Annotated in this window: 79 protein-coding genes, 1 pseudogene and 1 riboswitch (1 of these 81 running past the window's edge); of the genes and pseudogenes, 31 read left to right on the forward strand and 49 right to left on the reverse strand. The window is 55.8% G+C overall.

From position 1 onward, the window contains the following. Both zapD and yacG read left to right on the forward strand, forming a co-directional pair. Positions 1-613, forward strand: partial view of a cell division protein ZapD gene (zapD, locus tag ACWKXX_RS15020; protein WP_015572676.1) — the 3' portion only. Its footprint begins 131 nt before the window's first position; the window shows 613 of its 744 coding nt (coding positions 132-744); its start codon lies beyond the left edge, outside the window; it ends in the stop codon at positions 611-613. A 9-nt stretch (positions 614-622) separates the two neighbouring features. Continuing rightward, positions 623-817 (forward strand): DNA gyrase inhibitor YacG, encoded by a 195-nt coding sequence (gene yacG, locus ACWKXX_RS15025; protein WP_015572675.1) that lies wholly within the window; start codon positions 623-625, stop codon positions 815-817. 34 nt (positions 818-851) lie between these two features. Here yacG and mutT read toward each other — a convergent pair whose 3' ends face one another. From mutT to leuO, 23 genes are all read right to left on the reverse strand, one after another. Next, positions 852-1,244 (reverse strand): 8-oxo-dGTP diphosphatase MutT, encoded by a 393-nt coding sequence (gene mutT, locus ACWKXX_RS15030; protein WP_026080649.1) that lies wholly within the window; start codon positions 1,242-1,244, stop codon positions 852-854. 57 nt (positions 1,245-1,301) lie between these two features. Continuing rightward, the gene (gene secA / locus ACWKXX_RS15035; RefSeq protein ID WP_015572673.1) at positions 1,302-4,007 is read right to left on the reverse strand and encodes a preprotein translocase subunit SecA; all 2,706 of its coding nucleotides are present in this window, start codon (positions 4,005-4,007) and stop codon (positions 1,302-1,304) included. A 58-nt stretch (positions 4,008-4,065) separates the two neighbouring features. Further along, positions 4,066-4,569 (reverse strand): secA translation cis-regulator SecM, encoded by a 504-nt coding sequence (secM, locus tag ACWKXX_RS15040; protein ID WP_032103219.1) that lies wholly within the window; start codon positions 4,567-4,569, stop codon positions 4,066-4,068. A 280-nt stretch (positions 4,570-4,849) separates the two neighbouring features. After that, entirely contained in the window at positions 4,850-5,767 is a 918-nt protein-coding gene (gene lpxC, locus ACWKXX_RS15045; RefSeq protein ID WP_003856337.1) for a UDP-3-O-acyl-N-acetylglucosamine deacetylase, read from the reverse strand. Between the two features lie 101 nt (positions 5,768-5,868). After that, positions 5,869-7,020: a cell division protein FtsZ gene (gene ftsZ, locus ACWKXX_RS15050; protein ID WP_003856338.1), complete on the reverse strand. Its 1,152-nt coding sequence runs from the start codon at positions 7,018-7,020 to the stop codon at positions 5,869-5,871. A gap of 63 nt (positions 7,021-7,083) precedes the next feature. Beyond that, positions 7,084-8,340: a cell division protein FtsA gene (ftsA, locus tag ACWKXX_RS15055; protein ID WP_003856340.1), complete on the reverse strand. Its 1,257-nt coding sequence runs from the start codon at positions 8,338-8,340 to the stop codon at positions 7,084-7,086. Beyond that, complete coding sequence (gene ftsQ / locus ACWKXX_RS15060) at positions 8,337-9,179, reverse strand: cell division protein FtsQ (protein WP_003856342.1); 843 nt, start codon at positions 9,177-9,179, stop codon at positions 8,337-8,339. The genes ftsA and ftsQ overlap by 4 nt, the downstream gene beginning before the upstream one ends. Position 9,180: 1 nt before the next feature. Further along, complete coding sequence (locus ACWKXX_RS15065) at positions 9,181-10,101, reverse strand: D-alanine--D-alanine ligase (protein ID WP_040117216.1); 921 nt, start codon at positions 10,099-10,101, stop codon at positions 9,181-9,183. Further along, complete coding sequence (gene murC / locus ACWKXX_RS15070) at positions 10,094-11,569, reverse strand: UDP-N-acetylmuramate--L-alanine ligase (protein WP_003856345.1); 1,476 nt, start codon at positions 11,567-11,569, stop codon at positions 10,094-10,096. Before murC ends, ACWKXX_RS15065 begins: the two co-directional genes overlap by 8 nt. A gap of 59 nt (positions 11,570-11,628) precedes the next feature. After that, entirely contained in the window at positions 11,629-12,693 is a 1,065-nt protein-coding gene (murG, locus tag ACWKXX_RS15075; protein ID WP_022650395.1) for an undecaprenyldiphospho-muramoylpentapeptide beta-N-acetylglucosaminyltransferase, read from the reverse strand. Continuing rightward, entirely contained in the window at positions 12,690-13,934 is a 1,245-nt protein-coding gene (ftsW, locus tag ACWKXX_RS15080) for a cell division protein FtsW (RefSeq protein WP_003856348.1), read from the reverse strand. The genes murG and ftsW overlap by 4 nt, the downstream gene beginning before the upstream one ends. Continuing rightward, on the reverse strand, positions 13,934-15,250 hold the full coding sequence (gene murD, locus ACWKXX_RS15085) for a UDP-N-acetylmuramoyl-L-alanine--D-glutamate ligase (RefSeq protein ID WP_023315390.1): 1,317 nt from the start codon (positions 15,248-15,250) through the stop codon (positions 13,934-13,936). The genes ftsW and murD overlap by 1 nt, the downstream gene beginning before the upstream one ends. Before the next feature lie 2 nt (positions 15,251-15,252). Beyond that, complete coding sequence (mraY, locus tag ACWKXX_RS15090) at positions 15,253-16,335, reverse strand: phospho-N-acetylmuramoyl-pentapeptide-transferase (RefSeq protein ID WP_003856353.1); 1,083 nt, start codon at positions 16,333-16,335, stop codon at positions 15,253-15,255. Beyond that, positions 16,329-17,687 (reverse strand): UDP-N-acetylmuramoyl-tripeptide--D-alanyl-D-alanine ligase, encoded by a 1,359-nt coding sequence (gene murF, locus ACWKXX_RS15095; protein WP_261666440.1) that lies wholly within the window; start codon positions 17,685-17,687, stop codon positions 16,329-16,331. Before murF ends, mraY begins: the two co-directional genes overlap by 7 nt. Further along, positions 17,684-19,171 carry a UDP-N-acetylmuramoyl-L-alanyl-D-glutamate--2,6-diaminopimelate ligase gene (gene murE / locus ACWKXX_RS15100; protein ID WP_017383786.1) on the reverse strand — a complete coding sequence of 496 codons (1,488 nt, stop codon included), beginning with the start codon at positions 19,169-19,171 and terminating at the stop codon, positions 17,684-17,686. The genes murF and murE overlap by 4 nt, the downstream gene beginning before the upstream one ends. Then, a complete protein-coding gene (gene ftsI / locus ACWKXX_RS15105) occupies positions 19,158-20,924 on the reverse strand; it encodes a peptidoglycan glycosyltransferase FtsI (RefSeq protein WP_003856361.1) in 1,767 nt (588 codons plus the stop codon). The genes murE and ftsI overlap by 14 nt, the downstream gene beginning before the upstream one ends. 15 nt (positions 20,925-20,939) lie before the next feature. Further along, positions 20,940-21,305 (reverse strand): cell division protein FtsL, encoded by a 366-nt coding sequence (gene ftsL / locus ACWKXX_RS15110; RefSeq protein ID WP_003856363.1) that lies wholly within the window; start codon positions 21,303-21,305, stop codon positions 20,940-20,942. Further along, on the reverse strand, positions 21,302-22,243 hold the full coding sequence (gene rsmH, locus ACWKXX_RS15115) for a 16S rRNA (cytosine(1402)-N(4))-methyltransferase RsmH (RefSeq protein WP_003856366.1): 942 nt from the start codon (positions 22,241-22,243) through the stop codon (positions 21,302-21,304). The genes ftsL and rsmH overlap by 4 nt, the downstream gene beginning before the upstream one ends. A gap of 2 nt (positions 22,244-22,245) precedes the next feature. Beyond that, positions 22,246-22,704: a division/cell wall cluster transcriptional repressor MraZ gene (gene mraZ / locus ACWKXX_RS15120; RefSeq protein ID WP_006810119.1), complete on the reverse strand. Its 459-nt coding sequence runs from the start codon at positions 22,702-22,704 to the stop codon at positions 22,246-22,248. Between the two features lie 591 nt (positions 22,705-23,295). Further along, positions 23,296-24,300, reverse strand: a complete 1,005-nt coding sequence (gene cra / locus ACWKXX_RS15125; RefSeq protein ID WP_003856369.1) for a catabolite repressor/activator — start codon at positions 24,298-24,300, stop codon at positions 23,296-23,298. A 179-nt stretch (positions 24,301-24,479) separates the two neighbouring features. Then, positions 24,480-24,971, reverse strand: coding sequence for an acetolactate synthase small subunit (ilvN, locus tag ACWKXX_RS15130; RefSeq protein ID WP_003856371.1), 492 nt, complete (start codon positions 24,969-24,971; stop codon positions 24,480-24,482). A gap of 1 nt (position 24,972) precedes the next feature. Continuing rightward, complete coding sequence (ilvI, locus tag ACWKXX_RS15135; protein ID WP_063136705.1) at positions 24,973-26,697, reverse strand: acetolactate synthase 3 large subunit; 1,725 nt, start codon at positions 26,695-26,697, stop codon at positions 24,973-24,975. Positions 26,698-27,073: 376 nt separating this feature from the next. Beyond that, positions 27,074-28,018 (reverse strand): transcriptional regulator LeuO, encoded by a 945-nt coding sequence (leuO, locus tag ACWKXX_RS15140; protein ID WP_017383788.1) that lies wholly within the window; start codon positions 28,016-28,018, stop codon positions 27,074-27,076. Between the two features lie 628 nt (positions 28,019-28,646). Here leuO and leuL point away from each other — a divergent pair. From leuL to leuD, 5 genes are all read left to right on the forward strand, one after another. Beyond that, on the forward strand, positions 28,647-28,733 hold the full coding sequence (leuL, locus tag ACWKXX_RS15145; protein ID WP_057979999.1) for a leu operon leader peptide: 87 nt from the start codon (positions 28,647-28,649) through the stop codon (positions 28,731-28,733). A gap of 91 nt (positions 28,734-28,824) precedes the next feature. Then, entirely contained in the window at positions 28,825-30,396 is a 1,572-nt protein-coding gene (gene leuA, locus ACWKXX_RS15150) for a 2-isopropylmalate synthase (protein WP_261666441.1), read from the forward strand. Then, entirely contained in the window at positions 30,396-31,487 is a 1,092-nt protein-coding gene (gene leuB / locus ACWKXX_RS15155) for a 3-isopropylmalate dehydrogenase (RefSeq protein WP_017694521.1), read from the forward strand. The genes leuA and leuB overlap by 1 nt, the downstream gene beginning before the upstream one ends. 2 nt (positions 31,488-31,489) lie before the next feature. Further along, positions 31,490-32,890, forward strand: coding sequence for a 3-isopropylmalate dehydratase large subunit (gene leuC, locus ACWKXX_RS15160; protein ID WP_003856382.1), 1,401 nt, complete (start codon positions 31,490-31,492; stop codon positions 32,888-32,890). A gap of 10 nt (positions 32,891-32,900) precedes the next feature. Continuing rightward, a complete protein-coding gene (gene leuD / locus ACWKXX_RS15165) occupies positions 32,901-33,506 on the forward strand; it encodes a 3-isopropylmalate dehydratase small subunit (protein WP_045141617.1) in 606 nt (201 codons plus the stop codon). Positions 33,507-33,598: 92 nt separating this feature from the next. Here leuD and ACWKXX_RS15170 read toward each other — a convergent pair whose 3' ends face one another. The 3 genes from ACWKXX_RS15170 to sgrT form a co-directional block, all read right to left on the reverse strand. Then, positions 33,599-33,751 (reverse strand): Hok/Gef family protein, encoded by a 153-nt coding sequence (locus ACWKXX_RS15170; protein WP_010427008.1) that lies wholly within the window; start codon positions 33,749-33,751, stop codon positions 33,599-33,601. Between the two features lie 215 nt (positions 33,752-33,966). Beyond that, on the reverse strand, positions 33,967-35,145 hold the full coding sequence (locus ACWKXX_RS15175) for a sugar efflux transporter (RefSeq protein WP_015572661.1): 1,179 nt from the start codon (positions 35,143-35,145) through the stop codon (positions 33,967-33,969). A gap of 121 nt (positions 35,146-35,266) precedes the next feature. Next, complete coding sequence (sgrT, locus tag ACWKXX_RS15180) at positions 35,267-35,419, reverse strand: glucose uptake inhibitor SgrT (protein ID WP_023303076.1); 153 nt, start codon at positions 35,417-35,419, stop codon at positions 35,267-35,269. 88 nt (positions 35,420-35,507) lie between these two features. Between sgrT and sgrR the strand changes: the two genes are divergently transcribed. The 4 genes from sgrR (at position 35,508) to thiQ (ending at position 40,583) form a co-directional block, all read left to right on the forward strand. Beyond that, a complete protein-coding gene (gene sgrR / locus ACWKXX_RS15185; RefSeq protein WP_023303075.1) occupies positions 35,508-37,163 on the forward strand; it encodes an HTH-type transcriptional regulator SgrR in 1,656 nt (551 codons plus the stop codon). Positions 37,164-37,199: 36 nt separating this feature from the next. Next, positions 37,200-37,300, forward strand: a riboswitch (TPP riboswitch). Positions 37,301-37,331: 31 nt separating this feature from the next. Next, a complete protein-coding gene (gene thiB, locus ACWKXX_RS15190) occupies positions 37,332-38,315 on the forward strand; it encodes a thiamine ABC transporter substrate binding subunit (RefSeq protein WP_284329773.1) in 984 nt (327 codons plus the stop codon). After that, positions 38,291-39,901 carry a thiamine/thiamine pyrophosphate ABC transporter permease ThiP gene (gene thiP / locus ACWKXX_RS15195; RefSeq protein ID WP_023303073.1) on the forward strand — a complete coding sequence of 537 codons (1,611 nt, stop codon included), beginning with the start codon at positions 38,291-38,293 and terminating at the stop codon, positions 39,899-39,901. Before thiB ends, thiP begins: the two co-directional genes overlap by 25 nt. Further along, positions 39,885-40,583: a thiamine ABC transporter ATP-binding protein ThiQ gene (gene thiQ, locus ACWKXX_RS15200; RefSeq protein WP_017694525.1), complete on the forward strand. Its 699-nt coding sequence runs from the start codon at positions 39,885-39,887 to the stop codon at positions 40,581-40,583. The genes thiP and thiQ overlap by 17 nt, the downstream gene beginning before the upstream one ends. 28 nt (positions 40,584-40,611) lie before the next feature. On the opposite strand, the gene ACWKXX_RS15205 is transcribed toward thiQ, so the two are convergent. Both ACWKXX_RS15205 and araC read right to left on the reverse strand, forming a co-directional pair. Further along, positions 40,612-41,379, reverse strand: a complete 768-nt coding sequence (locus tag ACWKXX_RS15205; protein WP_015572658.1) for a DedA family protein — start codon at positions 41,377-41,379, stop codon at positions 40,612-40,614. Between the two features lie 118 nt (positions 41,380-41,497). Further along, positions 41,498-42,343 (reverse strand): arabinose operon transcriptional regulator AraC, encoded by an 846-nt coding sequence (araC, locus tag ACWKXX_RS15210; protein ID WP_003856402.1) that lies wholly within the window; start codon positions 42,341-42,343, stop codon positions 41,498-41,500. Between the two features lie 337 nt (positions 42,344-42,680). Between araC and araB the strand changes: the two genes are divergently transcribed. From araB to rluA, 6 genes are all read left to right on the forward strand, one after another. Beyond that, on the forward strand, positions 42,681-44,390 hold the full coding sequence (gene araB, locus ACWKXX_RS15215) for a ribulokinase (protein WP_047731000.1): 1,710 nt from the start codon (positions 42,681-42,683) through the stop codon (positions 44,388-44,390). A gap of 10 nt (positions 44,391-44,400) precedes the next feature. Continuing rightward, a complete protein-coding gene (araA, locus tag ACWKXX_RS15220; RefSeq protein WP_015572656.1) occupies positions 44,401-45,903 on the forward strand; it encodes an L-arabinose isomerase in 1,503 nt (500 codons plus the stop codon). 86 nt (positions 45,904-45,989) lie between these two features. Further along, complete coding sequence (gene araD, locus ACWKXX_RS15225; RefSeq protein ID WP_015572655.1) at positions 45,990-46,685, forward strand: L-ribulose-5-phosphate 4-epimerase; 696 nt, start codon at positions 45,990-45,992, stop codon at positions 46,683-46,685. A 156-nt stretch (positions 46,686-46,841) separates the two neighbouring features. After that, positions 46,842-49,199 carry a DNA polymerase II gene (polB, locus tag ACWKXX_RS15230; protein WP_023303069.1) on the forward strand — a complete coding sequence of 786 codons (2,358 nt, stop codon included), beginning with the start codon at positions 46,842-46,844 and terminating at the stop codon, positions 49,197-49,199. A gap of 127 nt (positions 49,200-49,326) precedes the next feature. Next, positions 49,327-52,233, forward strand: a complete 2,907-nt coding sequence (gene rapA, locus ACWKXX_RS15235) for an RNA polymerase-associated protein RapA (RefSeq protein WP_015572654.1) — start codon at positions 49,327-49,329, stop codon at positions 52,231-52,233. Positions 52,234-52,245: 12 nt separating this feature from the next. Next, positions 52,246-52,905 (forward strand): bifunctional tRNA pseudouridine(32) synthase/23S rRNA pseudouridine(746) synthase RluA, encoded by a 660-nt coding sequence (gene rluA, locus ACWKXX_RS15240; RefSeq protein ID WP_261666442.1) that lies wholly within the window; start codon positions 52,246-52,248, stop codon positions 52,903-52,905. A 31-nt stretch (positions 52,906-52,936) separates the two neighbouring features. Here the strand turns inward: rluA and djlA are convergent, their stop codons facing one another. Further along, the gene (gene djlA / locus ACWKXX_RS15245; RefSeq protein WP_015572652.1) at positions 52,937-53,752 is read right to left on the reverse strand and encodes a co-chaperone DjlA; all 816 of its coding nucleotides are present in this window, start codon (positions 53,750-53,752) and stop codon (positions 52,937-52,939) included. Positions 53,753-53,991: 239 nt separating this feature from the next. Here djlA and lptD point away from each other — a divergent pair, with 239 nt between their 5' ends. Genes lptD through apaH form a run of 6 tightly spaced genes read left to right on the forward strand, consistent with a single transcriptional unit; the run spans position 53,992 to position 60,721 of the window. Continuing rightward, entirely contained in the window at positions 53,992-56,343 is a 2,352-nt protein-coding gene (gene lptD, locus ACWKXX_RS15250; protein WP_017383802.1) for an LPS assembly protein LptD, read from the forward strand. A 53-nt stretch (positions 56,344-56,396) separates the two neighbouring features. Then, positions 56,397-57,683 (forward strand): peptidylprolyl isomerase SurA, encoded by a 1,287-nt coding sequence (gene surA, locus ACWKXX_RS15255; RefSeq protein ID WP_017383803.1) that lies wholly within the window; start codon positions 56,397-56,399, stop codon positions 57,681-57,683. Beyond that, entirely contained in the window at positions 57,683-58,669 is a 987-nt protein-coding gene (gene pdxA / locus ACWKXX_RS15260) for a 4-hydroxythreonine-4-phosphate dehydrogenase PdxA (RefSeq protein WP_032620901.1), read from the forward strand. Before surA ends, pdxA begins: the two co-directional genes overlap by 1 nt. Next, positions 58,666-59,487 (forward strand): 16S rRNA (adenine(1518)-N(6)/adenine(1519)-N(6))-dimethyltransferase RsmA, encoded by an 822-nt coding sequence (rsmA, locus tag ACWKXX_RS15265; RefSeq protein ID WP_032620900.1) that lies wholly within the window; start codon positions 58,666-58,668, stop codon positions 59,485-59,487. Before pdxA ends, rsmA begins: the two co-directional genes overlap by 4 nt. Before the next feature lie 3 nt (positions 59,488-59,490). After that, positions 59,491-59,868, forward strand: a complete 378-nt coding sequence (gene apaG, locus ACWKXX_RS15270; protein ID WP_003856425.1) for a Co2+/Mg2+ efflux protein ApaG — start codon at positions 59,491-59,493, stop codon at positions 59,866-59,868. Positions 59,869-59,872: 4 nt separating this feature from the next. Beyond that, positions 59,873-60,721: a bis(5'-nucleosyl)-tetraphosphatase (symmetrical) ApaH gene (gene apaH / locus ACWKXX_RS15275; RefSeq protein WP_015572649.1), complete on the forward strand. Its 849-nt coding sequence runs from the start codon at positions 59,873-59,875 to the stop codon at positions 60,719-60,721. A gap of 39 nt (positions 60,722-60,760) precedes the next feature. Here apaH and folA read toward each other — a convergent pair whose 3' ends face one another. The 3 genes from folA to kefF form a co-directional block, all read right to left on the reverse strand. Then, on the reverse strand, positions 60,761-61,240 hold the full coding sequence (gene folA / locus ACWKXX_RS15280; protein ID WP_003856431.1) for a type 3 dihydrofolate reductase: 480 nt from the start codon (positions 61,238-61,240) through the stop codon (positions 60,761-60,763). Between the two features lie 114 nt (positions 61,241-61,354). After that, positions 61,355-63,220: a glutathione-regulated potassium-efflux system protein KefC gene (kefC, locus tag ACWKXX_RS15285; RefSeq protein ID WP_023295908.1), complete on the reverse strand. Its 1,866-nt coding sequence runs from the start codon at positions 63,218-63,220 to the stop codon at positions 61,355-61,357. Continuing rightward, complete coding sequence (gene kefF / locus ACWKXX_RS15290; protein ID WP_017383806.1) at positions 63,213-63,743, reverse strand: glutathione-regulated potassium-efflux system oxidoreductase KefF; 531 nt, start codon at positions 63,741-63,743, stop codon at positions 63,213-63,215. The genes kefC and kefF overlap by 8 nt, the downstream gene beginning before the upstream one ends. 371 nt (positions 63,744-64,114) lie before the next feature. Between kefF and ACWKXX_RS15295 the strand changes: the two genes are divergently transcribed. Beyond that, positions 64,115-67,054 carry an autotransporter family protein gene (locus ACWKXX_RS15295; RefSeq protein ID WP_284329772.1) on the forward strand — a complete coding sequence of 980 codons (2,940 nt, stop codon included), beginning with the start codon at positions 64,115-64,117 and terminating at the stop codon, positions 67,052-67,054. 48 nt (positions 67,055-67,102) lie between these two features. Here ACWKXX_RS15295 and ACWKXX_RS15300 read toward each other — a convergent pair whose 3' ends face one another. From ACWKXX_RS15300 to ACWKXX_RS15320, 5 genes are all read right to left on the reverse strand, one after another. After that, a complete protein-coding gene (locus ACWKXX_RS15300) occupies positions 67,103-67,336 on the reverse strand; it encodes a YgdI/YgdR family lipoprotein (RefSeq protein WP_003856439.1) in 234 nt (77 codons plus the stop codon). Between the two features lie 140 nt (positions 67,337-67,476). After that, positions 67,477-70,701, reverse strand: coding sequence for a carbamoyl-phosphate synthase large subunit (gene carB, locus ACWKXX_RS15305; protein ID WP_454540831.1), 3,225 nt, complete (start codon positions 70,699-70,701; stop codon positions 67,477-67,479). Between the two features lie 18 nt (positions 70,702-70,719). After that, positions 70,720-71,868, reverse strand: a complete 1,149-nt coding sequence (gene carA, locus ACWKXX_RS15310) for a glutamine-hydrolyzing carbamoyl-phosphate synthase small subunit (RefSeq protein ID WP_047051359.1) — start codon at positions 71,866-71,868, stop codon at positions 70,720-70,722. A 454-nt stretch (positions 71,869-72,322) separates the two neighbouring features. Then, complete coding sequence (dapB, locus tag ACWKXX_RS15315) at positions 72,323-73,144, reverse strand: 4-hydroxy-tetrahydrodipicolinate reductase (RefSeq protein ID WP_062932377.1); 822 nt, start codon at positions 73,142-73,144, stop codon at positions 72,323-72,325. Between the two features lie 132 nt (positions 73,145-73,276). Further along, the gene (locus ACWKXX_RS15320) at positions 73,277-74,284 is read right to left on the reverse strand and encodes a LacI family DNA-binding transcriptional regulator (protein WP_015572642.1); all 1,008 of its coding nucleotides are present in this window, start codon (positions 74,282-74,284) and stop codon (positions 73,277-73,279) included. A 187-nt stretch (positions 74,285-74,471) separates the two neighbouring features. Between ACWKXX_RS15320 and ACWKXX_RS15325 the strand changes: the two genes are divergently transcribed. From ACWKXX_RS15325 to ACWKXX_RS15345, 5 genes are read left to right on the forward strand one after another with little or no spacing between them, the layout of a single operon-like run. Continuing rightward, entirely contained in the window at positions 74,472-76,214 is a 1,743-nt protein-coding gene (locus ACWKXX_RS15325; protein ID WP_047737165.1) for a class I mannose-6-phosphate isomerase, read from the forward strand. Positions 76,215-76,216: 2 nt separating this feature from the next. Then, positions 76,217-76,645 (forward strand): PTS sugar transporter subunit IIA, encoded by a 429-nt coding sequence (locus ACWKXX_RS15330; protein ID WP_032652539.1) that lies wholly within the window; start codon positions 76,217-76,219, stop codon positions 76,643-76,645. Positions 76,646-76,655: 10 nt separating this feature from the next. Then, positions 76,656-77,150 (forward strand): PTS system mannose/fructose/N-acetylgalactosamine-transporter subunit IIB, encoded by a 495-nt coding sequence (locus tag ACWKXX_RS15335; protein WP_015572639.1) that lies wholly within the window; start codon positions 76,656-76,658, stop codon positions 77,148-77,150. Positions 77,151-77,160: 10 nt separating this feature from the next. Then, positions 77,161-77,958 carry a PTS mannose/fructose/sorbose/N-acetylgalactosamine transporter subunit IIC gene (locus ACWKXX_RS15340; RefSeq protein ID WP_261666444.1) on the forward strand — a complete coding sequence of 266 codons (798 nt, stop codon included), beginning with the start codon at positions 77,161-77,163 and terminating at the stop codon, positions 77,956-77,958. Continuing rightward, entirely contained in the window at positions 77,958-78,776 is an 819-nt protein-coding gene (locus ACWKXX_RS15345) for a PTS system mannose/fructose/sorbose family transporter subunit IID (protein WP_015572637.1), read from the forward strand. The genes ACWKXX_RS15340 and ACWKXX_RS15345 overlap by 1 nt, the downstream gene beginning before the upstream one ends. 27 nt (positions 78,777-78,803) lie before the next feature. On the opposite strand, the gene ACWKXX_RS15350 is transcribed toward ACWKXX_RS15345, so the two are convergent. From ACWKXX_RS15350 to ACWKXX_RS15385, 8 genes and pseudogenes are all read right to left on the reverse strand, one after another. Continuing rightward, positions 78,804-79,574 carry a glucose-6-phosphate isomerase family protein gene (locus ACWKXX_RS15350; RefSeq protein ID WP_261666445.1) on the reverse strand — a complete coding sequence of 257 codons (771 nt, stop codon included), beginning with the start codon at positions 79,572-79,574 and terminating at the stop codon, positions 78,804-78,806. Further along, positions 79,567-80,121 carry a glucose-6-phosphate isomerase family protein gene (locus tag ACWKXX_RS15355; RefSeq protein WP_017383813.1) on the reverse strand — a complete coding sequence of 185 codons (555 nt, stop codon included), beginning with the start codon at positions 80,119-80,121 and terminating at the stop codon, positions 79,567-79,569. Before ACWKXX_RS15355 ends, ACWKXX_RS15350 begins: the two co-directional genes overlap by 8 nt. A 156-nt stretch (positions 80,122-80,277) precedes the next feature. Continuing rightward, a complete protein-coding gene (ispH, locus tag ACWKXX_RS15360; RefSeq protein ID WP_017383814.1) occupies positions 80,278-81,228 on the reverse strand; it encodes a 4-hydroxy-3-methylbut-2-enyl diphosphate reductase in 951 nt (316 codons plus the stop codon). Position 81,229: 1 nt separating this feature from the next. Then, on the reverse strand, positions 81,230-81,679 hold the full coding sequence (gene fkpB, locus ACWKXX_RS15365) for an FKBP-type peptidyl-prolyl cis-trans isomerase (RefSeq protein ID WP_015572634.1): 450 nt from the start codon (positions 81,677-81,679) through the stop codon (positions 81,230-81,232). A gap of 116 nt (positions 81,680-81,795) precedes the next feature. Continuing rightward, entirely contained in the window at positions 81,796-82,296 is a 501-nt protein-coding gene (gene lspA / locus ACWKXX_RS15370; protein ID WP_003856452.1) for a signal peptidase II, read from the reverse strand. Next, on the reverse strand, positions 82,296-85,112 hold the full coding sequence (gene ileS / locus ACWKXX_RS15375; protein WP_032670587.1) for an isoleucine--tRNA ligase: 2,817 nt from the start codon (positions 85,110-85,112) through the stop codon (positions 82,296-82,298). The genes lspA and ileS overlap by 1 nt, the downstream gene beginning before the upstream one ends. A gap of 45 nt (positions 85,113-85,157) precedes the next feature. After that, complete coding sequence (ribF, locus tag ACWKXX_RS15380) at positions 85,158-86,084, reverse strand: bifunctional riboflavin kinase/FAD synthetase (protein ID WP_003856456.1); 927 nt, start codon at positions 86,082-86,084, stop codon at positions 85,158-85,160. A 7-nt stretch (positions 86,085-86,091) separates the two neighbouring features. Continuing rightward, positions 86,092-86,297, reverse strand: a pseudogene (locus ACWKXX_RS15385) (DUF2575 domain-containing protein); the annotation flags it as partial. A 115-nt stretch (positions 86,298-86,412) separates the two neighbouring features. Between ACWKXX_RS15385 and rpsT the strand changes: the two are divergent. Beyond that, positions 86,413-86,676 (forward strand): 30S ribosomal protein S20, encoded by a 264-nt coding sequence (gene rpsT, locus ACWKXX_RS15390; RefSeq protein WP_003856458.1) that lies wholly within the window; start codon positions 86,413-86,415, stop codon positions 86,674-86,676. 58 nt (positions 86,677-86,734) lie between these two features. On the opposite strand, the gene nhaR is transcribed toward rpsT, so the two are convergent. The 4 genes from nhaR to dnaK form a co-directional block, all read right to left on the reverse strand. Further along, positions 86,735-87,634: a transcriptional activator NhaR gene (gene nhaR, locus ACWKXX_RS15395; RefSeq protein WP_003856462.1), complete on the reverse strand. Its 900-nt coding sequence runs from the start codon at positions 87,632-87,634 to the stop codon at positions 86,735-86,737. Positions 87,635-87,692: 58 nt separating this feature from the next. Then, on the reverse strand, positions 87,693-88,868 hold the full coding sequence (nhaA, locus tag ACWKXX_RS15400) for a Na+/H+ antiporter NhaA (protein WP_261666446.1): 1,176 nt from the start codon (positions 88,866-88,868) through the stop codon (positions 87,693-87,695). Positions 88,869-89,041: 173 nt separating this feature from the next. Next, the gene (gene dnaJ, locus ACWKXX_RS15405) at positions 89,042-90,187 is read right to left on the reverse strand and encodes a molecular chaperone DnaJ (protein WP_008502040.1); all 1,146 of its coding nucleotides are present in this window, start codon (positions 90,185-90,187) and stop codon (positions 89,042-89,044) included. Positions 90,188-90,274: 87 nt separating this feature from the next. Continuing rightward, positions 90,275-92,188: a molecular chaperone DnaK gene (gene dnaK, locus ACWKXX_RS15410; protein WP_017383818.1), complete on the reverse strand. Its 1,914-nt coding sequence runs from the start codon at positions 92,186-92,188 to the stop codon at positions 90,275-90,277. A gap of 296 nt (positions 92,189-92,484) precedes the next feature. Between dnaK and satP the strand changes: the two genes are divergently transcribed. After that, on the forward strand, positions 92,485-93,043 hold a 559-nt coding region (gene satP / locus ACWKXX_RS15415), incomplete at its 3' end, for an acetate uptake transporter (protein ID WP_045614866.1).

The following is a 93,043-nucleotide window of genomic DNA, read 5'->3' on the forward strand; positions in this document are numbered from 1 at the left end:
CCGCAACGTGGGCGATCTGCTGGATGTGATTGAACGCGGCGACGTCCGCACTGAGCTGTTGAAAGAGCTGGAGCGCCAGCAGCGTAAATTACAGGCCTGGGCCGAAGTACCGGGCGTGGATCAAAGTCGAATTGACGCTTTACGCCAGCAGCTGAAAAACAGCAGCACGACCCTGATGGCCGCGCCGCGCGTTGGCCAGTTTTTACGAGAAGATCGTCTGATTGCGCTGGTGCGCCAGCGCCTGAGCATACCGGGCGGATGCTGTAGCTTTGACCTGCCAACGCTGCATATGTGGCTGCACATGCCGCAGGAACAGCGCGATCGCCAGGTGAACAGCTGGCTGGGCAGCCTGGAGCCGATGAATCAGACGTTATCCCTGATCCTCGATCTTGTGCGTAACTCTGCCCCGTTCCGCAAACAAACCAGTCTCAACGGTTTCTATCAGGATAACGGCGACGACGCCGATCTTCTGCGCCTGAACCTGTCTCTTGGCGAGCAGCTTTACCCGCAAATTTCCGGGCATAAAAGCCGTTTCGCGATCCGCTTTATGCCGCTGGACAGTGAACATGGCACCGTGCCGGAACGCCTCGATTTTGAACTGGCCTGTTGTTAAGGAGTGCCAATGTCTGACGTAACCACCGTAAACTGCCCAACCTGTGGGAAAACTGTCGTCTGGGGAGACGTAAGTCCATTTCGCCCATTCTGCTGTAAGCGCTGTCAGCTTATAGACCTGGGCGAATGGGCGGCGGAAGAGAAACGCATTCCGAGCGAAGGCGATCTCTCGGATAGCGATGACTGGAGCGAAAACCAGCAGTAACGTTCAAAGCCTGCTGGCGCGTCGCTTAGCAGGCCTACGGTTGTGCGGCCAGCCGGAGGATCACAGGCTCATTGGCAGGCGGGAATTTTTCCGCATCGCTGGCCTGAAGCTCAATCCAGTTACCCGGCTGCCCCTCTTTTCCCCACGGCTCCCCTTCCCAGTTTTCAACCAGCCAGAACCACAGCGTGATGTGACGATCCGGAAACTGGTACTCCAGCTTATCGAACAGCGTTGCGCCAAGCGGGGTGATCCCCACCTCTTCCTGAAGCTCACGCACCAGCGCCTGCTCCGGCGTTTCACCTGATTCGATTTTTCCGCCGGGGAATTCCCATTTGTTGGCCATGTGCGCATCGGCGGCACGTTGGGTAATGAAGATCTGATTTTGCGGGTTGCGAATGATCCCGACAGCAATTTGCAGTGTTTTCATCATGTCACTTCCATAAAAAAGGCGCAGATATCTGCGCCTTTTCAGTTTGTTATGTTCTTAACTCAGACGGCCGTGGCACGCCTTGTATTTTTTGCCGGAACCGCATGGGCACGGATCGTTACGACCGACTTTACGATCGCCCGTCTGCGCTGCGATTGCCGCTGCGGCTTCGCTTTCATCGGTCTGATGGCTCAGCTGCTGCATCTGTGCCAGACGCTCAGCTTCTTCACGACGCTGCTGCTCCATCGCTTCCACTTCTTCCGGCATACGCACCTGAACTTTGCTCAGGGTGCTGATGACTTCATACTTCAGCGACTCCAGCATGGCAGCAAACATGGAGAAGGATTCACGCTTGTACTCCTGCTTCGGATCTTTCTGCGCATAACCACGCAGATGGATACCCTGACGCAGGTAGTCCATTGCCGCCAGGTGCTCTTTCCACAGGGAGTCCAGGGTCTGCAACATTACGCCTTTCTCGAAGTGACGCATCATCTCTGCGCCAACCACTTCTTCCTTACGCTTGTAGACGTCCAGCGCGGTTTCGTAGATACGCTCGCGAAGGGTCTCTTCGTGCAGCTCAGGCTCTTTGTCCAGCCACTCTTTGATTGGCAGTTCGAGATCGAAGTCGTTTTTCAGACGTTCCTGCAAACCTTCGATATCCCACATCTCTTCCAGAGACTGCGGCGGAATGTGCGCGTCGATAGTGGCTTTGAACACATCTTCGCGAATGCTGTTGATGGTTTCGCTCACGTCGGACACGTCCAGCAGTTCGTTACGCTGGGTGTAGATCGCACGACGCTGGTCGTTGGCAACGTCATCATATTCCAGCAGCTGCTTACGAATATCGAAGTTGCGGCTTTCTACTTTACGCTGGGCGTTGGCAATCGCTTTGGTAACCCACGGGTGCTCGATCGCTTCGCCAGGTTTCATGCCCAGTTTACGCATCATGCCGGACACACGGTCAGAGGCGAAAATACGCATCAGCGCATCTTCCATAGACAGATAGAAGCGGGAAGAACCGGCATCACCCTGACGACCTGCACGACCGCGCAGCTGGTTATCGATACGACGGGATTCATGACGCTCGGTACCAATGATGTGCAGACCACCGGATGCCAGCACCGCGTCGTGACGCACCTGCCAGTCGGCTTTGATCTGCGCGATTTGCTCTGGGGTTGGGTTTTCCAGCTCCGCCACTTCGGCCTGCCAGCTACCGCCGAGCATAATATCGGTACCACGACCCGCCATGTTGGTGGCGATGGTTACGGCAGCCGGGTAACCGGCCTGCGCAACGATATCTGCTTCTTTAGCGTGGAACTTGGCGTTCAGAACGTTGTGTTTGATGCCTGCTTTGGTCAGCTCGTTAGATACCACTTCGGATTTCTCGATGGAGATGGTCCCCACCAGTACCGGCTGGCCCTTCGCGGTACGTTCGCGAATATCTTCGATGATCGCCTGAATTTTTTCCGCTTCAGTCATGTATACCAGGTCCGGCATATCCTTACGGATCATCGGACGGTTGGTAGGTACTACCACGGTATCCAGCTTATAGATGGAGCTGAACTCAAACGCTTCGGTATCTGCGGTACCGGTCATCCCCGCCAGCTTCTCGTACAGACGGAAGTAGTTCTGGAAGGTGATGGAGGCCAGCGTCTGGTTTTCGTTTTGAATATCCACGCCTTCTTTCGCTTCCACGGCCTGGTGCAGGCCATCGGACCAGCGACGTCCCTGCATGGTACGGCCGGTGTGTTCATCGACGATGATGACTTCGCCGTCTTTAACGATGTAGTCAACGTCGCGGGTGAACAGGGCGTGCGCGCGCAGTGCGGCCGTTACGTGGTGCATCAGCATGATGTTGCTCGGGGAGTACAGAGACTCGCCCTCTTCCATAATGCCTTCAGCCACCAGCAACTCTTCGATTTTCACCAGGCCGCGTTCGGTCAGGTTGACCTGACGCGCTTTTTCATCCACGGAGAAGTGACCTTCACCCTGGAAGGTATCGGAGTCTTCTTTCTCCTGACGCAGCAGGTGAGGAATGATTTTGTCGACTTTACGGTACATCTCGGAGCTGTCTTCGGCCGGGCCGGAGATGATCAGCGGGGTACGCGCTTCATCGATCAGAATGGAGTCAACCTCATCCACCAGCGCATAGTGCAGTTTACGCTGGACGCGCTCTTCCGGGCTGAACGCCATGTTGTCACGCAGGTAGTCGAAGCCGTATTCGTTGTTGGTGCCGTAGGTGATATCCGCGTTATACGCTTCACGCTTGGCAGGTGCCGGCAGGCCGGACATGTTAATGCCCACGGTCATGCCGAGGAATTCGAACAGTGGACGGTTGTTTTCGGCGTCGCGCTGCGCCAGATAGTCGTTGACGGTAACAACGTGAACGCCCTTACCCGTCAGCGCATTCAGGTAAGCCGGCAGCGTTGCCGTCAGGGTTTTACCTTCACCGGTACGCATTTCCGCGATGCAGCGCTCGTTGAGCACCATCCCGCCCAGCAGCTGCACGTCGAAGTGACGCATGCCGAACACGCGTTTACTGGCCTCACGTACAACGGCGAAGGCTTCCGGGATCAGGCTTTCTAAGGTTTCACCTTTCTCCAGACGCGCACGGAACTCCGCGGTTTTCGCTTTCAGCTCATCATCAGTGAGCTTCTCCATCGCCGGTTCCATACCGTTGATGACGTTCACAGCTTTGCGCATGCGGCGCAGGGTACGATCGTTACGACTACCAAAAACTTTGGTTAACAATTTGATTAGCATAATAAATTCTCAAACGCCCCAGTCGGGCAGATAAATTAAGGTATTGAAAAAGGTTAATTTAGCTGAGGCGTTGAGGCCCGGCACGGATGCCGTGAACCTGGCTAATCCATGTCGAAACAGAGAAGGATGCAGGGGAAACAAAATCCGTTTGCGCCGTCTGATTTACGGTCACTGGCGGCTGGTTGTCCTGCGTCAGAAGCGCATTAAGCGTATCGAGCAGGGCAAGATGCTGAGCCTGAACCGGCAGCGTTTCTTCCGCAACAGGCATCGTCTGCGGCGCCATCGCGAACGACAGATGGCGGATAACCGTGCGAATCGCGTGCTGCTGCCAGTAATCAACGGAGAAATTGGGACGGCGGCTGGCTTCAAGCCATGCGAGATTAGTGAAGTTAACCCGTGTGGTGAGATCGTGTTTGGTCGTCGTGGAACGTGCTGGCGTGGCCGCGTCTGCGCTGTTGCTGAGCACAGGCAAGCCGAAACTCGCCGCGACCATCCCCAATAAGAGATGCGGCCAGAAGTAACGTCTGCCAAATTGTCGCCAGCGCGTCAGTATTCCGCTCACTTGCTCCACCACGTTCGCCCGCCAGTGCAGGCTGAGTTCAGTTATTCTTTTTTAGCGCCCAGATATTACCACTAAAGCCAATACACGGCAGCAGGAATGACACCTTGCAGCAGGTAAAAACGGTCAATAATGCAGCGAACACACCGTTATTCGGCACCCGACACAGGCCAGGGGTGAGGGGGACAAATTAAAGAAGGGCAGAAATAAAAACGACTGGCTTCCCTGGTCGGAGAGAGTACCAGGTGAACCAGTCGCTTTTCTTACGAAACGGCTTTAACCGTTACGCCAGGACCATAGTCGGGGCTTTGAACGCCAGCGGCAGTTCAGCTTCGTCTTCGAAGGTCACATATTCCCAGGCTTCCTGTTTTGCCAGGACGGCCTGCAACAGTTTGTTGTTCAGTGCATGACCGGATTTAAACGCGGTAAATGCACCAATGATGTTGTGACCACACATGAAGAGGTCGCCGATCGCGTCCAGCATTTTGTGACGAACAAATTCATCTTCAAAACGCAGGCCGTCTTCGTTCAGTACGCGATAATCGTCAACAACGATGGCACAATCGAAGCTGCCGCCCAGGCACAGGCCGCGGGATTGCAGATATTCGATATCACGCATAAAGCCGAAGGTACGTGCTCGGCTGATCTGACGCATGAACGCATCCGCAGAGAAGTTCATCGCATAGCGCTGAGTGCTGGAGTCAATCGCCGGATGGTTAAAATCGATGGTGAAGTCCAACGAGAAACCATTGTACGGTTTGAATTCAGCCCATTTGTCGCCATCTTCGACGCGAACGGTCTCTTTAATGCGAACAAATTTCTTCGCGCAGTTCAGTTCTTCGATGCCGGCATCCAGCAACAAATAAACGAACGGAGCAGCACTCCCGTCCATGATCGGGATTTCTGGCGCATCGACTTCAACCATAATGTTGTCGATACCCAGACCCGCCAGGGCGGCGTTCAGGTGCTCTACGGTAGAAATCCGCACGTCATGCTCGTTCACCAGACAAGTACAGAGCATAGTATCACGCACAGATTTGGCATCGGCCGGAAAATCTACCGGTGGATTCAAGTCGGTGCGACGATAGATGACCCCGGTATTGGCCGGCGCAGGGCGTAACGTCAGTGTGACTTTCTTGCCGGTATGTAAACCGACACCCGTCGCCTGAACGATACGTTTAAGTGTCCTTTGTTTGATCATCGTATAATCTCGCCAAATTAACTATCCAACCGAGAGTGTATATCACTAACGGTGGGCCAGTTTAGCACAAAGAGCGCAAATCCCCAAATTCCAGCCAATTCTTAGTCAGCTTGCTTACGCAGGAACGCCGGGATATCCAGATAATCTGGCTCTTTTGCCGTTTGTGGAGTCGGGTCGTTCACCACTTTCGCAGCGGGTTTTTGCTCCTGAGTCAGAGGCGCCATACCGTGCTGCTGGTAACGATCCATAACCGGCTGCTGAGTCTGTTTGTTGGTCACCAGGGTGATCTCAGGACGCTTGTCCATACCGATACCGGTGGCCACAACGGTCACACGCAGTTCGTCGTTCATTTCCGGATCAAGGGACGTACCGATAACGACGGTCGCGTTGTCAGAGGCGAACGCACGGATGGTGTTACCCACGGTTTCGAACTCATCCAGACGCAGGTCAAAGCCAGCGGTAATGTTGACCAGCACGCCGCGCGCACCAGACAGATCGATATCTTCCAGCAGTGGAGAAGAGATCGCCATTTCAGCGGCTTCTTCCGCACGGTCTTCGCCGCTCGCCACGCCAGAGCCCATCATCGCGTAGCCCATCTCGGACATCACGGTGCGAACGTCTGCAAAGTCAACGTTCATCAGACCAGGACGGGTAATCAGTTCAGCAATACCCTGAACCGCGCCTTTCAGCACGTCGTTTGCCGCGCCAAAGGCGTCCAGCAGAGAGATACCGCGACCCAGCACTTTCAGCAGCTTGTCGTTCGGGATGGTAATCAGAGAGTCCACGTGCTTGGACAGCTCGGTGATACCCTGCTCCGCGAAAGCCATACGCTTCTTACCTTCAAAGTTGAAAGGCTTGGTCACGACAGCAACGGTCAGAATACCTAAATCTTTAGCGACTTCCGCCACAACGGGTGCTGCACCGGTACCTGTACCGCCGCCCATACCCGCTGCGATGAAGACCATGTCTGCACCGTCCAGTGCAGCGCGCAGCGCTTCACGATCTTCTTCAGCCGCGTTGCGGCCCACTTCCGGGTTAGCCCCTGCTCCCAGACCTTTGGTGATGCCACCACCGATCTGAATCGTCTGGCCAACAGCCGTTTTACGCAGCGCCTGCGCATCGGTGTTCACCGCGAAGAATTCAACACCTTCGATGCGCTCGCGCACCATGTGCTCTACGGCGTTACCGCCGCCGCCACCGACGCCGATGACTTTAATCACCGCGTCGTTGGTTAATTCCATAGGTTCAAACATAATCTCTCTCTCCGTTGTGCCTGTCGCCCGAGACCGCTAATTCTCTCCGGTCTCTTAAAAAAATTAAAACTCTTTTCGCAACCAGGTGTTAAGTCGTTTGACCCAAGACCCCACCGAGACGCGTTTTTCCACTTCTGCTTCACCACTCAAATGGGATTCTTTCCCATAGTGCAGCAGGCCCACGGCCGTTGAGTAATACGGCTCCTGAGCGTAATCCGTTAAACCGGTAATATTCAGCGGCGCACCAATACGCACCTGCGTATGGAAAACGCGCTGAGCGCAGGCCGCAAGACCTTCAATTTGCGCTGCCCCGCCGGTTAATACAATCCCCGCCGCGAGATGATGTTTCACACCCTGCTGGCGAAGCTGTTCCTGTAACTGCAAAATCTCTTCGTTGACCAGGTTGAGCAGCTCGGTATAACGCGGCTCAATCACCTCTGCCAGCGTCTGGCGTTGCAGGCTGCGCGGCGGTCGCCCGCCTACGCTCGGCACTTCAACGCTCTCGTCTTTGCCGACGATAGAGCCCAGCGCGCAACCATGGCGCACTTTAATCGCCTCTGCATCGCTCGGTGGCGTACCAAAGGCGTAAGCGATATCGCTGGTCACCACATTCCCGGCGTACGGGATCACTTTGGTGTGGCGTAACGCACCGCCGGTATAGACGGCCATGTCCATTGTACCACCACCAATATCGACCACACAGACGCCCAGTTCACGTTCGTCTTCGGTCAGCACGGAATAGCTCGCGGCAAGACCGGCGAAAATGAGTTGGTCAACTTTCAGGCCACAACGTTCAACGGCTTTTACAATGTTCTTCGCCATATCGTTGTGACATGTGATCAGGTGCACCTTTGCCTGCATACGCACGCCCGACAGACCGACCGGATTCTTGATGCCTTCCTGGTAGTCGATCGCGTATTCCTGCGGGATCACATGCAGCACACGGTGCTCGTCGCGAACACGCACGGATTTCGCCGTGTGGACAACGTTCTCAACGTCTTCCTGCGTCACCTCTTCTTCAGAAATCGGCACCATACCGATTTCATTCTGGCAGCTGATGTGCTTACCAGACAGGGCCAGATAGACAGAGGAAATCTGGCAATCTGCCATCAATTCAGCCTGGTCGATGGCGCGCTGAACGCATTTCACCACCGACTCAAGGTCGTTTACCCCACCTTTATCCATACCACGGGAGGGGCAGCTGCCCACGCCAATGATATTGACCATACCGTCGGGCAGAACTTCCCCTACCAAAGCGGCAACCTTCGCGGTGCCAATCTCCAGTCCTACTACCAATTTTCTGTCCGTCGACTTGATCATTGTTGTTCTGCCTGTACCTGTGCCTGATTTTGTTGCTGATTAGGTTCCTCGACCGGAGCCGGCTCCCAACCGACTGCTGCGCCTGAGTCATAGCGCAAATCAACGTAGCTTATCCGTTTGCCATCCGTCTGCGCCTGCTGCTGTAAAACCGGGTAAAGTTCTACAAAACGCGCCAGACGTTTCATTGTGTCGCCGCGGCCAAGATTGAGCTTAATGCCATTCGTTAAGGTCAACTGCCAGGAACGGCGCGCCGTCATCGCAGCATCTTTTAACGTAAAGCGATCCTTAGCCAGCACCTGCCCCATCTCACGAAAACCCTGCAATACTTCGTTTTCGCTGCCTTCCGGGCCATACAACATCGGTAAATTCTGCTTGTTGACACGATCGCTCGGGACGCTGAACGAATTTCCGTCTACGTCAACCATATGCTGATCATTCCAACGCGCAATCGGCACATATTCAACCAGATGAATCTTCAATTCATCAGGCCATTGTTTTCTGACACTCGCCTGTTTTATCCACGGCAGACGTTCAATCTGACTCTGGATAATGTTGACGTCCTGCGTCATAAAGGTGCCAGGCGACCCAAGCGCCAGAATCGACTGGCGAATGTCATCGTTACGCGTGTAGTGTCGCTCCCCGGTCACCACCAGCTTCGACAGCGGCAACCGCTGCGCGTCTTCCATCCAGCCCAGCACCATCCAGCCGCTGATAAACACGGTGCACAGCACCCCGAGCAGGAAGATGATCCCTGCAAGACGCGTTCCATTACTCCGGCGCGAAGAGGAATATTCTTCTTCGTCATCGCGGTTGCGCGTGTTCAATGCAGCCTGAGACATATCAGCCCGCCTGGTCCAGAATACGTACGACTAACTGCGAGAAGCTCATTCCCGCCTGACGCGCCGCCATCGGCACAAGGCTATGGCTGGTCATACCCGGAGACGTGTTTGCTTCCAGCAGATAAAATTGCCCGTCACCGTCAAGCATCACGTCAATGCGTCCCCAGCCACGACATCCCAGCACATTCCAGGCTTTAAGCACCAGAGACTGTAATTCGGCCTCACGCTCTGCTTCAAGACCCGCTGGGCAGAAATATTGCGTCTCATCAGAGAGATACTTCGCCTCATAATCATAGAAGACTCCGGCGGGTTGGATGCGAATTGACGGTAAAATTTCTTCGCCAAGCATCGCGACGGTAAATTCCGGCCCGCTAAGCCATTTTTCAATCAGAACTTCTTCATCATGTTGAAATGCCAGTGCTAAAGCGTCAGCCAAATCTACAGCTTTATCGACTTTAGACATTCCCACGCTCGACCCTTCACGGCTCGGCTTCACAATAACCGGTAAGCCCAGTGCCGCAATGCGTGTATTAACGCTGTCCGACAGACCCATTTCATATTCACGACGCGTCAGTGCAACCCATGGCGCAACGGGCAGACCCGCCCCCTGCCACAGCAGTTTGCTGCGCAGTTTATCCATGGAGATGGCGGATGCCATCACGCCGCTGCCGGTGTACGGCATGCCGATCAGCTCCAGCAGCCCCTGCAACGTGCCGTCTTCACCGCCGCGACCGTGCAACGCGATAAAGGCTTTATCGAAGCCCATCGCTTTCAGCTGCGTGACGTCCACCTCTTTCGGATCAACCGGATGCGCGTCCACGCCGCCTTCACGCAGGCCCGCCAGCACGGCAGCGCCCGAATTCAGAGAAACCTCGCGTTCGGCGGAAGTGCCGCCAAACAGGACAGCAATCTTATCAGCCATGTCGCTCGTCCTCCTGAGTTTGCGGCTTCAGTTTGATTTCAGCTAAGGTACGGGCGATTTTGCCGATATTTCCCGCGCCCTGAATCAGGATCAGATCGTTACCCGTCAGGACCGGGGCAAGCATCTCAGCTACCTGCGCCGGGTCGGGAACCAGAATAGGATCCACTTTACCGCGTCCACGGATGGTACGACATAAAGAACGACTGTCCGCACCCGGAATCGGCGTTTCACCCGCAGCATACACATCCAGCATCAGCAGGGTATCGACCTGCGAAAGGACGTTGGCAAAATCGTCATACAGATCGCGGGTACGCGTGTAACGGTGCGGCTGGAAGATCATGACCAGATTCTTTTCCGGCCAACCCGCGCGTGCCGCTTTGATGGTTGCGTCCACTTCCGTCGGATGGTGACCGTAGTCATCCACCAGCATCGCAGAACCTGGCTTACCGTTTACCGGCTCCAGCGGGAATTCACCGAGGAAGTCGAAACGACGGCCCGTCCCCTGGAAGCTCTCCAGCGCGCGCAGGATCGCTTCATCGTCAATGCCTTCTTCTGTCGCAACAGCCACCGCCGCCGCCGCATTCAGGGCGTTGTGGCGTCCCGGAGCGTTCAGGGTGACATGCAGCAGGTCTTTATCCTGACGCGCGAGGGTGAAATGCCCCTGCGCACCGATCTGCTTGTAATCTTCTACGCGTACATCCGCGTCTTCGCTGAAGCCGTAGGTCGTAATTTGACGCCCGACGCGCGGCAGCAGCTCGCGAATAACCGGATCGTCCACGCACATCACCGCACGGCCGTAGAACGGCAGGTTGTGCAGGAAGTTAATAAAGGTCTGCTTTAAGTTCTCGAAGTCGCCCTGGTAAGTGTCCATATGGTCAGCTTCGATGTTGGTGACGATCGCCACCATCGGCTGTAGATGCAGGAACGACGCATCGCTCTCATCCGCTTCCGCAATCAGATAACGGCTGTGGCCCAGACGCGCATGCACGCCAGCGGCTTTCACCAGACCACCGTTAACGAACGTCGGGTCGAGACCCGCTTCCGCATAAATGCTGGAGACCATCGCTGTTGTGGTGGTTTTACCGTGCGTACCGGCCACCGCAATGCCGTGACGGAAACGCATCAGTTCCGCCAGCATTTCCGCGCGACGGATCACCGGGATGCGCGCCTCATGCGCCGCAACGATTTCCGGGTTATCCGCGGAGATAGCGCTGGACACCACAACCACGCTCGCATCGCTCACGTTTTCCGGGCGATGATTGAAATAGATAGTCGCCCCCAGCGACGCCAGCTGCTGCGTAACAGGGTTTGGCGCCAGGTCAGACCCGCTGATCTGATAGCCTTCGTTAGCTAACACTTCGGCAATACCGCCCATGCCAGCACCACCGATGCCGACAAAGTGAATGTGCCGGACGCGACGCATCTCGGGCACGATAGAACGCAGTTTTGCCAGTTGTTGTGTATTCATTCTCTAAACGCCATCGACTACTTCAAAAAAATCGTGCAGCGCAACACGCGCTGCGAGAATTATGCCTGGGCTGCCAGGCTCACTTCTTTTGCCACCCGTTCCGTTGCATCCGGGATAGCGGTCGCGCGTGCGCGTTGCGCCATCTCCAGTAATACATCCCGGTTCCAGCCCGCCAGGGTAGTGGCGACCGCATCAGCGGTAAATTGTGGCTGCTCAAAAATCTTCGCGGCCCCCGCTTTCTCAAGCGGCAGCGCATTCCAGTACTGCTGTCGGTCTTTGTGCTGGAACGGCACAAACAGCGCCGGCAAACCGGCGGCGGCGATTTCGCTCACCGTCAGCGCGCCCGAGCGACAGACCACAACATCGGCCCAGGCATAGGCTGCGGCCATATCATCAATAAATTCAGTCACTTTATGCTGCGGCTGACCTTCCTGCGCGTAGGCCTGCTCAACGGTCTGCTGAGCGCCCTTCCCGCTCTGGTGCCAGATGGTCACCGCATCACCCAGTTTTGCCGCAACCTGCGGCATCGTCTGGTTTAAAATACGGGCGCCCTGGGAACCGCCGACGACCAGCACGCGCACCGGCCCTTCGCGACCCGCCAGACGCGTATCTGGCAGCGGCAGCGCCAGCACGTCCACACGTACCGGATTTCCTACGACATCCGCTTTCGGGAATGCCCCGGGGAAGGCCTGCATAACTTTGGTGGCGATTTTTGCCAGCCATTTGTTGGTCAAACCGGCAATACCGTTCTGCTCATGCAGAACAACGGGGATGCCCAGTGACCACGCCGCCAGTCCGCCCGGACCGGAAACGTAACCGCCCATGCCCAGAACGACGTCAGGCTTAAAACGCTTCATAATGGCGCGCGCCTGACGCCAGGCATTGAAAATGCGCACCGGCGCCAGCAGCAGCGCCTTGATCCCTTTGCCACGAAGGCCAGAAATACGAATAAAGTCGATCTCGATACCGTGTTTAGGTACCAGGTCTGCTTCCATGCGGTCTGCGGTTCCCAGCCAGCGTACCTGCCAGCCCTGTTCCATTAAATGGTGCGCAACCGCCAGTCCCGGGAACACGTGTCCGCCGGTACCGCCTGCCATCACCATTAACCGCTTCGGTTGATTCATCGTGAACCTCGTGTAAACGCCTGAGCTTTCTCCAGACGCGTTTCATAATCTATGCGTAACAAAAACATGATGGCCGTCGACATGATCAACAGACTCGAACCACCATAACTGATCAACGGCAACGTCAGACCTTTGGTCGGCAGCATACCCGCTGCCGCCCCAACGTTTACCAGTGCCTGGAAGCTAAACCAGATACCAATTGAGCAGGCCAGGAAACCGGAGAAGCGGTGATCGATCTCCAGCGCTTTCCGGCCAATCGACATGGCGCGGAAAGCGACGAAGAATACCATTAATAGCGCCAATACCACACCGATATAACCCAGTTCTTCCCCAATAATGGAGAAGATGAAGTCGGTGTGCGCCTCCGGTAAATACTCCAGTTTTTGCACCGAGTTGCCCAGGCCTTGACCCCAGACTTCGCCGCGGCCAAACGCCATCAGCGACTGCGTCAGCTGGTAACCGCTGCCGAACGGATCTTCCCATGGGTTCCAGAACGAGGTCACACGGCGGATACGGTAGGGTTCGGCGAGGATCAGCAGCACCACCGCCGAAATCCCCATCCCGATGATGGCAATGAACTGCCACAGTTTTGCGCCCGCCAGGAACAGCATCGCCAGCGTAGTGACAAACAGTACGACTACCGTACCGAGGTCGGGCTGCGCCAGCAGCAGGATCGCGAGGACCAGAATCACGCCCATCGGTTTTAAGAAGCCACGAAGGTTGTTACGAACTTCGTCAACTTTACGCACCAGGTAGTTAGCCAGGTAGCAGAACAACGACAGTTTGGTGAACTCCGCGGGCTGAATACGCAGTGGGCCAAAGGCAATCCAGCGTGATGCCCCGTTAACGGAGCTCCCGACAACCAGCACGATCAACAGCATGATGATTGAGGCGATGAGCATGGCCGTACTGTGCCGCTGCCAGAACGACATCGGCAGGCGTAAGGTGATCAGCGCCAGGCAGAACGCGAGAATGATGTACAGCCCGTCACGCTTGGCAAACAGGAACGGGTCGTTCGCCAGACGCTGTCCGACAGGCATTGACGCCGAGGTGACCATAATAAAGCCGATCGCTGCCAGCCCCAGCGTGAGCCAGAACAGCGTGCGGTCGTACATGATCAGGCTGTCGGAATCTTTATCCCGTGAAGCCATCACCCAGCCTTTCAGCGCCGTAAACAGCCATACCAGGATACCAAATCCTGGCAGGCGCGGCATTTTCAGGCGAGGGAGAGATAAACGCATCAGCCTAACTCCTTCGCCAGGCGGGTAAAGACATCACCCCGCTGTTCGAAATTCTTGAATTGATCGAGGCTGGCACAGGCTGGTGAGAGCAGTACCATATCGCCGGGCTTCACGCGTGGGGCGATGAGGCGCATCGCCTGCTCCATGGTCTCGGTTTGTTCGGCGACCTCAGGGCGCAACGCCGCCAGCTCGCTACCATCGCGGCCAAAGCAATACAGGCGCACGTTATCACCGTTGAGGTACTGCTTCAGCGAGGAGAAGTCAGCCGATTTACCGTCGCCGCCCAGTAGCAGGTGCAGCGTGCCATCAACGTGCAGACCGTTCAGTGCCGCCTCGGTGCTACCCACGTTGGTCGCTTTGGAATCGTTAATCCAGCGTACGCCGTTGTGCTCCAGCGCCAGCTGGAAGCGGTGCGCCAGGCCGGTAAAGGTGGTCAGCGCCTTCAGGCTTGAAGATCGCGGCAGGCCAACAGCATCCGCCAGCGCCAGCGCCGCCAGGGCATTGGTGTAGTTATGCTGGCCGGAGAGCATCATCTCTTTCACGTTCAGCACCTTCTCACCTTTCACCCGCAGCCAGGTTTCGCCCTGCTGACGGTTAAGGTGATAATCACCCATATTAATACCGAAGCTAATGCAGCGATCGTCTGCGCCGCGCACCGGCATGGTGAGTGCATCATCGGCATTCACCACGCAAACTTTGGCATTTTCATAAACGCGCAGTTTGGCCGCACGGTACTGCTGCAAGCCGAACGGGTATCTGTCCATATGATCTTCGGTGACGTTTAGGATCGTCGCCGCCGCCGCATGCAGGCTTGAAGTGGTTTCCAGCTGGAAGCTGGAAAGCTCAAGGACGAACAGCTCACACCCTTTATCAAGCAGCATCAAAGCGGGCAGACCAATGTTACCGCCCACGCCGACATTTTTGCCCGCCGCCTTCGCCATTTCCCCCACCAGCGTGGTGACGGTGCTTTTACCGTTTGAACCGGTAATGGCGACGATCGGCGCCTGTGCCTCCCGGCAGAACAGTTCGATATCGCCGACAATCTCAACGCCTGCATCCGCGGCGGCGCTCAGGGAAGGATGCGCCAGCGCCATACCGGGGCTGGCAACAATCAGATCGGCGGCCAGCAGCCACTCATCATTCAGACCACCCAGGTGGCGTTCAACCTGCTCCGGCAGCTTGTCCAGACCCGGCGGAGAGACGCGCGTATCCATCACGCGCGGCGTCACGCCACGCGCAAGGAAAAAGTCCACGCAGGAGAGGCCGGTGAGGCCCAACCCGATGATAACGACTTTTTTGCCCTGGTAATCTGCCATGATTAACGTACCTTCAGCGTTGCCAGGCCAATCAGCACCAGCATCAGCGAAATAATCCAGAAGCGCACAATGACGCGCGGCTCCGGCCAGCCTTTCAGTTCATAGTGGTGGTGAATCGGTGCCATACGGAAGATGCGCTGACCGCGCAGCTTGAAGGAACCGACCTGCAAAATCACAGACAGCGTCTCAACCACAAACACACCGCCCATGATCACCAGCAGGAACTCCTGACGCAGCAGCACGGCGATAATGCCCAGCGCGCCGCCCAGCGCCAGTGAACCGACGTCGCCCATAAAGACCTGCGCCGGATAGGTGTTAAACCACAGGAAGCCCAGCCCCGCCCCGACAATCGCCGTACAGACGATCACCAGCTCACCCGCGTGTCGCAGGTACGGGATGTGCAGGTAGTTTGCAAAGTTCATGTTACCGGTCGCCCACGCCACCAGCGCGAAACCGCCCGCGACAAACACGGTCGGCATAATCGCCAGGCCGTCCAGACCATCGGTCAGGTTGACGGCATTGCCGGTGCCGACGATCACAAAGTAAGCCAGCAGAATGTAGAACAGCCCCAGCTGCGGCATCACGTCTTTGAAGAACGGCACCACCAGCTCGGTGGCCGGGGTGTCTTTTCCTGCCAGGTAAAGGGCGAAGGCTACGCCCAGCGCAATCACCGACATCCAGAAATACTTCCAGCGGGCGATCAAACCTTTAGTGTCTTTGCGCACGACTTTACGGTAGTCATCAACAAAACCGATGATCCCGTAGCCAACCAGAACGGTCAGCACGCACCAGACGTAGGGGTTAGACGGATAGGCCCACAGCAGAACGGACACCACAATCGCGGTCAGGATCATGATCCCGCCCATGGTCGGCGTACCGCGCTTGCTGAAGTGCGATTCCGGGCCGTCGTTACGTACAACCTGGCCGAAAGAGAGTTTTTGCAGACGGGCGATCATGCGCGGGCCCATCCACAGCGAGATGAACAGCGCAGTCAGCAGGCTGACGATGGCGCGAAACGTCAGATAGGAAAAGACGTTAAAGCCTGAATAATATTTGACCAAATGTTCGGCCAGCCAAACTAACATGTCCCGTTCTCCTGTAATGCGTGCACAACCTCTTCCATGGCGGCACTACGTGAACCTTTAACTAAAACAGTCACAATCTGTTTTTCTGTAATCAATGCCTTCAGGCGTTCGATCAGTGCAGATTTATCGGCAAAATGTTCGCCAACTTCACTGGCATCGGAAATGGCCTTGCTCAGCGTGCCTGCGCTCAATACGCGGTCAAGCCCGGCGGCTTTCGCCGCTTCACCCACCTGAACATGGCAGGCTTCGCTTTCATCACCCAGCTCGGCCATATCGCCCACAACCATCACGCGATAGCCCGGCATCTCAGACAAGACCTGCACGGCCGCCGTCATGGAGCCGACGTTAGCGTTGTAGGAGTCATCCAGCAGAAGTTTGTTTTCAGCCAGCTGGATCGGGAAAAGACGCCCCGGCACGGCTTTTAAATTTGCCAGACCTGCTTTGATCGCCGCGTGTGAGGCACCTACCGCCATTGAGAGCGCTGCCGCAGCAAGCGCATTGGCGATGTTATGACGACCGGGCAGGGGCAGCAGCACCTCGATGTCGCCCGTTGGGGTCGTGAGGGTGAACTCGGTGCCGTGTGACGTCACATGAATGTTGGTCGCCGAAAAATCACTGTTTGCCGCATTCGGTGAGAAGCGCCAGGTTTTGCGTGAACCAATGATGCTCTGCCAGTTCAGCCAGTCGTTGTTATCGGCGTTCATAATGGCGATGCCGTCATCCGGCAGTCCGGTATAAATTTCACCTTTCGCTTTCGCCACACCGGCCAGCGAACCAAAACCTTCAAGATGTGCCGCCGCCAGGTTATTCACCAGCGCCGCTTCCGGACGCGTCAGGCTCACGGTCCAGGCGATTTCGCCCTGATGGTTAGCCCCTAACTCAATCACCGCATATTCATGCTCGTGGGTCAGGCGCAGCAGCGTCATCGGTACACCGATGTCATTATTAAGGTTGCCCGCCGTATAAAGCGTGTTACCGCACTGGCTAAGGATCGCCGCCGTCATCTCTTTAACGGAGGTTTTACCCGACGAGCCCGTCAGCGCCACGACGCGTGTTGGCACCTGCTGGCGAACCCATGCCGCCAGCTCGCCAAACGCCAGGCGCGTATCTTTCACCACAATCTGCGGCAAATCGATATCGAGCTTACGGCTGACCAGCAGCGCGCCCGCGCCGTTATCTTTAGCCTGTTGCGCAAAATCGTGGGCGTCAAAACGCTCGCCCTTCAGCGCCACAAACAGGCAGCCCGCCCTCACCTTACGGGTGTCGGTGGTCACAGCCTCAATGGTTAGATCCTGACCATGCAGCATCCCCTGCAATACCGCAGCGGCCTGGCTTAACGTAATGCTAATCATGCCACCACTCCCAGCAGACGCGCTGCCGTCACGCGGTCGGAGTAATCCAGACGACGATTGCCGACGATCTGATAATCTTCATGACCTTTACCGGCCAGCAGAACCACATCGTTCTCCTGCGCCTGCATAATGGCGTTAGTCACGGCCTCCGCACGGCCTTCGACCACGCGCGCACGACCCGCATCCAGCATGCCCGCCAGAATGTCATTGATAATGGCCCGCGGCTCTTCGGTACGCGGGTTGTCATCGGTTACCACGGGAATATCTGCGAACTGCTCAGCTATGGCGCCCATCAGCGGACGTTTGCCCTTGTCGCGATCGCCACCGCAGCCAAACACGCACCAGAGCTTGCCTGCGCAGTGCAGACGCGCCGCTTCCAGCGCTTTTTCCAGCGCATCCGGCGTGTGTGCGTAATCCACGACCACCGTCGGCTTGCCCGGCGCGCTGAACACTTCCATGCGGCCACAGACCGGTTGCAAACGCTCAGACGTTTTCAGCAGATCCGCCATCGGGTAGCCCAGCGCCAGCAGCGTCGCCAGCGCCAGCAGCAGGTTACTGACGTTAAAGGCCCCCATCAGGCGGCTTTCAATTTCACCTTCGCCCCAGGTGGAAGCGAAGCGGATCGTCGCCCCACTATCGTGGTAGTTCACCTCGACCGCCTTCAGCCAGCGGCCGCGGCAGTTCGGATTAATGCGATCTTCCATCGACACCGCCACCGCATCCGGCAGTTTTTCCAGCCAGCGGCGACCGACTTCGTCGTCGGCGTTAATGATCGCCTGCCCGTGGTGGTGAGTGGAATAAAGCAGCCATTTCGCCGCTTCGTAGTGCTCCATATCACCATGATAATCAAGGTGATCGCGGCTCAGGTTAGTAAAGACAGAGGCAGCAAATTTCAGGGCCGCCACGCGATGTTGTACCAGACCATGGGAAGAGACTTCCATCGCAGCGAAGGTCGCCCCCTGCTCAGCGAGGCCCGCCAGCACACGCTGCACGTCAACCGCCGAGCCTGTAGTGTTTTCCGTCGGGCTTACTTTGCCCAGAAGACCGTTCCCCACCGTGCCCATGACGGCACCGGTTTCGCCCAGCAGCTGCGCCCACTGCGCCATCAGCTGAGTGGTGGTGGTTTTTCCGTTGGTTCCTGTCACGCCAACCAGCTTTAACTGGTCGGAAGGTTCGTTGTAAAAACGTCCTGCCAGCGCGGAGAGACGCTCATTCAGCTGGCTGAGATAGATGACCGGCACGCCGTGCATTTCACGGATCTCACCGTCTGTTGCCTCATCTTTGGCCTCAGCAATAATGGCAGCAACACCTTGCGCAATCGCCTGCGGGATATAACGACGCCCGTCCGCCTGATGACCCACCACTGCCACAAAAAGATCGCCAGAAGCCGCTACGCGGCTGTCCAGTACCATCTCTCGCAGTGCTCGCGCAGGTAGCATAGGCACCCACGGAGCAAGAAGGTCGCGCAAATTACGATCTGCCACCTGTTCCCTCGCCTTGATTAATTACAAATTCACTTTTTTCGCCCGTCGCCAGCGCATCCGGTTCAATGTTCATGGTGCGCAACACGCCGCCCATAATAGCCCCGAACACAGGCGCGGAGACGGCGCCGCCGTAGTATTTACCCGCCTGCGGATCGTTGATGACGACCACCAGCGCAAAACGCGGATTGCTTGCAGGCGCTACGCCTGCGGTATAGGCAATGTATTTGTTGATATAGCGGCCGTCCGGCCCCACTTTTTTCGCTGTACCGGTTTTAATGGCGATACGATAGCCCTTAATTGCGGCCTTCACGCCGCCACCGCCAGGTAACGCGACGCTTTCCATCATATGCACGACGGTACGAACGATAGATTCCGGGAAAACACGTTCCCCCGGAACCGGTGGATCAACTTTGGTGATCGACAGCGGACGATAAATGCCATAGCTGCCAATCGTTGCGTAGACTCGCGCTAACTGTAAGGGAGTTACCATTAGCCCGTAGCCGAAAGAGAAGGTGGCCCTCTCTATGTCAGACCACCGTTGTTTTTGAGGATATAAGCCACTGCGTTCTCCGACCAACCCCAAATTGGTCGCCTTTCCCAGCCCAAAACGTGAGTAAGTATCTACTAACGCTGAGGACGGCATCGCTAACGCCAGTTTTGACACACCGACGTTACTCGACTTCTGTAAGACCCCGGTCAGGGTCAGTTCGCTGTAACGTGCCACGTCTTTGATTTCGTGACCGTTAATTCGATAAGGAATCGTATTCAGAACGGTATTTTCGTTGACGATGCCTCGCTGTAGAGCCGTCATCACCACCATAGGTTTTACGGTTGAGCCGGGTTCAAACACATCGGTGATGGAGCGGTTACGCATTGCATCTTTTGCTGTACCGGCAAAATTATTCGGGTTGTATGAGGGGCTACTGGCCATCGCCAGCACTTCACCTGTCGCCACATCCACCAGCACGGCGCTGCCTGATTCCGCCTTGTTAAACGCGACGGCGTTGTTCAGCTCACGATAGACCAGCGCCTGCAAGCGTTCATCAATACTCAGGGCCAGGTTGTGCGCGGCCTGGCTGTCTGTCGAGGAAATGTCTTCAATGACGCGACCATAGCGGTCTTTACGCACGATTCGCTCGCCAGGCTGGCCGGTAAGCCACTTGTCGAAGCTTTTTTCAACGCCCTCAATCCCCTGGCTATCCACGTTGGTAAAACCAATCAGGTGCGCGGTGACTTCGCCCGAAGGATAGTAACGGCGGGATTCTTCCCGCAGATGAATGCCCGGCAGCTTCAGTTTCTTAATGTAGTCAGCCATGTCAGGGTTCACCTGACGGGCAAGATAGATAAAGCGCCCTTTCGGGTTGGCGTTAACGCGCGACGCCAGCTGATCCAGCGGCATTTTCAACGCGTCTGAGAGCGCCTTCCAGCGGTTATCAAGCGTGATCCCGCCTGCGTCGTGTAACTCTTTCGGATCGGCCCAGATCGCCTTCACCGGCACGCTCACCGCCAGCGGACGCCCGGAGCGGTCGGTGATCATCCCACGAGAGGTAGAAACTTCCTGCACGCGCAGAGAACGCATATCCCCCTGACGCACCAGCATGTCAGGCGCGATGATTTGTAGCCACGCCACGCGTCCCAGCAGGAAACCCAGCGCCAGTAAAATGCAGCCGCAAAGCAACGCAAAACGCCAACTGACAAAGTTGGCCTGTTCTTCCTGGCGTTTTGGTTTTAGCGTTTTTGCCGCTGCTTTCATGCGTCGCGTTTTCCCTTATTTTTGTACTACGATATTTTCCTGCGAAGGATCAACATGCTGTAATTGCAGTTTTTCCGTTGCGATCCGTTCAACCCGGCTGTGATCGCCGAGCGCGTTTTCTTCAAGGATCAGATTTCGCCATTCAATATCCAGCGCATCGCGTTCCAGTACCATCTGTTCGCGCTGCGCAGTCAATAAACGGGTATGGTGAGCGGTGGTGACCACCATGACTGCCGTCACAATGATGCAAATGAACAAGCAGAGTGGCAGCTTCCCAAACCGCAAAAGATCGTCGCCGATCACGCCAGGCAAAGCATGGCGCTCGTTGCTTCCTAACGATCCCTTAACTTTGCTTAGGGTTTCTGTCACTCTGCTGATCATGCGTTCGTCCTCTCTGCAATACGCAGCACTGAACTACGGGCACGTGGATTCTCTGCCACCTCTTCTTCGCCCGGCATCAACTTGCCTAATGCTCGCAACTGACGGCCTCCCAGCTTTCTGAGTTGTTCTTCCGTCATCGGCAGCCCAGCTGGAACCTGCGGACCGCGGCTCTGTTCACGCATAAAGCGTTTTACGATGCGATCTTCCAGCGAATGGAAGCTGATGATGGATAACCGCCCACCCGGGGCCAGCACGTCGAGCGAGCTTTTTAGCGCCAGCTCTATTTCCTCCAGTTCACTGTTTACCCAGATACGAACCGCCTGGAAGGTACGGGTCGCAGGATGTTTGTGCTTGTCCTTCACCGGCGTTGCCGCCGCGATGACTTCTGCCAGCTCTTTGGTACGGGTCATTGGCTCAACGCGGTTGCGCTCCACGATGGCGCGCGCAATACGTTTGCCAAAGCGTTCTTCACCGAAGGTTTTGATTACCCAGGCGATATCCGCTTCGTCAGCAGTTTGTAACCATTCAGCGGCAGACTGGCCGCGCGTCGGGTCCATACGCATATCCAGCGGCCCATCACGCATAAAGGAGAAGCCGCGTTCTGCATCATCAAGCTGTGGTGAAGAGACGCCAAGATCGAGGAGAATCCCGTCGATCTTGCCGGTCAGGCCGCGCTCAGCGACATAATCCGCAAGCGCAGAGAAAGGTCCATGCACGATGGAAAAGCGAGGATCATCGATGGTTTGCGCAACGGCAATCGCCTGCGGATCGCGGTCAATTGCCAGCAGGCGTCCTTCCGCTCCAAGCTGGGAGAGGATCAAACGCGAGTGACCACCGCGACCAAAAGTGCCATCAATATAGATGCCGTCTGGACGAATATTCAGGCCGTTAACGGCCTCATCCAGCAGCACCGTTGTATGTTTATAATTTTCCATCATATTTATAGAGACAAGTCCCGCAGCCGTTCCGATAATGTTGCGGAATCAGACTGCTCAGCGTCGATATCTTCCTTGACCTGTTGATACCAGGTCGTTTCGTCCCACAGTTCAAACTTGTTGAACTGCCCGACCAGCATCACTTCTTTAGTCAGACCGGCATGTTGCCGCAACACAGGCGCAATCAATAATCGCCCGGCGCTATCCATCTGACATTCACTGGCATGTCCCAATAACAACCGCTGCACGCGGCGTTCTTGCGGGTTCATGCTCGACAGTCGCGACAGCTTTTGCTCAATGATTTCCCATTCAGGCAAAGGGTAAAGCAGCAGGCAGGGGGAGTTGATGTCAATGGTGCAAACCAGTTGACCCGAAGCGTTCTCAATCAGCTGGTCGCGGTATCGGGTTGGTACCGATAAACGCCCTTTGCTGTCGAGATTGACTAACGTTGCTCCACGGAACATGCCAGCCTCACCCCTCCTCACCACTTTAACCCACAAATTCCCACCTGAAGGAGTTTACGGAGCGAGGGAAAAGCTTGTCAAGCCAGGACTCTCTCTATACCGGCGCGAAAGCACCGTATTTACAGAGCAAGAGTGACCTGGCTAATAACTACACAACTGGCGAGGCAAAATTAACGTTATGAATATTTGTAAGAAAAAAACCGAATATGCACACGAGCGTTAAGACTCACTCAATATCATCGCAGGGAAATATAAAGTGTCAGTTTGCGACGCGGGCAGCATTTTAAGGCATATCGCCGGGGGATAACAGCACCAGATTAAGCGCAAGGCAATATGGATTCGTTCGTGTACATTGAGGGCTGAAGGGGACAGTAAAAAATGGCTGAATATTCATCGGCTGGCGGCTGTTTGTAACAAAACAATACAAAAGAATGCCCGTTAAAAATTATAATTGCGCTTTTTAACGCCAAAACGGATTCAGAAAAATAGCCGGCTACGAATCTTAGAGATAAATCCTAATTTTTATCCGGGAATTATTTCCCGCAATAAATGCGCCGCAAAAGGGGCAGTTTTACCGCCCCTGTGGAAATATTAATGGCGGCTCAAAATCCCGCGCCGATAGAGATTACGTTTGATACGCGTAAGCCCGGGTTTCGGTTTGCGAGGTTCATCCAGGCTTGCCAGAACAATCTCAAGCACGCGCTCGGCGACGTCGCGGTGACGCTGAGCCACGGCCAGCACCGGACATTGCAGGAAGTCGAGCAGTTCGTTATCGCCGAAGGTCGCAATCGCCAGATCGGATGGCAGCTTGCCATCGCGACGTAACGTCACGTCCATCACCCCCTGCAACAGGGCAAACGAGGTGGTAAACAACGCCTGCGGCATCGGGTGCGTTTCCAGCCATTTCTCGAACAGCTGAGCAGCCGCTTCGCGCTCATAGCTGTTGGCATACAGATAATGAACGTCACGCGGATCGTCTTTCCACGCCGTACGGAACCCTTGTTCACGCAGGAAGCTCACGGATAGTTCAGGCAAAGCGCCAAGATAGAGCACCGTTTCCGCCGGGAAGGTACGCAGCTCGGCAGCCAGCATTTCTGCATCGTCCTGATCGGCACCTACGACGCTGGTGAAATGTTCACGATCCAAAGCACGATCCAACGCCACAATCGGGAATGGATCGTTCGCCCAGCGCTGATAGAAAGGATGCTCGGGTGGTAAAGAGGTCGACACGATGATGGCGTCAACCTGACGTTGCAGCAGATGCTCAATGCAGCGCATCTCGTTGTCGGGCTGATCCTCGGAGCAGGCAATCAACAGCTGATAGCCCCGCTGACGAGCCTGACGTTCAAGATAGTTGGCGATGCGGGTATAGCTGGTGTTTTCCAGATCCGGGATCACCAGGCCAATCGAGCGGGTGCGTCCGGCACGTAAACCTGCGGCGACAGCATTCGGATGGTAATTATGCTCACGAACGACTGCCATCACTTTCTCAACGGTCTTATCGCTGACACGATACTGCTTTGCTTTACCGTTAATCACATAGCTGGCCGTGGTTCTCGACACGCCGGCGAGCCGGGCGATTTCATCCAGTTTCACAATTGCCCCTCAAAAAAAGAAAAAAGTCCATGGCCCTGTCAAGGTTATGGTTAAATATTTTAACATCTAAACGCAGAATAGCTTTCACGGCAACCGCTTTTGTCCGCGTTGTCGGCGGATTACGCAAAAAAAAGCCCGGCTTTGGCTACCGGGCTGAAAGAGGCGAACCTTTTGCGCAACTAACGCATGATTTTATCGCCGCGCGAGAGGCCAACAACGCCAGAGCGCGCAACTTCAACAATTTTTGCCACATCCCTGACGGAGGCCAGGAACGCATCCAGCTTATCGCTCGTTCCCGCAAGCTGCACAGTATATATAGAAGGCGTGACGTCAATGATCTGCCCACGGAAAATATCCGTGTTACGCTTGACCTCTTCACGGCCATAACCGCTGGCCTGAATTTTCACCAGCATCACTTCACGTTCGACGTAAGCCCCCTGCCCCAGCTCGCTGACGCGCAACACGTCCACCAGCTTGTGCAATTGCTTTTCGATCTGCTCAAGCACTTTCGCATCGCCGACAGTCTGGATCGTCATGCGGGAGAGCGTTGGATCATCGGTCGGCGCAACGGTCAGGCTTTCAATGTTGTATCCGCGCTGCGCAAAAAGCCCAATGACGCGTGACAGTGCGCCCGACTCATTTTCCAGTAATACAGATAATATCCGGCGCATATCAGGTTCTCTCCGTTTTGCTTAACCACATTTCATCCATACCACCGCCACGGATATGCATCGGATAAACGTGCTCGGTGCCGTCGACGATGACGTCCATGAAGACGAGGCGATTGTTTTTAACGTGCTCAAGCGCTTCGCCGAGCTTCGCTTCCAGCTCTGACGGATCGGTTACCCGCATGCCAATATGACCATAGGCTTCAGCCAGACGGACAAAGTCCGGAAGTGACTTCATATAAGACTGAGAGTGACGGCCGGAATAAATCATATCCTGCCACTGCTTCACCATACCGAGGTAACCGTTATTCAGGTTAAGCACCAGCACTGGCAACTCATATTGCAGCGCAGTAGAAAGCTCCTGAATATTCATCTGTATACTGCCATCACCCGTTACGCAGATAACCGTTTCGTTCGGCAACGCCAGCTTCACCCCCAGCGCGGCGGGCAGACCAAAGCCCATCGTGCCAAGCCCGCCTGAGTTGATCCAGCGACGCGGTTTATCAAACGGGTAATACAACGCAGTGAACATCTGATGCTGGCCTACGTCAGAAGTGACATACGCCTCGCCTTTGGTCAGATGCCAGATCGTCTCGATCACCGCCTGCGGCTTGATGTTCTCACTCTGCGTGTCGTATTTAAGGCACTGACGGCCGCGCCATTGTTCGATTTGTTGCCACCAGTCACGGATCTCATCCAGCGGTTGAGAGGCGGTCTCCTGCGCCAGCAGTTCCAACATTTGATCCAGCACCTGTCGTGCGTCCCCCACGATGGGCACATCCGCCGGCACCGTTTTAGAGATAGAAGTAGGATCGATATCAATGTGTAGCACCGTCGCATTCGGACAGTATTTCGCCAGGTTATTGGTGGTGCGATCGTCAAAACGTACGCCGACGGCAAAAATCACATCAGAATGGTGCATCGTCATATTGGCTTCATAGGTGCCATGCATACCCAGCATGCCCAGCGCCTGACGGTGGGTAGCCGGGAATGCCCCCAGCCCCATCAGCGATGACGCGACAGGAAGGTTCAGCTTCTCAATCAGTTCGCGTAGTTGCGTTTCACAGGCTGCATTAACGGCGCCGCCCCCTACGTAGACTACGGGCTTTTTCGCAGCCAGCAGCGTTTGCAGCGCACGCTTAATCTGGCCTTTGTGCCCTTGCGTCGTCGGATTATACGAACGCATGCTCACCGACTCAGGCCACAGGTAAGGCAGTTTATTCGCGGGATTGAGAATATCTTTTGGCAGATCGACAACCACTGGCCCAGGACGACCGCTGGCGGCCAGCCAGAAGGCTTTTTTCAGCACGCCCGGGATATCTTCCGTTTGCTTAACCAGAAAGCTGTGCTTCACCACGGGGCGTGAGATCCCCACCATGTCGCATTCCTGAAACGCATCATAGCCAATCAGTGACGTCGCCACCTGTCCGGAGAGAATGACCAGTGGAATAGAGTCCATATACGCAGTCGCAATGCCGGTGATGGCATTGGTCGCTCCCGGCCCCGAAGTGACCAGCACTACACCCACTTCTCCCGTGGCGCGGGCCAGGCCGTCAGCCATATGCACAGCAGCCTGTTCATGACGAACCAGAACATGATCAATACCGCCTACCGTGTGCAGCGCGTCATAAATATCGAGAACCGCGCCTCCGGGATAGCCGAACACTTGTTTCACGCCCTGATCGATAAGCGATCGGACGACCATTTCCGCGCCAGACAACATCTCCATGCTTTGCCTCCAGGCTTTTGTTATAGACGGTCAACAGAATTCATTTCCGCGCCGTCTTCTGACAGGGTGAACCCATCTTATAATGTGCAGAGTGATGGATACCTTAACCGCTCGTTATGAGGCAGGCAATTAGCAAACGGAATGCGGGAATGGGCAATAAAAGCAGAAAAAATAGCTGTCAGACACGAATATGGTGAATTCGTCTGGTATGAGGGGAGACGCTAATAATTCATCTCTTAAAAAGAGGATGGATCAGGAAATCATCTATTTTTAAGCCGCCCTGAGCGTCTGAAAAAATGCGCACAGAACAAAATATTGCCTGCATAAAAAATCACAGAATAAACCGCATGGCACCATGCGGTTTATTCACCCTGACTTATCGACGACAAATATTGATCAGCAACTCTTCCATCCACTGATGCCCTTTATCCCGCCCCGCCGCTTCATGCCAGGAAAGATAACAGGTACGGCTATTCAGCTTGAGCGGCAGAGGTAAAATTTGCAGGCTCAGCGAATCGGAGAACTCTTCAGCAAGCCAGCGCGGTGCAATAGCGACTAGCTGCGTCTGAGAAACGACATTTAAAACGCTGACCATCGCCATCCCCTGATAGGCCACGCTGGCTTGTTTATCGGCAGTGTCATACCACGGCTGACTGAACGAAGCATATCTGTCCAGAGCAACAACGGCATGCTGCTCGCTGTAAACATCGCTTTCACGCAGCGGCGAATTCATGCGTGGATGTTTTTTGCTGGCGACTAACACCATTTCATCTTTAAACAACGGAACACAGGCAAACTCTGGACGGCGAAACTCTTCGTAGCCCAGAACGAACTCCGTTTCCTGATAACGAAGCTGGTGCTCAGTGTTTTGATTTAAAGATGATTTAAAAACGAGATGAATATTAGGAGCAATCTGTTCAACTTTATTATATATAACAGACGTCAAATAATTGTCTAACGGACTGCAAACACAGAGATGGAAAACCCGCTCACTGCTTAAAGGTTCAAACCCTGAGCCGGGAAGCTCATTTTGAACCAGCTGTAGCGCCTGACGAATCGAACCGAATAGCTGGAATGCACGCGCCGTGGGCTGGATACCTCTTCCATACCGGACGAATAACTCGTCGTTAAACATCACCTTAAGTCTGGCTACGGCATTACTCACGGCAGGTTGAGACATTCCCAGAGATTGCGCTGCTCGCGTAATATTCTGCTCCTGCATAACTGCATCAAATACAGTTAACAGGTTGAGATCCACTGTGCGTAACTGAGGCTTAACCCCATCATAAGGCTGTGGTTGGTTAATATTATTTTCTGGCATTTCTGACTCCACTGTCACGCTAAATTCCCTTTGCCAAAGTACAGTAATAACTTCGAAAAATATGATTTACCATGCATATACAACAAGCGAAAGGAAATTATTTAAAATTCAGAATATATAAAGAACCCTCATTCAAAAGATGGCATTAAGCATTCCCTGAATGAAGAGCTAAAAATCGTTCAAATGATATCTAAAACTTTAATGCAGGCATGAAACCATAAAGCTGGCAAATACACAATCACCGCCTTAGTTAATAATAACTTAAGTATTATTAAACTATGAAGGGCATACACCACGATTTCATTAACAAAATGATATCAATATTGATAACTTTCCCGCCCATGATTCATTCATAGAACTTATAACTCAATGAAATAAAACACATTCCATTTCACAGCACATCGGTAAAAATACTGTGTTCAATTGCTACCAATTATATTCAAATTATTCCAGAGATGAATCTCAAGTCCAATAATAGACAATTAAATCGGTTAACAGCGTAAAAACCAGCACAATTAGCTAATGTGTTTATCCTGCGCTGAGTGGCCGTTTTGCCTGAGAGGGGTTGACATGAGTCGGCGTATCCAGTACCACTAAAAGCATATCGCATTCATCTGGAGCACGATTCATGATTCGCACCCTTCGTTTCACCGGTCTACTACTACTAAACGCATCCACTGTGCGCGGTAGACTGGCGGGCGAAATTCAGCGTTGAATCGTCTTCAGTAAAACAAAAAACCCGCGCCACTGCGCGGGTTTTTTTATGCTCGTAGCAAGGCGCCCTAAGACTGACAAGGACCTAACCCATGAGCCAGCAAGTCGTTATTTTCGATACTACTTTACGTGACGGTGAACAGGCATTACAGGCGAGCCTGAGTGTTAAAGAAAAACTGCAAATTGCGCTGGCCCTCGAACGCATGGGTGTAGACGTAATGGAAGTCGGCTTTCCCGTCTCCTCGCCGGGTGATTTCGAGTCAGTACAGACCATCGCCCGCACCATCAAAAACAGCCGCGTGTGCGGTCTGGCTCGCTGCGTTGAGAAAGATATTGATGTGGCCGCGGAATCCCTGAAAGTTGCAGAAGCCTTCCGTATCCATACATTCATTGCCACCTCCCCCATGCACATTGCAACCAAGCTGCGCAGCACGCTGGATGAAGTGATCGAACGTGCGATGTATATGGTTAAACGCGCGCGTAACTACACTGATGACGTCGAATTCTCCTGTGAAGATGCAGGCCGCACGCCGATTGACGATTTGGCCCGTGTAGTGGAAGCCGCGATTAATGCCGGAGCCAGAACCATCAACATCCCGGATACCGTCGGCTACACCATGCCGTTTGAGTTCTCCAACATCATCACCGGCCTGTACGATCGCGTGCCAAATATTGATAAAGCCATCATCTCCGTGCATACCCATGACGATTTGGGCCTGGCTGTAGGCAATGCCATCGCCGCCGTCCACGCCGGCGCGCGTCAGGTAGAAGGGGCAATGAACGGCATTGGTGAACGCGCCGGCAACTGCTCGCTGGAAGAAGTGATCATGGCGATCAAGGTGCGCAAAGACATTATGAACGTACACACTCGCATCAATCACAACGAAATCTGGCGCACCAGCCAGACCGTGAGCCAGATTTGCAATATGCCGATCCCGGCGAACAAGGCGATTGTTGGTACTGGCGCGTTCGCTCACTCCTCCGGTATTCACCAGGATGGCGTGCTGAAGAACCGTGAAAACTACGAAATCATGACTCCGGAATCCATCGGTCTGAACCAGGTTCAGCTGAACCTGACCTCACGCTCTGGCCGCGCAGCGGTGAAACACCGTATGGAAGAGATGGGGTATCAGGACAGCGATTACAACATGGATCAGCTGTACGACGCATTCCTGAAGCTGGCTGACAAGAAAGGCCAGGTCTTCGATTACGACCTGGAAGCGCTGGCATTCATCAACAAACAGCAGGAAGAGCCAGAACACTTCCGTCTGGACTACTTCACCGTTCAGTCAGGCTCAAGTGATATCGCTACCGCCTCCGTCAAGCTGGCCTGCGGCGATGAAATTAAAGCGGAAGCCGCCAACGGTAACGGCCCTGTGGATGCCATTTACCAGGCGATTAACCGCGTCACTGAGTACGACGTAGAGCTGGTGAAATACGACCTGACGGCAAAAGGGCACGGTAAAGACGCCCTGGGCCAGGTTGATATCGTCGTCAACTATAACGGTCGCCGCTTCCACGGTGTGGGTCTGGCGACAGATATCGTCGAATCCTCCGCGAAAGCGATGGTGCATGTCCTGAACAACATCTGGCGCGCCGCCGAAGTCGAAAAAGAGTTGCAACGCAAAGCTCAGAATAAAGAGAACAACAAGGAAACCGTGTGATGTCGAAGAATTACCATATTGCTGTGTTGCCGGGTGACGGTATTGGCCCGGAAGTGATGACACAGGCGCTGAAAGTACTGGAAGCCGTACGTTCGCGTTTTGCGATGAAAATTACCACCAGCCACTACGACGTGGGCGGTATTGCCATTGATAACCACGGTACTCCCCTGCCGAAAGGGACTGTAGAAGGCTGCGAGAATGCCGATGCCGTTCTGTTTGGCTCAGTGGGTGGCCCTAAGTGGGAACACCTGCCTCCAGCAGAGCAGCCAGAGCGCGGCGCGCTGCTGCCGCTGCGTAAACACTTCAAACTGTTCAGCAACCTGCGTCCCGCGAAGCTGTACCCGGGGCTGGAAGAGTTCTGCCCGCTGCGCGCCGATATCGCCGCCAACGGTTTCGACATTCTCTGCGTGCGTGAGCTGACCGGCGGGATCTACTTCGGGCAGCCAAAAGGCCGCGAAGGCAGCGGTCAGCATGAGAAAGCGTTTGATACCGAGGTGTATCACCGTTTTGAAATTGAACGTATCGCTCATATCGCGTTTGAGTCAGCGCGCAAACGCCGCCGTAAAGTGACCTCTATTGATAAAGCGAACGTGCTCCAGTCGTCTATTTTGTGGCGCGAAATCGTCAGTGAAGTTGCCAGGCAGTACCCGGACGTTGAGCTGTCACATATGTATATCGACAACGCAACGATGCAGCTGATCAAAGATCCGTCCCAGTTTGACGTGCTGCTGTGCTCCAACCTGTTCGGCGATATTCTCTCGGATGAGTGCGCGATGATCACCGGCTCCATGGGTATGCTGCCCTCGGCCAGCCTGAACGAAGAAGGCTTTGGCCTGTACGAACCGGCGGGCGGCTCCGCGCCGGATATCGCAGGTAAAAACATCGCCAACCCGATTGCGCAGATCCTCTCCCTGGCTCTGCTGCTGCGCTACAGCCTGGATGCAGGCGATGCAGCAACCGCAATTGAAAACGCCATTAACCGGGCGTTAGAAGAAGGCGTCCGTACCGGTGATTTAGCACGCGGCACGGCGGCAGTCAGTACCGATGAAATGGGCGACATCATTGCCCGCTATGTCGCTGAAGGGGTGTAATCATGGCTAAGACGTTATATGAGAAGTTGTTTGATGCGCACGTTGTCTACGAGGCGCCAAACGAAACCCCACTGTTGTACATCGACCGTCATCTGGTACACGAAGTGACCTCACCTCAGGCATTTGACGGCCTGCGCGCGCATAAGCGCCCGGTACGTCAGCCGGGTAAAACCTTCGCCACGATGGATCACAACGTTTCCACCCAGACCAAAGACATCAATGCATCTGGCGAGATGGCGCGTATCCAGATGCAGGAGCTGATTAAGAACTGTAACGAGTTTGGCGTGGAGCTGTACGATCTGAACCACCCCTATCAGGGCATCGTCCACGTAATGGGGCCTGAGCAGGGGATTACTCTGCCGGGCATGACCATCGTCTGCGGTGACTCCCACACCGCGACGCACGGCGCATTTGGCGCCCTGGCGTTCGGGATTGGGACCTCTGAAGTTGAACACGTTCTGGCGACGCAGACCCTGAAGCAGGGCCGCGCCAAAACCATGAAGATTGAAGTGAAGGGTAAAGCTGCGCCGGGTATCACCGCGAAAGATATCGTGCTGGCGATTATCGGCAAAACCGGCAGCGCAGGCGGCACCGGTCACGTCGTTGAGTTCTGCGGCGACGCTATCCAGGCGCTGAGCATGGAAGGTCGTATGACCCTGTGCAACATGGCCATTGAGATGGGCGCCAAAGCAGGCCTGGTGGCCCCAGACGAAACCACCTTCAACTATGTGAAGGGGCGTCTGCATGCGCCGAAAGGTCAGAATTTTGACGACGCGGTAGCGTACTGGAAAACCCTGAAAACGGACGAGGGGGCAATTTTTGATACCGTTGTGACGTTACAGGCGGAAGAGATCGCCCCGCAGGTCACCTGGGGCACCAACCCGGGCCAGGTGATTTCCGTCAACGACAGTATTCCTGACCCGGCCTCCTTCGCCGATCCGGTCGAGCGCGCCAGTGCGGAAAAAGCGCTGGCCTATATGGGGCTGAAGCCCGGCGTACCGTTGACCGATGTGAGCATTGATAAAGTATTCATTGGCTCCTGTACCAACTCCCGTATTGAAGATTTACGCGCTGCGGCAGAAATCGCTAAAGGCCGCAAAGTGGCGCCGGGCGTGCAGGCGCTGGTTGTGCCAGGCTCCGGTCCGGTGAAAGCCCAGGCGGAAGCGGAGGGTCTGGATAAGATCTTTATTGAAGCAGGCTTCGAGTGGCGCCTGCCCGGCTGCTCCATGTGTCTGGCCATGAACAACGACCGCCTGAATCCGGGCGAGCGCTGTGCCTCCACCAGCAACCGTAACTTTGAAGGCCGTCAAGGCCGCGGTGGGCGCACCCACCTGGTCAGCCCGGCAATGGCCGCCGCTGCGGCAGTAACCGGTCATTTCGCCGATATTCGCAGCCTGAAATAAGGAGACAATCATGGCAGAGAAATTTACCCAACATACGGGCCGGGTTGTCCCTCTGGACGCCGCTAACGTCGATACCGACGCGATCATTCCTAAGCAGTTTTTACAGAAAGTGACGCGCACGGGTTTTGGTGCGCATCTGTTCAACGACTGGCGTTTCCTCGACGATAAAGGCGAAGTGCCCAACCCGGAATTCGTCCTGAACTTTCCGGAATACAAAGGCGCCTCCATTTTGCTGGCGCGGGAAAACTTTGGCTGCGGATCGTCGCGTGAACATGCGCCCTGGGCATTAACCGACTACGGCTTTAAGGTGGTTATCGCCCCGAGCTTCGCGGATATCTTCTACGGCAACAGCTTCAACAACCAGCTGCTGCCGGTGACGCTGAGTGACGAACAGGTCGATGAACTGTTTGCGCTGGTGCAGGCGAATCCGGGGATTTCATTTGAAGTGGATCTGGAAGCGGAAGTGGTGAAAGCCGGTGACAAGACCTACAGCTTCAGCATTGATGCGTTCCGTCGCCACTGCATGCTGAACGGCCTGGACAGCATTGGCCTGACGCTGCAACACGAAGAGGCTATCTCCGCCTACGAGAAAAAACAGCCTGCGTTTATGGGCTAAAGGCAATGGCCCGCAGGGCGCGGGCCATTGATAAGGGTGCGTTGAGGCTCAACCACTCTGGAGAGGCGGGGAAACTTTCCCCGCCAATACCGCTAACGTTTTGCTTCGTAAGCCAACACTGCCGCCAGCTCTGTTTTCTCCTGTCTGAAGTGCAGCTCACACAGCGAGTCGCGCACCATCCAGGTGAAGATCAACAGCGTCGTACAGATCAGAAACAAACCTAACAGCAGAGTACGTTTTGGCATTCCAGCCTCCTTATTGCTTTTCGGCAATGAAGAGACTAACCTCGCAATGTGGGTTGTGAAGTTAATCTCCCCATCAGTTTTTTGATGTGGGACTCTCCACTGTTTGCCTCTTGCGAAAGCCTGAGGCAAACAGCCTCAAGCACCCGTCACGCACTCTATGCGCCTTCTCTGCGCCTGTCAGAAAATCGTTTCATTTCGTGAAGCCGCTTCCAGAATCAAACGTCTTTTACCCGGCACGTCAGCATCAGCGTGACAAGCGAAATCGCTGCGATCACCCAGTACACGGATGCATGCCCATAGCTTTGCGACAGCGCCCCCTGAATCACCCCCGCCAGAATCACGCCGGTAGAGATACTGTTGGTAAACAGCGTGGTCGCGGAGCCTGCGCGCCCCGGCATTAAATCCTGGAACCAGAGCATGCCTATCCCGGCAACGATTCCGATAAACACCGCGTTAAACAGCTGTAACGCCAGCAAGGCTTCACGCGAATGGAAAAGGATCAGCCCCGCGTAGAACAGTACCCCGGCCGCCACGGCGACGACCATCATCCGACGCTTTCCGAAACGTTTGACGTAGTAACCCGCCAGAATCATCGCCGGGATCTCCAGCCCGGCAGCGGTGCCCATCAGAATACCCGCGAGCTTATCGGGCAGTCCCAGATCGCTGCTGATCCACAGCGGCATATCGATGATGTACATGGTGTTGCAGGTCCACATCAGCGTGGAGGCGATAAACAACATGCGGACGTTTTTATCCTGCCAGCCGCTCACCTGCGTGATGGGCTTGTCCGTCACCTGCTCTACGCGCGCCACCGATGGCAGCGCAAAGGCTATCAGCGCCAGGCTGATGACAAAAATCCCCGCCGCGATGGAAAACATGGTGGTGAAGCCGTAGTTCAGCGCCAGCATAAACGCCAGCGGCGGACCGATGACCCACGCGAGAGAGAGCTGCGCACGCATCACCGAGCTGAACATCACCACTTCCCTCGCCGAGCTGTCGGCGTACTCCCGGGCCAGGGCGAACAGTTGCGGCATGGCGGTGTTCGCCAGAGAGGCCAGCAGCACGCCGCAGGTAATGAGCGTCAGGTAATGGCGGTTGAAGGCAAACAGCAGCGCGTTGCCCACGGCCATGGCGCAACAAAAGAGGATCAGCTTGCGGCGATCGCCCTGGCTGTCGGATCGTTTCGCCAGCCACAGGCTGACGAGGATCCCGGCAATGGCGTTGACGGTGTAGAACAGGCCCACCCAAAACGGCTGCGCCCCCACCTCGCGGCTGAGAAACAGGCTCAGCGTCGGCGCCTGAAGCGCGCCGGCCACGCCCATCATGAAGGCCACCAGCATAAAAGCGGCGTACACGCCATTCAGGCGTCGCCCCATCGTCATCAACCAGAGCATGCGCAAGTCCTTATGAAAGCGAATCGAAATTGGGTGGAATAGTAAACGAAAAAAGCCAGCAAAAAACATTTTGCTGGCGGGTGATTAGCACCAATACTCAGTCACACATGATCGAGGCGAGTTAGCGAGAAGAGGTCGATTTCGTAACGTCCCACTGCATCAGATCTTCCAGTATTCTCAGCCGCTGCTCTGCGCACTGGCGGGCCAGCCAGGACACTCCCTTTGTCGCTGAAAAATAGTGCTGATAAAACTGACGTGCGGTAGACCTCTTCATAATTTACCTCCTCGCTTCATCGATAAGGATTATTGGCTTAATATAGGGATTAATAAATTGCTGATTTTTTGTCAGGAGTTCCCCTTTTATGCCTTCCGGTCGTCTGCAACAACAATTTATCCGCCTCTGGCAGTGCTGCGAGGGGCAATCGCAGGAGACCACGCTGAACGAGCTGGCCGAGCTCCTCAACTGCTCCCGGCGTCATATGCGCACGCTCCTTAATACCATGCAGCAGCAGGGCTGGCTAAACTGGGAGGCCGAAGCCGGACGCGGCAAGCGTTCGCGCCTGACTTTCCTTTATACCGGCCTGGCGTTACAGCAACAGCGAGCGGAGGATCTGCTGGAGCAGGACCGCATCGATCAGCTGGTCCAGCTGGTGGGCGACAAAGCCGCCGTGCGCCAGATGCTGGTCTCGCATCTGGGACGCAGCTTTCGTCAGGGACGCCACATTCTGCGGGTACTTTACTACCGCCCAATGAAAAATCTGTTGCCCGGTACGGCGTTACGTCGCTCTGAAACCCACATGGCCCGGCAGATATTCAGCGGTCTGACGCGGATAAATGAGGAAAACGGGGAACTGGAAGCGGATATTGCCCATCACTGGCAACAGGTGTCTCCGCTGCACTGGCGCTTCTTTCTACGCCCCGGCATTCATTTCCACCATGGACGCGAGCTGGAGATGCGCGACGTTATCGCCTCTTTAGAGCGCGCCCGCACGCTGCCGCTCTATTCGCATATCGCACGGATCCACTCTCCAACGGCCTGGACGCTGGATATTGAGCTTTCGCAGCCGGACAAATGGCTTCCGTGGCTTCTGGGCTACGTGCCATCAATGATCCTGCCTGCCGAGTGGCGATCCCTGAACAATTTTTCCAGCCAGCCGATTGGTACGGGCCCCTACTCCGTTTCACGGAACAACAGTAATCAACTGAAGATCCGCGCCTTTGATGATTACTTTGGCTATAGGGCGTTGATCGACGAAGTGAACGTCTGGGTGTTACCGGATCTCAACGAAGAGCTGAGCGCAGGCCTGACCCTGGAAGGGCCAACAGCCGGTGAAAAGGCGTTCGAAAGCCGCCTGGAGGAGGGCTGCTACTACCTGCTCTTTGATAGCCGCAGCCATCGCGGGGCAAACCACGACGTCCGCAGGTGGATAAGCCATATTCTGGCGCCCGCTAACCTGATTTATCACGCAGAGGAGCAATACCAGACCTGGTGGTTCCCGGCCTATGGCCTGCTCCCACGCTGGCACCATGCGCAGCCCGTCCGCAGCGAAAAGCCTGCCGGACTGGAGACCATCACCCTCAGCTACTATCGCGACCACATTGAGCACCGTTTTCTGGCGAGGATCATGAGCACGCTGCTGGCAGCCGAAGGCGTGACGCTGGCGATACAGGAAGTCGATTATGATGAATGGCATCGCGGAGACGTCATCAGCGATATCTGGCTCAACAGCGCGAATTTTACGCTGCCGCTGGATTTCTCGCTCTTTTCTCACCTGTACGAGGTGCCCCTGATTCAGCACTGTATCAACCGGGACTGGCAGCAGGACGCCGCGCGGTGGCGGGCGGGAGAAATGGATCTGGCCGCCTGGTGTCAGGAATTACTGACCGGGCAGACGATCGTACCGCTGATTCACCACTGGCTGCTGATCCAGGGGCAGCGCAGCATGCGCGGTCTGCGGATGAATACCCTCGGCTGGTTTGATTTTAAATCCGCCTGGTTTGCGCCGCCGGAGCCATAACGCTTTCGTAATATTCACCAAATCATTACAATAGCGCCGTTCTCAACGGGGTGCTGCATCACTGATGTGCGCTGAGATAATACCCGTCGAACCTGATCCGGATAACGCCGGCGAAGGGATTTGAGGCTGTCTCTCAAAATCCTTTGCCACTCAACCCTGAGGTGCAAAGTGTTAAAAAACGTTCTTCCTCTGCTGGCGCTGGTTGCGCTGCCTGTTTTTGCTAAGCCTGTTCTGACGGTCTACACCTACGACTCCTTCTCCGCCGACTGGGGCCCCGGCCCGGTGGTAAAAAAAGCCTTTGAAGCCGACTGCAACTGCGAGCTGAAATTCGTGGCGCTGGAAGATGGCGTCTCGCTGCTCAACCGTCTGCGCATGGAAGGCAAAAACAGCAAAGCCGACGTGGTGCTCGGGCTGGATAACAACCTGCTGGAAGCCGCCACCCAAACCAGACTGTTCGCCAAAAGCGGCGTGGCGGCAGATGCCGTCAACGTACCGGGCGGCTGGAAAAACGACACCTTCGTTCCCTTTGATTACGGCTACTTTGCGTTTGTCTACGATAAAAACAAGCTGAAGAATCCGCCCAAAAGCCTGAAAGAGCTGGTCGAAAGTGACCAGAAATGGCGCGTAATTTATGAAGATCCGCGTACCAGCACGCCGGGTCTGGGGCTGCTATTGTGGATGCAGAAAGTCTACGGGGATAAAACGCCGGAAGCGTGGCAGAAGCTGGCCGCGAAAACCGTTACCGTCACCAAAGGCTGGAGCGAAGCCTACGGCCTGTTCCTGAAAGGCGAAAGCGATCTGGTGCTGAGCTACACTACCTCTCCGGCCTACCACATTATCGCCGAGAAGAAGGATAACTACGCCGCCGCGAACTTTGCTGAAGGGCATTATTTGCAGGTGGAAGTAGCCGCCCGCACCGCCGCGAGCAAACAGCCGGAGCTTGCCGAAAAATTCCTGAAATTTATGGTCTCCCCGGCATTCCAGAATGCTATTCCGACAGGAAACTGGATGTACCCGGTCACTGACGTTGCGCTGCCGGCAGGCTTTGAGCAGCTAAACAAGCCGCAAACCTCACTGGAATATACGCCGCAGCAGGTTGCCGCCCAGCGCGCCGCATGGATTAGTGAATGGCAACGCGCCGTCAGCCGCTGATCCCCGGCTGGTTAGTTCCCGGGCTGCTCGCCGCCATACTGATGGTGGTCGTCAGCCTGGGTGCATTCCTTGCGCTGTGGTTTAACGCGCCAGAGAGCGATCTGCTCGCCCTCTGGCACGACAGCTATCTCTGGCACGTCATCCGTTTCTCCTTCTGGCAGGCGTTTCTCTCCGCGCTGCTGTCGACGATCCCGGCCATTTTCCTTGCACGCGCCCTCTATCGCAGACGTTTCCCCGGCAGGCTTGCCCTGCTGCGGCTGTGCGCGATGACGCTGATCCTGCCCGTGCTGGTGGCGGTGTTCGGCATTCTGAGCGTCTACGGTCGACAGGGCTGGCTGGCATCCCTCTTCAACCTGCTTGGTCTGGAATGGACCTTCTCCCCTTACGGCCTGAAAGGCATTCTGCTGGCGCATATTTTTTTCAATATGCCGATGGCGACGCGCCTCTTTTTACAGGCGCTGGAAAACATTCCCGGTGAGCAGCGTCAGATTGCCGCCCAGCTTGGCATGCGCGGCTGGTCGTTCTTCCGCTTTGTCGAATGGCCGTGGCTGCGACGCCAGATTGCCCCGGTGGCCGCGCTAATCTTTATGCTCTGCTTCGCCAGCTTCGCGACCGTGCTTTCTCTCGGCGGCGGGCCGCAGGCCACCACCATTGAGCTGGCGATCTATCAGGCCTTAAGTTACGACTACGATCCGGGCCGCGCCGCGCTGCTGGCGATGGTGCAGATGGTCTGCTGCCTGGCGCTGGTGTTACTCAGCCAGCGGCTGAGTAAAGCGATCCCCACAGGCAGCAATCACTTGACAGGCTGGCGCGATCCGCAGGACAGCCTGCACAGCCGCGTCGCGGATTTTATGCTGATCGCGCTGGCCCTCCTGCTTCTGCTGCCCCCGCTGCTGGCCGTTATCGTTGATGGCCTGAATCGCAATGTGTTGTCGGTACTGCAACAGCCTGTCCTGTGGCAGGCGACGTGGACCTCATTGCGCATCGCGCTGGCAGCCGGGCTGCTGTGCGTGATCCTGACCATGATGCTGCTCTGGAGCAGCCGCGAGCTGTACGCGCGTCATGCCTGTAAAGCCGGACACGCGCTGGAACTGACGGGTATGCTGATCCTGGCGATGCCGGGTATTGTGCTGGCGACCGGATTCTTTTTACTGTTCAACAGCACCATCGGCCTGCCGGAAAGCGCCGACGGCATCGTCATTTTTACCAACGCGCTGATGGCTATCCCTTACGCGCTCAAGGTGCTGGAAAACCCGATGCGCGACGTCAACAGCCGCTACAGTTTGCTGTGTCAGTCGCTGGGCATGCAGGGCTGGAAGCGTCTGAAGGTGGTCGAACTGCGCGCGCTAAAGCGTCCGCTGGCTCAGGCGCTGGCGTTTGCCTGCGTGCTGTCGATTGGCGATTTTGGCGTTGTGGCCCTCTTTGGCAACGAGGATTTCCGCACGCTGCCGTTCTGGCTTTATCAGCAAATTGGCTCCTATCGTAGCCAGGACGGCGCCGTCACGGCACTTTTACTGCTGGTGCTGTGCTTTGCGTTATTTACCGTTATCGAAAAACTTCCGGGGCGTGATGTTAAAACTGACTGATGTAACCTGGCTTTATGAGCACCTGCCAATGCGTTTTACCCTCTCCGTTCGTCAGGGAGAGCGAATCGCAGTGCTTGGCCCCAGCGGGGCCGGAAAAAGTACCCTGCTCAATCTGATTGCCGGTTTTTTGCAGCCTGCCAGCGGGTCGATCGTCATTGATAATGGCGAATATACCTACGCTCCGCCGGCTAAGCGCCCGGTGTCGATGCTGTTTCAGGAAAACAATCTGTTCAATCATCTTACGGTGTGGCAGAACATCGCGCTGGGTATGGATCCGGGGTTAAAACTCAGTGTTGCGCAGCGTCAGACGCTGGAGGCGATCGCCGAACAAATGGGCCTGGCTGCGTTTATCAACAGACTACCGGGTGAGCTTTCCGGCGGCCAGCGCCAGCGCGTGGCGCTGGCACGCTGTCTGGTGCGCAAGCAGCCGCTGCTGCTGCTCGACGAACCCTTTTCGGCGCTCGACCCGGCCCTGCGTCAGGAGATGCTCTCACTGGTTGAGGAGGTTTGCGAGCGCGAGCAACTGACGATGCTGATGGTTTCGCATAGCATCGAAGATGCCGCACGCATCGCGCCGCGATCGGTAGTGATCGCGGAGGGACGTATTTTGTGGGATGGAACAACCGACGCCTTAATGAGCGGGAAAGAAAGCGCGTCAGGATTACTGGGTATAAGACCGTAGGCCGGGCAAACGCAGTGCCGCCCGGCGTTTAACGGCTCACCACCTTCAACAGGATCTCACCGTACACCGGCATCAGCGGGTGGCGAATCAGCGCCACCAGCGCCACGACAGCCACCCCCAGCGTCAGCGGGGCCAGCCAGAGCAGGCGAGAGCGCGGAAGATAGCGCGTCAGGCGATCAACACTGGCTTTCGCGCTGCGCCACAGGCGCCAGCAGAGCCAGACCGCCAGCCACAGCAGGACCGCCGTTCCCAGCAGCAGCCACTTGAACTCACCGCTTTGCATACCGTCAGGAATATCGATGGCCGCGCCCGCCAGGATCCCCGGCAGGAAGTAGAACGGCGGCCAGAAGACGCAGCCGATGATGTTCGGCACCACAAACTTCGCGACGGGCAGATCCAGCATCCCGGCCACCATCGGCACCAGCGGGCGCGTTGGGCCAACGAAGCGCCCCACGAGGATGGTGAACATGCTGTGCTGGTGCAGCGCGTGCTCGGTTTTATCCAGCAGCGCTTTATTTTTTTTCATGAACGACCAGCGGTGCAGCGGCTTCTTAAAGCGCCAGCCCAGCCAGAAGGAGATCCAGTCCCCCAGCAAACAGCCAATAATACCGGCCATCCACGCCTGCCAGAAATTGACCTCGCCGCTGCCGATCAGCGCCCCAAGCCCCGCCATCATCACGGTGCCGGGCAGGATCAGCCCGACCAGCGCCAGCGACTCCAGAAACGCCACCAGCGCCACGGCGATGAGCGAATACATAACGGACTGGGTAATAAAATGTTCCAGCAATGCCTGCATAACTATTCCGGTCAGAAAACGAATCAGCGATTCTGCTTAGCGCCCTGCACCGCGTCAAGGCATCAATTGTCTGAATAGTTTACAAGATGCGCCTGAAGTTCACCTGAATGTTTACCGATTATTCACATCCCGCACGGAATTCGCTCGGGCTGGCACCGGTGCACTTCTTAAACACGCGAGAGAAATAGAGCTGATCTTCAAAGCCGACGTTACGCCCGACGGTGGCGATAGGCATTCGGGTGGTGCTGAGCAGCAGTTTCGCCTGGCTGATGCGCTGATCCTCACGCCAGCTGAGTACACTCACGCCAAGCTGCTGGCGGAACAGATGAGAGAGCCGTGACGGCGACAGACACACATGCTGGGCGACGCTGGCAATATCAAACTGGCTGTCGGCAAGGTGGTCGCTGATGTACTGGCAGGCGTCGCGGACGCGGTTGTCCAGCGGCGGATTAAGCGACTCGTTGATGGCCTCCATGCGGCGCAGCAGCACCTGTTCAAGCAGGTTGATGGCCAGCAGTTCGGCGTAGCGCCCGCCCGCCTGCCCTGCCTCAATAATCTGTGCGAACAGCTCACGGAACTGCGCCAGATGCGCCTCATCCGGGCGATATAAACCGGTATGGGCGAAAATGGCCGGCCACGAGAGCCACTCCTGCCAGTAGGCGCGCGGACGGAAATAGACCCACTGGTGATACCACTCTTTGGCATCCGGATGGCGCCCGTAGTGGTGGATCTCCCCCGGCGGGAACAGCAGCATATCACCGGGGCGGCAGATAAACTGCTGATCCCCGTTTTTGACGACCCCTTCTCCGCGTACGGTCAGGTTCAGGATATATCCCTTCATGCCAAGAGGGCGATCGACGTAAAAATCGAGATATCCCTCGGCCTCAATTGGCGTCAGCCCCGCCACCAGATGGGCGTTAAATGAGTAGCCCGGCAGTAAGGGATCGTTTTGCGGTTCGGCCATAGATTCAGTTCTCCCAAGGGTCCTGAAGGAAACCAATTGTCCATATCGATAAAAGCAGTATAAAAATGGCCCGCGAAAAGATCCAAAAAGCATCACGCCTCTTTTACGTCCGCCATGTTTCAGCCTTCCCCCCTGATTTGTCCGCCAGTACGGGCAGATAAGCAGTAACAAAAGTGTCTATAAGTGCGGCAGAAATGTCCACATAGAATATTTGCACGGCGTCACACTTTGCGTGGCTACAGCAATTTAGTCCATAAGATTAGCGGATCCTGCCTGACGATTTTTGTCCCCAGTCTCTAATGTTCTTCCATACCTGTTTTTTGGATGGAGCAACACCATGGCAATTGCAATTGGCCTCGATTTTGGCAGCGACTCAGTTCGCGCGCTGGCAGTGGACTGTACGACTGGCCAGGAGATAGCAACCAGCGTTGAGTGGTATCCGCGCTGGCAAGAGGGGCGCTACTGCGATGCGCCGAACAACCAGTTCCGCCACCACCCGCATGATTACATTGAATCAATGGAAGCGGCGATCAAAACCGTGCTGGCGGAGTTGACGGACGCCCAGCGGGCCGATGTCGTGGGGATTGGCGTCGACAGCACCGGCTCAACGCCTGCCCCTGTCGATGCCGAAGGCCGCGTACTGGCGCTGCGACCGGAGTTTGCCGACAACCCGAACGCCATGTTTGTGCTGTGGAAAGACCATACCGCCGTGGAAGAGGCGGAAGCCATCACCCGCTTATGCCATCAGCCGGGCAAAACTGACTACTCCCGCTACATCGGCGGGATTTACTCCAGCGAGTGGTTCTGGGCCAAGATCCTGCACGTTACCCGCGCGGACGCGTCGGTCGCACAGGCAGCGGCATCATGGATTGAGCTATGCGACTGGGTTCCCGCCCTGCTCTCCGGCACCACTCGCCCGCAGGATATCCGCCGCGGCCGTTGCAGCGCCGGGCATAAATCGCTGTGGCATGAAAGCTGGGGGGGGCTGCCTCCGGCAGCGTTCTTCGATGAACTCGATCCGATCATCAACAAAAACCTGACATACCCGCTGTTTACCGACACCTTCACCGCCGATATTCCGGTCGGCACGCTCTGCGAAGAGTGGGCGAAACGCCTCGGTCTGCCGCAAAACGTGACCATTTCCGGCGGCGCGTTCGACTGCCATATGGGTGCCGTGGGCGCGGGTGCGCAGCCCAACACGTTGGTGAAAGTTATCGGCACCTCCACCTGTGACATTCTGACGGCAGATAAAGCCAGCGTCGGCGACCGCGCGGTGAAAGGCATCTGCGGTCAGGTTGACGGCAGCGTGGTACCCGATTTTATCGGCCTCGAAGCGGGTCAGTCCGCCTTCGGCGATATCTACGCCTGGTTTGGCCGTGTGCTCGGCTGGCCGCTGGATCAGCTGGCAGCCGCGCATCCTGAACTGAAAACACAGATTACCGCGAGCAAAAAACAGCTCCTGCCGCAGCTCACCGAAGCCTGGGCAAAAAATCCGTCTCTCGACCACCTGCCGGTGGTGCTGGACTGGTTCAACGGGCGTCGTACGCCGTTTGCCAACCAGCGTCTGAAAGGGGTGATTACCGATCTCAACCTCGCGACCGACGCGCCCGCGCTGTTTGGCGGCCTGATCGCCGCCACCGCATTCGGCGCGCGCGCCATTATGGAGTGCTTCACCGGGCAGGGCATTGACGTAAACAACGTGATGGCGCTGGGGGGCATCGCCCGTAAAAACCCGGTGATTATGCAGGCCTGCTGCGACGTGCTGAACCGGCCGCTGCAAATTGTGGCCTCCGATCAGTGCTGTGCGCTGGGCGCCGCGATTTTCGCTGCCGTGGCCGCAGGCGTCCATGCGGATATCCCGACCGCGCAACAGCATATGGCGAGCGCCGTCGAAAGTACGCTCCAGCCGCAGACTCAGCAGGCACAACGCTTTGAACAGCTTTATCAGCGCTACCAGCAATGGGCAAAAAGCGCCGAACTTCACTATCTCCCTGTCGCCGCCCCGGCCAAAAGCACCGCGGACACTACGGCAACCCTGACACATTAAGGACACGATAATGACCATTTTTAATAATTATGAAGTGTGGTTTGTGATTGGCAGCCAGCATTTGTACGGACCGGAAGCGTTGCAGCAGGTGACGAAACACGCGGAGCACGTTGTGAATGCGCTGAACGCGGAAGCCAAACTGCCGTGCAAACTGGTGCTGAAGCCGCTGGGTACCACCCCGGACGAAATCACCAACATTTGCCGCGATGCCAATTACGATGACAAATGCGCTGGCCTGGTGGTGTGGCTGCACACCTTCTCGCCAGCCAAAATGTGGATCAACGGCCTGGCTATCCTCAACAAACCGCTGCTGCAATTCCACACGCAGTTCAACGCCTCCCTGCCGTGGGACAGCATCGACATGGACTTCATGAACCTGAACCAGACCGCGCACGGCGGCCGCGAGTTCGGCTTCATCGGCGCGCGCATGCGTCAACAGCATGCCGTGGTGACCGGGCACTGGCAGGACGGTCAGGCACAAAAACGTATTGGCTCCTGGATGCGTCAGGCGGTATCTAAGCAGGATACCCGCCACCTGAAAGTGGTGCGTTTCGGCGACAACATGCGCGAAGTGGCGGTCACCGACGGTGATAAAGTGGCCGCGCAGATTAAATTTGGCTTCTCCGTCAACACCTGGGCGGTGGGCGACCTGGTGCAGGTGGTGAATGACATCAGCGATGGCGACGTTAACGCGCTGGTGGACGAGTACGAAAGCAGCTATCGCCTGACGCCTGCGGCACAGGTCAACGGTGACAAGCGCCAGAACGTGCTGGATGCCGCACGTATTGAGCTGGGCATGAAGCGTTTTCTGGAACAGGGCGGCTTCCATGCCTTCACCACCACCTTTGAAGATCTCCACGGCCTGAAACAGCTCCCGGGTCTGGCGGTACAACGTCTGATGCAGCAGGGCTACGGCTTTGCGGGCGAAGGCGACTGGAAAACTGCCGCTCTGCTTCGCATCATGAAGGTGATGTCGACCGGTCTACAGGGCGGCACCTCTTTTATGGAGGACTACACCTACCACTTCGAGAACGGCAACGATCTGGTGCTCGGCTCGCACATGCTGGAAGTGTGTCCATCCATCGCGGTTGAAGAGAAACCGATCCTCGACGTGCAGTACCTCGGCATTGGCGGCAAAGCGGATCCGGCCCGTCTGATCTTCAACACCCGTACCGGCCCGGCCATTAACGCCAGCCTGATTGACCTCGGCGATCGTTTCCGCCTGCTGGTGAACTGCGTCGATGCGGTTGAAACCCCGCATTCTCTGCCGAAGCTGCCGGTCGCCAACGCTTTGTGGAAAGCGCAGCCTGACCTGCCAACCGCCTCGGAAGCCTGGATCCTGGCCGGCGGCGCGCACCACACCGTATTCAGCCACGCGCTTGACCTGAACGATATGCGTCAGTTTGCCGAGCTGCACGACATCGAACTGACCGTGATTGATAACGACACCCGTCTGCCAGCCTTTAAAGACGCGCTGCGCTGGAACGAAGTCTATTACGGTTCAAAACGCTAAGTACGGAGTGCCCGGTGGCACTTCGTTTACCGGGCCTACGGTTCTGTAGGCCGGATAAGCGCAGCGCCATCCGGCAGGAGACGACAATGTTAGAAGATCTCAAACGTCAGGTACTCGAAGCCAACCTGGCGCTGCCAAAACATAACCTCGTAACCCTGACATGGGGCAACGTCAGCGCCGTTGACCGGGAAAAAGGGGTGTTCGTGATCAAGCCTTCCGGCGTGGATTACACGGTAATGACCGCAGAAGACATGGTGGTGGTCAGCATCGAAACGGGTGAAGTGGTTGAAGGCAATAAAAAGCCCTCCTCCGATACGCCCACTCATCGCCTGCTGTATCAGGCCTTCCCGACCATCGGCGGGATTGTGCATACCCATTCGCGTCACGCGACCATCTGGGCGCAGGCGGGCCAGCCTATTCCGGCCACCGGCACCACCCACGCGGACTACTTCTACGGCACCATTCCCTGCACGCGTCTGATGACCGATGCGGAGATCAACGGTGAGTACGAATGGGAAACGGGGAACGTGATTGTCGAAACCTTCGAAAAACAGGGAATCGACGCGGCGCAAATGCCCGGCGTGCTGGTGCACTCCCACGGCCCGTTTGCCTGGGGTAAAAACGCGGAGGACGCGGTGCACAACGCGATCGTGCTGGAGGAAGTCGCCTATATGGGGATCTTCTGCCGCCAGTTGGCACCGCAGCTGCCGGATATGCAGCAAACCCTGCTGGATAAGCATTACCTGCGTAAGCACGGTGCGAAAGCCTACTACGGGCAGTAAACCCTTGCCCGGTGACGCTGCGCTTACCGGGCCTGCGGAACCTGTAGGCCGGATAAGCGCAGCGCCATCCGGCGGAACGGGCACTGTATAAAACCCCAGCAAACACCCCTCAACCAGGCTATAATCAGGCCTGGTTTTGTTTTATGGGATATCGGCGTGACGCAGGCGCAAGAAGGCTTTTTACTGACCAGACACTGGCGGGATACCCCTCAGGGTACTGAGGTTGAATTCTGGCTGGCAACGGACAACGGCCCACTAAACGTTACGCTCCCGCCGCAGGAGTCCGTGGCCTTTATTCCTGAAGCTCACGTCGAGAAAGTGAAACAACTGCTACGCGGCGAAAACAACTGGCGCCTTACGCCGCTCCAGCTGAAAGATTTCCACCGCCAGCCGGTTTACGGCCTCTACTGCCGCGCCCATCGCCAGTTGATGCGCTATGAAAAGCTGCTTCGTGAAGCAGGCGTGACGCTTTACGAGGCCGACATTCGCCCGCCTGAACGCTTTCTGATGGAGCGGTTTATCACCGCCCCCGTCTGGGTAGATGGCACCGCGCAAAACGGCAGGATCGTTAACGCGCGCCTGAAGCCTAATCCGCACTATCGCCCGCCGCTAAAGTGGGTGTCGCTGGATATTGAAACCACCCGCCACGGCGAACTGTACTGCATTGGTCTGGAAGGCTGTGGGCAGCGGGTTGTCTATATGCTCGGGCCGCCGAACGGCGATGCGTCCGCGCTGGATTTTAATCTGGAGTACGTCAACAGCCGCCCGCAACTGCTGGAGAAGCTTAACCAGTGGTTTGCCGAGCACGACCCGGACGTGCTGATCGGCTGGAACGTGGTGCAGTTTGACCTGCGCGTGCTGCAAAAACATGCCGAGCGTTACCGTATCCCGCTGATTCTGGGGCGCGGCAACAGCGAGCTGGAGTGGCGTGAGCACGGTTTTAAGAACGGCGTATTCTTTGCACAGGCCAATGGTCGCCTGATTATCGACGGCATCGAGGCACTGAAATCCGCCTTCTGGAACTTCTCTTCCTTCTCGCTGGAAGCGGTCGCCCAGGAACTGCTCGGCGAAGGTAAATCCATCGACAATCCCTGGGACCGAATGGACGAGATCGACCGGCGCTTTAACGAGGATAAACCGGCGCTCGCTACCTATAACCTGAAAGATTGCGAGCTGGTGACGCAGATCTTCCACAAAACCGAGATCATGCCGTTCCTGCTGGAACGCGCAACGGTGAACGGTCTCGCGGTCGACAGGCACGGCGGCTCGGTAGCGGCCTTCAGCCACCTCTATTTCCCGCGGATGCACCGGGCGGGCTATGTCGCCCCTAATCTCGGCGACGTGCCGCCGCAGGCCAGCCCCGGCGGTTACGTGATGGATTCACGGCCCGGACTGTATGACTCGGTACTGGTGCTGGATTATAAAAGCCTGTACCCGTCAATTATCCGCACGTTTCTGATTGATCCGGTGGGGCTGGTGGAGGGGATGGCCCAGCCAGACGATGCGCACAGCACCGAAGGGTTTCTTGGAGCTCGCTTCTCGCGGAAAAAACACTGCCTGCCCGAAATTGTGGGAAACATCTGGCACGGCCGCGACGAGGCGAAACGCCACGGCAACAAGCCGCTCTCACAGGCGCTGAAAATCATTATGAACGCCTTTTACGGCGTGCTGGGTACCAGCGCCTGCCGCTTCTTTGATCCCCGGCTGGCGTCTTCCATCACCATGCGCGGGCACGACATTATGCGCCAGACCAAAGCGCTGATTGAATCCCGGGGCTATGACGTTATTTATGGCGATACCGACTCCACCTTTGTCTGGCTGAAAGCGGCCCATTCAGAAGACGACGCCGCGCGAATCGGCAAAGAACTGGTCGCCTACGTGAACGACTGGTGGCGCGAAAATTTGCAAAAAGAGCGGTTAACCAGCGCGTTAGAGCTGGAGTTTGAAACCCATTTTGCCCGCTTTTTAATGCCGACCATTCGCGGAACCGACCAGGGCAGCAAGAAGCGCTACGCCGGGCTGATTCAGGAAGGTGACACGCAGCGGATGGTCTTTAAAGGGCTGGAGACGGTGCGCACCGACTGGACGCCACTGGCGCAGCAGTTCCAGCAGACGCTCTACCTGCGGGTGTTTCGCAACGAGCCGTATCAGGACTACGTGCGCGACACCATCGCCAGCCTGATGGCGGGTGAACTGGATGACCAGCTGGTGTATCGCAAGCGCCTGCGCCGCCCGCTGGCCGAATATCAACGTAACGTTCCTCCCCACGTACGCGCCGCGCGGCTGGCGGATGAAGAGAATGTTCGCCGGGGCCGTGCGCCGCAGTATCAGAACCGGGGTACGATCAAATACGTCTGGACAACTAACGGCCCGGAACCCGTTGATTACCAGCAGTCTCCGCTCGATTACGATCACTACCTGACCCGCCAGCTTCAGCCGGTTGCGGAGGGAATTTTACCGTTCATCAATGACGACTTTGCTACACTAGTGACAGGACAACTTGGGCTATTTTGACGCGTGACGAAACCGTTGCCATCCAGTACCATAGCGCCCTTTCCATTCCCGGACCCATTTTTCGATGACCGTCTTTTTTGACGGGGTCGAACTATTGCCTGCAATTAAAGATTAGAGCCGAACAACTATGCCTTTTACACTTGGTCAACGCTGGATCAGCGATACAGAAAGCGAACTTGGATTAGGAACCGTCGTTGCCGTCGATGCGCGCATGGTTACCCTCCTTTTCCCTGCTACCGGTGAAAACCGCCTGTACGCTCGCAATGACTCCCCTGTTACCCGCGTAATGTTCAATCCGGGCGACACCGTGACCAGCCACGAAGGCTGGCAGCTGAAGGTTGAAGACGTAAAAGAAGAGAATGGACTGCTCGCCTACATTGGAACGCGTCTTGATACCGACGAGACGAATGTTATCCTGCGTGAAGTGCTGCTCGACAGCAAACTGGTTTTCAGCAAGCCGCAGGACCGTCTGTTTGCCGGGCAAATCGACCGAATGGATCGCTTCTCCCTGCGCTACCGCGCGCGTAAGTTCCAGAGTGAACAGTACCGCATGCCGTGGAGCGGCCTGCGCGGCCAGCGTACCAGCCTTATTCCCCATCAGCTGAATATCGCCCATGACGTGGGCCGTCGCCATGCGCCTCGCGTGCTGCTGGCTGACGAAGTGGGCCTGGGTAAAACCATCGAAGCAGGCATGATCCTGCACCAGCAGCTGCTCTCTGGCGCTGCCGAGCGCGTGCTGATTGTGGTGCCGGAAACGCTGCAACACCAGTGGCTGGTCGAGATGCTGCGCCGCTTTAACCTGCGCTTCTCCCTGTTCGACGACGAGCGCTATGCCGAAGCCCAGCACGACGCGGACAACCCGTTTGAAACCGAACAGCTGGTGATCTGCTCCCTGGACTTCGTACGCCGCAGCAAGCAGCGCCTGGAGCACCTGTGCGACGCAGAATGGGATCTGATGGTCGTCGACGAAGCGCACCACCTCGTCTGGAGCGAAGATGCGCCAAGCCGTGAATACATGGCGATTGAGCAGCTTGCCGAGCGCGTACCGGGCGTTCTGCTTCTGACCGCCACCCCGGAGCAGCTGGGTCTTGAGAGCCACTTCGCCCGTCTGCGCCTGCTCGATCCGAACCGATTCCACGATTTTGAGCAGTTTGTTGAAGAGCAGAAAAACTACCGTCCGGTGGCGGACGCCGTTGCGCTGCTGCTGGCCGGTAATCGTCTCTCTAATGATGAACTTAACACCCTCAGCGATCTGATCGGCGAGCAGGATATTGAGCCGCTGCTTCAGGCCGCGAACAGCGACAGCGATAATGCGGGATCTGCGCGTAAAGAGCTGATCGACATGCTGATGGACCGTCACGGCACCAGCCGCGTGCTGTTCCGCAACACCCGTAACGGCGTGAAAGGCTTCCCGAAACGCGAGCTGCACACCATCAAACTGCCGCTGCCGACCCAGTACCAGACGGCGATTAAAGTCTCCGGCATTATGGGCACCCGTAAATCAGCGGAAGATCGCGCGCGCGATATGCTCTACCCGGAGCAAATTTATCAGGAATTTGAAGGCGACACTGGCACCTGGTGGAACTTCGATCCGCGCGTGGAGTGGTTAATGGGTTATCTGACCGCGCACCGTTCCCGGAAGGTGCTGGTGATCTGCGCCAAGGCAGCCACCGCCCTGCAACTTGAACAAGTGCTGCGCGAGCGCGAAGGTATTCGCGCCGCCGTGTTCCATGAAGGCATGTCTATTATCGAGCGCGACCGCGCTGCGGCGTGGTTTAGTGAAGAGGACAGCGGCGCGCAGGTTCTGCTGTGCTCCGAAATCGGTTCTGAAGGCCGTAACTTCCAGTTCGCCAGCAATCTTGTGATGTTCGATCTGCCGTTTAACCCGGATCTGCTGGAGCAGCGTATCGGCCGTCTGGATCGTATCGGTCAGGCGCACGATATTCAGATCCACGTTCCGTATCTGGAGAAAACCGCCCAGTCCGTTCTGGTTCGCTGGTACCACGAAGGCCTGGATGCGTTTGAACATACCTGCCCGACGGGCCGCACCATTTATGACCAGGTGCATAGCGATCTGATCGGTTACCTTGCGGCGCCGGAAAACACCGAGGGCTTTGATGAGCTGATCAAATCCTGTCGAGAGAAGCACGACGCGCTGAAAGCTCAGCTGGAGCAGGGTCGCGATCGCCTGCTGGAGATCCACTCCAACGGCGGTGAAAAAGCGCAGCAGCTGGCCGAAAGTATCGAAGAACAGGACGATGACACCAGCCTGATCAGCTTCTCCATGAACCTGTTCGACATCGTCGGCATTAACCAGGACGATCGCGGCGAGAACATGATCGTGCTGACCCCGTCCGATCATATGCTGGTGCCGGATTTCCCGGGCCTGCCGGAAGACGGCTGCACCATCACCTTTGAGCGTGATGTGGCGCTTTCCCGCGAAGATGCACAGTTCATCACCTGGGAGCACCCGCTGATCCGCAACGGTCTGGATCTGATCCTCTCCGGCGATACCGGCAGCAGCACCATCTCCCTGTTGAAGAACAAAGCCTTGCCTGTGGGCACGCTGCTGGTGGAGCTGATCTACGTTGTGGAAGCGCAGGCGCCGAAACAGCTTCAGCTTAACCGCTTCCTGCCGCCAACTCCGGTGCGTCTGCTGCTGGATAAAAACGGTACGAACCTGGCCGGCCAGGTGGAGTTTGAAAGCTTCAACCGTCAGCTGAGCGCGGTGAACCGCCATACCGGCAGTAAGCTGGTGAATGCGGTGCAGCAGGACGTGCATGCCATTCTGCAACTGGGTGAAGCCCAGGCCGAAAAAGCGGCCAGAGTGCTGATCGATGCGGCGCGTAGCGAAGCCGATGAGAAGCTTTCTGCCGAGCTGTCGCGTCTGGAAGCGTTGAAAGCAGTGAACCCTAACATTCGTGACGATGAGCTGGCCGCCATTGAGAGCAACCGCCAGCAGGTGCTGGAAAGCCTGAATCAGGCGGGATGGCGTCTCGACGCCCTGCGTCTTATCGTTGTGACGCATCAGTAAGCGGAGCGCAAGATGGTAATGGAGCCCTACAATCCCCCGATGGATCCGTGGCTGGTCATTCTGTATCAGGACGAGCACATTATGGTGGTTAACAAGCCGAGCGGCTTGTTATCCGTGCCGGGGCGTCTGGAAGAGCATAAAGACAGCGTGATGACGCGTATCCAGCGTGATTATCCCCAGGCCGAGTCTGTCCATCGTCTGGATATGGCGACCAGCGGCGTGATTGTGGTGGCTCTGAATAAAGCGGCAGAACGCGAGCTGAAGCGTCAGTTCCGCGAGCGCGAGCCGAAGAAACAGTATGTCGCGCGCGTCTGGGGCCATCCGGCGCAGGCGGAAGGGCTGGTGGATTTACCGCTGATTTGCGACTGGCCGAACCGGCCAAAGCAGAAGGTGTGTTACGAAACCGGCAAGGCCGCGCAAACCGAGTATGAAGTGCTGGAGAACGCGCCGGATAACACCGCGCGCGTCCTGCTGAAGCCGATTACCGGGCGCTCCCACCAGCTGCGTGTGCATATGCTTGCGATGGGTCACCCCATTCTGGGGGACAGGTTCTATGCGCCGCCGGAAGCGCTGGCGTTAGCGCCGCGCCTGCAACTGCATGCGCAGACGCTCACCATCATCCACCCTGCTTTCGGCAACGCCATGACGTTCAAAGCCCCGGTGGACTTCTGAAAAAATGGCCCGACACTGTCGGGCCATTTTTTTATTTAAAACCTTTCTGCTCTTTAATTAGCTCGTAGGCTTTCTGGATTTCCTGCGCTTTCTGTTTCGCCATCTCCATCATCTCTGGCGGCAGGCCTTTCGCCACCAGCTTATCCGGATGGTGCTCGCTCATCAGCTTACGATAGGCGCGTTTGATGGTCGTAACATCGTCAGACGGCTTCACGCCGAGGACGTTACAGGCATCTTCAAGCGTAGGGCCACGCTGCGCCTGCTGCCAGCCGCCGCCGGACGATTGCTGCTGATAACCGCCGCCAAAGTGCGCGCCGCCCTGCATCATGCGCAGGAACTGATCGAACTGCATGCGGGAAATGCCCAACTCTTCAGCAATCACATACAGGACGTCCCGTTCATTCGGATGCAGAGAGCCATCCGCGAAGGCGGCCTGGATTTGAATTTCCAGAAACATCCGAATTAAATCAAAACGCCCGAAACAGATGCTACGGAACTGCCGCATTTTTTCACGCAGCGGGTAGTGATCTGATTTACCAATCCGAAACGCATTCTGCGCCGCGATGCGGGATTCGCCGTGCAGATTCATGCGATCCATAAAGACGCTGGCCACCTGAATATCGGCTTCCGTTACGCGTCCTTTTGATTTGGTTAAGTGCCCCATCACCTCGAAGGTGGTGGAGAAAAAGAGTGACTGGCGCTCGCGCTGGTTAGCAAACCAGGCCATTTTGCGGCTGCGTGCTTTATCAAACATATGGCCGATAATGAGGCCAAGAACGACACCCCAGAATCCGGCACCCATAATAATTGCGAACGCAACGCCGATTATTTTACCCCAATACTGCATATACTCCCCGAATGGTCATGTTCCTGGCCGACGCAACGCCATCATTACAGTGGTCGCGCCACGGTCAATTGAGGGACATCGCCTATAATTTGCATTATCATACTCGTCATTCGATAGCGAGCCTAACACTCTGGCGCGCAAACGGGCAGGATTAACGCTGGTACTGCGCTGATGAGTAAGATAGTCTCTGAGCGTTTGTAAGCCGTAGCCACTGATGACGGAACAATAAAATACAACGTATGAAAAAACGTATCCCCACCCTTCTGGCCACAATGATTGGCACCGCCCTGTATAGCCAACAGGGGCTCGCAGCCGATCTCGCCTCGCAGTGTATGCTTGGCGTCCCAAGTTACAATCGCCCACTGGTGAAAGGCGATACGAATGACTTACCCGTCACCATTAATGCCGACAGTGCAAAAGGTAATTATCCTGACAATGCGACCTTTACGGGCAATGTCGATATTAACCAGGGAAACAGTCGCCTGCTTGCTGACGAAGTGCAATTGCACCAGAAGCAACCGGAAGGTGCTCAGGCGCCTGTCCGTACGGTGGATGCGCTGGGTAATGTGCACTATGACGACAATCAGGTCATCCTGAAAGGTCCGAAAGCCTGGTCGAATCTGAATACCAAAGACACCAACGTCTGGGAAGGTGATTACCAGATGGTCGGTCGTCAGGGGCGCGGTACCGCGGACCTGATGAAGCAGCGCGGCGAAAACCGCTACACCATTCTCGAAAACGGCACGTTTACCTCCTGTTTGCCAGGGTCAAATACCTGGAGCGTTGTGGGCAGTGAAGTGATCCACGACCGTGAAGAACAGGTTGCAGAGATCTGGAACGCCCGTTTTAAACTCGGCCCGGTGCCCATTTTCTATAGCCCTTACCTGCAACTGCCTGTGGGTGACAAACGTCGTTCAGGTTTCCTGATCCCGAACGCCAAGTACAGCACGTCGAACTACTTTGAGTTCTACCTGCCGTACTACTGGAACATTGCGCCCAACATGGACGCCACGATCACGCCGCACTATATCCATAAGCGCGGTAACATCATGTGGGAGAACGAATTCCGCTATCTGACCAAGGCGGGCGCGGGTCTGATGGAATTTGATTATCTGCCATCAGATAAGGTGTTCCAAGACGAGCATCCGAGCGAAGGTGATAAGCACCGCTGGATGTACTACTGGAAGCACGCCGGGGTATTGGATCAGGTGTGGCGTTTCAACATCGACTACACCAAAGTCAGCGATCCGTATTACTTCAACGACTTTGATTCTAAATACGGCTCCAGTACCGACGGTTACGCCACGCAGAAATTCAGCGTGGGCTACGCCATTGAGAACTTTGACGCGACGGTGTCGACCAAACAGTTCCAGGTATTTGATACACAATCGCGTAGTACCTATGGTGCCGAGCCGCAGCTGGACGTGAACTGGTACCAGAACGATGTGGGTCCTTTCGACACGCGCGTTTATGCTCAGGCGGTCCATTTCGTCAACACCAACTCGGATATGCCGGAATCAACGCGTCTGCATATCGAGCCGACGATCAATCTGCCGTGGTCAAACGACTGGGCGAGCCTGAATACCGAAGCTAAGCTGATGGCCACCCACTACCAGCAGAAAAATCTGGACTGGTATAACAAACGCTATGGCACCGATCTTGAAGAGTCGGTAAACCGTACGCTTCCGCAATTCAAAATGGACGGGAAGCTGATCTTCGAACGTGATATGGGCCTTCTCGCCGATGGATACACCCAGACGCTTGAGCCGCGTATGCAGTATCTGTATGTGCCTTATCGCGATCAGAGCAAAATTCAAAACTACGACTCTTCCTTCCTGCAATCAGACTACAGCGGCCTGTTCCGTGACCGTACCTACGGCGGGCTTGACCGTATTGCGTCTGCTAACCAGTTAACGACTGGCGTCACAACGCGCGTATATGATGATGCTGCCGTTGAACGTTTTAACGTTTCTGTTGGTCAAATCTACTATTTCACCGAGTCTCGTACCGGTGATGACGACATTAACTGGGAGAAAGACAACAAAACGGGCTCACTGGTATGGGCGGGCGACACCTACTGGCGCATGACGGATCGTTGGGGTCTGCGCGGTGGTGTTCAGTACGATACACGACTGGACAATATCGCGACGGGCAGCGCAGCCATCGAATACCGTCGTGATGAAGACCGCATGTTGCAGTTGACGTACCGTTACGCCAGCCCGGAGTATATCCAGGCGACGCTGCCAAACTATGCGAATACAGACCAATACAAAGACGGTATTTCACAGGTGGGTACCGCCGCGAGCTGGCCGATCGCCGATCGTTGGTCAGTCGTCGGGGCCTACTACTATGACACGAATGCCCAAAAACCTGCTGACCAGATGCTGGGTCTGCAATACAACTCCTGCTGTTACGCAATACGTGTCGGTTACGAACGCAAACTTAACGGCTGGGATACGCAAAACAGTCAGGGCAAATATGATAACGTGATCGGCTTTAATATCGAGTTGCGCGGCCTGAGTTCTAACTACGGTCTGGGCACGCAGCAGATGCTGCGCTCGAACATTCTGCCGTATCGTAGTTCATTGTAATGTGCTTGATTTACAACGTAATCCGCTTTGCGGTTAATTGAAATGGAAAAAGTATGAAGAACTGGAAAACGCTGCTACTCGGTGTCGCTATGGTTGCGAATACCAGCTTCGCGGCCCCACAGGTTGTCGATAAAGTCGCGGCTGTGGTTAACAACGGCGTCGTGCTTGAAAGTGACGTTGACGGTTTGATGAAATCTGTAAAGCTCAACTCGGGCGAAGCAGGTCAACAGCTTCCGGATGACGCTACGCTGCGCCACCAGATCCTGGAGCGTCTGATCATGGATCAGATTGTTCTTCAGATGGGCCAGAAAATGGGCGTGACGATCTCTGACGAGCAGCTCGATCAGGCGATCGCCAACATTGCAAAGCAGAACAACATTACCCCGGATCAGATGCGTAGCCGCCTGGCCTACGACGGCATCAGCTATGCCACCTACCGTAATCAGATCCGTAAAGAGATGCTGATTTCAGAAGTGCGTAACAATGAAGTCCGTCGCCGCGTCACCATCCTGCCTCAGGAAGTGGATGCCCTGGCAAAACAGGTAGGGAATCAGAATGATGCCAGCACTGAGCTTAACCTGAGCCACATCCTGATCCCACTGCCGGAAAACCCAACCTCCGATCAGGCGGCTGAGGCGGAAAGCCAGGCGCGCGCTATCGTTGAGCAGGCGCGTAATGGCGATGACTTCGGCAAGCTGGCGATCACCTATTCCGCTGACCAGCAGGCGCTGAAAGGCGGCCAGATGGGCTGGGGGCGTATTCAGGAGCTGCCATCCCTGTTTGCCCAGGCGCTGAGCACGGCGAAGAAAGGCGACATCGTCGGTCCAATCCGTTCCGGTGTGGGCTTCCACATTCTGAAAGTGAACGACCTGCGCGGCCAGAGCCAGAACATTTCGGTTACCGAAGTGCATGCGCGTCATATCCTGCTTAAGCCGTCTCCGATCATGACTGACGATCAGGCTCGTGCGAAGCTGGAACAGATCGCGGCAGACATCAAGAGCGGTAAAACCACCTTCGATAAAGCGGCAAAAGAGTTCTCTCAGGATCCTGGCTCTGCAAACCAGGGCGGTGACCTGGGTTGGGCGGCAGCGGATATTTACGATCCGGCTTTCCGCGATGCGTTAATGAAGCTGAATAAAGGCCAGATGAGCGCGCCGGTACACTCCTCCTTCGGCTGGCATCTGATCCAGCTGATGGACACGCGCAACGTGGATAAAACCGACGCGGCGCAGAAAGACCGTGCGTATCGCATGCTGTTTAACCGTAAGTTCTCTGAAGAAGCCGCAACCTGGATGCAGGAACAACGCGCCAGCGCTTACGTGAAAGTGTTGAGCAACTGATGAAACCGCATCGTGTTGTGATCACCCCCGGCGAACCCGCCGGGATTGGGCCTGACCTTGTGGTTCAGCTCGCCCAGCGCAGCTGGCCGGTAGAGTTGGTTGTCTGCGCAGATGCAACACTGTTACAAGACCGGGCAGCTTTGCTCGGTCTGCCTTTAACGCTCCTCCCTTACGTTGAAGGCCAACAGCCCGCACCGCAGCAGGCGGGTACTCTCACCCTGCTTTCTGTTCCGCTCCGTGCGCCTGTTGTCCCCGGTGAGTTACACACCGAAAACGGCCACTACGTTGTCGAGACGCTGGCGCGCGCCTGTGACGGTTGCCTTCAGGGCGAATTTGCCGCCCTGATCACCGGTCCGGTGCATAAAGGCGTGATCAATGACGCGGGCATTCCGTTTACCGGGCATACCGAATTTTTCGAAGAGCGTTCGCACAGCCCGAAAGTGGTGATGATGCTGGCAACCGAAGCAATGCGCGTTGCGCTGGTAACAACGCACCTGCCGATCAAAGCCATTCCGGATGCCATTACGCCTGAACTCCTGCGTGAGATCATTGGCATTTTGCATCACGATCTGCAAACCAAATTCGGCATTCCGCAGCCGCATGTGCTGGTTTGCGGCCTGAATCCGCACGCGGGTGAGGGCGGACATATGGGCACCGAAGAGATCGACATCATCATTCCGGTGCTTGAGGAGATGCGGGCGAAGGGGATGAACCTCAGCGGGCCTCTGCCTGCCGACACCCTTTTCCAGCCCAAATACCTGGATAATGCCGACGCCGTACTCGCGATGTACCACGATCAGGGTCTGCCCGTGCTAAAATACCAGGGCTTTGGCCGCGGGGTGAATATCACCCTCGGTTTACCCTTTATTCGAACGTCCGTTGACCACGGTACTGCGCTGGATCTGGCAGGCCAGGGAAAAGCGGATGTCGGCAGTTTTATTACGGCGCTTAATCTCGCCATCAAAATGATTGTTAATACTCAATGACTAATCGAGTCCATCAGGGCCACTTAGCCCGTAAACGCTTCGGGCAAAACTTCCTCAACGATCAGTTTGTGATCGACAGTATCGTTTCTGCCATTAATCCGCAGAAAGGTCAGGCCATGGTCGAAATCGGCCCGGGTCTTGCCGCGCTGACCGAGCCGGTAGGCGAACGCCTCGACGAACTGACCGTTATCGAACTCGACCGCGATCTGGCCGCACGTCTGCAAACGCACCCGTTCCTCGGGCCGAAGCTGACGATTTATCAACAGGATGCGATGACCATGAACTTCGGCGAACTGTCAGAAAAAATGGGACAGCCGCTGCGCGTGTTCGGTAACCTGCCGTACAACATCTCCACCCCGCTGATGTTCCATCTGTTTAGCTATACTGATGCCATTGCCGACATGCACTTCATGTTGCAAAAAGAGGTCGTTAACCGTCTGGTTGCAGGGCCGAACAGTAAAGCGTATGGTCGTTTAAGCGTGATGGCGCAATATTACTGCAACGTGATCCCGGTATTAGAAGTACCGCCTTCCGCGTTCACGCCGCCGCCAAAAGTAGATTCTGCGGTTGTGCGCCTGGTGCCACATAAAACGATGCCGTACCCGGTCAAAGACCTGCGTATACTGAGCCGTATCACGACAGAAGCCTTTAACCAGCGCCGTAAAACGATTCGTAACAGCCTTGGCAATCTGTTTACCGTTGACGTATTAGCTGAGTTGGGCATCGACCCGGCAATGCGTGCGGAAAATATTTCCGTAGAGCAGTACTGCAAGCTGGCTAATTACATCAGCGACAATGCGCCGCCGAAGGAGAGCTAAGCCATGATTGATTCGCCCCGCGTCTGTGTTCAGGTTCAAAGCGTCTACATTGAGTCCCAATCCACACCGGATGAAGAACGTTTTGTCTTTGCTTATACCGTAACCATTCGCAATCTGGGGCGGATGCCTGTGCAACTGCTCGGGCGCTACTGGCTTATCACCAACGGCAATGGCCGTGAAATTGAAGTCCAGGGCGAAGGCGTGGTCGGTGAACAACCCCATATCGCCCCTGGCGAAGAGTATCAGTACACCAGCGGCGCGGTAATTGAAACGCCGCTGGGTACCATGCAGGGCCATTATGAAATGGTCGATGCCGACGGCAATGCTTTCCGCATTGCTATTCCCGTATTCCGTCTCGCCGTACCTACACTTATTCATTAATCTAATGTCTACATATCTGATTGGCGACGTTCACGGTTGCTACGATGAACTGATCGCATTATTAAAACAGGTCGACTTCACCCCCGGGCAGGACACGCTCTGGCTGACGGGCGACTTAGTGGCGCGCGGTCCCGGTTCCCTGGACGTCCTCCGCTATGTCAAATCGCTGGGTGACAGCGTGCGCATGGTGCTGGGCAACCACGATCTGCATCTGCTGGCCGTATACGCCGGGATCAGCCGTAATAAGCCGAAAGATCGCATTACCCCCCTGCTGGAAGCACCGGATGCCGATGAGTTGCTCAACTGGCTGCGTCGCCAGCCGCTGCTACAGATTGACGAAGAGAAAAAGCTGGTGATGGCGCATGCCGGCATCACGCCTCAGTGGGATCTTGAGACGGCAAAAACCTGCGCGCGCGACGCCGAAGCGGTGCTGGCGAGCGACTCCTATCCGTTCTTCCTGGATGCGATGTATGGCGACATGCCGAATAACTGGAGTGATGACCTCAGCGGCCTGGCGCGACTGCGTTTTATCACCAATGCTTTTACGCGGATGCGCTACTGCTTCCCGAACGGGCAACTGGATATGTATTGCAAAGATACGCCTGAAAATGCCCCTGCGCCGCTTAAGCCATGGTTTGCGATTCCGGGCCCCGTGACAAACGAATACAGTGTGGTATTTGGACACTGGGCATCGCTGGAAGGAAAAGGCACCCCGGAAAATATCTATGCGCTGGATACCGGATGCTGCTGGGGCGGGGATTTAACCTGCTTACGCTGGGAAGATAAAACTTACTTTGTGCAGCCATCCAACCGACAGCTGGACTTAGGCGAGGGTGAGGCAGTCGCCTCCTGAAGATATTTATCCTCTCCCTTCGGGGAGAGGATAAAACCGTTAACGACGTTCCAGAATTTCGAAGCAGTAGCTGTGTGAGTTCTGCGCATCCGCATCGTGAAACTCACTGAATACGGACTCCCACTCGTCCGGATCGTAATCCGGGAAATGGGTATCCCCTTCCACTTCCGCATCAATGTGCGTCAGATACAGTTTCTGCGCTTTTGGCAGGAACTGCTCATACACACGCCCCCCGCCGATCACCATGATCTCTTCGGCATCGCCGCAGGCGGCAATGGCTTCATCTACGGACTTAACCCACTGAACGCGATCGTCAGTGCCCGGCTGGCTACTGATCACAATATTCTTACGACCCGGCAGCGGACGACCAATCGACTCCCAGGTCAGGCGGCCCATCACTACCGGCTTGTTTAACGTAGTACGTTTAAACCATGCGAGATCGGCAGGCAGGTTCCACGGCATGGCGTTTTCCATGCCGATAACGCGGTCTACCGCCAGCGCTGCAATCAGACTGATCATTGAAAATTTCCCGGATGCAAAAAATTGCCGCCACTATACGGAAAGCTTAATCTTTCGTCGACTGGCGGCAGGGTAAAGAATTAGAAATTTTTTAATATTGCTGGCAACTCCACTTCACGCAGAGGGTTTACTCTCCGGTTCATCCGCAGGATCACCAGTATGCTTGCCCTCTTCCGTTCCTTGCCAGCCGTGGCGCTGAACCAGCGACAGATGATTACGATCCTCGTTGATGATCTCCGTCAGCATGGTGCTGGTGCGTTTAAACACCGCAGCGCGTTCGGTTGCCGTACTGCTCGCCATCGCCACCATCTCTTCCACCATCTCATGATTAAAACGGCGGAACAGATCGGCACGCTCACGTGCCTCATACGCGCCAAGCCCCAGGCTTTCCAGCGCCATGCGGCCAGATTTGAGCGCCCCTTCGAAGGTTTCACGTTCAGGGGCTGCCACACCCGCCTGACGCAGCTGGATGTAGTGATCCACATCGCGCGCACGGGAGATAATGGTCAGATGCGGAAAATGCTCTTTGACCAGCTCAACCATCTGCATACTGGTCTCTGGATCGTCAATGGCATTAATCAACACCTCGGCTTTCGCCGCCCCGGCGGATTCCAGCAGATCGACGCGGGTCGCATCACCGTAAAACACTTTCATATCGAATTTACGCAGCGTATCGACATGGTCAGGATCGTGATCGAGAATGACCATTTTGACACCGCTGGAGAGCAGTAAACGGCCAGTAATCTGCCCGAAGCGGCCAAATCCGGCGATGATCACCCGCGGCTGCTCCTCGTCGATCTCATCGGCTTCTCGCTCCTGTTCGCTTCCCGTTTTCTCCAGACGCGTCAGCAGCACCAGCAGGATCGGCGTTGCGGCCATCGACAGCGCAACCGCCAGCGTCAGCGCTTTTGCCCATTCCGGATCAAGTACATTTGCCATCTGCGCTGCGCCAAAGACAACGAAAGCAAACTCACTCCCCTGCCCCAGCAGCACGGCAAACCAGCGGCGTTGCGGTTTTGGCACATTTAACGGGCGGGCAATCAGCCACAGCATCGCCATTTTAATGACCAGGAAACCCACCAGCAGAATGATGATGCGCAGCGGATGGGTTACCAGCGTCCCGAAGTCGATAGACATCCCGACGCCGATGAAAAACAGCCCCAGCAGCAATCCTTTAAACGGCTCGATATCGCTTTCCAGCGCGTGACGGTATTCGGAGCTTGCCAGTAAGACCCCCGCGAGGAAGGCGCCCATTGCCATCGACAGCCCGGCCTCTTCCAGCAGCAATCCAAAACCAAACACCAGGAATAACGCAACGGCGCTGAATACTTCGCGCAGGCCAGAGCGAGCAACAAAGCGCAGCAGCGGACGCGTTACGTAGCGACCAAGCAGAACAACCAGCGCCAGCGCACCGGCAACCTTCAGCGCTGATAAGGCAAATGCTCCCAGCGTCGTTGATGCGCCGCTGGCTGCCAGCAGCGGGATCATCGCCACCAGCGGGATGGCGGCAATATCCTGGAACAACAGTACGGAGAAGGTGCTGCGCCCCATTTGCGACACCGTCAGATTACGCTCGTTCATTGCCTGCATGGCAATCGCCGTCGAGGAGAGCGCCAGCGTCATGCCGATCAGCTCTGCGACTTTCCACTCCATCCCCAGCAGAATGCAGAACCCGCCCAACAGCAGACCGCAGGCCAGCATTTGCAGGGCGCCTCCGCCAAACACCGAGGCGCGCAGTTTCCACAGCCGCTGCGGATCCAGCTCCAGACCAATCACAAACAGCATCAGCACCACGCCGATCTCCGCAAAATGCAGGATCGACTCGGCATCCGTCACCAGCCGAAAGCCCCAGGGGCCAATCACACACCCGGCAATCAGATAGCCGAGCACCGAGCCCAGCCCCAGACGAACCGCCACGGGCACAATTAATGCCGCCGCGCCGAGGTAAATCAGCGCCTGTATCAGCGTATGGCTATCCATTGTGCGTCTCCTGCCACTCAAGTAAACGTTGTTTGTAGTGACGAGCCTGCGCCTGCAAGGTTTCATCGTCGCAGACAAAGGTACAGTGCATCGCAAAAGGCGGAAGCCAGTTCAGACCGCAGTAAAGGGCAGTAGCCTGGAGCGGCTGCGCCAGCACGTCAAATCCGGGGAAGGCGCCAATCTCAAAGTGGCTTTCCCCCCCGCCGGTGGTAACAGCCCACATCAGGCTTTTGCCCTGAAGCGCGTTGCCGTTGTGTCCATATGCCCAACCGTGGGAGAAAACTTTGTCGATCCACAATTTCAGCAGCGGAGGCGTGCTGTACCACTGCATCGGATGCTGCCAGACGATCAGATCGGCACGGGAGAGCGCCTCCTGTTCGGCGGCGACATCGATATTAAAATCAGGGTAGAGTTGATAGAGGGAACGTATCTCTACGTTTTCGAGCGTCCTTGCCTGCTCAAGCATCCGCTTATTCGCATGAGAGTGCTGCGGATAGGGGTGCGCATAAATTATCAGAATCATGTATATGCCCGTCTTTTACTTTTCTTGTAGCAATGAGTGTAGACAGTTACCACCCCGACTTAAAGGGGTCATCTTACGCTTCAAAGTAAATCGCAAGTATTGGCAATCATCACCACCTTAACAGCGATTACGGCGCTAAAGAAAGAAAACGACGCGTACGACAAATTCATGCCGCAAAATAATAGTAACAACTCATATTGCCAACAGATATTTTTAGAGGACCTTAAGTCATTCTTTAATAAAACAGTCTGTACATAACCCATTGAAAAAATAATAATTTTACGCTCTTTGTTTTGAGCTCATTATTTAGGCGGTCGATATACGTTTCACACACGTGTCGAATATTCCTTCTCACTCAAATGGATGTGTACATGAGCAACAAACCCTCCCAATTAAATAATACAACCAAAACTCTGGGAAAGATATTTCCTGCCTTGTTGATATGCACCCCTGCGGTTGCGTTTTCTGCAACGATTGACCAATCAACTTCTGTTCCTCAAGATTTCTCAGCCGATGCTGAATATGTTATTAATAAAGACGTGACGATATCTTCCGCAGATAGTGAAGCGGCGGTATCTGTCACTGGGTTTACTATCAATAATATCACTAACGAAGGGAATATTTCCGGTAGGGAAACTGGCCTGGATATAAATACTGCCGCGCAACGTGTTGTGGTGAATAACGAGGAAGGTGCCGCCATCACATCGAAATCGGCTACAGCTATTAGTATTGAATCAATGCAAGGTGAAATTAGCAACCGTGGGAATATAACCGCTTTTGAGGATGGTATATTCGTTAGTGAAAACTCATCGGCTGTAAGTATTTCAAATAGCACAACCGGAGTTATTAAAGGTAAAACTGGCCTGAACGCACTTGCAGGCGTTGCCATTAATAATGCGGGTACGATCACTGGTACAGCGAATGATGGAATCGCTCTGAGCGAGGGTAACACTAAGGTCATAAATACTGGTAACGTGCAGGGTGCGCAATACGGTTTTAATGTAACGAATAATGCAAAAGTAGATATCACGAATAGCGGAACGATTAGTGGTGATACAGCCGCTGTTATGTTTGCCAGCAATAAAAATAACACCCTGGTGCTTGATACGGGTTCCACTCTTATCGGTGACGTTATTTCCACCAATTCCACGGGAAACACTCTCACCCTGATCGGCACCGGTACGGAAGACAGTAACTTTGTGGGTCTGAACGAAGGCGACGGTTTTGCCAGTATAAAAATGATGGGCGAAAATTGGGCGCTGTCGGGCGATCTCGATATTATTGGCTCTGGCGATTCCTTGCTGATAGACACGGGCGCGTTAACCCTGTCAGGCGCGGTATCGAATACCGGTAATACACGGGTGGCCAAAGATGCTTCGTTGCAACTGGGCGATGGCGAAAAAACCGCGACCCTCAGCGGTGGGCTCACCAACAACGGTACCGTCATTTTTAACCAGGGAAGCGATTTCACTTTCGCCACCGACATGACCGGTAGCGGTAACGTCGAAAAAGTTGATTCCAACACCCTGACCCTGACGGGCAAAAATAGCTATACAGGGGATACGGTTCTGCACGGCGGCACCACGCTGGTCTCCACTGGCGCAACGCTCGGCGTCAAGGGCAGTAACGCCACCGTTACCGTTGAAAATGGCGCGACCTTTGCCACCGCAGGCGAAGTGAACAACAACATCGCGGTTCTTAGCGGCGGTACGCTGGCGGCGTGGAATGCAGTCCAGGGTAACTCCACGCTCAGCGCTTCCGGCGTCGATACCATCAACGGCAACGTGACTAATGGCGGCACGCTGTTACTCAGTGCGGCTAATAATAGCGTTGGCAATAATTTTACGATTAATGGCGACTACACCGGCTCTGACGGTAGCCAGATCGTGATGAACAGCACCCTGGGTGAAGATAATTCACCAACTGATCACCTCACTATTACGGGCAGCAGCTTCGGTCAGTCCGGCATCAGCATCACCAACATTGGCGGCGCAGGCGCGCAAACCATTAACGGTATGGAAATTGTCAGCATCGGCGGCAGTTCCGAAGCCCAACTGACGCTGGCAAAACCGGTCGTTGCAGGCGCCTGGGAATATAGCCTCTACCAGCACAGTGACGGCAACTGGTATCTGGAATCAAAGGCGACGCCTTCTGATGAGCCTTCCGATGACACCGATGACGGTGGCAATACTGATGATGGCGGTAATACCGATGATGGTGGTAATACCGATGATGGTGGCAACACCGATAACGGCGGCAACACCGACAACGGCGGCAGCACCGACAACGGCGGCAACACCGATGATGGTGGCAACACCGACAACGGCGGCAGCACCGATAATGGCGGCAACACTGACAACGGCGGTAGTAATACGCCGGAAGTCATGGCACCTGAAGTGGGTGCTTACTTAGGTAACTACCTTGCCGCACAGGGCATGTTCCTGCATAAGCGTGACGATCGCGACCAGATCACCTTCCGCAATGAAGACGACCTGAACACCTGGATGTACGTTAAGGGTCGCTATCACGAGAACGATGCGGGTGGCGATAAAGTCAGCTACGACACCACCACCACCGTACTGCAAGTCGGCAGCGATTTCATGAGCAAGCCAATGGATAACGGCATCCTGCGTGCTGGCGGGATGTTCGGTGCAGGCCAGGCGAAGACCCACTCTGATGCAAAGCACAACGTACGTGACGCACAGGGTAAGGTTGATGGCTTCAATGTTGGGCTGTACGCCACCTGGCAGGAAGATCAGAAATTACGTCTGGGCAGCTACGTTGATACCTGGGCCGCTTATAGCTGGTACAACAACAACGTCACCAGCAATCGCAACGATGAAGACTACGATAGTGAAGGTTTCGCCGCGTCTGTTGAAGTCGGCCACGCGTGGATAATCCAGTCTGAAAATGAACGCACCTGGAAGATCGAGCCGCAGGCGCAGGTGATCTACAGCTATCTCGATCAGGAAAATCATACCGATCGCGACGGCGTACGCGTCACTACCCTGGACAATGACAGCGTCTTTGGTCGTCTCGGCGTTAAAGCTAGCTACTTCCAGCAGAAGGACGTCAAGGCCTGGCAGCCGTACGTTGCGGTTAACTGGTTGAAAGGTGCTGGTCAAAACGATCTGGCATTCAACGACGAGACCGTCAGCAACGATACGCCGGAAGATCGTGGTCAGTTAGAGTTGGGCTTAACCGGCAACCTGAACGAAACCACGACGATCTCCCTGCGTGCCAGCGGCGAGTGGGGTGAAAACAGCTATGCCGCCTACGGCGGTCATATTTTGTTAAACCATCGCTGGTAATCGATCATCCTGAAGCAAAAAAGCAGTGGCATGTGCCACTGCTTTTTTTTAGTTATCCAGCTCGCCCATTGATTTAACCTGGTCACGGTTAATCTGTTCAGTTTGACCGGTTTCGGCGTTTTTGTACGATACCAGACCGGTATCGTCATCCACCTGCGGTTTCCCGTCAGTAACAATCGTTTTGCCATCGGTGGTTTTTACGGCCTGATTGGACGAACAGCCCGCCACGGTGAACATTGCAGTGGCAGCCAGAACGGAAGCGATCAGTAGTTTATTTTGCATGGTGTTTTCCCTTGCTCTCAGTTGAATTTTCGTTATCGACCTAACTATTTTAGGCTAACTGACTGAAAGCGGATGAAAAACCAGAAGGTTCTTAAGATGGGAAAATTGCCCGGTAACCGGATGGCACCGGGCAATGTGTGTTACTTGCTAATCTGAGCGTGCATTTCCTGCACCGAAATCACCTTCTCGGTGGCATCCGCATTCAGCGCCATGGCCGTCGCGAAACCGCCGTTCAGGGTGGTGTCGTAATGCACTTTGTACTGGAGCGCGCTGCGGCGAATCAGCTTGGAGTCTTCAATCGCCTGGCGACCTGCGGTGGTGTTAATGATGTAGGTGTACTCGCCATTCTTAATGCGGTCCTGAATGTGCGGACGACCTTCATGCACTTTGTTCACCAGTCGCGGGTTGATACCCGCTTCACCCAGCACAATCGCCGTACCGTGAGTGGCGTCCAGCTCGAAGCCCTGTTTCAGCAGCTTGGCGGCCAGGTCAACCACGCGCTCTTTATCGCCTTCGCGAACGGAGAGCAGCGCACGGCCTGATTTTCTCATGGTGGAGCTACTGCCCAGCTGCGCTTTGGCAAACGCTTCGGCGAAGGTACGGCCCACGCCCATCACTTCCCCGGTAGAGCGCATCTCTGGCCCTAACAGCGGGTCAACGCCCGGGAATTTGTTGAACGGCAGCACCACCTCTTTCACTGAGTAGTACGGCGGGATAATTTCTTTCGTGACGCCCTGCTGAGACAGCGTCTGGCCAGCCATCACGCGCGCCGCCACTTTCGCCAGCGGAATACCGGTCGCTTTGGAGACGAACGGTACGGTACGCGCCGCACGCGGGTTGACTTCAATCAGATAGACTTCGTTGTCTTTTACCGCGAACTGAACGTTCATCAGGCCGCGAACCTGAAGCTCGAAGGCCAGCTTCTGCACCTGCTGGCGCATCACGTCCTGAATCTCCTGGCTCAGGGTGTACGCTGGCAGAGAACAGGCGGAGTCACCGGAGTGCACGCCCGCCTGCTCGATGTGCTCCATGATGCCGCCAATCAGCACCATTTCGCCGTCGCAGATGGCATCCACGTCGACTTCAACCGCGTCGTCGAGGAAGCGGTCGAGCAGCACTGGCGCATCGTTGGAAACGCTCACCGCCGTCTGGAAGTAGCGACGCAGGTCCGCTTCGTCGTAGACGATTTCCATCGCGCGACCGCCCAGTACATAGGAAGGACGCACCACCAGCGGGTAGCCGATCTCTTTCGCTTTCTCAACGGCCATCTCAATGGCGGTAACGGTGGCGTTCGCCGGCTGTTTCAGCTTGAGACGGTCAACCGCCTGCTGGAAACGTTCGCGGTCTTCCGCACGGTCAATCGCGTCCGGGCTGGTGCCGATAACCGGTACGCCTGCTGCTTCCAGCGCGCGCGCCAGCTTCAGCGGAGTCTGGCCGCCGTACTGCACGATCACGCCTTTTGGCTTCTCGATGCGCACGATTTCCAGCACGTCTTCCAGGGTAACCGGCTCGAAGTAGAGGCGGTCGGAGGTATCGTAGTCGGTCGAAACGGTTTCCGGGTTACAGTTGACCATGATGGTCTCGTAACCGTCTTCACGCAGCGCCAGTGAGGCGTGTACGCAGCAGTAGTCAAACTCGATGCCCTGGCCGATACGGTTTGGACCGCCGCCCAGCACCATAATCTTGTCGCGGTCGACGGACGGGTTCGCTTCGCACTCGTCTTCATAGGTGGAGTACATGTACGCGGTATCGGTCGAGAACTCTGCCGCACAGGTGTCCACGCGCTTGTAAACCGGGTGCAGGTCATACTGGTCGCGCAGCTTGCGGATTTCCGCTTCACGCACGCCCGCCAGCTTAGCCAGACGCGCATCGGCGAAGCCTTTACGCTTCAGCATGCGCAGGAAGTCTGCGTCCAGGCCGTTGATGCCCAGCTCCGCCACTTTCTCTTCCAGACGCACCAGCTCTTCAATCTGCACCAGGAACCAGCGGTCAATGTTAGTCAGGTTAAATACGCCGTCGACGGACAGGCCCGCGCGGAAGGCATCGGCGATGTACCAGATACGCTCTGCGCCCGCGTCTTTCAGCTCGCGGCGGATTTTGGTCAGTGCTTCCGGGTCGTCCAGGCTGACTTTCGGGTCAAAGCCGGTCGCGCCCACTTCCAGGCCGCGCAGCGCTTTTTGCAGGGATTCCTGCTGCGTGCGGCCAATCGCCATGACTTCACCAACGGATTTCATCTGGGTGGTCAGACGGTCGTTGGCGCCGGCGAATTTCTCGAAGTTAAAGCGAGGAATTTTTGTCACAACGTAGTCGATGGACGGTTCGAAGGACGCAGGGGTGCGGCCACCGGTGATGTCGTTCATCAGCTCGTCGAGGGTATAACCCACCGCCAGTTTCGCCGCCACTTTCGCAATCGGGAAGCCGGTGGCTTTGGAGGCCAGCGCGGAGGAACGGGACACGCGCGGGTTCATTTCGATAACAATCAGACGGCCGGTTTTCGGGTTCACCGAGAACTGCACGTTAGAGCCGCCGGTTTCCACGCCGATTTCACGCAGTACCGCCATCGAGGCGTTACGCATGATTTGGTACTCTTTGTCGGTCAGCGTCTGAGCTGGCGCAACGGTGATGGAGTCGCCGGTGTGGATCCCCATCGCGTCGAAGTTTTCGATGGAGCAGACGATGATGCAGTTGTCGTTTTTATCACGCACCACTTCCATCTCGTACTCTTTCCAGCCAATCAGCGATTCATCAATCAGCAGCTCTTTGGTGGGAGAGAGATCCAGACCGCGTTCGCAAATCTCTTCAAACTCTTCGCGGTTGTAGGCGATACCGCCGCCGGTGCCGCCCATGGTGAACGATGGACGGATGATGCACGGGTAGCCCACTTCTGCCGCAACGGCCAGCGCTTCTTCCATGTTGTGCGCGATACCGGAACGCGCGGTGTCGAGGCCGATTTTCTTCATGGCCACGTCGAAGCGGCGACGGTCTTCTGCTTTATCAATCGCGTCGGCGGTCGCCCCGATCATGGTCACGCCAAACTCTTCCAGCACGCCCTGACGCTCCAGCTCCAGCGCGCAGTTCAGCGCCGTCTGGCCGCCCATGGTCGGCAGCACCGCGTCCGGACGCTCTTTCTCGATAATTTTGCGTACCACTTCCCAGTGAATCGGCTCGATGTAGGTCGCATCCGCCATTTCCGGGTCGGTCATGATGGTGGCCGGGTTAGAGTTCACCAGGATGACGCGGTAACCTTCTTCACGCAGGGCTTTACACGCCTGCGCGCCGGAGTAGTCAAATTCACAGGCCTGGCCGATGACAATCGGGCCAGCGCCAAGGATCAGGATGCTTTTTATGTCTGTACGTTTTGGCATGGTCTTCTCAGCTCCTGATTATTTAGCGGTCTTACGGTATTGCTCGATAAGTTCGATGAAGTGATCGAACAGCGGTGCGGCATCGTGTGGGCCCGGGCTGGCTTCAGGGTGCCCCTGGAAGCTGAACGCAGGCTTATCGGTGCGATGGATACCCTGCAAGGTGCCATCGAACAGTGATTTGTGCGTCACGCGCAGGTTAGCCGGCATCGTCGCTTCATCCACAGCGAAGCCGTGGTTCTGCGCGGTGATCATCACCGTGTTGTTGTCGATATCTTTCACCGGGTGGTTACCACCGTGGTGGCCGAACTTCATCTTGACGGTGTTCGCTCCGCTCGCCAGCGCCAGCAGCTGATGGCCGAGACAGATGCCGAATACCGGGATATCGGTTTCCAGGAAGGCCTTGATGGCGTCGATAGCGTAGTCGCACGGCGCCGGGTCGCCAGGACCGTTAGAGAGGAAGATGCCGTCCGGGTTCATCTTCAGAACATCTTCCGCAGACGTTTGTGCCGGGACGACCGTCAGGCGGCAGCCACGGTCAACCAGCATACGCAGGATGTTGCGCTTGGCGCCAAAATCGTAGGCCACCACGTGGAACGGCAGCTCGCTTTCCGGTTTCGCTTCCGGCAGGTCGCCTTCCAGCGTCCAGCTTCCCTGCGTCCAGCTGTAGGCTTCAGCGGTGGTCACTTCTTTCGCCAGGTCCATACCGTTCAGTCCCGGGAAGGCTTTCGCTTTTTCCAGCGCCAGCGTCGCATCAAGGTTATCCCCTGCGATGATACAACCGTTTTGTGCACCCTTCTCGCGCAGCAGACGCGTCAGCTTACGGGTATCGATATCGGCAATCGCCACAATGTTATGGCGCTTCAGGTAAGAAGAGAGGTCTTCGGTGTTGCGGAAGTTGCTGGCAATCAGCGGCAGGTCGCGAATGACCAGGCCTTGCGCATGTACCTGAGAGGATTCTTCGTCAGCCGCATTGGTGCCGACATTGCCGATATGAGGATAAGTAAGAGTAACGATTTGGCGAGAATAGGAAGGATCAGTGAGGATTTCTTGATAACCGGTCATTGAAGTATTGAAAACGACTTCCCCAACCGCCGAACCCGTTGCCCCTATGGCCCGACCGATAAACTGGGTTCCGTCTTCCAGAACCAATAGCGCTGACTTAATCAAAACACCCTCCAGAGAATATTCACTCACTTTATTTGCATATTAATTCATAACCATGTCATGGATCAATGCAAATGTGTTGCCAGCGGATTTTTGGCAAACGGCGGCATTCTGGGGATTTGCTATGTAAAAGTCAACTTAAAACGGGAGTTTTGTATATTCTTTTGCAAGCCTGGCGTCTGGAATGGGTTTTAATGGGCAAAAAGATGAGGTAAATCATTCCGGAAAACGCTTGCGCGGCAGGTTTGTTAGAATTTTAGGGAGGTGGGCGACAAAAAGTGGACCAGATGGTCAAAATTTACATATATTTCACAGAAAAATGGCACAACAGTAAGCTTTATGCCGCCTAAGCGTTATTTTTTATCTAAAACGGATAAAATAAGAGGGCAATAAATTATTGCCCTATGCAATCAAGGAATTACGACTGCAATAACCACATCACGATGGGTAATATCGCTTACAAATTATTGAGATCAAGCACATCTCGCATATCAAAAAGACCCTTTTCCTTCGCGTTAAGCCACAAGGCGGCACGTACTGCACCATTCGCAAACGTCATGCGGCTTGACGCTTTATGGGTGATCTCAACACGTTCGCCAATATCGGCGAACATCGCCGTATGTTCGCCGACGATATCGCCTGCACGAACGGTTGCGAAACCAATTGTCCCGGGCACGCGTTCGCCGGTATGTCCTTCACGGGTATAGACCGCGCACTCTTTTAAATCTTTATCAAGTGCATGAGCAATCGCTTCGCCCATCGCCAGCGCCGTGCCTGATGGAGCATCAACTTTATGGCGGTGGTGTGCTTCAACAATCTCAATGTCGGTATAGTTGCCCATCACCTTCGCTGCCTTTTCCAGCAGTTTCAGCATGACGTTAACGCCGACGCTAAAGTTCGCAGCGAAGACAATCGCAATCTCAGTGGACGCGTCCTGAATGGCCTGTTTACCGGCATCATCGAAACCAGTGGTACCAATCACCATCCCTTTACCGTGCTGACGGCAAAACGCCAGATGAGCCAGCGTGCCTTCCGGACGGGTAAAGTCGATGAACACGTCAAAGTCTTCTTTCACCGCCTCAAGGCTGCTCTGCACGGTGACGCCTGTCTTGCCCGCGCCCGCCAGCTCGCCTGCATCGGCTCCCAGCAGGGATGAACCTTCACGCTCCAGCGCCGCGCCGAGTGCCACGCCATCCATCTGTAGTGCCGCCTGAATCAGCTGGCGGCCCATACGTCCACCCGCGCCCGCAATAGCAACGCGGATCTGTGCATCATGCATAGTTATTCTCTTACGTTAAAATGATGTAAACCGTTTTCAGATTAACCAGCCTTTGCACAGGCTGCCACAGAAAACGCCGATAATTAGAATTTAATGATAAACAGGGTGAGATATCAGTGAAAGACATGATCGTCAGCGAAAACCGCATGATTCCCGCACCACCAGCGCAGGCGGCAGAATGATTCGTTTGGCGGGTTCGTCGTTGCCCTGTATGCGGCTGTAAAGTAACTCCCCTGCCTTACGACCAATCTCTTTCGCCGCCACCGATACGGTGGTCAATGCGGGCTGCACCAGAGCCGCTTCGGTAATATCATCGAAACCGACCAGCGCAAAATCACGTCCCGGCTCACGGCCCATCTTGCGTAAGCTTTGCATCACCCCCAGCGCCACAACATCCTGATAGCAAATTGCCGCACTGATGTGTGGATGCTCGAGAAGTAACGCCTCTGCCACGCGCGCGCCGTCGCTTTGGCTGGCGTGAGAGGTTCTGATCCAGGCAGGATTCGGCGTCACGCCGTACTCCAGCAGCTTGCTGGTAAAGCCCCCGATACGCTGCGCCCGAGAGCCCGAATTCTGGCTCCCTCCAATGAACGCAATGTGCCGATGGCCCATTCTGAGCAGATGCTCCGTCGCCATCTGCGTGCCTAAGAAGTTATCCGTTCCGACAAAATCAAAATCCGGATCGTTCAGCGGGCGCACAACCATGATAGCCGGAATATTGCGCCGCTTCAGACCCTCAAAAAAGGCTTGGGGCGTTTCCCGAGCCGCACACAGCACCATACCGCCGACGTTATTACGCATCAGTGAATCAACAAATTTTTGCTGTCGCTCTGCCGATTCCTCGCTATTCGCCAGAAAAAGCATCAGCTCGTGGCGCTCCATTTCATGACTTAGCCCTGCCGTCATCTCGCTGTAAAAAGGGTTGGTGATATCGTGCAAGAGCAGCCCGACCTGGTTACTGCTGCGGTTACGTAAATTGGCTGCCGTCTGGTTATAGACATAGCCGGATTCATCCAGCGCCTTAAGCACACGTTCGCGCGTGCTTTGCGAAATGCGGCCTTTGTTGCAGAGCACCATCGAGACCGTCGCCGTTGACACGCCGGCGCGTTTCGCGACATCGGCCAGTGTAATTCCCGTCATGTTGTCTCCTTCATCATCACTACAGGTTAATCGAATAACCTGTTTTTTGCATTTTTCCCTGTGAGACTCTTCACATTACCGCTGTTGTTCTGGATTCGATTCGCATTTATGGCGGGTTAATCGCGTTAACCACTCTTCTCAAATACGGTTAATCGAATAACCTTAAATAACGATTACGGAGGATACAATGACAACCTACGACAAATTCCCCACGGTGGCGATACAGGGTTTTGATGACAGCGCCTGGCAAGGCTGGGAAGCAATAACCCGCGTTCTTGAGTCAAAAACCCAACAGCGCAGCCGCACGGTGCTGGTGATTGACTGCTATCCGGGCGTGCGCATGACCGAGCTTGAAGAAAACGTGCTGCCGCGTCTACGCCCGACGCTGGCGATCAATGCTGAACAGGCGCGACGGGATGAGTGTGCCATTCATGAGATGCTTGCACGCAACCTCACAGACGATCGCGTCTTTGGCGTTCTCTCCTGCCACCAGCTTGGAGAGTTTTTCGATCCCGCGCGTCTGGAGGCGTTGCAGGTTCGGGTGAGCCAGTGTTCTGGGGGGCTGATTGTGATCTACGGTCCCGGTGCGACGCTTGTCCATCCGGGTGATGTGCTGGTGTATGCCGATCTGCCGCGCTGGGAGATCCAGCAGCGTATGCGCCGGGGTGAGACTGGGAACTGGGGCGCAGATAATCAGCAGGAAGATATGCTTCGTCGCTACAAGCGCGCCTTTTTTGTCGAATGGCGCGTCTTCGATCGCCACAAAACACCGCTGCTCAGGCGCACCGATTTTTTACTGGATACAACCCAGACGAACCAGCCCGCGATGGTCAGCGGCGAGGCCCTGCGAGCCGGGCTGAAGCAAACTACCACCCAGCCTTTCCGCGTGGCGCCCTTTTTCGATCCTGGCGTCTGGGGCGGCCAGTGGATGAAACAGCAATTCGATCTCGATCCCTCTGCACCCAATTACGCGTGGTGTTTTGACTGCGTGCCCGAGGAGAACAGCCTGTTACTGCGTTTTGGCGCAGTGCGGATCGAGATCCCCTCTCAGGATCTGGTTTTGCTTGAGCCCCGTGCTCTGCTGGGCGAGAAAGTTCACGCACGTTTCGGCGCGGAATTCCCGATCCGTTTTGACTTCCTCGACACCATGGGTGGCCAGAATCTGAGCTTCCAGGTCCACCCCATTACCGAGTACATCCAGCAGCAGTTTGGGATGCACTATACCCAGGATGAGAGTTATTACATTCTGGAAGCGGAGCCGGGTGCCGTCGTCTATCTGGGGACCAAAACCGGCACAGACCCTGAGGCCATGATGGACGATCTCAGGCGCGCGGGTCGCGGTGAAAAACCGTTTGATGACGACCGCTTCGTTAATCAGATCCCGGCAAAAAAGCACGACCATTTCCTGATCCCGGCTGGGACGGTGCACTGCTCCGGCGCGGGAACCATGGTGCTGGAGATCAGCGCTACGCCGTATATTTTCACCTTCAAACTGTGGGACTGGGGCCGCCTGGGCCTGGACGGGCTGCCGCGCCCGGTACACCTGGAGCACGGTGAAAAGGTGATCGACTGGCAGCGCGACACGCGGTGGGTACATCAGCATCTGGTGAATCAGTTCGAACCTGTCGCGGAAGGAAACGGCTGGCGTGAAGAGCGTACTGGCCTGCACGAGCGTGAATTTATCGAAACCCGCCGCCACTGGTTTAGCGAACCCGTTTTGCACCACACCGGCGGCGGCGTGAACGTGCTGAATCTGGTAGAGGGCGACGAAGCAATTGTCGACAGCCCAACCGGTGCATTTGAGCCGTTTACCGTCCATTACGCCGAAACCTTCATCATTCCGGCAAGCGTAGGTGACTATCGCATTTCACCTTCAGCCCGTGCTTCCGGACACCCCCTCGCGACTATCAAAGCCTGGGTAAGGAGCTAACGATGATTCATTTTATTGTCGCCACTCATGGGCCGTTAGCCGCCGCGCTGCTGGAGAGCGGCCGGATGGTATACGGCGAGCTCCCCGGCATACACGCCATTTGTCTGACCGAACAGGCGGGAATAGAGGGCTTCCGGCAGGATTTCATCTCCACACTGGAAGCGGCAAGCGTCAACGCTGACGGCGTGCTGGTGCTGTGCGACATGCAAAGCGGCACGCCGTGGAACGTGGCCTGTGAGGCCGCGTTTAACCCACATACGCAGCCGCCGGTCGCCGTGGTGGCTGGAGTCAACTTCCCGATGCTGCTGCAAACCGATGAGGTGATGATGGCTCGCGATGTTCATCAGGCTGCCGGGCAGCTTATCGAACTTACTCTGCCGACGCTGGTACAGGCGAAACCGGCAGATACTGCACAGACAGACGATTTTTAAGGAGCCGCATATGAGTATTTCTTTTGTACGCATTGACGATCGCGTGATCCACGGGCAGCTCATTACACGCTGGGCCAGGGAGCTGCCCTGCGACGGCATCGTTGCCATTGACGATGCCGTTGCGGCCGATCCGCTGTTATCGTCGGTCATGAAAGGAGCCGTATCAGACACTAAAGTGTGGCTGTTCGATACGGCAACCGCGATCGAAAAACTGCCAAAAGTGATTGCCAGCGAAAAGCGCTATTTCGTGATTGGCAAATCTCCACTCACGCTACAGCGCATTGAGCAGGCGGGCATTAGCCTGAAAAACAGCAACGGAAAAATTAACGTGGGCCCGATGAGCGCCCGGGCTAACACGATCACCATCGGCCCGAATCAATCGGTAACCCAGGATGAAGCGGCAGCGTTCGAGTGGCTGACCGGGCAGGGACACGCGATTGAATTCCGCCTGGTTCCCGATGCCAGTTTTTATACCTGGCAGGATGCCAGACAAAAGCTGAAATAAGGAGCAGATCATGATTATCGAAGCGGCTTTAATTGGCCTGCTGTGTTATCTGGGCGCACTCAGTAGTCCGTGGCTTTTAGGGCTGACGGGCGGCTGGTATCTCATCTCCCGACCGCTCATTTCCGGGATGCTGGTTGGCCTGATCCTGGGCGATATCAAAACCGGGATTATGATTGGCGTAGCGGTGCAGGCGGTGTATATCGCAATGGTGACACCCGGCGGCTCGATGCCAGCAGATTTAAACTTTGTGGCTTATCCGGCCATTGCGCTGGGAATACTTTCCGGCAAAGGCCCTGAGGTTGCCGTCGCGCTGGCGGCGACTATTGGGATCGCCGGAACCATTCTCTTCAATGCGATGATGGTGCTGAACTCCTTCTGGAACCATCGTGCGGATGTGGCGCTGGAGAACGGCGACGAGCGCGGGGTCTACCTCAACAGCGCCATCTGGCCGCAGGCGATGAATTTTGTGCTGCGCTTTGTGCCTACCTTTATCGCCGTCTTTTTTGGCGCACAGTACATTAGCGGGTTTATGGACAGCCTGCCGCACATCGTCCTCTCCACCATGAATGTGCTGGGCGGCATCTTGCCCGCCGTCGGTATTGCCATCCTGCTTAAGCAGATCATCAAAAGCTATACCATGCTCATCTACTTTCTGGTGGGCTTCGTTTGCATCGTTTTCCTGAAACTCAATATGGTCGCGCTGGTGATCGTGGGCGCCCTGCTGGCACTGATTCATTACAACTATAAACCCGAGGCACCGCAGGCCGTGGCTTCAGCACCTGTCCCTGACGACGAGGATGAATTCTGATGGAAGAACGTAAACTCACCCGCAAGGATCTGCGCCGCTGCTGGCGAGCGTGGATGATGCACAACCTCTCCTCAATGAGCTTTGAACGCCTTGAATCCTTCGGCTTTTGCCTGAGCATGCTGCCGGTCGCAAAAAAGCTCTATCCCGACCCGGTACAACGTACCGAGATGCTGCGCCGTCACGCGTCGTTCTACAACACGGAGCCACAGATTGGCGCGATCGTTAACGGTATGGCGCTGGGGCTGGAGGAGAAAAAAGCCAACGGCGAGCCGATTGACGGTGAAACCATAAATACCCTGAAGGTAGGCCTGATGGGGCCAATTGCCGGGATCGGCGATTCGATGATCCCCGGCATGCTGATCCCGATCCTGCTTAGCATTGGGATGGCGCTGGCGGCAGGCGGAAATATCCTCGGTCCACTGTTTTATACCGTTGCCTGGCTGGCCATCATTATCCCTGGCTCCTGGTTCCTGTTTCTCAAAGGCTACCAGATGGGATCAGGCTCCGTGGAGATGCTGGTCAGCAGCAAATCTACCCGGCTACGGGAAGCGCTCTCGCTACTGGGCGTATTTGTCATGGGCGGCGTGGCGGCCAGCTACGTGAAGCTCGGCACCGGGCTGGAGTTCATCACCCGGGACGGGGTTAACATTCACGTTCAGCAGATGCTGGACGGTATTTTCCCGCAGCTGCTTCCGCTGGCGGTGGTGCTGGGGACCTGGTATCTGATGGCAAAACGCGGCGTGTCGCCGGTAAAAGCCATGATATTGCTGCTTATACTGGCAGCGCTTGGCGTGGCGTCCGGTTTGTTTGCAGGATAAGAAAACCGGGGCAATGCCCCGGCTTCTTTATGGATGGAAGTTATTCCACAGTTCTGCGACTTTATCCGGACGCGAAATAAACTGGAACCGTGCGGGGTCATCAATAAACTGCTGATAAACAGGCGCATCAGTAATGCCGAATTCCGGATAACTTCTCGGCGTAATCATCTGCAAGCGCCCAGGTCTGTAGTGACAGTTATGCTGCCAGACAATATGATTACCCTGAACTAAGGGATACCAGGCCAGACCTTTTCGTGCACGAACGGCCTCATACTCAAAGCCATATTCCCGATCGCACCACGCACCAAACGTCAGCGGCTCATTGGGCGAGGCCGAAATCGTCGCATGGCCCCATCCGGGAGGGACCAGTACCTTTTCACCCGGCCCCGCGAGTACCGCAAAACAGCGTCCCGGCTCCTCGTCCACATACTCCTGCATGTAGATAATCGCTTTACCCTGCCAGATTTCGTACAGCTCAGGGGGCGACCATCCGCTGTGCTGGCTAATGCGGTGAACATGACCCTGGCTGCGGACCGGCTCATCGCCAAGCGTGCCTGCCGCGTAGGTGACCACACCAAAAAGCAGCATGCGTTTTTCGAGCTCCGGCCTGTCCGCCAGACGCGCCACGTCCATCGCGATGGCATACACCTGTTCAGGCCCTTCGCAGTCCGGATTGCGCAGCGACGGGCGGATCTGATCCAGTGTTCTGATCTCCGGCATCGGCCCGGTAACATCCTCTCCGTAGCAAAAACCGAGCGGCTGACGGGTGATGGTCATATCAAGGCCATAGTTAGCCATGGCGCACCTCGTAACCTTCCCCGGAGGCAAAGATCCGCAGGGTGAAGCCCTCTGCCAGCGCCGCATAGTCGTGTCCCGCAATGCTCGGCCAGACGGCAAGGGAGGATAGCGTCTCGTTGCCAGTGTTAATCAAACGATGCGCTGTAAAAGGAGGAATAATATGCACGGAGCCAGCCGTCACCTGCTCAAGCCGCGCGTCGCCCGCCTCCGTTTGCAGCAGCAACAAGCCACATCCGCGCAGGCCAAAATAGACCTCCCCCTGTTCGCGGCGCTGATGAAAATGACCGCGAGTCATAAAGAACTCATCGCCCACGTTACCCGCACGCAGGTGAGTTACCCCAACGAAGAGTGCCCCTTCCCCTACGGGCGAGCCCAGTACGTCTACGTCATACACGCTTTTTTGAGGATTGCCGCACTTCCACGCCTCGCCGTCTGCGAAGATCCCGGGAAGATCCGCAAGACGAGTCGTTTTGCGGATAAGCGGCCCGCCGGCTAGCGCGCCGGTAGCCCACGTCAACTGAGGTGGCAAAAAGATGTCTGAATTCATATCGCTCTCCGGCCCGAGGAGAACAGCAATATCATGATGGCAGATTAAACGATTAACCTACTGGAAAAAGCGTCAAAATTGATGGTGAATCACAGTTAACCAGAAACAAAAATGCCGGAGGCTTTCGCCACCGGCATTTTGAAGATTGAGAGGACATTATTCCACTTCGCGGGCGTCGATTCGCAGCTCTTTCGGCACTTCGAAGACAATGTTCTCTTCACGGCCTTCCAGCGGCACCGCTTCGCCACCGCCCAGCTCTTGCAGGCGGGCAATGACGTTTTGAACCAGGATATCCGGCGCTGAAGCGCCTGCGGTAACACCGACGCAGGCCGCGTTTTTCACCCACGCTTCCTGAATGTCCGTTGCGTCGTCGATCAGGAACGCCGCTTTCCCCATACGCTGCGCCAGTTCGGCCAGACGGTTGGAGTTAGAGGAGTTTTTCGAGCCGACCACCAGCACCACGTCCGCCTGTTCAGCCAGCGCGCGCACGGCTTCCTGACGGTTGGTGGTTGCATAACAAATATCATCTTTGCGCGGCCCGACGATTTTCGGGAAGCGCTGGCGCAGGGCGTCAATCACGTCTGAGGTGTCGTCTACGGAAAGCGTCGTCTGGGTCATAAACGACAGACGGGCTTCGTTTTTCACGTCCAGGGTAAACACATCTTCCGGTGATTCGACCAGGTACATGCCCCCTTCCGGGTTGCTGTACTGGCCCATGGTGCCTTCAACTTCCGGGTGACCGGCGTGACCAATCAGAATTGACTCTTCACCACGACGGCTGGCGCGCGCCACTTCCATATGCACTTTTGTCACTAACGGACAGGTGGCATCGAATACGGTCAGATCGCGGCTTTTCGCCTCGTTGCGTACCGCCTGAGAGACGCCGTGCGCGGAGAAGATGAGGATTGCGCCGTCCGGCACTTCGCTGATCTGCTCGATAAAAATCGCACCGCGCTCGCGCAGGCTGTCGACCACGTAACGGTTGTGCACCACTTCGTGACGCACGTAAATCGGCGCGCCGTAAATCTCCAGCGCGTTTTCAACAATGCTGATAGCGCGGTCTACACCGGCGCAGAAGCCGCGCGGGTTAGCCAACAGGATCTGCATTTTACTCCTCCAGTGCCGGATCGATCTCCAGCACTTCGACATCAAAATGAACGGTACGCCCGGCAAGCGGATGGTTGAAATCGACGGTGATAGAATCACCGTTGATTTCTCGGATCACGCCAGGCATTTCGCTGCCGTCCATAGCGGTAAAGAGCATAATCGCCCCGATTTCTGGTTCACCCGCATCCATAAACTCACGACGCGAGAAATACTGGATCAGGTCCGGGCTTGGCACGCCAAATGCCGCATCCGGCTCCAGCGAAAACGCTTTTTTCTCGCCCTCTTTCAGACCCAGAAGCTGCTGCTCAAGGCCTTCAGACAGGGAGGTGTCACCCAGACGAAACAGCGCCGGTTTGCCATTATTGCGGGTGGATTCGGCCGTGGAGCCGTCATCCAGCTTCAGCGTGAAATGAACGAGAACCGCGCTGTTGCTCTGTACGGATTTAGACATGCAAATTGCTCGCTTGTTTTGGGTCACCTGTTGCCCGGTGGCGCTACGCTTACCGGGCCTACGGGGGCCACAAATTCTGTAGGCCGGGATCGCTACGCGTCACCCGGCTGGTTTTGTTACGCCTGCTCTTTCGCGGCCGGTTTAGGCAAGAAGCCTTCCAGCACGATTAACGCCGCACCAACGCATATTGCGCTATCGGCGAGGTTAAAGGTCGCGAAGTGCCAGTCGCCAACGTAAAAGTCGATCATATCGACCACAAAGCCGTGCCACAGGCGGTCAAACAGGTTACCCAGCGCGCCGCCAATGATCAGCGCGTAGGCGATGTTATTCAGCTTTTGCGTGGCCTTTGAGCGGTACATCAGCACCGCCAGCACGACGCAGATACCGATAGCGATACCCGCGAAGAACCAGCGCTGCCAGCCACCGCTGTCGGCAAGGAAACTAAACGCCGCACCATAGTTGCGGGCATAGTGCAGGTTAAGCGACGGAAACAGCGGGACCGTATCCCCCAGAGCGAAATTCTGGAGGATCAGGAACTTGCTGCCCAAATCAATAATCAGCACCACCACCACCAGCCACAGCCAGCGCAGTCCTGTTGAACAGAGAGTTTTACTCATCAGGCAAACTTACGTTTTTCGCCGTCACCGGCGACGTTGCTTACACAGCGTCCGCAGATGTCTGCGTGTTCCGCCACCTGGCCAACATCGGTGGTGTAATGCCAGCAACGCGGGCATTTCTCACCGTCGGCTTTGCTCAGTGCGACCTTCAGTCCTTTGAGCAGTTCACTCTGCTGAGCATCAGCAGTAGCTTCGGCATAATCCGCAACTTTCGCACCGGAGGTCAACAGGACAAATCGTAATTCATCGCCCAGCGCGGTCAGTTTGGCCGCCAGCTCCGGTTCGGCGTAGAGGGTCACGGTCGCTTCCAGAGAGCCACCGACTTTCTTGTCAGCGCGCGCCTGCTCGATAACCTTATTCACTTCGCCACGCACTTTCAGCAGCTCGTCCCAGTAGGCATCGTTCATTGCTTCAGTGCTGGAGAGGTCGAACAGACCTTCGTACCACTCGCCGGTGAAGACATACTTCTCGCGGTCACCCGGCAGGTAACCCCAGATTTCATCCGCGGTGAAGGACATGATCGGCGCCATCCAGCGTACCAGCGCCTCTGCGATGTGGAACAGCGCAGTCTGGCAGCTACGACGCGCCACGCTGTCCGCTTTCGCGGTGTACTGGCGGTCTTTGATGATGTCGAGGTAGAACGAGCCCATCTCGATGGAGCAGAAGCGCATCAGGCGCTGCACCACTTCGTGGAAGTCGTAAGACTCATAGGCTTTAAGAATATCTTCCTGCGCCGCTTTCGCGCAGCCTACCGCCCAGCGATCGAGCACAACCATCTCTTCCGGCTTCACCATGTCTTTCACCGGATCGAACCCGTTCAGGTTCGCCAGCAGGAAGCGCGCGGTGTTACGAATACGACGATAGCTGTCAGCAGCACGTTTCAGGATCTCATCAGAGACCGCCATTTCGCCGGTGTAGTCGGTAGAGGCCACCCACAGACGCAGAATGTCCGCGCCCAGTTTGTTCATCACGTCCTGCGGAGAAACGGTGTTACCGATAGATTTGGACATCTTACGGCCCTGACCATCCACGGTGAAGCCGTGGGTCAATACCTGGCGGTAAGGTGCTTTACCCTTCATGGCGGTGGAGATCATCAGCGATGACATGAACCAGCCGCGGTGTTGGTCAGACCCTTCCAGATACATATCGGCAGCGTGACCAGCAAACTCCGGACGCACATCAACCACGGAGGAGTGGGTAGACCCGGAATCGAACCACACGTCCAGGGTATCCGGCACTTTCTCGTAGCTGTCTGCGTCAGCGCCCAGGATGTCGCGGGCGTCGAGATCCCACCACGCCTGAATGCCGTCAACTTCGACGCGCTTCGCCACTTCTTCCATCAGTTCCAGAGTGTTCGGGTGCAGCTCCTGCGTCTCTTTATGTACGAACAGAGACATCGGCACGCCCCAGGTGCGCTGACGGGAGATACACCAGTCAGGACGGTTAGCCACCATGGATTCGATACGCGCCTGGCCCCAGTCAGGGATCCACTGCACGCCTTTGATCTCTTTCAGAGACTGGGCGCGCAGGCCTTTCTGATCCATGCTGATGAACCACTGCGGGGTCGCACGGAAGATGATCGGGGTCTTGTGACGCCAGCAGCACGGATAGCTGTGCTGCATTTTCTCAACGTGCAGCAGCGCGCCGCTGGTGCGCAGCATGTCAACGATGATGTCGTTAGCTTTAAAGACGTTGATGCCGTCCAGCGCCGGGTACGTGCCTGGCAGGTAAGAGCCGTCCGGACCAACCGGGTTAGCGATTTCCAGACCATATTTCAGGCTGATGTTGTAGTCGTCAGGACCGTGGCCACCGGCGGTATGCACCGCACCGGTACCCGCGTCCAGCGTGACGTGGTCGCCCAGGATCGCCGGAACGTCGAAGTCCAGGAACGGGTGTTTGAAGCGCATCAGTTCCAGCGCGTCACCTTTTACGGTGCCCAGCACGGTGTAATCGGTGATGTTCGCGCGTTTCAGCACGCTTTCGACCAGGTCTTTCGCCAGGATAACCGCACGGCCATCAATCTGCACCAGCGCATACTCAAACTCGCCAGAAAGGGAGATCGCGCGGTTAGCAGGCAGCGTCCACGGGGTGGTGGTCCAGATCACCAGAGAGATCGGGCCGCTTACGCCAGGCAGACCAAATTTAGCTTTGATCGCATCCTGATCGACCGCTTCGAAGGCCACGTCGATAGAAGGCGAGGTTTTGTCGTAATACTCCACTTCCGCTTCTGCCAGCGCAGAGCGGCAGTCGACGCACCAGTGCACCGGCTTCGCGCCTTTGTGCAGGTGACCGTTGCCGATGATTTTACCCAGCGCTCGGATGATGTTGGCTTCGGTTTTGAAGTCCATGGTCAGGTACGGATGCGACCAGTCACCCAGCACGCCCAGACGGATGAAGTCAGCGCGCTGACCGTCAACCTGGGTGGCAGCGTATTCGCGGCATTTCGCGCGGAATTCTGCGGCGGTGAACTTCTCACCCGGCTTACCGTACTCTTGCTCAACTTTCAGCTCGATTGGCAGACCATGGCAGTCCCAGCCCGGAACGTAAGGCGAGTCATATCCCGCGAGTCCTTTGGACTTCACGATAATGTCTTTCAGAATCTTGTTTACAGAGTGACCAATATGAATGCTGCCATTCGCATATGGAGGGCCATCATGCAGAATGAAGGTTTTTTTGCCTTTTTTGGCTGCACGAATGATGCCGTACAGGTCATCATCGGTCCAACGCGCCAGCATTCCCGGTTCACGCTTGGCGAGATCGCCGCGCATCGGGAACCCTGTTTCCGGCAAATTCAGGGTTGATTTATAGTCACTCATCAGATTCTCGGTTCCGTATTTATCACGTAGGCAGTTAAGCCGGTTCTAAAGCCCAAAAAACTCGCGGGCCGTTAATTCATCTCGCGCGATTTGCGCTTTAAGTTCATCCAGCGAAGCGAATCGCTGTTCATTGCGTATTTTTTTACGCAGTATCACATCTATATGGCGACCATACAGGTCCATTACAACGTCCAGCAGGTGTACTTCTAACTGTTGACGCACACCGGCAACCGTTGGACGTGTGCCAATGTTGGCGACGCCGTAGAAAGGCTTCTCGCCCAGTCCTGCCACTTCCACCGCATAGACCCCTTTAACCGGGGAGACCTGACGACGCAGCGGTATATTCGCCGTCGGGAAACCTATCGTGCGGCCCAGCGCATCGCCATGGACCACGCGACCTGAAATTGTGAACGGGTGACCCAGCAGCGTTTCTGCCGTGTCCAGTTCATCGTTCGCCAGCGCCTGACGTACCGCCGTGCTGCTGACGCGCACGCCGCCCTCACAGAAGGTCATCGTGCTGGTGACGTCAAACCCGTACTCCAGGCCAGCCTTCTGTAATAACAAGAAATCGCCCTGACGACCAGCGCCAAAGCGGAAATCATCGCCCACGGCGAGAAACTGCACGCCAAGCTGCCTGACCAACAGGTCGCTGACAAAATTTTGTGCGGTCAGCGCGGCAAAACGACGGTCGAACCGTACGCACAGGACGTAGTCCACCCCTGACTCCGCCAGGTAGCGTAACTTCTCACGCAGACGCGTCAGCCGCGCGGGGGATTTCTCGCCTGCAAACAGCTCCAGCGGCTGAGGCTCGAAAATCATCACCACGACGGGCAGGCCTCGCGCCTCGCCTTCTTTACGCAATCCCTGCAACAGCGCCTGATGCCCACGATGCACGCCGTCGAAATTACCAATGGTCAGCACGCACCCGTGCGGGGCTTGACTGAGATTATGTATGCCGCGTATCAGCTTCATGACTGGCTCAAAACAGTGAAAATCGCCAAAGTATACCTTGTACAGCGGTTAAGGTTAACCGGCGATTGTTCACGCTAAACAGAAAGCCGTATGATTTCATCACGCTGACCTTTCGCAGCAAAAAAATCTGTCCGCGAACTGCGATTTTTACGCCGAAAAGCTGTATTCACGAACGACAAGCTGGTAGAATCCTGCGCCATCACTACGTAACGTAGCGTCGCCACATTAACGGCGCTTATTTGCACAAATCCATTGACAAAAGAAGGTATAGAGGGCATATTCCTCGGCCTTTGAATTGTCCACATAGATCATATTTGGGAGTTGGACCTTGGCTAATATCAAATCAGCTAAGAAACGTGCCGTTCAGTCTGAAAAGGCTCGTAAGCACAATGCAAGCCGTCGCTCTATGATGCGTACTTTCATCAAGAAAGTATACGCAGCAATCGAAGCTGGCGACAAAGCTGCAGCGCAGAACGCATTTAACGAAATGCAACCAATCGTGGATCGTCAGGCTGCTAAAGGTCTGATCCACAAAAACAAAGCAGCGCGTCATAAAGCAAACCTGACCGCGCAGATCAACAAACTGGCTTAATCGCCACTTGTTGTTGCTTGTTTGAAAGAACCCGCTTAACGCGGGTTTTTTTATGTCTTCAGATTGCCGGCGGCGTAAACAGCGCCGAGTAGTCGCGGTTGCAGATTCGCTGTACCGCCGGATGCTGAATCATCCTTTCGGCGAATATGGCGTGATACTCTTCCATCACGTTATCCACCCTGCCAATCTCGGTAATCTTGTCGTCTGAATAGAGATCGTGCGCATACAGCGTCGGAGCGACGAAGATAGCGTTGTGCGCCTCGCCAAAGGCTTTCATCAGCGCCGCATCGTCGAACTCACCGAGGATTTCTACGTTCAGCCCCTGCGAGTTAAACCAGTTCAGCAGCTTCCGTCCGAGCATGGACCGCCTCCCCGGCACTAGCAAGCGGCGCTCTTCCAGGCAAGCCGGAAACGGTTTTTCCGGCGGCGGATTGATGCACCAGAAACTGACGCCGCATTCGCCAATTTTCACCGAGAACAAGCCTTCCTGCTGCGTGGAGTCGATTGGGCAGTCCGAGATAATCATATCCAGCTTATGCTGGCTCAGCTGTTCCAGCAGCATCTCGTGAGTGGACTCAAAGCAGCGCAGATGAATTTGCTCATCCTCAACGACGGCGGCATCCAGCACGCCGCTTACCAGCCGTTTCGACAACGCATCCGCCACGCCCACGTCAAAGAGGAGGTTAGACTCTTTGCGATAGTTAACGATATCCAGCATCTCCTGGCTCAGGGTAAACATCTTGTCCGCATAGCGGAACACCAGCTCGCCCAGTTCACTGGGCTCAATCCCACGGCCCTTGCGCTTGAACAACTTGCCCTGTAACCGCTCTTCCAGGGCTTTGATTTGCCCGGTGATAGTCTGTGGCGTCAGGTAGAGCGCCTCTGCGGCGCCCACGACCGAGCCCTGCTTGTAGACATGCCAGAAGTAATAGAGATGGTTATAGTTCAAATGAGACATCACGTTTTCACTCCCTGATAGTTTATCGGGAGAAGGCTTCCCTCCTCCCGGTTTCCTGTTATGCCTGGACAGCCTGTCCGGACAACTTCACCTTCAACAAGGTATAACCGATAACCGCGGCCAGCAGCGACCCGATAAGAATGCCGAGTTTCGCCCAGACGATAAGCTCAGGCGCGCTTGCGCCAAACGCCAGCGTCGAGATAAAGATCGACATGGTGAATCCAATACCGCACAGCACGCCGACGGCCATAATCTGGCTAAAGGTGGTCCCGTTTGGCAATGACGCCAGCTTCAGCTTCAGCGCCAGCCAGCAGAACAGGCTGATACCCAGCGGCTTACCGATAAACAGACCGGCGATGATACCCAGCGGCAGCACGGAGGTGAGTCCGTCCAGGGTAACCCCGGTCAGGGAAACACCCGCGTTGGCAAACGCAAACAGCGGCAGGATCATAAAGCCCACCCACGGATGAAGCACATGCTCAAGCTGTCTGGCAGGCGATTTGCCGTCCTGCTCCTTCAGCGGAATAAAGAAGCCAACGATGACGCCCGCCAGCGTGGCATGCACGCCAGACTTCAGCACCGCCGTCCACAGCACCATGCCCACCAGAATATAAATACCCGTACGTCGGACGTTGAAGACGTTCAGCAACGCCAGCACCGCAATAGCCACGGCCGCCACGCTCAGCGACAGAACCGACAGATCGCTGGTGTAGAACAGCGCGATAATCACGATAGCGCCCAGGTCATCGATAATCGCCAGCGCCATCAGGAAAATTTTCAGCGCTACCGGGACGCGGCTACCGAGCAAGGCTAAGACCCCGAGCGCAAACGCGATATCCGTTGCGGCCGGGATCGCCCAGCCGTCACGCGCAACCGGATCCTGCCACGCAAACGCGAGAAAGAGCAACGCCGGAACGATCATCCCGCCAATCGCCGCGATCACCGGAAACGCCGCGCGCTGACGGCTGGCAAGCGAACCGATCACCAGCTCACGTTTAACCTCCAGGCCCACCAGCAGGAAGAACACCGCCATCAGCGCATCGTTGATCCACAGCAGCATGTTCTTGTTAATTTCCAGCGCCCCGACCTTCAGCTCGACGGGCGTTTCCAGAAATGCGTGATAGAGATCGCGCGTCATGCCCATATTGGCGAGCAGCATGGCGGCCGCAGCAGCAATAATCAGGATGACGCCGCCGGATGCCTCACTGCTAAAGAAACGGTGTAGTAATTTCACGTTTAAACTCTCTTTTACAACAATACCTCGGTAAAACCATAATATCAGCGCAAACAGATCGGTAAAAACAGATTAATATTGGTTATAGATTCAGTTTAACCGAGGTATAACGCTAAAAAGCAAAAAGCCCGGAATCGCTTCCGGGCTTTAAAGGATAGTAACCAGCTGGCGGGTTAGCGGGTTAAATCGTCGAAGAATTTTTTGACGCCATCGAAGAAGCTTTTGGAGCGCGGGCTGTTTTTCTCACCCGTCGGGCCGCCAAAGCTTTCCTGAAGCTCTTTCAGCAGCTGTTTCTGCTTATCGTTCAGGCCGACCGGCGTTTCCACGACTACGCGGCATAACAGGTCACCCTGCGCGCCACCGCGAACGGATTTAACGCCTTTGCCGCGCATGCGGAACAGCTTGCCGGTCTGGGTTTCGCCAGGGATTTTCAGGTTAACGCGACCGTCCAGCGTCGGCACTTCGATTTCGCCGCCCAGCGCCGCCATCGCAAAGTTGATCGGCACTTCACAGTACAGGTTGTTACCTTCACGCTCGAAGATGGCGTGCTGCTTCACCTGAACCTGAACGTACAGATCGCCTGCCGGTGCGCCGTGCTCGCCGGCTTCACCCTCACCTGCCAGACGGATGCGGTCGCCCGTATCCACGCCTGCCGGGATCTTAACGGACAGCGTTTTGGTTTTCTCTACGCGACCGTGACCGTGACATTTGGTGCACGGATCTTTAATCAGCGTACCGCGACCATGACAGTGCGGACAGGCCTGCTGCACCGCGAAGAAGCCCTGGCGCATCTGCACCTGACCGGAACCATGACAGGTTGGGCAGGTCTGTGGCTGAGTCCCCGCTTTCGCGCCGCTGCCGTGGCAAACGTCACACTCTTCCAGCGTCGGGATACGGATCTCTTTGGTTACGCCACGAACCGCTTCTTCCAGCGTCAGGTCCATGTTGTAGCGCAGGTCTGCGCCGCGCGCCGCGCGCTGACGACCACGCCCGCCGCCGAAGATATCGCCAAAAACATCACCAAAGATATCGCTGAAATCAGCGCCGCCGCCGAAGCCGCCGCCACCAAATCCACCGCCGCCCATGCCGCCCTGTTCAAAGGCCGCGTGACCATACTGGTCATAGGCCGCACGTTTTTGTGCATCGGTCAGGACTTCGTAGGCTTCTTTAATCTCTTTAAATTTGGCTTCAGCCTCTTTGTCACCCTGATTACGGTCAGGGTGGAATTTCATGGCCAGGCGCTTATACGCCTTTTTGATTTCACGCTCTTCCGCAGTTTTCGGAACGCCTAAAATCTCGTAATAGTCTTGCTTTGCCATTGGTTTTTTTAAGCCCCTTAACATGCGAGCACGGGCGTGGAGAATTCTCCTACGCCCGTGCCGATTACTTACCCTGCATCAGGGCGATTATTTTTTGTCTTTCACTTCTTCGAACTCAGCGTCGACAACATCGTCGTCTTTCGCGTTGTTCTGGGAAGCCTCAGCGCCCGCCTGCTGCTGTGCGTGCTGCTGCTGAGCGATTTCCATCAGCTTCTGAGAAACCTGTGCCAGCTCCTGCATCTTCGCTTCGATGTCCGCTTTGTCTTCGCCTTTCAGAGACGTTTCCAGCGCGCTCAGTGCAGTTTCGATTGCAGTTTTGTCTTCCGCTGGCAGTTTATCGCCCGCTTCTTCAACCTGCTTACGGGTGCTGTGCAGCAGATGGTCACCCTGGTTACGGGTCTGAACCAGCTCTTCGAACTTACGATCGGATTCCGCGTTAGCTTCGGCATCACGAACCATTTTTTCGATTTCCGCTTCGTTCAGGCCAGAAGATGCCTTGATGGTGATCTTCTGCTCTTTACCGCTGTTTTTGTCTTTCGCAGACACGTGCAGGATACCGTCAGCATCGATGTCGAAGGTGACTTCGATCTGTGGCATGCCGCGTGGTGCCGGGTTAATACCGTCCAGGTTGAACTGACCCAGAGATTTGTTATCCGCCGCACGCTTACGCTCACCCTGAATCACATGGATGGTTACCGCAGACTGGTTGTCTTCAGCGGTAGAGAACACCTGGCTGTGTTTCGTCGGGATAGTGGTGTTCTTGTTGATGAGCGGAGTCATCACGCCACCCATGGTTTCGATACCCAGAGACAGCGGGGTAACGTCCAGCAGCAGTACGTCTTTCACTTCACCGGTCAGTACACCACCCTGAACCGCAGCACCGATAGCAACCGCTTCGTCCGGGTTCACGTCTTTACGTGGCTCTTTACCAAAGAATTCAGCAACTTTCTTCTGAACCATTGGCATACGAGTCTGACCACCTACCAGGATAACGTCCTGAATGTCAGACACGGACAGGCCAGCGTCCTGCAATGCAACTTTCAGTGGCTCGATAGAACGGTTCACCAGGTCTTCTACCAGGCTTTCCAGTTTCGCACGGGTCACTTTGATGTTCATGTGTTTTGGACCGGTCGCGTCTGCGGTGATGTACGGCAGGTTCACGTCGGTCTGCTGAGCGGAAGACAGCTCGATCTTCGCTTTCTCAGCGGCTTCTTTCAGGCGCTGCATAGCCAGCGGGTCGTTACGCAGGTCAATGCCCTGATCTTTCTTGAACTCGTCAACGAGGTAGTTGATCAGACGGGTATCGAAGTCTTCACCACCCAGGTGAGTATCACCATTGGTTGCCAGAACTTCGAAGGTTTTTTCGCCGTCAACATCGTCGATTTCGATAATAGAGATATCGAAGGTACCACCACCCAGGTCGTAAACCGCGATAGTACGGTTGCCGACTTCTTTATCCAGACCGTAAGCCAGTGCTGCTGCGGTTGGTTCGTTGATGATACGTTTTACTTCCAGACCTGCGATACGGCCAGCATCTTTGGTTGCCTGACGCTGAGCATCGTTGAAGTAAGCAGGTACGGTGATAACAGCTTCAGTTACCGGTTCACCCAGGTAATCTTCCGCGGTTTTCTTCATTTTCTTCAGCACTTCAGCAGAGATCTGCGGAGGTGCCGTTTTGGTGCCTTTCACATCAAGCCATGCATCGCCGTTATCGGCTGCGATGATTTTGTAAGGCATGATAGAAACGTCACGCTGAACTTCTTCGTCCTGGAAGCGGCGGCCAATCAGGCGTTTGATCGCAAACAGGGTGTTTTGCGGGTTTGTCACTGCCTGACGTTTAGCCGGCTGACCAACCAGAGTTTCACCATCCTGGGTATAAGCAATGATAGAAGGCGTGGTGCGATCGCCCTCGGCGTTCTCCAGCACACGTGCAGTAGTGCCATCCATAATCGCTACACAAGAGTTGGTAGTACCCAGGTCGATACCAATAATTTTACCCATCTAAACGTCTCCACTAAAAATTCAGTCAACATGTGGTTGTGTACCTGTAATAAGGGCAGAACGTGCTTTTTCAACTGCCCAGATTTGATTTTTTTCAGGTCCACACACTGCGGTTGCTTACAAGATGGGGTCACAACGGCATCCATCAAGGGGGAAGGATAAAAAATTTTTTAATTTCACCCCGGTGAGATCATAGACGGCGTCGATGCCGCCCATTATGATGCCGCGCCCCGTCAGGGAGAACTGGCGCGGGTTTAACCATTTCACCATATTAATGATGATTTTTTTGAGGACTTATGGGCAACACTAAGTTGGCTAATCCGGCTCCGCTGGGCCTGATGGGTTTTGGCATGACCACCATTCTGCTGAACCTGCATAATATCGGGATGTTCCCGATGGACGGCATTATCCTGGCGATGGGCATTTTTTACGGCGGTATCGCACAGATCTTTGCGGGCCTGCTGGAATATAAGAAAGGCAACACCTTCGGCTTAACCGCCTTTACCTCTTACGGTTCCTTCTGGCTGACCCTGGTCGCGATTCTGCTGATGCCTAAAATGGGCCTCGCGGAGGCGGCAAACGCCCATTTCCTGGGCGTGTACCTGGGACTGTGGGGCGTGTTCACCCTGTTCATGTTCTTCGGCACCCTTAAGGCGAACCGCGCGCTGCAATTCGTCTTCCTGAGCCTGACCGTCCTGTTCGCCCTGCTGGCCATCGGTCACCTGGCGGATAACGAAGGCATCGTTCACGTTGCCGGCTGGGTCGGTCTGGTGTGCGGCGCAAGCGCAATCTACCTGGCGATGGGTGAAGTGCTGAACGAGCAGTTCGACCGCACCATTCTACCGATTGGTGAAA

This window comes from Enterobacter sp. UPMP2061 (assembly GCF_053709615.1).

Excerpts from the sequence above, each read along its gene's own strand:
- yacG (WP_015572675.1), top strand. The coding sequence starts at position 623 with ATGTCTGACGTAACCACCGTAAACTGCCCAACCTGTGGGAAAACTGTC.
- mutT (WP_026080649.1), bottom strand. The coding sequence starts at position 1,244 with ATGAAAACACTGCAAATTGCTGTCGGGATCATTCGCAACCCGCAAAAT.
- secA (WP_015572673.1), bottom strand. The coding sequence starts at position 4,007 with ATGCTAATCAAATTGTTAACCAAAGTTTTTGGTAGTCGTAACGATCGT.
- lpxC (WP_003856337.1), bottom strand. The coding sequence starts at position 5,767 with ATGATCAAACAAAGGACACTTAAACGTATCGTTCAGGCGACGGGTGTC.
- ftsZ (WP_003856338.1), bottom strand. The coding sequence starts at position 7,020 with ATGTTTGAACCTATGGAATTAACCAACGACGCGGTGATTAAAGTCATC.
- ftsA (WP_003856340.1), bottom strand. The coding sequence starts at position 8,340 with ATGATCAAGTCGACGGACAGAAAATTGGTAGTAGGACTGGAGATTGGC.
- ftsQ (WP_003856342.1), bottom strand. The coding sequence starts at position 9,179 with ATGTCTCAGGCTGCATTGAACACGCGCAACCGCGATGACGAAGAAGAA.
- ACWKXX_RS15065 (WP_040117216.1), bottom strand. The coding sequence starts at position 10,101 with ATGGCTGATAAGATTGCTGTCCTGTTTGGCGGCACTTCCGCCGAACGC.
- murC (WP_003856345.1), bottom strand. The coding sequence starts at position 11,569 with ATGAATACACAACAACTGGCAAAACTGCGTTCTATCGTGCCCGAGATG.
- murG (WP_022650395.1), bottom strand. The coding sequence starts at position 12,693 with ATGAATCAACCGAAGCGGTTAATGGTGATGGCAGGCGGTACCGGCGGA.
- ftsW (WP_003856348.1), bottom strand. The coding sequence starts at position 13,934 with ATGCGTTTATCTCTCCCTCGCCTGAAAATGCCGCGCCTGCCAGGATTT.
- murD (WP_023315390.1), bottom strand. The coding sequence starts at position 15,250 with ATGGCAGATTACCAGGGCAAAAAAGTCGTTATCATCGGGTTGGGCCTC.
- mraY (WP_003856353.1), bottom strand. The coding sequence starts at position 16,335 with ATGTTAGTTTGGCTGGCCGAACATTTGGTCAAATATTATTCAGGCTTT.
- murF (WP_261666440.1), bottom strand. The coding sequence starts at position 17,687 with ATGATTAGCATTACGTTAAGCCAGGCCGCTGCGGTATTGCAGGGGATG.
- ftsI (WP_003856361.1), bottom strand. The coding sequence starts at position 20,924 with ATGAAAGCAGCGGCAAAAACGCTAAAACCAAAACGCCAGGAAGAACAG.
- ftsL (WP_003856363.1), bottom strand. The coding sequence starts at position 21,305 with ATGATCAGCAGAGTGACAGAAACCCTAAGCAAAGTTAAGGGATCGTTA.
- rsmH (WP_003856366.1), bottom strand. The coding sequence starts at position 22,243 with ATGATGGAAAATTATAAACATACAACGGTGCTGCTGGATGAGGCCGTT.
- mraZ (WP_006810119.1), bottom strand. The coding sequence starts at position 22,704 with ATGTTCCGTGGAGCAACGTTAGTCAATCTCGACAGCAAAGGGCGTTTA.
- ilvN (WP_003856371.1), bottom strand. The coding sequence starts at position 24,971 with ATGCGCCGGATATTATCTGTATTACTGGAAAATGAGTCGGGCGCACTG.
- ilvI (WP_063136705.1), bottom strand. The coding sequence starts at position 26,697 with ATGGAGATGTTGTCTGGCGCGGAAATGGTCGTCCGATCGCTTATCGAT.
- leuO (WP_017383788.1), bottom strand. The coding sequence starts at position 28,018 with ATGCCAGAAAATAATATTAACCAACCACAGCCTTATGATGGGGTTAAG.
- leuL (WP_057979999.1), top strand. The coding sequence starts at position 28,647 with ATGATTCGCACCCTTCGTTTCACCGGTCTACTACTACTAAACGCATCC.
- leuA (WP_261666441.1), top strand. The coding sequence starts at position 28,825 with ATGAGCCAGCAAGTCGTTATTTTCGATACTACTTTACGTGACGGTGAA.
- leuB (WP_017694521.1), top strand. The coding sequence starts at position 30,396 with ATGTCGAAGAATTACCATATTGCTGTGTTGCCGGGTGACGGTATTGGC.
- leuC (WP_003856382.1), top strand. The coding sequence starts at position 31,490 with ATGGCTAAGACGTTATATGAGAAGTTGTTTGATGCGCACGTTGTCTAC.
- leuD (WP_045141617.1), top strand. The coding sequence starts at position 32,901 with ATGGCAGAGAAATTTACCCAACATACGGGCCGGGTTGTCCCTCTGGAC.
- ACWKXX_RS15170 (WP_010427008.1), bottom strand. The coding sequence starts at position 33,751 with ATGCCAAAACGTACTCTGCTGTTAGGTTTGTTTCTGATCTGTACGACG.
- ACWKXX_RS15175 (WP_015572661.1), bottom strand. The coding sequence starts at position 35,145 with ATGCTCTGGTTGATGACGATGGGGCGACGCCTGAATGGCGTGTACGCC.
- sgrT (WP_023303076.1), bottom strand. The coding sequence starts at position 35,419 with ATGAAGAGGTCTACCGCACGTCAGTTTTATCAGCACTATTTTTCAGCG.
- sgrR (WP_023303075.1), top strand. The coding sequence starts at position 35,508 with ATGCCTTCCGGTCGTCTGCAACAACAATTTATCCGCCTCTGGCAGTGC.
- thiP (WP_023303073.1), top strand. The coding sequence starts at position 38,291 with ATGGCAACGCGCCGTCAGCCGCTGATCCCCGGCTGGTTAGTTCCCGGG.
- thiQ (WP_017694525.1), top strand. The coding sequence starts at position 39,885 with ATGTTAAAACTGACTGATGTAACCTGGCTTTATGAGCACCTGCCAATG.
- ACWKXX_RS15205 (WP_015572658.1), bottom strand. The coding sequence starts at position 41,379 with ATGCAGGCATTGCTGGAACATTTTATTACCCAGTCCGTTATGTATTCG.
- araC (WP_003856402.1), bottom strand. The coding sequence starts at position 42,343 with ATGGCCGAACCGCAAAACGATCCCTTACTGCCGGGCTACTCATTTAAC.
- araB (WP_047731000.1), top strand. The coding sequence starts at position 42,681 with ATGGCAATTGCAATTGGCCTCGATTTTGGCAGCGACTCAGTTCGCGCG.
- araA (WP_015572656.1), top strand. The coding sequence starts at position 44,401 with ATGACCATTTTTAATAATTATGAAGTGTGGTTTGTGATTGGCAGCCAG.
- araD (WP_015572655.1), top strand. The coding sequence starts at position 45,990 with ATGTTAGAAGATCTCAAACGTCAGGTACTCGAAGCCAACCTGGCGCTG.
- rapA (WP_015572654.1), top strand. The coding sequence starts at position 49,327 with ATGCCTTTTACACTTGGTCAACGCTGGATCAGCGATACAGAAAGCGAA.
- rluA (WP_261666442.1), top strand. The coding sequence starts at position 52,246 with ATGGTAATGGAGCCCTACAATCCCCCGATGGATCCGTGGCTGGTCATT.
- djlA (WP_015572652.1), bottom strand. The coding sequence starts at position 53,752 with ATGCAGTATTGGGGTAAAATAATCGGCGTTGCGTTCGCAATTATTATG.
- lptD (WP_017383802.1), top strand. The coding sequence starts at position 53,992 with ATGAAAAAACGTATCCCCACCCTTCTGGCCACAATGATTGGCACCGCC.
- surA (WP_017383803.1), top strand. The coding sequence starts at position 56,397 with ATGAAGAACTGGAAAACGCTGCTACTCGGTGTCGCTATGGTTGCGAAT.
- pdxA (WP_032620901.1), top strand. The coding sequence starts at position 57,683 with ATGAAACCGCATCGTGTTGTGATCACCCCCGGCGAACCCGCCGGGATT.
- rsmA (WP_032620900.1), top strand. The coding sequence starts at position 58,666 with ATGACTAATCGAGTCCATCAGGGCCACTTAGCCCGTAAACGCTTCGGG.
- apaG (WP_003856425.1), top strand. The coding sequence starts at position 59,491 with ATGATTGATTCGCCCCGCGTCTGTGTTCAGGTTCAAAGCGTCTACATT.
- apaH (WP_015572649.1), top strand. The coding sequence starts at position 59,873 with ATGTCTACATATCTGATTGGCGACGTTCACGGTTGCTACGATGAACTG.
- folA (WP_003856431.1), bottom strand. The coding sequence starts at position 61,240 with ATGATCAGTCTGATTGCAGCGCTGGCGGTAGACCGCGTTATCGGCATG.
- kefC (WP_023295908.1), bottom strand. The coding sequence starts at position 63,220 with ATGGATAGCCATACGCTGATACAGGCGCTGATTTACCTCGGCGCGGCG.
- kefF (WP_017383806.1), bottom strand. The coding sequence starts at position 63,743 with ATGATTCTGATAATTTATGCGCACCCCTATCCGCAGCACTCTCATGCG.
- ACWKXX_RS15295 (WP_284329772.1), top strand. The coding sequence starts at position 64,115 with ATGAGCAACAAACCCTCCCAATTAAATAATACAACCAAAACTCTGGGA.
- ACWKXX_RS15300 (WP_003856439.1), bottom strand. The coding sequence starts at position 67,336 with ATGCAAAATAAACTACTGATCGCTTCCGTTCTGGCTGCCACTGCAATG.
- carB (WP_454540831.1), bottom strand. The coding sequence starts at position 70,701 with ATGCCAAAACGTACAGACATAAAAAGCATCCTGATCCTTGGCGCTGGC.
- dapB (WP_062932377.1), bottom strand. The coding sequence starts at position 73,144 with ATGCATGATGCACAGATCCGCGTTGCTATTGCGGGCGCGGGTGGACGT.
- ACWKXX_RS15320 (WP_015572642.1), bottom strand. The coding sequence starts at position 74,284 with ATGACGGGAATTACACTGGCCGATGTCGCGAAACGCGCCGGCGTGTCA.
- ACWKXX_RS15325 (WP_047737165.1), top strand. The coding sequence starts at position 74,472 with ATGACAACCTACGACAAATTCCCCACGGTGGCGATACAGGGTTTTGAT.
- ACWKXX_RS15330 (WP_032652539.1), top strand. The coding sequence starts at position 76,217 with ATGATTCATTTTATTGTCGCCACTCATGGGCCGTTAGCCGCCGCGCTG.
- ACWKXX_RS15335 (WP_015572639.1), top strand. The coding sequence starts at position 76,656 with ATGAGTATTTCTTTTGTACGCATTGACGATCGCGTGATCCACGGGCAG.
- ACWKXX_RS15340 (WP_261666444.1), top strand. The coding sequence starts at position 77,161 with ATGATTATCGAAGCGGCTTTAATTGGCCTGCTGTGTTATCTGGGCGCA.
- ACWKXX_RS15345 (WP_015572637.1), top strand. The coding sequence starts at position 77,958 with ATGGAAGAACGTAAACTCACCCGCAAGGATCTGCGCCGCTGCTGGCGA.
- ACWKXX_RS15350 (WP_261666445.1), bottom strand. The coding sequence starts at position 79,574 with ATGGCTAACTATGGCCTTGATATGACCATCACCCGTCAGCCGCTCGGT.
- ACWKXX_RS15355 (WP_017383813.1), bottom strand. The coding sequence starts at position 80,121 with ATGAATTCAGACATCTTTTTGCCACCTCAGTTGACGTGGGCTACCGGC.
- ispH (WP_017383814.1), bottom strand. The coding sequence starts at position 81,228 with ATGCAGATCCTGTTGGCTAACCCGCGCGGCTTCTGCGCCGGTGTAGAC.
- fkpB (WP_015572634.1), bottom strand. The coding sequence starts at position 81,679 with ATGTCTAAATCCGTACAGAGCAACAGCGCGGTTCTCGTTCATTTCACG.
- lspA (WP_003856452.1), bottom strand. The coding sequence starts at position 82,296 with ATGAGTAAAACTCTCTGTTCAACAGGACTGCGCTGGCTGTGGCTGGTG.
- ileS (WP_032670587.1), bottom strand. The coding sequence starts at position 85,112 with ATGAGTGACTATAAATCAACCCTGAATTTGCCGGAAACAGGGTTCCCG.
- ribF (WP_003856456.1), bottom strand. The coding sequence starts at position 86,084 with ATGAAGCTGATACGCGGCATACATAATCTCAGTCAAGCCCCGCACGGG.
- nhaR (WP_003856462.1), bottom strand. The coding sequence starts at position 87,634 with ATGTCTCATTTGAACTATAACCATCTCTATTACTTCTGGCATGTCTAC.
- dnaJ (WP_008502040.1), bottom strand. The coding sequence starts at position 90,187 with ATGGCAAAGCAAGACTATTACGAGATTTTAGGCGTTCCGAAAACTGCG.
- dnaK (WP_017383818.1), bottom strand. The coding sequence starts at position 92,188 with ATGGGTAAAATTATTGGTATCGACCTGGGTACTACCAACTCTTGTGTA.